This is a genomic window from Streptomyces sp. NPDC111507 (assembly GCF_055638955.1).
The window spans coordinates 1-111,305 of record NZ_JBVKBU010000024.1; the positions used below are offsets into that span (position 1 = coordinate 1).

Sequence of the window (111,305 nt, forward strand, 5' to 3'; positions counted from 1 at the left end):
GCAGATCTCGCGACGTGAAGTGGGCTGACCAGGTGCCAAGGCGTAACATCCGCGGACCGTACGGCATCCCGGTCAATGACCGAGCGCACACAAGCCAGCTAGGCGCGGACCGGCCGGTCGACGGTGGCGGTCAGCCCGCTGCCGTCCCAGGCTTTCGCAACATGGCTCGAGAGCGCACTCAGAAGTGCTCCCGTCGCGGACATCAAAACTAGGAAAGCTGGGATGACCACCGCGGTTTTGATCCACAGCGGTGTCTGGCGCCACGGGCCGGTCATGGCGTCGGCGACTTCCTGGCGCCGCGCATCGAGCCAGTCCCGGTCGGTGAGCACAAGGCGAGGGCGCGGTGCGGCATCGGGCTGCTGGCGGCGGGGGGCTTTCAGGTCAGCGGCGAGGCTGCCGATGGCGTCCTGCAGCATCGGCAGGACGCGGCGGTCTTTGCCTACGACCGTGTAGGCGGCCAACGCGGCAGCAGCCGGGAGCAGTGCCAGCAGCCACCAGGAGCTCCACCGGGTGGCCGTGAACAGGCTGAAAGCTGCCGTAGCGGCAGCCGCGAGGGCGGTGAGGCAGCGCACAAGGCGGTCCGACAGGCTTTTGGCGCTGAAGCGGATCTGCCGGGCGAGCGGTTCGCCCCGCAGAGAGCTGCGCAGCGCGGGCCACAGCCGTCGTGCCGGCTCCCACGGATCAGCAGTCAAGAACAGCCCGCTCACCGCGAGCAGGACCAGGAGCGGTGCCCATCCGGGAGCGCCGGCGTCGGTGACGGCGAGCAGGGCGACGGCTGTGGTCATGAGCAGCAGGCATCCCAGGGCGCGGCCCAGGAGGTGGGTGGCGGTCTGCCAGCGCTGGATGATCTGGGTGGCGGTGCGGCGGGGCGGGGTCAGGTCCCATTCGTCGCGGACTTCGTCCCGCAGGGCCTGGCCTTCGTCGAGGAAGCCGTGCACGGTGTCGAGCATCTGGTCGAAGTCGGCTCGGAAGAAGGCCTCTTGAAGGTCTTCGGGCATGGGTGGCAGGAGGGTGGGGTCGCTGTCGCTGCGCGGGGCGGGTGCGGTGGCGCGGAGACGGGCGAGTTGTTCCTCAAGTTCGTCGCTGCGCCGGCGCAGGCGGCGGGTGAGCTGTTCGGCTTCCTCGCGGCTGGCGCGGGCGCGCCCCAGATCCTGCTGTGCGGTGTCGAGTTGGTAGGTCAGCCGGGCCAGCTCCTGCTGAGTCTCCTGGCCCTGGTGGTTTTTGAGACTGCTCATGCGCTGCTGGAGGTCGACGGTGAGCATGCTGAGGGCTGTGACCATCTGCTGGGCGCGGTTGCGTTCCTGGGTGAGGCGGTCGTTGCGTTCGTGCGCCTGGGTGAGTTGCTCCTGGGCCTGAGCCGCCTGGTCCTGGGCGGTGGCTGCGACGCTGGCAAGCGCGGCCGCCGCGGCTTCCTCGGCGGGCCGTGCGGCGGGCAGATGGGCGGAGGGCGGCGCGGGATTCTTCGCCTTGTGCCAGAGCGCCAGGGCCTCCTGGCGGCGGATCTCCCGCTCCAGGGGCGTTGTGAGCGCGTCGACGGCCTTGACGATGAACTGCTGTGATGGGACCTTCTTGCCGCTGAAGAACTCCGAGATCGTGCTGCGACCGTAGCGGACAGACGGCTCGAGGTCTCTCAGCTGCTTGCCGGAGCGGTCCAGCAACTGCCGCAGATAGATCGCCAGAGCCCGCCCCTCGACCGTGTCGGCCTGCAGGTCGCCCCATCCCCGGCCGGCCTTCTTCTCCGCCATAGCCCCCCTCCCCCACGGCAGCGGCGCACCGATGACGCAGTGCACAGTTCACTGACGGCCCAGCGTACGAAGATCACGCCAGAGACGGCAGGGCGTCAACCGGCCTCCCTAGGACACGGATGGCCGGATCACTACGAGCCCGGCGGCGGGTGGACGGTCCGGCGCTGCCGCGCCATGTCCGCAATTCACCAGGCCAAAGGCGCGGACATTGTGTCGGACAAAGCAGGCGGAGCAAGGCTGTGAACAGTCCCGCCCGTCTCGTCCCCACACCTGTTGCCTGGAGTCGTCCATGAGCCGCCCCGCTGCTTCCCGCTCCTCCCTCTCCCGCCCCCGCGCCCTGTCCGGGCCCGCCGCTCCCGCGCCGCTGCCCGCCACACGGACCAGCCGGCGCCGTACCGCTCTGCCCCGCATGAGCGAACTCGCCATCGACCAGTCCACCGCCGGACGCATCATCGACCTACGCCGCGACCCGCAGGCCCCGCACAGCCTGCCGCGCGGCCTGGCCCACGGCCGCTACCGGTGCTGCGCCTGCGGGGCGCAGCTGATACTCACCGGACCCGCCAGCGCCGGCTCCCACTTCACCCCGCGTTTCCGTCACCACGGCAGCCGGCCCGGATCCGACCGCTGCGGCGCCCCGGCGCAGCAGCAGGCGGACGTCCAGGCCGACCTCACGCGCGTCCTCGACCTGCGCGACCGGCTGTCCGCCCTGCCCGGTGTCGCCGCATGGCTGCAGATCAACCCGGGCCAGGTAGGGCAGCGCTGGGAACTTCCACCGGCTCTGGTCGTGCGCCAAGGGGACGAGACCGCGGTCATCGAACGCCCCCGGCGGCTGCTCTCCCCCGCCCTCGTGGACCAGCAGATGAAAGCCGTGCGCGCGCAGTACGGCGCCGGCACCCAGCACTGGTGGATCTTCGACCGTGAAGACCCCGTCCACTACACCAGCGCCGGCAGCCTCTCCGTCCGGCCGCGCGGCCAAGCCCTCACCCACCGCAAAGTGCAGCCCACCCTCGCCCAACGGCAGATCAACGCCCTGCGCGGCGCGGTGTGCTGGCTCGCCGAGGACACCCTGCTCATCCCCTACGGCGGCCACAACCACCAGCACGCCGCCCGAGAAGGGGAAGACTGGAGCGGCGACATGGCGTCCTGGCGCCACGACTGGCGCATCTCCCGCCCCCGCCCAGCCGGTGAAGCCGACTGGTGGGGCCTGGTCCCCCTACCGCTCTCCGCTCTCGGCCGCCCCGCCGGCCAGCGCCTGGCGGCCGCGCTCCAGGTCATGGCCGACCTCGCCCACGCCGAACAAGGACGCGAACGCCACCGTCGCCGCCTCGCCCGCAACCACACACAGCACTCCACCGTCCGCAGCCGTCCGCCCCAGCAACTACAGCTGCCCACCGCCGACGAAGCCCGAAGCGAACCAGCACCCCCGCACACGGCCGTGACACCGACCACCCGCTCTGAGACGACCGAAGTTGTCATGCCGGAGCCCGCGACCGCGCGCGCTGCGGTACTTGCCGTGGCGCCGACCGGATCGCTTCCGCGTCGGGCCGCCGCGGCGCCCGAACGCCCCGCTAAAAGGCGCAGCCGCTTCTCCTGGCTCCGCCTCCTGTCCCGCCGACGACGCAGCAACGGCCAAAACATCCCGCCAGCGCAGACCGAAGGCTGATGCCGAACCCCGTGGGCGCCAGGCATGACATCCCTGGCATCCGAGGGGGACCGGGTCGGCGCCGCACGTCGAGCTGATCGGCTGCCCCTCCTCGTGGCGGGCATGGCGGAGTGCGCCACGAGGGGAGAAGGCGGGCCGTCCCTGGTCCGCTTGACTTCGCTTCTCGTGCGCGGACGCCCGCGGCTCCCGGCGTCCTCCAGACCGATCACGAAGGCCCTCAGCCTCGCCCGGGCACTGACACGGCACCGGATGCACAGGCAGTGGCCGCACGGCCGGGGCGCCGAAGAGCACTGAGGCCATGCGGCGTCAGAGCGGGCTGAGCGGCCGTACGGGGTGGGTGGCTGGTTCGGCACGGTGGTCGATGAGCTGCTGGCCCTCATGCCGCATCTGCGGGTGGTGCTGGCCGCCTACAGCATCCAGCACCCCGAACCCTTTCGCGCTGGCGCTGCGGGCCACCAAGAACAGCCTGGACCCGCACCACATCCCCAACCCGGGTGTTCTGCCCGGCTGACAGGCTGGCACGCGGAAAGCGAGCGCCCCGACGCCTGATCAGGCGGAGGCGAAAGCCTCCTCGGGGACATCGTCGAGGACGAATCCGTTGTCGAGCCGGACGCGGACCGTGACGCGGAGCATCCGTCGCTGGTAGGCGACCCACTGCTCTTCCAAGGCCCCCACCTGCTCATCCAGTTGCTTTCTGCTCGCCGACGGCATCTGGTGGCCGAAGTCGTCGAGGAGTGACTTGAGGCGCAGGTACTCACGGACCTCGTGGCTCTGCTGCCGGTGATGCTCGTCCACACGCTCGACGGTGCCCTCGATGCCTGCTGCCAGGGCCAGAGAGGCGGCGAAGGCACCCGTCTCCTCCGGGGGCTCCCCGGCTGGGGTCACCGACCCGGCCAACCGGAGATCCGCCGCCAGTCGCACCCGTTGGCCCACATTCAGCGTCATCAATCCTTCGTCTTCCTCGTCGGTCGCCGGCGATCCGGTACACGTGGGGCGTGAGCCGGCTTACGCAGCCCCACCAGCGCGGGTTCTCGCGGCCGCACACTGGCGTCAACAAGCGTCCGCCTCTTCATCGGCGATGCCTTCGGTTGGTGCAGCACCAGGCCGCTGACCTGCGTTTTGCGTACCTCCCACGCTGAACGCACGAAGCAGTACAGCAGCATGCAGCTGACTAGTCACACCGGCCCGGTCGTGCAAGCTCTCCTATAGTCGTCTCCAGAGCGTCCAGGGCCGGCGCGAAATGCGGATACTCAGCCCCATAGCCGACCAAACAGCCCGATACGTCGAGGAATGCCCGTAGGTCCGTCAGAGAATCGACGCGTGGCCTGGATGATCCTGGTGGTGTGCACGCTCGCAGGCGCAACCGCGCTGACATGGATCGAGTTCAAACTGCGTCGCCAGCTGGACAACGACCGTCACAACTAACAGCCGGACATGAACTTTACGCCCTGTTTGTCCGGAGACGTCCTGGACGACCGTCAGAAGGTCCGAGTGGAGAGGCTGTTGTGGCTGGACAGGTTGTCGGTGACGATCCAGATCTCCCCGTGCTGGTTGGCGTCCTCGATCTGTTGCAGGAACGGTTGGTGGAAGATGCTGTTGCGGGAGGGCGCGGTCGTGGTCAGGGCCTGGCCGCCGGCGGGTCGCAGGCCGCCGTAGGCCCAGGCCTTTTCTGGTCCGCGGCTGTAGTCGAGTTCCGCTTTGATCCGGTGCCCGTCGGGTGACCAGGCGGGTGCGGGCGGGAAGGTCCGAGGGATCACCGGCCCCAGCCCGTCGCGCAGATCACCGTCGCGTCGTCGGGCGGATGGGTGTAGAGGCCGATGATCCTTGTCCTTTTGGGACGAAGTCCGGGTCTTTCGATCGCATCCAGGACCGAGGGCGGCGCCAGCGCACACGTCGGCGAGCAGGATGCGTCTGACTTGCGAAGGCGTATCTGGACGCACCAGCAACCTCACCCTGCGCAGCACCTTCGACGGCAGCCGGTGCAGCAACGCCGCCAAGAACGCTCGATCGCCCGGGGCGAACCGCACCCTGTCTTTGCCGAGTTGACGCTGAAGCACCGTGATCTGATGGCGCAGGGCGAGGATCTCCGCGTCCTTGCACGGTCGCTCATCGGTAACAGGCGGACCATGGCGAACGCTTGGGTCACGGTCAGGTAAGCCAGTCGCAGCAGCACGACCGACCATCATGTCGGGGCAATCACCAGCTGCGCGAGAGCACCCCTCGATCGCCCGCGCCCAAAACCCCGCGCACCCCCGCGCACGAGGGCGGATGAGGTTTTCGGCAGGGGCAACGTCCCCTGATACCTGCACCACGGCAGTGAGGTCGAGCGGCTGCGGCTGCCGATCGGCGAATACCTGAGGATCGTCGACGAGAACGTGGCCGCCTACGAGAAGACCCGCGCCGCGCTGACCGCCGGGGCGCCGATCACCGTCGAGGGGACGATGGAGTACGCGCCGCAGATCATCCACAGCATGGTCACCGGCACCCCGCGCACGGCGTCGTCGAGGTGCCGTGCCTGCTGGACTCGCTGGGCGTCCAGCCCACCCGCGGGGGCCTCCCTCCCGCCCCAACTGGCGGCGCTCAACCGCACCTACCTGAGCGCCAACGACCTGGTGGCGCGGGCGGCGATCGAGGACGAACCCTGGCACATCAGGCATGCAGCGATGACCGACCCGGCCACCGCCGCGACCCTGCCCGTCGAGGACATCTGGCGCCTGTCCGACGACATGGTCACCGCCCATGGCAGCCTTCTCCAGCCGGGACTGCGCGTCCGCGTGGGCTCCTGACCGTCACCCGGCGGTCCGGCCGCACCGGCGTCACGGCCCACGTCGCTCCGCCGGCGGGAGCGCTCCGGGGGCGCCCGGCGTGCGGACTCAGCGGCGGGACGCGCGGGCCCAGTCCCCGAGCACGGGGACACATCGCTCGGCGAAGTGCTCGTAGTCGGCCGGGGTGTTGTAGACGTGGGCGGACACGCGCAGATAGCCGATGCCGTCGAAGCTGGTGAAGGCCGCCTCGACGGCGAGTTCGCGGGCCACACGGTCGCGCAGCGCGTCGGCCTCGATGCGGCTGCGCCCGAGGCCGGCGGGCAGCCGCACCAGGCGCATGCCGGGGACGGGTGTCCCGACGTCGGTCCGGCTGTCCGCGCCGGTCAGTCGCTCGAAGGCGGCGCCGATGACATGCGCGGCGTAGTCCGCCAGCCGGTCCATGTAGCTGCGGGCGGTGTCCCAGCCCCAGGCGCGCTCGACGAAGGCGAGGGACGTCTGCGCGGCCAGGTAGGAGGTGGCGTCGAGGGTGCCCTGGTGGTCGAAGCGGTCGGGGTACGGCTCTTCGGCGCCCCAGGAGTCGATCAGCGGGTGCAGCAGGTTCCGCAGCGGCCCGCGGGCGACCAGGGCCGCGGTGCCGCGCGGGGCACAGCCCCATTTGTGGAGGTTGCCGGTCCAGAAGTCGTAGGTCGCGTCGGTGAGCGGTGCGGCGAGCAGACCCGGCGCGTGTGCGCCGTCGACCAGCATCGGTACGCCCCGGCGGCGTGCCTCCGCGCCGATCCGCTCGACCGGCAGACGGCGCGCGGTCGCCGAGGTGATCTGGTCGACCACGACAAGGTCGGTGGCCTTGCCCACCTCGGCGACGACGGCCTCGTACGCCTCGTTCTCGTCGGCGCCGAGCGGCACCCGCGCCATGCGCACCCGACCGCCCCAACGGCGTGCCAGCCGTTCGGCTCCCATGGTGACGGCCCCGTAACCGTGGTCGGTGACGACGATCTCCCCGCCGTGGCGGCGTTCGAGCGCGCCGTAGACCACACTGGCGCCCGCGCTGGCGTTCGGCACCAGCGCGAGGTCGCCGGGGCCGACGCACAGGAAGCCGGCCAGGTCGGCCCGGGTGGCGGCGAGCCGGCCCGGCAGCTCCGGGAACCACAGGACCGGCGCGCGCTCCATCTCGGCACGCAGTTCCGCCTGCCGTTCCTGTGCCACCAGCGGGACGGCACCGAACGATCCGTGGTTCAGGTGCCGCAGCGCCGGGTCCAGCGACCACGCCTCGGTGGCGAGCCTGCCGTCGGGCAGTAGCAGGGGGTGCGGCGCGACGGCCACCTCGGTCTCGCTCATGTCAGCAGGCCTCCGGAAACACGGTAATCAACCGGCATCCTGACACGGCGGTGCTCGCCTGGCCGGAGCCGGGGCGGCCGCGTGGCCGGGGAGCCTGTGCGCCAGGGTGAAGTGCCCGAAGATCTGCCCCTGAGGACGGCGACAGGCCACGCCCGCGTCCGCAAGGGTGGGTGGGATGTCACCGCACCGAACAGCGGAGGAAGTGAGTGGCTGATGCGCCGGTCGGCTCGTGACGAGGCACACTCACAGCGGGCGGCCCCCGCGCCGAAGCATGTCCCGGACCGGACCGAGGACCCGGCCGCGCGACGGAGTCACGCTCAGCCCGAACACCCCTCGGACGTGCTGGCGCTGCGGGGCGCCGCGGGCAATGCGGCGGTCACCGCAGTAATCCAGCGTATGCAGGCCCCCGGCGTCAAACGCAAGAGGTCCGGATCACCGGAGGACCGGGAGCCGTCGAAGCAGGCAAGAGCGGACAGGTCGTCCTCCTCCGAGGAGGAGTACTCCTCGGAGGAATCGGAGACCTCCTCCGAGGAGGAGCGGGAGGAGCCGTTCTCGGCGCATGCCATGCGGCAGATCGCCAACGACCAGGCCCGGGTGACCGAACTGCTGGAGCGGATGGACGAACAAGGCGCTCCCGAGCACATCAAGCGGGTCGCCGAGGACAAGGTGGCGGTTCTCTCACTGCTGCGGAACCTGACACCCCTGCGGTCGGTGGAGACCGTGCGCGAGGCCATCCGGCTCGTCGGCCAGAAACCGGACAGCGCGACGAAGACCAAGTACCTGGCCAGACTCGACGCGCAACTCACCTATCTCGCGGAGGAGTTCCCGTCCTCGGGTCCGCCGACCGCGGAGACCCTCCAAGCGATGTGGCCCCGGCTCGTGCCCGCCTTCGGCAGTGCCGGCAGGCAGGTGGGCCAGGACGGCTGCGAGGATCGGGCCCACGCGGTCTGCCTGGCCGTCGCCCGGCACGCCCCGGCGATCGCCGCCCACCATCTCTCGAAGCACTGGGCCACCTCCGCGGGAGCCCGGCTGCACGCGGATCACCAGTGGAACCACCACGTCGCGGCCTCGGTGACGACCCCGAGCGGAGTCCTGGTCATCGACCCCGTCTTCTCCCGTTCCGGGCCGATCGAGCTGGGCGAGTGGGCCGCCCGCGTCCAGGTCGACAAGGACCGGAACGTCCACCGGACCGCCTGGGGATTCCTCGGGAAACCCGGTCCCGGCAACCGGCCGGACGCCAACAGCGCCGTGGAGTACACACCCTCCTCCTGACTCCGGCCGCTCGCCGCGCTCAGTCCACCGGCCAGGTGTGCGCGGCCGCGTTCAGATGCATGTAGTCCATGTACGTGGCGGTCATCCGGCGCAACGCCTCCCGGCGGTCGGGGATGGCGGTCCTCTCCAGATGGTGGGCTGTCTCCGCCTGCCAAACTCATCAGCCATGGCCTCACCCGGCTCGACAGCAATCACATCGGCGCCCCGCTCTTGCAGCAGCACGGTGGCGATTCCGGTGCCCGCGCCGACGTCGGCGACCCGGGCACCCGCCAGACGACAGCTGGCGAACTCCTCGATGCAGTCGAAGAGCGCGGCTGGGTAAGAAGGCCGGCTCGCCGCGTACTGAGCAGCGGCTACATCGAACGACAGGGCGCGTGAACTGGGGGTCATATCCTCATCATCGCCTCCCTGCACCAAGCTTCGGCCCGGCGCGCCTACGCGGTCACAGCACTAGCTAGAGCGGCAGAGGTGACTGATTTTAATTGCGGCCTGACGGGATCTACGCACGGCGGCAGGCGGATGGAAGGATCACGAGGATGGCAAGCAATGCTGAGCTGTCCTTCCGCATCATGGGCGCGTCCGCACGCTGGACGACCGCGCTGGCCGCGCTGGCCGCGATCGGAGCAGGGGTCGCGGCCGGTCTCGGTGTTCCGGGGCACAACCAGTGGGTGGCCTGCTCCTCGGTCCTCGCTGTGGGGACCCTGACGGCTTTCGGGTTCCTCGGGCGCCGCCTGGAGGCGGGCCAGGACGGGCTGCGGTACCGCACGGTGCTGCGGTGGCACCGACTGGAATGGGACGAGATCGACCGCTTCGAGGACGTGCGGGTACAACCCGGTGACCGCCGCCTCAGCACCCACAACCTCCGTGTCGTGGCCAAGCTGCGCAGCGGCGAAGCCGTCTGGCTTCCGGTGCCGTACGCCGGCTCCGTGGGCGCGTTCAGCTTCGAGGACCAGCTGCGCGCCCTGCGCGCAGCACACCATCACTACAGGCCCGGCACCCCATGAATGCGAGGGCAAGAACGCGAACGAGTACGCCGACTACATCGCCACGGGCCTGCGTGGTGACCTCTTCAACGGCTGGTCGACGCCGCCGGTGACCATCTGGATCCCGTCGCAGGCGGATGGGAAGCCGACCGCCACGGCGACAGAGGTGGCGGAGGCGGCGGGCTCGCTGTACGAGGTGTTCATCCCGGTTGGCGCGAACGAGGTGCCGATCGACGGCGAGACGCAGTGCACGGCGCTGCACCAGATTGTTTCCGACCCGGGATCGTACGGGCTGACGATCAATCAGCTCCGCGGCGTGCGGCTCCCGGTGGAACTGACTTGAGCGTCGAGGAGGCGCGGCAGGTGTTCCATGACCGGAACGTCAAGGGCATCACGGTGGACAAGAACCTCGCCATGTCCATGGACCAGCGTGACTTGGGGACGCAGCTCGCCCACAAGGTCGCCGACCGGGTGAAGATCCCCACCGCCGATGGCATCGTCTCCCTCGCCTCGCTGGTGCAGTCTCAGCGTCGGCAGCTCGCCGCGTCGGACGACAAGCTGATCACCTTGTCCTGGCTGCGGGCGCGCTGGTCCGACCAGCCGCGAGAAGACGTTCCTCCTCGGCCTGGCGCTTTCGTTCCTGTGCGGCCTGCTGCTCCCGCTGTTGGCGCTGCAGTTCCTCAGGCGTGGGATGGGCGCGACAGGTTCCCGTGTGATGTCCCATCCGCAGGGCTCACCGTGCGTCTTCGGCTGCCCGCAGACATGGTCGAGGAGGGGTAAGTGGTCGACGCTGAAAATCCTTCGGGGGTTGATCAGGCCGCGAGGGCGACGGAGGATTCTTGGTGTCGGTCGGTAAGAGCGTGCCGGTCGAGCCGGGCCAGCAGATCGTCCAGGTCGGAGGTTGTGAACTTCCACTGGAACGGCTGTGCCGTGGCGTTGTAACGGTCTTCGAACCCTCGGAGCCGGTCCCTGACCTGGTCGAGGTCGGTGAAGTCGTTGGGCGAGACGACCTTGCGCTGCACGATGGAGAAGAAGACCTCGATCTGGTTCACCCAGGGGGCGCGGACCGGGGTGTGGACCAGCACGGCGTTCGGGAACCTGGCGGCCAGGCGATCGATGGCCTTCTTGCCGCGGTGCGAGGAGCCGTTGTCGACGATCCAGAAGACGCGCTTCGCGTCGGCGTACGGCTTCTGTGTCATGACCCGTTCGACCATGGCCATGAACGGCACGATGCCGGTGGTGGCCTCGCAGCGTCCGAAGACTTTCGCCCGGTGGACATCGTAGGCGGCCAGGTAGGCCACGGCTCCGCCGCGGCCGTACTCGTGGTTGACGCGCATCGCCCTGGCCTGGCCCGGGGCCAGGGTCGGGTGGCAGCGGCAGCGGGCCTGGATCGAGGTCTTCTCGTCGCTGGAGAGCACGTACTCGTCCGGGCCGAGGGGTTCGGCTTCGTATGTTCGGGCGTACAGGTCAAGGACGCGCTGGGCCTTGGCGCGGAAGTCCGGGTCCCGGATGAAGATCCAGGACCGGTACTGCCAGGGCTTGATGGCATCCTGTCGCAACCAACGGCGCACGGTGGACGCCGAGATGCTGTCGGTGACGCCGCGCGCGGTTAGTTCGGCGGCCAGTTCGCGGCACGACCAGTGCGACAATGGCACCCCGGTCTCGGCCGGAAGCTGGCAGGCCAGGGCCTTGGCCTCGGCGATCTGTACAGGGGTGAGGGGGGCCGGTCGCCCGCTGCGTTTGCGGTCGGCCAGGGCCGGCAGCCCGCCGTCGGCGAACCGACCGCGCCAGGTGCGCACGGTGTCCACGTGCAGCCGGGTCTCGGCAGCTATCCGGGCGTTGCCCCGGCCGCGCGCCGCGAGCAGGACGACTGTGGCGCGCTGCCGGGCCTGGTACTGAGTCTTGTGACCGTAGGCCATCTTCTTCAGCCGGTGACGCTCGGCGGCGGTCAGAGTAAGGCATACGGCGCGGCCCAGGGGCATGGGAGGCAACGGCCAATCTCGGGAGAAGCGTTCGGAATGATCGACATCCTCTCCGATCTCCTTGGCTGTGCCTCACGCTGATCTGGTGAGCCAGCTGGCCAGGATTCCAAGAGCGGCAACTGCCCCGGGGGCCAGAATCCCGAGAAGGACATCTGCGCATGCGCGGGCTGCCCGGTATGCAGTTGAGGGCTCGTTGAGGCCAATCCCGACGGCCGCATGCCGAGAGATCTTCACGGTTCCCAGCGAGCCTGAGATCCCCGAACTGTGAACCACCGCCTGCCCTATGGGACCCATGAGTACCTTCTTGTCCACAAGAAGGACGACGCCTCGGCAGTCTTTGACCCAGAACTCGTCCAACCAGCCAGCCTTGCTGGGGACGCGAACTCGACGTATGTGCGTCAGATTGCTCAGATCGACCGTGCGTTTGCCCGTGACAGTCCGAGCAGTGAGAAGCTGCCATCCAGGGCCGTGACGTACCGGGCGAAACGTCGCGTACAGGAGCGGAAAGCCCAGCGCCAAGGCCAACCCCGCGAACATGGCGGGCACCCACGCACCGGAGCGCATCACCCCGAATCGCTCCAAGAGGGCAGGTACAACGATGGTGCCCCCTACAGCCCCGCCGAGGGTTGCAGCACCCACGTGCAGGCGACGACGGGCTGTCTTGGCCGGAACCGCCGCTCGTCGCGCCTTCTCGACAACGATGCCCGCGCCAGCGGCGCGGGCCGCAGAGCGGTACTTCTTCCTCTGCTTCTTCGACACCAACGGAGCGTACCTGCCTCATTCTGACGCGTGGCCCCTACACCAAGTCCAACCTCACCGAGACGTCAGACCTGCGACCGGCAGCCCGTTGAGTCCCCAGATACCCAGCACTACTTGGACTCCAACGTCAACCCCCGAAGGACTTCCGGAGCCGACCACTAAGCCATCGAAGTTGACCGCGGAGGCCCCGAAACGCTCCTTCGCCTCATCCGGCTCCCAGAACAAACTGTGCCCGTCGCCCAGCGCATACAGAGCCGAGTCGATCGCCCCGTACGTGCCCGCCGTCTTCTGCGCGCCGCGCGCCTGCGAGAACGCCCTGCTCCGCAAGTCTGACCAGTCAACCTTGTGACGAAGAATAGAGTGCTTCTCCATGATGTTCAGCGCCCGCGACAGGTAGGTCCGCGCACTGGGCGACATGTCGGTAGCCGCTGGATCGTGCGAACGGGCTCGTGCACCCCGTCGCGGCGACCGCTACTCCAACCAGGCCAGCGCAGACCGCCATGCGCAATGAACGTTCCCGCCGCATCCATCCCCCGAACAGGCTCTCGACTCACGAGCAACCCTAATTGACGATCAGCTACTGACGAAGCACCACAGATCAGAAACACGCACTATGTACTCCAGCTGTAGATCGCTCTTGGGCTGCTGATGGCTATGCTTTCCGCGGTTTGCGTCGCTTGCCCCAGCTGCCGTGGGGCCGGTTCCGGTCCTGGGCCAACATCGCCGCGTCGAACTGGGCTTTGCTGGTCACGGTCCGTGGTTCAGGTACGAGCGTGGTCGCAGTCGATCGCCACGGGACTGCCGAGGCCCAGCCGACCATGGGCATGGTCTCGTCGTAGTGCGGAGCGAATCGCGCGACGGTGATGGTGGGCATCTGGTAGTTCAGGCTGCGGACGTGTTCGAGGAACGTTACGGGCAGCGAGGCGTGGTGGGTTTCCAGGTAGTGCGGGAAGTCCTGGCGCCACAGCCATGCCCCGTCGGTCACCAGGGAGGAGCATCCCGGAGAGTGCCGGTGGGCGCTACCGGTGATGACGTCGTGTCCGCCTTCCATGACATCGATCAGGACGTAGCCGGCGTCCAGATAGGTCACCAGGTCCGCCTCGTCCGGCTCGCCGACGGGCCGGACAGCATCGCGTATCGATCCGTTCGGCTGGCCGGAGCGGTTGTCGAGTTCGTCGTAAAAGCCCAGCAGCCCCAGCACTGCTTTCCCTTCGACGAGCCGTTCCGTCCTGGTGGCACAAACTGGTGCGGCCACCGTTGATCATCGGCGTGTGAAGACAAACGATCACGCGGTGGCCGCAGGTCACAGCGTAGACGCTGCCCGCTGGCAGGAAGCGTTCGAGCACCTGATGGACCGCATCGCGGGCAGGTTCGCCCGGGTCGAACCCTTGCGGTCGACTCTCGCCGCGGTGGGACTCGCCCTCGCCGGCCGGGCTGGCGCCCGGATGGCGAGGGTCTTCGGGGTGTCCATCACCCTTGCGCGGTGTTGCGGCTGCTCGGAACCCGAAGTCCCGGACCCGCGCGTGGTTGGCGGTGATGAGTACGCCACACGACAACATCAGCCCACGATCCGAATAAGCGCGGACGCCACCCTCGAGTTCCCCTCTTCATTGATGGTGCGGAGTTGGTCACTGCCCACCCCCTGGCGGAGGAGGTCCAGCGCGGCCACTTGATCACGCAACTCCAATGCCTCCATGGGTGTCACTTCGGGTTGCTCAGGTGCCGGATAGAAAATGGGCACCCCGTCGTCTCCGGGATACAGCAGGGCATCAAATTCCTGATGAATATCCAGAACCAGGGTCGAGCACCAGTCTGCCCACTCTCTGATTCGGAAGCCATTCCCGAAAGCCCTCAAGACCATTTCTGCGGCCATCGAACAGGCTTCACTCAATTCACCACAGACGCTCTCGCTCGGCGATCGCTCGACAATGTCCCGCAGAGGCCCGACCACCTCGGCCAGGGTTTCCCGCTCCACCTCGAGTGAACGCAGTCGCTCGGTGACCTGCTCATCGACAGGGCAACCGGAACGGACCTCGATGATCGGCAGGACCTTGAAGAAGCAGATCGAGGCGAAGCGCACGAGGGAATCCTCCTGTGCCGCGCGCAAAGCCTGGGCCAGCGATTCATGCGACACGCCTAGGGGTACGTGTTCCAAAATCTCCTCCACGGCGAATTCTGCGGTTGACTGTCGTTCACGAACCCGCCCACAGTCACACCCATACCGGTCAGGCTGGGAAAACAGCACCCCCAACATGCACCCGTCGATGTTCCGCCCTCGATAATATCCCAGCCAGCCCCGGTCGAGAGCGCCTCGAGAACCGCCTGTTCCGCGTGTCCGGGAAGCTGTACGTACGTCTCCCCGGGGAGAAGTGAATTGCTTTTCCGCCAGCCCGTGGGCATGTATTGCTTGTTACTCGAGACCAGGGTCATCTCACGTCCGGGATCTGCTTTACTCCTGACCCTCACCACAGCGGTCGTTCCGCTCCAGCCGGCCTGGCCCTGAAGATCCTTCGCCCAAAGGACGGGGCTACGGCGCAGTGCTCGTCGACGTCGAGACCCGTCGACCGGTGGACCTGATGCCTGACCGGGAGGCGTCCAGCCTGGCCGCATGGCTGGCGAAGCGACCCGGGATCGAGATCGTCTACCTGGACGAACGCTGGGACGAGGGCTGCACCAACGCCTGGAAGCTCTGGGAGGAGATCGTTCCCATGGGCTATCGAGGCAGCTACGGCCGCGTCAGCGCCTACCTGCGAGAGAAGCGCCAGCTGAGCGTCGGCCGGCGTAGCTTTCGCCGGGCCAGCGCTGCCCGCAGCCGCATCTCTACTCCCCCGTCCTGCACGGGCCTTCGGCCTACGCGAGCTCCCGAGCATCAACGGCTCTGCCAGCTGTGCCGGGACCCGCAGGGCATCAGCGCCATCTCCGACCCTTGCGGCCCTGGCGAAGGGGAGCGGAGGGAACGTTTGGGTGGAACCGGTCGGATAGGGCCGAAGAGCGCTGCGCGACTCGCGCGGCTCCTCGGCCCCTACACAGAAGGATCCCTTGGGATGGCTTGTCGTGACTGGTGGACCGGGACCTGCTGGTCGACACCTGCTGTAGGACCAACCTCGCGGTGCCGCGGCTGGCTCCGCTGTTCGAGGTGTCTAAGAACGGCTAACACAATGACGTGGGGGTCCTGCGGCCCTTGGCCCCTCAAGCGAGGGGCCGGGTGTCATGTGCTGCCAAGAGGCGGTGAGAATGAGCGGCGCGACGGGGCGGGAACGTGGAGCGGCGGGGTGGTCTTGGTGAGCGATGGTGCAGGTTCGAGCGTGCTGCAGGACTTCTTCGATGCGATCGCGGACAAGGACACCGAGGCCACGGCGGTACTGCTGCCGAAGGTCCGTGAAGGGGCAGCTTCAGGCGACCCCTACTGTCACGAAGCACTCGGCGCCTTCGCCGTTGAAATCGAGGGTGACTACCCGAAGGCCTGTGGACACCTGAAGATTGCCGCCGACGCTGGCATCCCATCCGCTCAACGTGGCCTGGGTTACGTGCTCATGGAAGGGGACCGGAAGGACTACGCGGCGGCCGCTGCCCTCTTCACCAAGGCTGCCCACCAAGGCGATCCGTTCGCGCAGTTCAACCTCGCGGGGATGTACTTCCGAGGTGACGGAGTCCCGCAATCCGACGAAGAGTACCTCCGCTACCTCGACTTGGCCGCGCGGGGAGGCGTGAGTGAGGCTGCGGTACAGCTTGCTGACATAGGGCTGGCGCACGACGATTTCGCAGGGGCCAGGCGCGTCCTGGAAAAGCACATCCAGTTGAGTGATGATCTTCCGCCTGCGTCCGCGCTGAACTTCGCCGCGATGTGCTACCAAGGACTCGGCGGCCCGGTCGATGCGATCAAGGCCATGGGTGGTGCCCTCAAGGCTGCAGAGCTCGGCGATCGCGAGACGGGTCTGGGCTACGCGCGCACGGTGCTCGACGAACTCAAGCTGACCAAGGACGACATCCGTCAGGCCATCGAGTGGGCGCACGTTGGTGACTGGGCACTGAGCCTCACGCGATAGCACGGACCTTCCAGGGAGCGCGCCTACCGGAGGCTATGGAGTTGTCGGTGGGTGATGAGGCAGCAGGCGAGCTTGAGGAAGGCTTCGTGGATGTCGGCTCGCCGTTCCCAACGGACGCGGAGACGCCGGAAGCCGTGCAGCCAGGCGAAGGTCCGCTCCACGACCCACCGGTAGACGCCAAGTCCGGTGCCGTGGCGGGTGTTTCGGCGGGCGATGGCCGGCACGATGCCGCGGGCTCGGACCTGGTCGCGATAGATGTCGTGGTCGTAGCCGCGGTCGGCGAAGAGTGAGTCAGGCTTGCGCCGCGGGTGGCCGACGCGGCCGCGGACCGGCGGGATGGCGTCCAGCAGCGGCATCAGCTGCGTGACGTCATTGCGGTTGCCGCCGGTGAGGATGATGGCGAGCGGAGTACCGTAACCATCGGTGATCAGGTGGTGCTTGGAGCCTGCCCTGCCCCGGTCGACGGGCGAAGGGCCGGTATGGAGCCCCCTTTTAGGGCCCTGACGTGGGAGGAGTCGACCACGCAGCGGGACCAGTCGAGCCGTGCTGCCGCGTTCAGTTCGGCCAGCAGCACCTCGTGGAGGCGTTGCCAGACGTCGGCCTCGTTCCAGTCCCGCAGCCGGCGCCAGCACGTCATCCCAGAGCCGAACCCGAGCTCTTGGGGAAGGTGTTCCCACTGGATGTCAGTGTGCAGGACGTACAGAATCCCGCACAGCACCCGACGGTCGGGAATCGGCAGTCGGCCGGGGTGTCGGAAGCGGCGTTCCTTCTTCGGCAGCAGCGGTTCGATCCGCTCCCAGAGCTCGTCCGGCACGATCCACGGTGAAGTCCCCACGGCCCGGACAACGCTCAATTGCGCTGTCAGGCACGGCTACCAGGGGCGATGCACCTCATTGTGTTAGCCGTTCTAAGGGGGTAACCGAACGGCATCATCGACCAACGCAGTTACCAGGGAAGAACGACCGCCCGCTCCCGCAAGAGTTGCTCCTCCCTCGGGCTGAGTTCGGCGTACAGAACGATCTCCTCTACGCTGGCAAAAACTCCCCCGATATGCGCCCGAACACCGACGATCCGAGAGGCTGTATCCGCCGTCAGACGGAACGCCCGGCTCAGTGTCTCCGCCTCCACGCCGTTGATTTCGATGAGTCCACCATCATCAAAGCCAGCGTGCCGATCCGGGTCCCCGATGCCGAGTTCAAGCGCGAGACGCGGATTCTCCAGCGCAATCCGCTTGCCCTCATCCCGTTTACGCATCTCCGCTTGGACCGCTGCGACCGTTGCGGTAGACGCGCTCACAGCCTGAGACGCGGTCTCCACGCGGGTCATGGGCGCAGGCTGAGACACCTCCGCCACTGGAGACGCGTCAGAATCGGGAGCGTCAGGCAGGCGCCCTACCCATACGCTCGAAAGCGTGGTGAGACTGGGGTCGAGGTAGATCATTGAGTCAAGCTCGATGCGGTCTCCCCATTCCTTCTTCGAAGCGAAGAGGAAGTACCCCGCTAGGCGGCGCCTCGGATGGAGGACGACGTCAAACAAGGCGCCGTCATGATCATCCAACCCCGTTGCCTTACGGGCAGGGTCACCGACGCGCGCGTAATGGTATTGGTAGTGCAGGTCGAACTTGAGATTCTTGGATCCAACATTCTCCACAACAGCATTGACCTGAAAGAAGTTGAGGGAATTCTTCGGTCCGCGCATCCCCTCGTCTTCAGCCCTCTCCATGAGGGCTTTCTTGTCCATGTCGGGAACCTGGAAGCTGGTGAAGCTCAGCTTTAGCCCACAGTCGAAGGTGTACGCATCACCGACGTCCAGCAGGTCCGGGGCGGTCTCATCATGCTTCCCTATGTCCGTCCTTCAGGTGCAAGGTAGGAGCGCTCACCCTCCTAGCCAGTCGATCCACAACGTTCACATGATCATGGCTTTGTTCCCGCGACAGCCAGCGCCCGAGTGATGTTGTGATCAATCGGTTGTGGGCAAGAGATCGTTGAGCCGGATCATCGAGCAGCAAGGTAGCTCTCGGGTGCCTTGCCTGGGCCTCGGCAAGTGCGGAAGACCGGGTCAGGGCCCGGCCGCTGGCGTAGTAGCGCACCCCGTGCTCGCCGACCCAGGCGACGGCGGCCCCGGTCTCCCCCAGCACACTCATCGCCTGGTGGGTGATGCGCGTGCCGGGGCCGAGCAGGAGTGTGCCGATGGCGGCGAGCTTGATCAGGAATCCACGCTCTCCGGGGAAAGTACCGGCTCTGCCCACGCCGCGAAGCCAAAGACGGGGCGCTCAGCAGGTCCGCCGGTGACGTCGTCGACAAGCGTGCGCCGAACTCTCCGGCTCTGGCGCACCAGGTAGCGCAGACCCTCAATCTCCACGACCCCGCACTCCCCGGCACTGAGATCCACGGACACGTCCTCGACCGGGCTGACCTGCCACCCTGCCTTGCTGGCGAGGTATACCCAGACCTCGAATGCCCGCTCCGGATCCGCAGCCATGAAGCTTGACCCCACCTTGGCAACGATCTGCACCGGATCCGGCCGCACATCCACCGTCACGACAGCTCCTCTCCCCGAGACAGGATCATCGCAGCTCACGCCAGCGACTCCCGGAGCGACCCCCGCCTGCTGCCTACTGTGCTTTGCGGGACAGCCCTTAGGCACGACTGCGACTCCCTGCAGATCGAGCAGGGGGGGCGGCGGTTTGACCAGGGAGCGGAGGCTGTCTGTGGGCGGCCGGCAGCCCACCGCGCTGACGTGAGCCAGAAGGAAGATCATGAGCCAGGCATTCAGACAGTTCCAATACCCGACTCCACCGTTACTGCCTTCTGCCCGAAGAAGGACCGCCACGGCACTCTCCGGCCCGGCCCCTACCAGCATCTGGCCGAGGAGTTCGAGCGGCGGATGACAGCACTCAAAGCTGCCGGCACCATCCCCGACCCGCGCGACGACCAGATCGCCCGCCTGAAGGACCAGAACGCCAAGCTCAAGACGCGCCTGGGTGAGGCCAACGAAGTCATCGCGGAACTCGACCAGTTCAAGAAGCTCGCTCTGTCGCGACTCGCGGCCCAGCAAGACGAGATCAAGCACCTGCGCGACCCCGACAGCACCGAAGCCCGGCCAGCCAACATCCGATCACTGCCACGAGCCCGGAGCACTGATGTCATCGGCACCTGCAGCTGAACCCGCCTGAGACGAAGCGGGCTAGTTGTCGACAACTCCGAAGATCACCGACTCCCGGGAACGGGGTGCCGTTTGTCAGCCGACCGCGCTCTCAGCACCTACCTGCGAACGCCCCGCATGGATGTCGCAGCCATTGAGGGCGGCCGTCAAGGACAACTGGCCCGCCGGAGAGGGACTCGCCGCATGACCACTCGCATCCGAGCGTCAGCCCGGCCACGGCAGCACAGTGAGCTCCGGCCACTCGTCTCTCCAGCGCGCTGCCTTGGCTTCATAGACCTCCCGCGTGGCAAGGACCGGGTTGGGCCGGGCCACGAGGTTGAACACGTCGGAGAGCCCGTGGGGCGCATAGACGCGCCATCCACCGCCGCGGTCCAGCCGCACCCCGAGACAGCACGTCGTCGAGGCGAACGAGTCGATCGCGGCCTCGGTGGACTCGTGAGGCGGGCAGGGCACGCCGAATTTTTGCTCGTACCAGAGGTGCACGCGGGCTTCGTTGCGGATCTCCACCTCGGCCGGCAGCCCGGCGAACACCCCCTGCCCTGCCTTGATCACGGCGTCCTCTGCCTCCCAGGACAGGTCGGTGCCGTCGAAGTAGAAGATGTCGTAGTCCTTGATGCCGCTGCTCGGGGGCCTGTCGGTGACCACGTTCCACACCGTCTGGAACAGACAGCCCGCCGTCACATACCAGCCGGGCAGTTCCATCGTCGCTGCCCTGGTCAGCACGCCGGTCAGGACCTCGTTCTGGGAGAGCACGGACCGCAAGCCATCGAGTTGCTCAACGAGCGGGAGGCGACCAAGCATCCGTACTCCCTATCACGATCAGCCGCTCTCACAAGGCGCGTTGACCGCAAGCAGACGTCCCAGCCCACGAGGCGCGAGAGGTCAGGACTGCGCGGTGCGGAACGCGAGATACCGGCTGAATGCTTCGTGGCTGTCGGGGGTGAAGCGCCACTCCAGCAGGGCCGACCGCAGTTCCGCCTCGGTCAGCCAGCCATGCCAGGCGACCTCATCGGGATCGGGGACCACGGCGTCCGGCACCACGGCTTCGTGCACGCCGAGCCAGTGAGGGCTCAAACCGCTGCGGTTGAGGAACGTGAACAGCAAGCGCGGCAGCACACGAATGCCCAGCTCTTCGGCCAGCTCCCGCGCGGCGGCCTGTTCATAGGACTCGCCGACATTGACGGCGCCACCGACCTCGACCTCATAGAGCCCGGGGAAGCGTGACAGCTGCTCCGACCGCCGGTGGACGAGGATCCGGCCACGATCATCATGACACACCGTCACGGCGACCCGGTGCAGCCAACCCTCCCGGATGGCCTGCCGGCGGCTGACTACCACCCCCAGCACACGATTTTGATCGTCGACACGCTCCACCAGTTCGTCCACGACGGACACCCTGGCAGAGCCCACCGACAAGGCCACTTCCCGGCGACTCGCGGAACTGGACCAAGAGCACCTGCGCAAGGAGGCCGGACCCGGATGACGACAGTTGTCGTGCTCAGACTCACCGTCCCCCCCCCGAGTGAAATTCAAGGGCCAGGTATGGCAGCACAAAACCGCCTACAAACGCGACACCGCCAGGCCGACGCCCGCACGCCCAAGGAGACATGACCTGCGAGGGACACGGTTTCAGCGGAGACAAGCTGGGCGAAGGCCGAACGCGACCTCGGCCGCTCCGAAGCCTCCCGCCAGGGCATGCAGCTGGTCGCCGACCGCGGCGGCCGCCTCTCCTTCGCCGCCCGTCGCGGCCTCGCCCACCTGGCCCGCCTCGCCGGCGGCTTCCCCACCGCCCTCGACACCGCCCGCACCCTCGGCTGGGAAGGCCGCCACCACCGCGTCGAAGGCGACGTGTGGTGGCTTCAGGGCGACATCGACCGCGCGGCCGCCGCCTACGAAGCCGTGGTTTCAGGAGCGCTGTCTGGAATCCGCCGTTCGACGCGGCTTGGCCATCGCAACACCCCGCAGGGTCAGGTGTTGCAACCACCTCTAGAACCCAAGTTCCCAAACGGGGCCACTACTTATCCGTGAAGCCACAGGCGGGCTGTGCGCCTTACCGCCCGCACGGGTGAGCCAGCAGCCAAGTACCGGATGAGGAAGTGGCAGCCTCGACCGCCGACACCTCGCGCGGTGTAGGTTCGGCCGCTTTGTTAGCAGGAGGTCCTGCTGAGACTGCGGATTCCGCGGCGCGTTAGCAATGTGCCGATTGGCTGATCTTTAGCAATCGCGTGGCCCGCCGGGAAGCATCGTCGGACTGGAGCCCGGTCCGGCTGGGGCTGTTCAGTCGGCAGTCTGGATCCGCTCCGGGGCGATGCCCAGGACGAGCTTCTCCAGCGCGTCCTGGGCAGAGCCGAACGTAGCCAGCCAGGTCTCGACCAGGTAGATCTCGCTGTTCTCGTCGATGCCGAGGAAGAATCTGCCCTCATCGAGTTCGCCGAGGGGGAAGATGGCGCGCCCGATGGTGTGACTCCAGTCGGCGAAGCGGTCTTCCTCGCCGATCAGGTTGTCCGGGGCGAAGTTGAAGCAGGTCTTGGCGCAGGTGATCCCGGGTCCGCTGATCTGGACGTCCAGGCCACCGAACTCCGCCAAGAAGGCTTCAGCGGCATCGTGCATGCGGACCAGGCCGGTCTTCTCGAGCGTCTTGCGCCAGTGGTCGATCGCGACGCGCCGTCCCGGCCGCCAGCCTGCTGCGCGCCGTGTCTCCTCGATCACGCCGGTTCCCCGTAGATACGTCGCCGCCGCATCGACCCATGCCTTGTCCACCGGCACGTCTTCTGGCCAGCCGGGCCGCCAGTCCGCCTGCCAGTGGGCGAAGTCGTCACGCAGGAACTGCGGGTCAACTGGCTTGAGTCGCACTTCCTGTCGCTGATCGGCCCACCAGACCTCGAATTCGGCCTCGGTTCCTTTGCCTGGCCAGCGTTCTGCCACCGTCGGTAGAAGCAGAACATCGACGAACCCTCCGACCGGAAGACCGATGTCGACGAAGATCCCGATCGCACCCGGCCTCGGGACTGCCGTCACCGTCCCTCGGAACCTTTGCCCGAACCGCAGGCCGCGACGGATTCGAATCCACTCTTCAGCGCTGACCACCCGGACATCCTGGCATCCCGCTGTTGCGGGTGGCGGCCGGACAGTCGTGGTGGTGGGGCTGGGGGCCAGCGACGTTGAGGATGGGGCCTTCCCCTTCCGGGATTTCGAAGACGAAGACGACGCCGGAGGGGGTGGCCTGGATGGCGCACTGGTTGTCGAAGGTCAGGGGCGTGTATGGCTGCCAGGCGCAACCGACGCGGCCGAGAGCTTCGATCACTTCGGCGTACTTCGGGTGGCCGGTGAACGACCGCTTCTCGACCAGCCCCGGGGGGAGTTCAATGGTGTCTCGCCAGGTCTGGAGGTAGATCAGGATGATCTTCTGGCAGCGGCAGACGCTCAGCTCAAGGTCGCCGTAGGCGAACAGACGCGGCCATGACCGACGCTTCCCGACGACCACTTCAAAGGGCTCGCCGAGCGCTTCGGTGACCGCGCCCCAGGCGGCGCCGTTCGTGACCGGACCCAGCTGCCCCGACCGGGCAAGTTCCGCCAGGACGTCGAGTAGCTCCATGTGGCGGGAGCCTGCCATCTGCGGCGATGGACTGTCGAATGGCTTTGGGCGAAAGCCGACCAGGACCAGGGACCGGATGATCGCGAAGTCCCCGGGACTGATCACTTCCGGCCACAGGCGTTGCTAACGCGCGTCGGAAGATTGCTAGCCGACTGCTAGAGATCCGACCGACAGTGCTAACGCAGCCCTGGAACCTACAGCAGGCAGGCGATCATGGTCTCGGGGCCGGGATAGGTGGCGTAGGGTGGGGCAATCCGACGCGGGGTGGAGCAGCTCGGTAGCTCGCTGGGCTCATAACCCAGAGGTCGCAGGTTCAAATCCTGTCCCCGCTACTAAAACCTGAGGGGCCAGCACGAGTGCTGGCCCCTCAGGCGTGTCGCGCCAACCATCTCAACTGACCTGTGCCACGCGAGGCGTGCGCCAACTCACAGCGGCAACCGGGACGTCAGAGGAACAACCCGAGACGGTTGACCGTTCATCTGTACGTGGCTAGCGGAGGGGACAGTGTCCCCGGGCCTCACCTATAGCCCATGGCGACGATCGTCCGGCTGAAGCCCCATGGAGCCTTTCGCCGAGAGGCGACCGCCCTCCGCACGCCACCACCTACGGCCCCGGCTGGTCTCCCCCGTCCAGCCGGGGCTTTTCACGCGCTGATCACCGGCGCGGCCGCAGGACATTAGTGGTCCAACCGTACCGGGCTCACCGTGTGGACCTGCGGTCTGCCGCTGTCCGCAGGCTTGCCTCCAGGGCGGCCACCAGGTCCACCGCCGGCTCCGGTTCCGCGAACCGCGCGAGCTCTCCTGCGGTCTCTTTCGCCGTCACCAGCTGCTGGAGTGCCGCAGCGTATTCGTCGTGCAGAGACGAGAAGTCAGGCTCGGGGAGCTGGGTCATCAGCAGGGAGGCGAGCTCCAGCTCCTGCCCGGTCAGCGGCGCTGTCACGGCCGGACCGCCGGGTTCGCGTACTTCCTCGGGCCACAGCAGCGTCTGGACCACCAGCGTCTCGCGCCGCGGCCACACCGCGGCCAGGCGCTCCCTGGTGCGCAGTGTCACCTTGGCCACGGCGGCCCGCTCGGCCCGGGTCAGCGCCGCCACCAGCAGCGCGTACGGGCGCCGGGCCGCGTCCTGCTGCGGGGCGGCGTAGTAGGCGCGGGAGAACAGGATCGGATCCAGGCCGTCGACCGGCACGAACCCGAGGACGTCGATCACATGCCTGCTGGGCAGTGGCAGTGCCTCGAGGTCTTCCTCGCGCAGCACCACGGTACGCCCGTCCGCCGTCCGGTATCCCTTGGCGACTTCCTGCCAGTCGACCTCCCGGCCCTCAGCCTCGCACACCCGGCGGTGCCGGATGCGGGAGCCGTCTGCGGCATGCACCTCGTGCAGCTGCACGAGGTGCTCCCGGGTCGCCGGGAACAGACGCACCGGCATGCTGACCAGGCCGAAAGAGATCCAGCCCGTCCATACTGCCTGCGCCGACTCGTCCATGTCTCCAGCGTCCGCCGCCGCGGAGACCGGCGCACCACGAACGGCGTGCCCCCGCCCGTCGCGGCCTGTTCCACTGTGATCTTCACGTCGGGGCAGGCAGCTGCCAGGGGCCACCTGGGACGGCCCCGCCAACTGCCCTGCCCCCCCCCGGAGCCGCAATGCGGCGTGCCTGGCTCGGCATGAAGCAGGCGGGAGCCGCGCCTCAGCTGAGGCCGAGCGCGCTGAGTGCGGTGGTCCAGTCGGTAAGCGCGCCGGGCAGCGGCGAGGTCGGCGCGGGCCTGGACCGCATCCAGGCGGTCACCCGGGCCAGGTGCCGGTGGCTTCGACAATGTGAAGTGGCCCCGTTCGACGCGGCTTGGCTATCGCATGCAGGATCGGGTGTTGCAACCACCTTTAGAACCCAAGCATCGGGGCCATTACCGGGCACTGGCCCAAGCGTAGCGATATACCGGCAAAATGGAATCAAGTCAAGGTGATATGCGACACCGTTGACCTAAATGATCAGCCAACACATGATCCTCACAGTTTCTTGTAAGAAAAGGGTAAGAGAACGGGTGGGGTGTGGTTTCACAAAAACGGCGGCACGGCTGGCGTGATGCGGTGCGAAGTGGGGTGATAGCCGCCACGCTCCTGGGAGGTGTGGTTCCGGTGATCGGGGCGGGGGCGGCTCCGGCACTCGCTGATGACGGGACGGCCTCGGTAGCGGCTGACAGGACTGCGGAGTCGGAGGCGAGTGCTCGTGCGGCGGAGACCGGTGCGCGGGTGGCCGTGGAGGCGGCGACCACCGAGTCGTCCCAGGTTTTCGCCAATCCGGACGGCACCTTCACGCAGGAGATGAACGCGGCTCCGGTCCGTGCCCGGAAGGATGACGGCACCTGGGCCCCCATCGACACCACGCTCGTGCGTGAGGCTGACGGCTCTGTGCGGGCGAAGAACACGACGGCTGGTCTCACTTTCTCGGGTGGCGGCAGCAAGGACGGACTGGTCACGCTGGCGGACGGGAGGCACAAGCTGCGGCTCGGTTGGCCCACCGCGCTTCCCGAGCCCCGGCTCGACGGCGACACCGCCACCTACGTCAGTGTGCTCCCGGACGTCGATCTGAAACTGACCGCGCTGAGTTCCGGCTACACGTCGGTGCTCGTGGTCAAGACTGCGGAAGCGGCGAAGAACCCGGCGCTCACGTCGATCAGAATGACCGTCTCCGGCGGCGGCCTGAGCATCGGCCAGACGGCCGACGGCGGTCTCATCGCGCGCGACGGCGACGGCACTCCGGTCTTCGAGAGCCCGGCGGGCCGGATGTGGGACTCGGCCGGTGACACCCCGGCCACTGGCTCCGCCACGGCCGGCGTCACCACGCAACTCGCCCGCACTACTGCTTCTTCGGCAGAGGCGGAGGGCGAGGCGGAGGAGACGGAGGCGGCCCCACTGCCCGCCGCCGCTGGCGAGCCAGGCCCTTCGGAGGGTCCCGGCAGCGGTGACGCGGCGGCCGAGCTTCCGCTCAAGGTCACCGGTACAGCGCTGGAGATCACGCCCGATCCGGCCCTGCTCCACGGCGCGGACACCGTCTTCCCGGTCTACATTGACCCGCCGACCAAGGGCGTCACGCTGGGCGACTGGACGGCTCTGGCCTCCAACGGCACCAAGTACTGGAAGTTCGACGGGGACAAGGGCGTGGGCCGCTGCTCCAACTACGCCGGCTACCTCTGCTCCAACAGCCCGTACACGCAGCGCATGTACTTCGAGTACCCCCTCTCGTCGATCCACGGCAAGAAGATTCTGGACGCGACGATGGAGGTGTACCAGCTCTGGACGTTCACCTGCGATCCGCATTGGTACGACCTGAGCCACGTGACCAAGGGCATTTCCTCCAGCACCACTTGGTCATCCCGTCCCACGGCGGACGACCTGATGGGCGACCGGAACGTGGCCTACGGGCGGGGCAGCCTGTGCAGCCCGTCGCAGCCGGCGAACTGGGTGCGTTTCAGCGACAACGTGGGTGAGGAGACGAACGAGAACCTGACGACGACCCTCGCCTCGCACGCTGCGAACAAGACGGCGCAGATCACCTTCTCGCTGACCGCGCACGACGAGTCCGACGCGGCCGCCTGGGCGCGGTTCCGCAACGACGCGAAGCTGTCGGTGACCTACGTGTCCTACCCGGACCAGCCGACCTCGTACGGCGTGCAGCAGGGCACCACCGGACGGGCCTGCAACGCCTCCACGCTGCCCTTCGCCACCAGCGACACCACGCCGAAAATGCTGGCCACGGTGCAGTCGGCGGACGGCTCCAACGCTCAAGTGCGCGCTATGTTCGAGGTGTGGAAGGCCGACGGCTCCAGCCGCGCCTGGTACGCGGCCTCGCCAGACGCCGCCTGGGTGGCTGACAACGCCATCCGCGACGCGTCCACCAGCGTGCTGCCTGCGCAGACGGACTACCGGATGCGTGTCAAGACGCAGGCGTACTACAAGACGGACCGGGGCGACACCGGTGTGCTGGACTCGGACTGGTCGTCCTGGTGCTACTTCCGGGTCGACACCGATTCGCCGCCGCCTCCGATCGTGACCAGTGCGGACGGCGTCTACAAGCCGGCCGAGACCGACCCGGCCGCGGGCGGGGTGGGCACGCCGGGCAAGTTCACCTTCACCCCCGCGGACACCAACCTCACCACGCCCGGCATCCAGTCGGACGTCGTCAGCTACAAGTGGAAGCTGAACAGCGGCGCGCTCTCCGCCCCGATCACCGTCGCCAAGGGCACGGCCACCACCCAGACGATCCCGCCGAACCAGGCCGGTGAGAACACGATCCAGGTCTGGGGCTTTGACGCGGCAGGACACAGCTCGCTCACCGGCTACTACAGCTTCCTGGTGAAGGGTGCCGAGCAGCCCTCGGGGATCTGGCACCTGGACAACGCCCTCACCGACGCCACCACCGCCACCCAGCACCCGCTGACCTCCTCGGGGGCCACCTGGGACACCCTGTCCCGCAGCGGCTCCGGTGCGGCGAAGCTCAACGGCACGAGCGCCTACCTATCCACCTCCGGTGCGGTCCTCGACACCACCAAGTCCTTCACCGTCTCGGCCTGGGCGCGTCTGACGAAGAAGGACGTCAACTACACCGTCCTGTCCCAGGCGGGCACGAACGCCTCCGGGTTCCAGCTGTACTACTCCACGGCCTACAACGCCTGGATCTTCAACCGCCACCAGACGGACGTCACCGACCCGGCGATCACCCGCTCGATCGGCACCAAGCCGCCGGTCCTGAACGTCTGGACCCACCTGGCGGGCGTCTACGACGCTGCCGGGCAGACCCTCCAGCTCTATGTCAACGGCGTCCCTCAGGGCAACCCGGTGCCGTTCACCACTCCGTGGAAGGCGTCCGGCAACCTTCAGGTCGGGCGGCTGTGGTACACCGCGACCGGCAAGGAGTACTTCTCCGGAACCATCGACGAGGTGAAGGTCTGGTCCCGCGCGCTTGCGGACACCGAGGTCGCCCACGAGGCCTGGCTGGAGGACGAGGACCTCAGCGACGGCACCGCCGGCGTCCCGGTCCCGGCGATCGTCGCCAAGTGGGACGCGACCGACATGGCGAACGCGACCGGCACCACGGTGCAGGACACCAGCGGCTTCGGCCGGAACCTGACGCTGAACGGGGCCGCGCTCACTCAGTACACCGTCGGTGACCCGGACATCGGCGAAGAGGTCACGACCACGCAGACGATGACCCTGAACGGCACCAGCGCGTACGCCAGCGCCACGGGCCCGGTCGTTGACGACTCCGGTTCGTTCACCGCGACCGCCTGGGTGACGCTGGACCCCGCCAAGCTCGCCGACACCAGCAAGTCGTATTCGGTGCAAGTGTTGGGCCAGTCGGGTACGAGCCAGTCCTCCTGGGGTGTCTGGTATGAGCAGCCGGCGGGCAGCCCCCAGGGCCGGTGGACGTTCGGCCGTCCCGACAAGGACGGCACCGGGGCGGTCTGGACGGAGAGCGAGTCCACCGCTTCCACCACGGCTCAGCTGGGCGTACCGGTCATGCTGACGGTCGTCTACGACGCCCAGGCGGCAGCCGACCCCGATGACACCTCCAAGCTCGGCGCGCTCAAGCTCTACGTGAACAGCGCGCTGATGGGCAATGAGGACGGCGTGCCGTACCCAGCCGCCTGGCAGGGCGGCGGAGCGTTCGAGATCGGCCGGGCGAAGATCAATGGCGCTGCCGCGCGCTACTTCCCCGGAAAGATCGACAGCGTTCGTGTCTGGGCCGGAGCCACCTCCACCGACACGATCGCCAACCGGTACAACACCGAGCAGCAGTAGCAGCGGAACGGGACAGGGCGGGCCTCCTTGCCCGCCCTGTCCCGTGTGCTCGGAACACTCGGCGCGCTTTTGCTGACGCGCCGTCGAGATCCGGCGTTCTCAGGCGCCTACGCCGCCCGAACGCCTCCTTCCCTATCCGAGAACCGGGAGACATCTGTGTCTTCATCCCCCTTCCGCCCACGCTTGCCAGGGGCGGTCATACGCCGCTGGCTCGGCCGTGGCGCACTGGTCGCCTCTCTCGCCCTCCTGCCACAGGTCGTGGTTCCGTCGGGCTACGACTTCACTGCCCAGGCCCAGTCCGTCGCAGCCCGCAAGAAGTTGGAGGACCGGCCCGACGCGAAGATCGACAAGGTGGGCGTGCTCAAGCCCGGCACGTCCAAGGCCCCGAAGGACAAGGCCGTTCCCGCCTCCCGTGAGACCCTTGAGCGGCTGAAGAGAGCCGCGTGGCCGAAGGCTGGCAAGGCCACCGCCGAGGTCGCGGCGACCGGTGAGGCCGCTGTCACCGTCGGCGGACTCGGCGTGGAGCTGGCTCAGCAGCCCGCTGCGCCGGCATCCAAGCCGGCGAAGAGCAAGACGGCGGCGAAGGCCACCGGTCCGGCCGAGAAGGTGGCGCTCAGCGTCCACGCCCAGTCGGCCGCGAAGAAGGCAGGCGTCAACGGCGTCCTGCTCACCGTCGACCCGGCCGGTGCCGCCAAGAAGGCCACCGGTGACACCGACAGGCTCCGTCTCTCGCTGGACTACTCCTCCTTCAACGATGTCTACGGCGGTAACTTCGGCTCCCGTCTGCATCTGGTGACACTCCCGGCGTGTGCGCTGACCACCCCTGAGAAGAAGTCCTGCCGCACCCAGAGCCCAGTGGCGGGCGCGGACAACGACGCCGCGTCCCAGACCCTGACGGGTACCGTCTCCGCCCGCACCCTCACCACCGGCACCCCGGTGCTGTTGGCGGCGGCCGCCGCGAGTTCGGGCGGCGGGGGCGACTACAGTGCCACCTCGCTGTCCCCGACCGCGACCTGGGAGGCCGGCGGCAGCACGGGTGACTTCACCTGGAACTACCCGCTGCGGGTTCCTCCGGCGACGGCCGGTCCGTCCCCGAACCTGTCGATCTCCTACAACTCCGCCTCGGTGGACGGCCGCACGGCCGGCGAGAACAGCCAGACCTCCGTGATCGGCGAGGGCTTCTCGCTCACCGAGTCCTACATCGAGCGGAAGTACGGCTCCTGCAAGGACGACGGCCAGTCCGGCAAGGGCGACCTGTGCTGGAAGTACGCCAACGCCACCCTGGTCCTCAACGGCAAGGCCGTCGAGCTGGTCAACACCTGTGCTGACAAGGCGGCCTGTGACACCGCCGCCCTGTCCCAGGCGTCCGGCGGCACCTGGAAGCTGAAGAACGACGACGGTACCCGTGTCGAGCACTTGACCGGCGCCACCGGCAACGGCGACGACAACACCGAGTACTGGAAGGTCACGGACACCTCCGGCATCCAGTACGTTTTCGGCAAGCAACGGCTGCCCGGCTGGAGCGACAAGGGCACCACCGCCACTACCGACGACGACCCGGTCACCAACTCCGTGTGGACCGCCCCCGTCTTTGGCGACGACTCCGGCGAGCCCTGCTACAAGTCCACCGGCTTCGCCGACTCCTCCTGCAACCAGGCATGGCGCTGGAACCTTGACTACGTCGTGGACACCCACGGCAACGCCTCCACCTACTGGTACACCCCGGAGACGAACTACTACTCCAAGAACGCCGATACCACCGTCAACGGCACCGCCTACACCCGGGGCGGCTACCTCGACCGCATCGACTACGGCCTGCGCAGCGACCTGATCTACTCCAAGCCCGCCGCCCAGCAGGTCGGCTTCACCTACGCCGAGCGCTGTGTCACCTCGGGCGGCTGCTCCAGCCTGACCGCGGCCACCAAGGCCAACTGGCCCGACGTGCCCTTCGACATGATCTGCGCGGCCAGCACCAAGTGCACTACCCAGATCGGCCCGTCCTTCTTCACCCGCAAGCGCCTGACCGACGTCAGCACGTCGGTGTGGACCGGCACCGGCACCACCCGCCGGGACGTGGACACCTGGCACCTGGAGCAGGACTTCCCCGACACGGGTGATGCCTCCTCGGCGAGCCTGTGGCTGAAGTCCATCCAGAACACAGGCAAGGCCAACACCACCGCAGCAGCCACACCGCCGGTCGTCTTCGGCGGCATCCAGCTGTCCAACCACGTCGAGGGCAGCGGCCCGGACACCCTGCGCTACATCAAGTGGCGCGTGCGCACCATCAAGTCCGAGACCGGCTCGACCCTCACCGCCAACTACTCCGACCCCGACTGCATCTGGGGCTCGAGCATGCCGGCGGACATCGACAAGAACACCCGCCGCTGCTTCCCGGTCAAGTGGTCCCAGTCCGGGGCGACCCCAGTCACTGACTGGTTCCACAAGTACGTGGTCACCTCCGTCTTCCAGGACGACCCCTACGGACACGGCGACACCGGCGAGACGTACTACGACTACCAGGGTGGCGCTGGCTGGGCCTACGCCGACGACGAGGGCCTGACCAAGACCTCCAACCGCACCTGGGGGCAGTGGCGCGGCTACGGCAAGGTCGTGGAGACCTCCGGCGACTCCGAGGGCCCGCGCTCCAAGAAGTCCACGCTCTACATGCGCGGCCTGAACGGCGAGAAGGAACTCGACGGCACCGCCCGGGTGGCGACGGTCACGGACTCCACCGGCACCGCCATCGACGACTCCCGCCAGTACGCCGGCTTCGTCCGCGAGACCATTGCATACAACGGCACCGAAGAGGTCAGCGGCACGATCAACACCCCCTGGTCCCACAAGACCGGCAGCCACGCCTACAGCTGGGGCACCACCGAGTCCTGGATCGTCCAGCCAGCCGAGAGCGCCACTCGCACCAAGACCTCCACCGGCACCCGCACGGTCAAGCAGACGACCACGTACGACACCACGTACGGCATGCCGATGACCGTCGAGGACAGCGGGGACGCTGCCAAGACCGGCGACGAGACCTGCACGCGGACCACGTACGCCCGCAACACAACGGACTGGCTGGTAGCCAAGGCCAGCCGTGTCGAGGTCTACTCCGTCCCCTGTGCGACCACGCCAGCGGTTCCCGACAAGGTCGTCTCCGACGTCACCGCGGCCTACGACGGCCAAGCGGTCGGCGTGGCGCCCACCAAGGGCGACATCACCGCCTCCCACCGTGTGGCCAGCTACAACCCGGTGGACAAGACCCCCGTCTACCAGCAGGTATCCGCCTCCACCTACGACAAGCTGGGCCGCCCATCCACCGCGACAAACGCCGTCAACCAAACGGTCAAGACCACCTACGTCCCAGACGACACCGGCTACGGCCCCCTGTCGTCTATGACCACCGTCGACCCCAAGCTGTACACCTTCACCACCGAGGTGGACCCGGCCTGGGGCGCGGCCACCAAGACCGCCGACGCCAACGGCAACGTCACCGAGTGGTCCTTCGACGCGCTCGGCCGCCTGCGGTCGGTCTGGAAGCCGGACCGCTCCCGCACGCTCGATGACGCCGCCAGCATTGTCTACGCCTACAGCATCAACAACGACAAGGAGACCTGGGTCCGTACCGACGCCCTCAAGGCCGACGGCAAGACCTACAACAGCTCCTACGAGATCTTCGACGGCTTGCTGCGGTCGCGCCAGAAGCAGGTCCCCGCGCCGAACGGCGGCCGGGTGATCTCCGAGACCCTCTACGACGACCGCGGCCTGCCCTACATCACCAACACGCAGGTCCACGACAACGTCGCACCTTCGGGCACCCTGGCCAACACCTTCCCCGGTTCAGTCCCTGCCTCCACCGAAACGGTCTACGACGGCGCCGGCCGGGCCACGGACTCGATCTTCCGGGTCTACGACCAGGAGAAGTGGCGCACCAAGACCGACGAGCAGGGCGACCGCACCGCCGTCACCGCCGCCGCGGGTGGCACCGGCACCCTGAGCATCGCCGACGCCCGCGGCAGGCTCGTCGAGCGCCGTGAGTACGGCGGCCCCGTCCCGACCGGCAGCGACTACACCCGCTCTCTCTTCGAGTACGACCCCGCCGGCCGGCTGACGAAGATGACGGGCCCGGACAACGCCGTCTGGTCGTACGGCTACGACCTGCGCGGCCGCATGTTCACTTCCACCGACCCCGACAAGGGCACCGTCACCACCACCTACAACGACGCCGACCAGCCGCTGACCACCACGACAACCCTCGACAAGGCCACCCGCACGCTGATCACCGACTACGACGAGCTTGGCCGCACGATCGGCACCTGGGACGGGGCGAAGGACAACGCCCACCAGCTGACCAAGTACACCTACGACTCCCTCGCCAAGGGACAGCCAACCGCGGCCATCCGCTACGTCGGCGGTACCACCGGCAAGATCTACTCCCAGGTCGTCACCGGCTACGACAGCCTCAGCCGCGCCAAGGGCATCAAGACCGTCATCGCCGCCAGCGACCCCCTGGTGACCGCCGGCGCGCCGCAGACCTTCACCACCTCCACCGTCTACAACATCGACGGCACCGTCCAGTCCACGTCGATGCCCGCGGTGGCCGGCCTGCCCGCCGAGACCGTCGCCAACAGCTACAACAACCTCGGCATGCTCACCGGCTCCCAAGGCATGACCGGCTACGTCCAGAACATCGGCTACTCCCCGTACGGCGAGATCGAGGAGACCCGTCTGGGCACCTCCACCGGTGCCAAGCAGCTCCAGATCTTCAACCGCTACGAGGACGGCACCCGCCGGCTGGCCAACACCCACACCGTCGACCAGACCAACGCCGGCTACACCAGCGACGTCGACTACGCCTACGACACCTCTGGCAACGTCAAGTCGGTCACGGACAATGCGGGCGGCAAGGACACCCAGTGCTTCGCCTACGACGGCTACCGCCGCCTGACCGAAGCCTGGACCCCGTCCTCCAACGACTGCGCCACCGCCCGCTCGGCGTCCGCGCTCGGAGGCCCGGCCGCGTACTGGACCAGCTGGACCTACAAGCCCGGCGGCCTGCGCGACACCCAGACCGAGCACAAGACCACGGGTAACACGACCACCGCCTACGGCTACCCCACCGTGAACGCCAACGGCGCCGGCCAGCCCCACACCATGACCTCGCTCACGGTCAACGGCGGCACGGCGAAGTCGTACACCTACGACGAGCAGGGCAACACCACCAAGCGCTACGACCCCACCGGCACCGCACAGAGCCTCACCTGGGACATCGAAGGAGAACTCACCCGCCTCACCGAAGGCGCCAAGACCACCGACTACCTCTACGACGCCAATGGCGATCTCCTGATCCGCCGCGGCCCCGACCAGACCGTCCTCTACCTGGCCGGCCAGGAACTCCGCTACGACACCACCGCCAAGAAGTTCAGCGCCCAGCGCTACTACGCGGCCGGCGGCGCCACCGCCGTCCGCACCGAGTCCGGCCTGAACTGGATGGTCGACGACCACCACGGCACCGCCTCGATGACTGTGGACCCCACCACACAGGCCGTCACCCGCCGCTACACCAAGCCCTTCGGCGAAACCCGCGGCGCGACACCGCCGGCCTGGCCCGACGACAAGGGCTTCCTCGGCAAACCCACCGACGCCGACACCGGCCTCACCCACATCGGCGCCCGCGAGTACGACCCGGCCACCGGACGCTTCCTCTCCGTCGACCCCGTCCTCGCCCCCGACGACCACGAGTCCCTCAACGGCTACGCCTACGCCAACAACACCCCCGTCACCCTCGCCGACCCCACCGGACTCCGCCCCGACGGAATGTGCGGCGGTGCATCGAGCTCCTGCAACGGTGGTACCGAGACCTGGACCAAGAGCAGGAACGGCTGGGACTGGAGCTACACCAAGACCTACCACTACAACTATCCCGACGGCTCGTCGTTGGCCCTCACGGTCAACACCACCCGCAGCCATGTGTCGTACAGGGTCCACTTCAAGACCGGCCCGAGCCCACTGCCGACTGTGAAGTACGGCAGCGGCGCACCGTCCACCGCGACGCCCAGCCCCAGCCCGGGGATGGCTCCGGACCCCGACTACAAGGGGACCGCCACGGGACCGTCGTGGGGCGTGGCCGGTGAGATCGCCCTGATGGCCTGCGGCTGGGTTCCCGTGGCCGGCGCCGGATGCGACGCCGCGGACCTGGGTCGCTCCGCCGTGGACGAGGACGTGCTCGGGGTCGGCCTCGGAGCGGCCGGCTTCATCCCGCTCGCGGGCGACGCGGCCAAGCTGCCCAAGCAACTCGACAACATAGCCGACGCGATCAAGCTCGCGAACAAGATCCCCACCTCGGCGTTCTCCGCCAAGCTGGACAATCTCACTGAGCATCTGCAGATGAAGGACCTCACTGCGGCCGCGCGGGAACTGAAAGGAGAGGTGGTCAAGCGGAAGGCGAACGGTGTTCCGTGGGATCATGTCCACGAGGTTCGGGACGCCCAGGAGGGCCTGATCAAGGCGATCGGTGGCATCAACAAGAGGCTGTCCCATCCCAATACGGGTGGTGCTGAGCGGGACCTTCTCGTCGCAGACCTGGGGCGGGCCAGCAGAATGCTGGACTTCTCCGAGCAGTTCGTTCCCAGGCCGGGAAGTGGAGCATGACAGTGATGCACGACGATTACGTGCGGCAGTTGATCGCACGAGCGAAGGACGGCGCCATCCCTCAGCAAGAGGTGAAGGAGATCGCCCGGACCATTTCCGAGGGCCGGGCCGGTCGGGACCTCTACCGGCTGTTGTATGCGGTGGCCCGCGCGGGCGGTCCGGCGTACGAGTCGCTGGTCGCCGGCTATCTCATCCACCCCGAGGACCCCGAGGTCTCGGCGCTCGCCGCCCAGGTGCTCACGGGGCACTGGAGAGTGGGAGCGAAGTACCGGAAGCAGATCCTCGAGTTGCTGGGCTCCCCCGAGTGGGACCTGGATGACGACGCGTTCATGGCCGCGGTCTCGGGGGCGGGGCAGATCCTGCACGACGGGTTCGACGCCGAACTCCTCCGTGCCTTGCTGCGGCTCGCTGAGGAAGGCCGCGGTGAGTACGACGACGATCAGATGCGGCGTATCGCGGTGGAGGCGATCGCCCGCGCGTTGGGCGCCAGCCACGCCGAGTCGTTCGGACCGCCCGAGGGAGTCACACGTTCGGAATGGTCGCAGGGCCTGCTGAGGGCCGCGCGTGACCGACTGCACGAGGCGGCGCGTCAGCACTGAATCCGCTGACACCGAGCAGGCCCCGGCAGGACGACGTCCGGCCGGGGCCTGCTGAGCCTCGAAGACCTGCTGCACGGGAGCCGGGCCGCCGCCGCGGGATCAGGCGCTCCCGCGTGAACATGCCGTCCGCCGTGATCCAGACTGTCCAAGTGAGAGGCTGGGACCGTGCCCGAGAGTGTGTCGGTGGTGGTACACCCGCCGCAGCCGGACGGCGGCCGGCAGGTGATGATCCGCGGCGAGCCAGTCGGCACGGCGTATCACCTGCTGGACCTGGTCGAGCTCATGCGCCTCGCAGGCCTACCTGAGGCGGATACGACGATCGACGACCCCGAACTCATCGACTGGCGCGGTGGCGGGCCCGAGGTATGGACGGCGCCAGGGTGATCTGTCGCCCTAGGCGCTGCGCGGTTTCCGGGCCGTCGCCTTCTTGGGCGTCTTCTTCGCAGCGGTCTTCTTGGCGGGCTGCTTCTTCGCCGCCTTCTTGGCCGCGGGCTTCTTGGGCATGTCGTGGACGGTGGCGTCCTTGCCGCGTGCGGTCCGGGCCTTGGTAACGGACTCCTGGAGGGCGGCCGTCAGGTCCACGACCTCCCCGGTCGGCGCCTCCCGCTCGGGCGTCTCCGGGGGTTCGTGGCCTTCGCGCTTCGCCTCGATGAGCTGTTCCACGGCCTCGGTGTACTGGTCGGTGAACTCTTCGCCTTCGAGGTCCTCGCGGGTCAGGCGGTCGATCAGGAGCTCCGCTTCGGCGATCTCCTCGTCGGTGAGCTCCACCGCGCCGGGCGTCAGCTCGGACGGGTCGCGGATCTCGTCGTCCCACCGCATCGCATGCACCACGATCACGCCGTCACGGACCCGCAGCGGGCCCAGGCGTTCGCGTCCGCTCCAGGCGAACTTGGCGACCGCCACCTTCGACGACCGCTCGAGCCCCTGCGCCAAGAGCTTGTACGGCTTCGCCGCGACCTTCCCGTCCGGCTGCAGGTAGTACCCGTCCCCCACCCGGATCGGGTCGATGCTCTCCGCCGGCATGAACGCCACCAGCTCGATAGTCTTCGCCGTCGGCAGCGGCATCTGTTGCAGCTCCTCGTCGAGCACCGGGACGATCGTGTCCTTGGACAGCTCGTAGCCCTTCCCGATTTCGCTCTGTGCGACCTCGCGGTCCTCCAGCGAGCAGTACTTCCGGACGCGGACGCGGGCCATGTCGTCGAGGTGGACCTGGTAGAAGCGGACGCTGTGATCCTCAGTGGCGCTCACAACGTGGATGGGCACCGTGACCAGGCCGAACGAGATGGCGCCTGACCAGATGGTTCGGGGCATGGCAGACCTCCGCGACGTGCCCCGAGAAAGCCAGCCTACGAGCGTCCACACCGTCCGGCGCGCGCTGCACGGGGGCCTGAGTCCGGGGTCCGGATGCGCATCCGGGCAGGCCGAACGATTCTGAAACCATGCCCGGAGAGCTCGACGTCATCGTGTACCCGCCATCCCCGACCGACGGCAGCCGGCGGGTACGCGTCAACGGAGAACTCCTCGGCACCGCACGCTCACTTGGCGAGCTGACCGCCTTCCTCCGGCATGCCGGGCTGGAAGGTGCCGACGAGATCGATGTAGCCGACTCGCACCTGATCGCGTGGCACGGCGGCGGCCCCGAAGCATGGTCGCCACCGAGGTGACGAGCCCCGCTATAACGCCCGGTCCGGCCCGCTGTCAGTGGCGGCAGCGATGATGCAGACATGGCGGTCGCGATGACGAACTACGGCCTCACCTGGACCGACCCCGACGGCACGCCCCCGCGCCTCCGTCGTCAGCTACGACAGGGTCAGCGCCGACCGGCCGAAGGATGAGCTCGAAGCCGGCGGGTGCACCAGCGTGGAGGTCGACGACTGATCGCCGCTGGCTGTCATCCAGCGCCAGGGCGCCTCCAGTGGCTCCGGAGCGTTGTCGCGCCAGGCCCGGGCAGCGGCCTGCGTGCAGGGGCGCGCAAACCTGTCACCATCACCCTGGACGACCAATCCCACTCCGGCCCCGGCGACGCCGACGCGCCGAGCCACGCGCTGGGGGTGATCGTGGGGAGCGGGAGATGGGGGCGCGGTGAGGCGGTCCCCTGGCCGCCCGCCTCACCCTTCACCGACGTTCGACCGCCGCGCCACCCTTCAAGCGGTGCGGGAGCAGGTTGCGGTGGAGTGCGAGGGCAGCGGTGTGCTCGCGGGCGTCAGCTCGCGTGCGGCGTGCAGGAGGTCGGCGTTGACGACGGTGGGGCGGAGACGAGTGATTAGGCGAGTCCACCAGACCGCCAGCAGTACCCTCCGGACGGGGTCGGCGCCTCCCGTCGGAACCAGCGAACCCCTCGCAGCCGAGCACTTCGCCAACCGAATCCCCGCCACGAACACATCCCCCGCTCTCCATCGCGGTATTGGCGGTTCATCCAGGTAGCCGTCTTCCTCGCCGTGCACCCCTTACGTCAGCGGTTCACTCTTCGGTACCTGCTCTTGATCTTCCTCTAGCCCGCGCAGCGGTCAGCCGACTTGGGCACCTGAACGCCGTGGGTGACATCGATTAATTTTGACTTTCAGGAGTGCTGGCCTGGATCATCCGGCAATATGCATGTTTGTGAGACGATTCCCGGTGAGGTTGGATGCGGTGGTCCAGCATTGGGCGGTGCACGACGCTGAGTGGGAGCTCGTGACGGACAAGCGGAAGTCGTCTTCGCTGCCATCGGTTCTCTCACTCACAGGGGACGCACGGTGACGCGGCTAATCAGCCGTCACCTGCGGCTGCCTCGCACGGCACGGATCACCTCGGCGACAGCGTTCAATACGCTCGCACGGTCACCCGAGGCGGTGCCCTTCACGGCAACGATGATGATCAGCACGGCCGCTGCGGCGGTGACCAGAGCGAGGGCCACGGGCACAAGGGCCCAGGCGGTGACGTTCATCGGGTTCCCTCCGTCCGCGCGGCCAGCCTCCGGGCCGCACGGTGCACATTCCAGCCCATCGCTGGAACCCGACGGAGCCTTGCCGGACACGGCAGACAGTCGCGGAGAAAGAGCAGCTCATAAGCCCGCCCGGTTCCTTGGCGGGCAGACTGGCCGGACACCGAGCAAGCAGGGCGGCACGCAGTGAGCAAGTGGACCGATCTCAGTCCACAACGCCAGGTGCTGCGCGACGGACTACAGGAACTGGAGACACGTGCCCTCCGTGGGCGAAAGCGCCAAGAAGCCCTCACCGAGGCCCGCCGCAGACTGCAAGAGCCCGGGCGACTGAACGCCAAAACGGTCAGCGGCTGGTTTACCCAGGGCGTCCCCGCGGAGGAGTTCCAAGAACTGTGGATCTTGGTCGAGGTACTTGTGGAATGGTCCGGGCAGCCTCAGCCCGGCACCCTCAGCGGACGTGACCGTGCCACAGCAACAGCCCGATGGGCTAGTACCAGGGAACTATGGAAGGCGCGGTGGGAACAGGCCAAGGGTTCACAGCCCGTCGGGGCCTCACCACCCGTCGCACCCAGTGGTAGCCCCCGTGACCGGCGGCTGCACGCCTATTTGCGTGCCGCAGTGCGCGCGGCACGCGAACACCCCTACCCGGGTGTGTTGCCGGGCACCAGACCGCCCCTGGCCGCCGTGTATCTGCGTCAGCAAGCCACTGCTTCGAACATGGAGGCTTCGGACAAAGGGGTCGGTAGTCGAAACAAGGGGGGCAGACAGGTACAGGTGCTGGCCGCTGCACAGGTTTTGGAAGGGGAACATGCATCTGTGATCCTGGCCGGGCCAGGCGGCGGCAAATCCAGCCTGTTGCGTACCTACCTGACCGATTGCGCCGAACGCCGGCTAGCCGGCCACGCGGACAAAGCAGTTGCAGTGCTGGTCAATGCCGCGGACCTGGACAGGCTGCCGCTCGCCCCTGCCCTGGCCGCGGCTGTGAATGCGCAGTTGGGTTCCTACGGGTTGAACGAGGAACTGCCGGCGGAGTTCTTCAGCACCCCGCCTCGTCCAGGCGCGGAGTGGCTGGTGCTGGTCGATGGCCTCGACGAAGTTACCGATCCGTCTGCTAGGCACCGGGTGCTGGGCACCGTCGCCGCCCTCGCCGAGGGCGAGGAGTCCGCGCTGTACCGCTTCGTAGTGGCCACCCGCCCTCTCCCGGACAGCGAACTGAATACGCTCGGCCTACATTGGGGGCGCCACGAGTTGCTGCCCTTCAACGACCGCCAGCTGCCAAACATCGCCAGCAGATGGTTTCAGGCGGCGGGTCTGGACAACCCCCGTAGGGAGGCCGCGCGTTTCGTCCGGGACCTGGAAGGTAGCGGCGTGGCCAGCCTGGCGCGCATCCCGCTGATGGCGTCAATGCTGTGCCAGCTGCGTGCCGCTGAGCCCGGCCAACCCCTCCCACAGGGACGAAGCCAGATCTACCGAGACTTCATCGGCCTGCTGCACAAACACCAGCACGCCCCTCGCTCGGCGCAGGAACACGCCCACGCCTGCGCTGGGATGGAACGCTACGGGCCCGGTGCCCGGCAGCAGGCCGAACGCGTTTTGGATCATCTACACGCCCTCATCGCTTATCTGGCAGCCGCTCGTTACGTCGGGAACAGGCTGCCGGCAGCAGAACTCGTGGAGTCCCACCCCACGGCCCGGCGCCCCTCGCGCGTACCGCAAGACGAGTGGCGCGCGTTCCTAGACTTCACCCTGCGTCGCAGCGGCCTGTTGACGAACCGTGCAGGCGAGCTGGTCTTCTTGCACCAAACCCTTTTGGAGTACCTCGCTGCCCGCCACGCGACCCGTGATCCGCTCACACGTGCCGAGGCTCTTCGCCAATCCCTCCAACATCCCGCCCGATACGGGCCATTCAGTGATGCACCGGGTGTGCGGCCCCGCGTGTGGTTCCGCCGATACTGGAAAGCCCCACCAGCACACGGTGACGAGCAGTCCTACATCGGTTTCCTCCTTGACACCGCATGCGAGGCTGACCCGCACGCCCTTTCCCTCCACTTGAATCGTCTGGCCTCCCACCGAACGGGACTGCGTGGCTGCGCGTTCGTCGCTTCGCAGATCTTGCTTGGCACCCTCATCCCTCCACCTATCGTCAACACCACCACTCGCCTGCTGCACCTCTATGCCAGTGATCCCACCCTCGCCAGTCACGAGCGGGTGCGTGCGGCCGCGGAGCTGGCCAAGCTGGGTGACCCGCGCGCCGCGGAAACGTGGCACATCCTCGCTACTGACCCCACCCTCAATGGCGTCAGCCGGGTGCAGGCGGCCGTAGCTCTGGCCAAGCTGGGCGACTCGCGCGCCACCGAGATCTTGCACCCTCTCGCTACCGATCCCAACATCAACGCCGCCGATCGGCTGACGGCGGCCGGCGAGCTGGCCTATAGGCACGACCCGCGCGCCATCGAAATTTTGTACCTCCTGGCCACCATTCCCACCCCCGATGTCTACGCTGGCGCGCGGGCGGCCCTAAGACTGGCCGAACTGGGCGACTCACGCGTCTCCGGCCTGCTCCACAGCATCACCATCGACCCCACCCTCGACGCCGCTGACCGGGTAAAGGCGGCCAGGAAGCTGGCTGATCTGCACGATCCGCGCGTCCCCGACCTGCTCCACAGCATCACCATCGACCCCACGCTCGACGACCACGTCCGAGCGGACGCGGCCGGGAGCCTGGGTTACCTGCATGATCCGCGCGCCGCCGACCTGCTCCACACCCTCGCCACCAACCCCACGCTCGACGACCACGTCCGAGCGGACGCGGCCGGGAGCCTGGGTTACCTGGATGATCCGCGCGCCGCCGACCTGCTCCACACCCTCGCCACCAACCCCACCATCGACGACCCCTACCGGCTACGGGCGGCCGACAGACTCGCCAAGTTGGGCGACTCGCGCGCCGCCGAGACTTATCTCCTGCTCGCTGCCGACCCCCTCGTCCGCACCGACAGCCGGATGATTGCGGCCAGGGAGCTGGCTGATCTATGTGATCCGCGCGCCGCCGAGACCTTGCACCTCCTCGCTACCGATCCCGCCCTCGATGCCTTCCATCGGGTACAGGCGGTCGAGAAACTCGCCGAGTTGGGCGAGCCACAGGCCGAAACCTTGCATCACCTCGCTACGGATCCCACTCTCGACGTGTCCGACCGGGTGACGGCGGCCTGGGCTCTAGCCGAAATGGGCGACTTACGCGTCCCCGACCTGCTCCACAACATCACCAGCGACCACACCCTCGCCGCCGACGACCGGGTAAAGGCGGCCAGGAAGCTGGCTGATCTGCACGATCCGCGCGCCGCTGACCCCTTGTATCTCTTGGCCTCCGACCCCGCCGTCGACGCCTCGAGCCCCGGGTGCGCAGCCCTGGGACTGGCCGAGCTCGGCGACTCACGCGCCATAGGTCCATTGCACAGCCTCGCCACCAACACCTCTGTGTCACGTGAGTACCGACTGCAAGCGGCTGAGGAGCTGGCCAAGTTGGGCGATTCGCGCGCCGCCGAACTGCTCCACACCCTCGCCACCAACCCCACCCTCAACGCCGACGGCCGGGTACGGGCGGCTGACAAACTGGCCGAGCTGAGCGATTCGCGCGCCGCCGAACTGCTCCACACCCTCGCCACCAACCCCACCCTCGACGCCAACCGTCGGGTATGGGCGGTTAAGAAACTGGCCGAGCTGAGCGATTCGCGCGCAGCCGAACTGCTCCACACCCTCGCCACCAACTCCACCGTTACCCCCTTCGCTCGGCTGTGGGCGGCTGACGAGCTGGCCGAGTTGGGCGATTCGCGCGCCGCCGAACTGCTCCACACCCTCGCCACCGACCCCACCCTCCACGGTGACGAACGAGTGAGAGCGGCCGCCAAAGTGACCGATTTGGACGATTCGCGCGCAGCCGAACTGCTCCATACCCTCGCCACCGACCCAACCCTCGATGCTTGGTGCGGTGTCGATGCGGCTTGGGAGCTGGCCAAGCTGGGCGATTCTCGCGCCCCCACCCTGCTGCAACTGAATCGCCTCAGGGGAAGGAAAGATGCAGCTCAGGGGCGGCTTCGAGCGACGCGTGATACATAAGCCTGATAGAGGTCAGCTCACTCTCGTGTACTGCTATCGGAGTTGGGTGCGGCTCGTTTCGAGGGATGGGCTGAGCAGGGGAGACGTTGACTGGTGTGTGGATGGGCAGGTGTCTGGGCCGGCTATGGGGTGCGGTCCTTGCGCAGTGCCTGGAGCAGCCAGGAGAAGTCTGGGAGCAGGGCGGGTAGCAGCTGCCAGCCGTTGACGGTCCATACCAGTCGCCAGTACCGCTCTATGCGTGGGTCGTTGGTCACCTCGAGTTGCTGGATCATCCGGGTCGTCACCTCTGCGTCAGAGATGTGCGGGTACGCCTGTGCGAACAGTTGGACGATTCCCTTGACGGTCGGTTCGGCTTCCGGACTGAGTGGGTCGATGCCTGCTTCCTTCGCTGCGGTGATCCGCTCACGAACGGACTCGGACTCCAGTACCTCGTCGTATATACCGGATTCGGTCTGGTTGGTCTGGCGCTCAGCGGACTTTCGCATGCGGTCGCGGAAGTCCTCGTCGCCGATGAGTTCGTTGAGCTCCACCCATGCGCGGACTTGCGCGGGAGAGGGGTCATCGGGGAGGTCGGGGGCGGCCGCGCGCACCATGGCTGCCAGATCAAGGTGGTGCTCCGCACCGAAGGTGGTGTCGATGAAGTCGTCGATCAGGCGTCGTCGTTCGGATGTGGTCAGCCGGGTGAGCTTGTGCATGAGATTGGCCTCCTCGGGACTGGAGCCGTGGGCGGCCACGGCTCGCAGGACACTGCGACGCAGTCGCAGCGGACAGACCGGTCCGCCGGGCAACATCCCCGGGTAGAGGGTCGCGTCGTTCATGCCCCTCATCCTGGCGTCTCCCGTTACCGGAGGCTCAAGGCTGTTTGCCGCAGAACAGCCACGGACGAGATGTTGATTGGGGTGTGGGTGGGCAGGTCTCTCCTGACGGGAGGGGGCGGTGCCGGTGGGGTCGTTACTCGATGCGATCGAGGCCGAGGAGGCCGTGGTCCGGGAGCGCGTGGAAGAACTCGAGTCCCGGGTGGCCGAGTTGATGGTGCGGCTGGAGGCCGAGCGTGAACGGCTGTCGCGACTGGTGATCACCCGGGAGACGGCTGGCGAACTCCTCGCGAGGATGGCCGGCAGTGAACAGGGAGAGACAGTGCGGGATGCGCCGCCGGCGGCGACGGAAGAAGTGGCGTCGCCGTTCGCGGGGGCGGAGCGGCGGGTCGTGGGGGTGCTGGCGGTGCCGAAGTGGCGGCCGGGCCTGGAGCCGGGGGTGCTGCCACGGGTCTACCAGGACATCCTGGAGGTCGTGGGGGACGCTCCGGGGCCCGTGCGGGCCAAGCAGATCGTGCCGAGGATCGGCCTTGCGGCCGAGACCGCGAAGATCGAGGGGACACGCGCGAAGCTGAAGCGTCTGGTCGAACGCGGCTGGCTGGACGAGGACTCGCCCGGCCTGTTCACCCCGTCCCGCACCAGGACGACCGGTTCGCCCAACTTGCCCTGAAAGAAGGGCTCTTCCTTCTAGATTCGTAGGTGCCAACCAAACGAACCGGAAGAAAGAAGAGCCCGGATGGAACAGTACGACACCGCGGGCACGCCTGACCCGTTCGCCCGCTCGGTCAGTGCCTTCGAATCGCTGACGGCCACCCTGTCAGGACGGCCTGCCGGCGAGTGGACCCACGCCGAGCTGGAAGAACACCTCGACGACGCCGGACGCGCCCTGATCCGCCAGCTCCTGCAGGACCATCTCGACCTGCGGGCGATCCGCGAGGAACAGCAGACCCGTGACGCGTCCGCCCCCAGGCCGGTGGGGCCGGAAGGAACGGTGCGTCCGTGGCGCGAGACGGGTCATGAGCGGTGGCTGGCCTGCCTGTTCGGACACGTGAGGGTGCGCCGCGTTGCTCATCGGGGGCCGGGAGTGTGCAACGTGCATCCCGCGGATGCGTGTCTGTCACTACCGGCCGGGCGTCACTCGCTGGGCCTTGGGCGCCTGGCGGTCACCGAAGCCGTCCGCGGCTCCTACGACCAGGCCCTCGAAGCGGTCCGCCGCCGATGCGGCCATGTGCTGGGCAAACGGCAGCTCGCCCGGCTCCTGGTGTCAGCGGCCGGTGACGTCGACGCGTTCTACCGGGCCCAGATCGCCGTCCCCTGCACCCGCGACATGCCGCTGGTGATCCAGGCCGACGGAAAAGGCATCGTCATGAGGCCCGAGGCCCTGCGCGAAGCGACCCGCCGCAAGGCCGCCCAAAGCGCCGCCGCCGGCCGCCGCGGACGCCTCGCACCCGGCGAGAAACCCAACCGGAAACGCATGGCCACTGTCGCCTGCGTCTTCGACACCCGCCCCGCTCCCCGCCGTCCCCACGACGTGATCCACCCGCCCGGCGGGCGCACCGGCGACCGCACACCCCGGCCCGGCCCGAAAGCCGTGAACAAATGGTGCACCGCCTCCGTGATCCGCCCGCCCGAACAGGTCATCGCCGACGCCTTCGACCAAGCCCACGACCCGCACCACCACCGCCCCTGGATCGTCCTCGTCGACGGCGCCCACCACCAGCTCGGCCTCATCCACGCCGAAGCCGAACGCCGCAACATCACCATCCACGTCCTGCTCGACTTCATCCACGTCGCGGAATACGTATGGGCAGCCGCCCACGCATTCCACACCCCCGGCAGCCGCGAGGCCGAGACATGGGCCGCCGACCATCTCACCACGATCCTCGCAGGCCAAGCCTCCCGCGCCGCCGACGAAATGCTGCCCCAGACCGACCGTGAACGCCTGCCCGGCTCACGCCGGGAAGCCATAGTCAACTGCCACCGCTACCTCACCGGCCACCTCGACCAGCTCCGCTACGACACCGCACTCGCCGCCGGCTGGCCCATCGCCACCGGCGCCGTCGAAGGCACCTGCCGCCACCTCATCGGCGACCGTCTCGACATCACCGGCGCCCGCTGGGGCCTCGAAGGAGCCGAAGCCGTCCTCCGCCTGCGCGCTCTCACCGCCAACAACGACCTCGACGCCTACTGGACCTTCCACACCCAGCGTGAACACCAGCGGCTCTATCCCACCCCTGACCAGGACGGTTACACACTGACCGCCTGATCCACGACCTTCACTTCAAAAGAGCCGCACCCATCGGAGTTCGACGGCGTAGCTGCCTCCGTCGAAGGTCCATCCGTCGGTGCCCTCACCGATGTCCGCCATGATGACGTCGTCGATGAAGTGGTCCTCGAAGTCGTCGTCGGTGAGTTCGCCGGCCAACCAGAGTTCTGAGGCGACCCCCTGATCGAGACCGGCACCGAGTCCCTCCGGGTGGACCAAAACGTTTACCGATCCCCGGCTCTGCGCGGCCATCGTCGACCGTCTCACCTTCGGCGGGAACATCATCGAAACCGGCACAGACTCCTTCCGTCTGGCCCAGACCCGAGCCAGGGCCGAACAGGCCGCAGGCTGACGATCACAACAGGCCCTTCCTCTGTTCGTTTCTGCGCGCCGTGCCTCTATCCTCAAAGAGGTCATCAACTACCACATGACATCTGCCCGGTGATGAAGTCGGCGTGGGGTGCGCGTCCCCGCTCCACGCCACCACTGGACGGCTTCAGGCGCAGCCACGGGTCGGCACATCCGGACGCCGACGACCCCGTTGGCGCGTCCCGCCGGGCGGCGAAAAGGGATGCGCCGTGCCTTCGGCTTCGGCGAACTACCGTACCCTGCTGCGCACTTCGGGTGCCGCAGCCTTCTTCCTTCCCGCCGCTGTCGGACGTCTGGGCATCGCCATGACGGGGATCAGCATCGTCTGGCTGGTGCACGCACGCACCGGGTCGTATGCCGCCGCGGGTCTCGTGACCGGCGGATTCGCTGTCGCGGACGCCGTCGCGGGGCCCCAACTCGGGCGCCTTGTCGACCGGTTCGGGCAGGCGCGGGTGCTCCCCTGGGCGCTGGGCGCACATGCCGGGGCCGTGGCACTGCTGCTCGCCGGCGCCGTTCCGGGCCTCGTCGCCGGAGTGCTCGTCGGGGCAACGCTGCCCCAGCTCGGTGCCTGTCCGCCGCTCGCTGGTCCGCCCTGCTCTCTGGCCAACAGGCTGCCTCACTGCCCACCGCCTTCGCCCTGGAGGCCCTCGCCAACGGCGTGTCCTACCTGGCCGGCCCGGCCCTGGTGAGCGTCCTCGGTGCAGCGGGTAGTCCGGGTGCCGGAGTGCTGCTCGCCGCCGCGCTCGTCGTCGGCGGCGGGCTCGCCCTCGCCACCCAGCGCCGCACCACGCCGCCCCTCACCGGCCGCACCGAACGCAAGCACGCCGGACGCGCCCTGCTCCGCTCCGCATTCCTGCGGCAGGCCGCGCTCGGCCTCACGCTCGGGGTGTTCTTCGGCGCAATGCAGGTGTCCGTCACCGCATACGCCGTCGGACGCGGCACACCGGACGCGGCAGCGCCGCTCTACTTCGCCTCCAACTGCACCAACCTGGTGGGTGGTTGGGTCTATGGAGCATGGCGCCGCGGCGGCTCACTCCGACGTCACCAGGCCGCAGCCGGCCTCGCCCTCGCGAGCCTCCCGCTGACCATCCTCGACGCACCCCTCGCGATCGGCGCCACCCTCGCCCTGACCGGACTCGCCGTGCCAGTCCTCCTGATCCTCACCTCCGTCCTCACCGAGGCTTCGGTCCCTCGCGCCGCTTCCTCACCCAGGCGTTCACCTGGGGAAACTCCGCAAGCGCGGCAGGAATAGCAGCCGCCGCCGCGGTCTCGGGACGGGTGGTGGACGCGGGTGGTGCGCACGGCGGCTTCGGCGTGGTGGCGGGGGCCGCGGTGGCGATGACGGTCCTGGCACTCAGCGGTCTGCGGAACTCATCAGCAGTCGAGAACGAACGACCTTGACACGAGCCAGAGGACGGCCACTATCAGGACACTGACGAAGGAGCCGAGTACCCCCGAGCGGTGTCAAAACTCACCGACATTCTCCCCCTCAGTGAACAGGAACCGCTGCCAGGACTCATCGAGATGCGGTGTTCTATCTCATCAACAAAGCCAAGCGTCCTCCATGCCAGAGCTGATCCCGCGCTCTTGACCTGCCGCGCCCTCGCATGACCCAGGCCAGCGCATGAAGGCCAAGCGACTTCATGGATCGCGCCCGCTCGGGCCCAGGTGCGCCGTACGGTCGTTCCACGGATGGCGACCAGGCAGTGACGCCAGGTCAGGTGTGGGAGGGGATCCGAGGATGGTCAATGCCCGTACGTACCCGCTGTGGCGGGATCTCGCGATGAGCGAAGACCTCCCCAAGGAAGCCCTCAAGACGGTGATCGGGGCCTTGTGCGCCCCGGCGACGACGCCGCACGGCTTCGACGCCCAGGCCGACCGGTGGCGGGAAGAAGCCCTCATGGCCGTGCTGCCCGCACTGCTGGCCCGGACCTCTGCCAAGCGCCTGCGTGGCCAGCTCCTGGTGCACGCCGACGAGAAGACGCTGGCCGCCCTGGCGGCCGACGGCACCGTGACCGCCGCCGACGTGCCCGCCATCCTGCGGCACCGCCGGGCCTGGGCCGGGCTGATCTCCGCGCTGGCACGGCACCCCGCCCAGGTCGAGGCGGCCATCGCGCTCCTGCCCCACCTCCCCAGCCACGAAGTGGAGCAGGTCGTCCGGGACTGGGACCCCGACCGCTACACCCGCACCAAGGGCGCCACGCCGGCGCCACCCGTGCCGCAGGAACTGTTCGACGCCGTCCTGGAAGCCTGCCTCACCCCACTCGCCGCGTACCTGCTCCACCCGGAGCCCGAAGAAGGATGGGAGGCCGTGTCCGCGTTCTCGAAGGACTGGTCGCTGGACCTGGGCGGCCGCGCCGGCTGGGCGATGCTGGCCCGGTGCCCCCAGAGGTGGGCCCAGCTCACCGCGCACCCCGTGCTCGGGGCGGCTGTCCAGCACCTGCTGCTGGACCAGGCCGAGACGCAGGCCCTCGAGGACGCCCGGCTCCGCGCCGCCGACCCCGATGGCGAGGAACTCCCCGCCGACCCGGCTCCCGCTCTCAGCGAGGATCTGCTGCTCGCCTGCCTTCCGGCCTTGTGCCTGCCCGAACTGGCCGACCTGCCCAACCCGCAGGTGACCGCCCGCCGGACCCTGCACCACCTCGCAAACCGCGTCCACAACAACCCGCGCCTGGCCGAACTCGCCGCCGGCCAGCTGCACGCGGCCGCCGACGCTCTCGTCACCCGCGGCCAGCTGCTGAGCTGGTCCGACAAGCAGGAGGGTGACCACGAGTTCGACGGTCGTGTCCTCCGCCTCGCCCAGGACTTGGCCCTTCTGAGCGCCAACCCGGACCACCTTGCCGGGGCCTGTGCCCAGCTCGCCCGGCTGGATCAGCCGGCCGTCGTCTCCCCCACGCCGAGCCGGACCCTGATCCGCGTCATCGACAACGTCGATCCCGACCACGACCGCCCCGCCCGGCTCCTGGAACGCCACTCCGAGCACCGCCGGGTCCAGGCCCTGGCCACCCTCGCCGCTAACCCGCACGCCACGCACGCCGCCGTCGCGGACGTCCTGAACGGGTTGCACCCCGCCGAACTGGCCTGGATTGCCGAGAAGGCCACCGGCCCCGACTGGTTCCTGCCCGCGGCGGCCGCCGTCCCGGTACCCGAAGACGAGGACAACGGCGTGGTGCGGCTGCTGGACGACGACGAACTCGGCAAGCACCCCGACCCCGCGGCCGTCCTGCAGTCCTGGCTCGACTCCCCCGCCACCGGTGAAATCCTCTCCCGCTCCGAGGTCTACCGCGCCGTCGTGAAGTCCCGCTACCGCACCCTGGAGCACCTGCGCCAGATCCCCGCCGACGAGGTCCTCGCCCGCCACGAACCCGAAGTCGCCCTGAAAATCCTGCTGGACCACTGCGGGCGCAGCACCGAACGGTGGGAGGCCCTCGCCGCCGCCATGACCTTCGACTACAACGACGAGAAGATCACCTTCGGCCAGCTCCTCGACTCCCTGGACCCCACGCCTGCCCAGGCACACACGTCCTGACCGGGCCGCTTCACCAGCCGCACGCTCCGAAACAAGGACCGAGTTCACCTGCCTTCGCCCGTATGCCCAATACGGTGGCCTCGCCGCCAGCACCTGCCCGGCACGGCGGGAAGGAGCGGCGGGCATCGAAAGACACGGGACGGGAGGAAAGCCGGGATGACGCAGGCCGCAGTGAGCGAGCTGGACGAACGGGTGCCAGGGCGCCGTTGGACGGTGCGTCTGGACGCAGCCGGCCGGGGCAGTGCGGCGGTACGCATCTCCTGCAGCCGCCCCGCCTGCACCGACCAGCGTCATGCCGCCGCGGCCGCCGGCCGTGCGGCCGCCATCGCCCATCTCAAGGCCCATCTGCACGCCGCCCCCGCCCCGAGAGCCGGGGCGTACTGCGCGTGCAGGGCTGAGGGCTGCCACACCCACCTGCCCGACACCGGCCGCCACGCGCGTGCAGAACCCTGGCGGTGCGGCGGCCCCGTCGTCCTGGCCGTGATCACCGACCGGGAAGGCCGCTGGTGGCAAGCCATGGAGTGCTGCTCCCGGTGCGCGGCCGCCACCCCCGGAGCGAAGACCGCGGCCACCTCCCAGGCCCCCAAGGCCGCGGACCGCCCGGCCCCCGTCGCCACGGGCACGGACGTGCCGCAGTCCGACCACCAGGTCGCCGCCGGCCCGGTCCCGGCTCCCCGCTCGGCACCTGCGCGGCATCGCCCGCCACAAGCGAAGATCGCCCAGCGGGTCATCCCGCACGGCCTGCGGCCCGCCGCCTTGCGGAACGAACTCATCGAACTCGGTGACCTTTTCCGCGCCTACCAGCAGCGCGACGAGCCCGACCTGGCGCTGCTCGCCGACCTTCAGGAACGCAAGGCTCGGGCCTTCACCACCTGGGCTGACGTCAGCGGCATCGTGAGCCTGCGGCTGGAGGCCCGGCGCGCCGAGCAGGCCGCTGCCGCCGCCCGTCTCCAGCACCAACAGCGCACTGGCGGCATGAAGGATAGCGACGGACCGGCCGTATCGCGCCTGCTTACCGCACCAACACAGGGGGACCACGCGCGCTCTGTCCTCGCGCACGTGACCGACCACGCGCCGCTGCCCGGACCGCAGGCACGGCTGCTGGTGCTGATGCTGACCCTGCGCACCGCGCACACCGGCACCGGCAACCTCGTTGGCCAGGACCTCACCGCACTGGGCCTGACCGACCCGGAGGACCTGGTCAAGAAGCTGACCGGCTGCGGCTGGCTGGAACTTCCGGGCACCGCGGGCGACCTGCTCGACTCCCGGCCGGAGAACCCCACCCCGATCACCGTCCCCTCCCTGGCACCCCGCGAGGACGGGACGGGCCCCTTCACGTTCGGCAAGAAGATGCGGCCCAAACTCTCCGGATGGGCTCAGAAGGTCATCTCAGACAAGAAGCTCCGCAAGGCCAAGGCCACCGCCGGCACCCGGCTGCTCGCCCTGACGCTGGCCACCCAGACCAGCGCCTCCGGCCGCCTCGGTCCCGACGGCCACGGCATCGCCCTGGACGCCCTCATCGCCTGGGTCCCGGTCGATACCGGCGAATTGAAGCACCTGGTCGACCAGCTGACCGCAGCGGACTGGCTCACCGACGCCCACCTCACCGACACCCACCTCACCGGGCAGCTGACCGACCGCGTCCTCCCGCTCACCTGCCCCCTCCGGGCATGAGGCACAGCAGCCCCCGGGTGAGCCCGCGACGGAGTCATGTCCTGACCCGCCGCAGCATCGCCGGTCAGTCGACCAGCTCCTTGGGCCGCCCGCGGACAGCTTCTTTACGCCGTAAGGTAGGTGCCTGTGTCACATCCTCTTCTCGCAGGTCCCGGCGTTAGAGCGGCTGGTGGTGGACGCATCGGCATGGTGCCCGCTGGGAGAACTAGGCTTCTGGAATGGATGCGGGTGGTGTAGCGGGGAGGGTTCTTCCGGTGTCTCAGTTCCCGCCGGTGCGGGTAGCCGGTCGGGGGCGTGGCTGGTACCGAGGTGACTGCCATGTGCATTCGGTGTCCTCGAACGGCGGCGAGCTGACGGCGGCGCAGCTTGCGGCAGAGGCTCGTGCGGCGGGGCTTGATTTCCTTGCGACCACCGAGCACAACACTGCCGAGACGCACGGCTCCTGGAGCCAGCACGTCGGTGACGACTTGCTGGTGATCTTGGGTCAGGAGGTCGCCACGTGGACTGGGCACTGGCTCGCGTTGGGGGTGCGCCCAGGTCAGGTAGTTGACTGGCGCTACGGCGTGCGGGACAACGTGGTCGATCTGCATCTGGAGGAGGTTCACCGGGCCGGTGGGCTCTGCGTGGCGGCTCATCCGCACGCGCCCTACGCCTCGGGCACGCTCATGTACCCGTATCAGGGCTTCGACGTGGTGGAGGTGTGGAACGGGCAGTGGAGTTCGGATGTGCCGTGGCAGGCGGACAATGAGGCGGCCTTGGCGGAGTGGGGACGCGGTCTGGCTGCGGACATCTGCCAGGGACCTTGGCGGCCTGCGGTGGGGAACAGTGATGCTCACCTGGAGGACCAGATCGGCAGACCGCACACTGTCGTGCTGGCTGACGAGCTGAGTGTTGATGCGGTCCTCGCCGGTATTCGCGCCGGCCGCAGCTGGATCGCCGCTTCGGATGCCGTCGAGTTGTCATTCACGGTCTCTGCTGGTGATCACAGTGCTGGGATCGGTGAACGGTTGAAAACCGGCGATGAGCCGGCTGTGGTGCGGGTTGACGTATGCGGTGTGCCCGGCGGCACGGTCAGCCTCCACACCGAGAAGGGAAAGGTGTTCGCCGAGTCGTTGCCGGGCACAGGGTCGGGCACCGTGGAGTGGCTCGTGGGCGCCGAGGAGTCGGCGTTCATTCGCACCGAGGTTCGCGACGTGAACGGGCACATGGCAGCGTTCAGTAACCCGATCACCTTGGCCTGAACTGCGGACGGCTGAGCCTTCGTTCATCTACCGAAGGACTCTGGTGAGTGTTCGATCGGTCGTACGGTGCCTGCGGCCCAGTCGTCGCTTCGGGTGGAGCCGCCCGAAGCGACGAGCCCCTGAACTGCATCAACAGACCAATCGACTTGACGCGCAAGGACCTGACACAGGCCCTGCTAGTCGGCCTGCAGGACGAAGAACAGGAAGCACAGGAAGCGCGGCTCGGCCGCGATGGCCTCGGGGAACATCTCGCGGGCGGCGGGATCAGGCTCCGGCTCGCTGATGACCGTGATCCGGAAACCGGCCCCGGTGAAAGCCTCGACCATCGCGTGCAGCGGCCTGTTCCAGCGACTCACCAGGGCGGTATGGCCGCCTATGGTCCACCCTACGGTCCAGTTGGTGGTGTCGAAGTAGTTGCACTCAGCCTCGCGGCCGGCCTCACGGTGTATGAGGTTGATGGCAAAGGGATGGTCGACGGAAGCTATCAGCCGACCGCCGGGCTTGAGTATGCGTCGCAGCTCGGCCAGCGCCGGCCCCCAGTCCTCCAGGTAATGCAGCACCAGGGACGCGACCACATCGTCGAACGTGTCATCAGGGTAAGGAAGCGGGCTGCCCAGGTCCGTCACCTGCAGATCCGCACCGTCGCCGAGCCGCTGCCGGGCCAGCTCCAGCATCCCGGCACTCGCGTCGAAGCCACTCACAATGGCGCCACGGTCGCGCAGCGCGGCAAACAGGGACCCCGAGCCGCAGCCGGCGTCGAGGATCCGCCGGCCGGCCACGTCTCCAGCGAGGGCCAGCATCGCGGGCCGCTCGTAGTAGGCATTGACCAGTTTGGTTTCGTTTGCGGCCGCGTACGCCTCGGCGAAGCTGTCGTAGTCGTTGGCCTTCGACGGATCCACACTCACCGCGGACGGCGAGACCAGCCTGGTGGAAATCTCGTGCTCTTGGCGCTCGCTTGAGATCATGGTGCGGGAGACGTGTGCTGCAGCAGTTCGGTTCCTGGCCCCTCCCGGTCGCCCTCACAGCCCTGAAGATCCAACGAGCCGTTCGTTTAAGCGTCACGACCACCGTCATGTCATGTCGGCCTCAGGAACAGGCACTCATCTTGACGTTTATGGTCCGGCGTCGAACGCGACTCGAACTTGATCAGCGTTTTCGCAGTTCAGCGGACACGAAGGCGGCCTTCGTCTGATCCTTTGCTCCGTCACAGAGTGGATCAGCGCGAAGGCCGTGTCGTGAGTCTGGTGCATCAGGGTGTCCTTCGGGATGCGTTCGCGGAAGTGTCACGCTTCCGGACGGAGTTGTACGCGTGTCTGACCGCGCGGGGCGACGCGCTGTTCGAGTTGTGCGACGCGTTGCTGTGCACGGACGGGCCGGTGCGGACGCTGGTCGACCTGGCGCTGGCGCCGGAACACCGCCGTGGGCACGGGGCTCTCTCCGACTGCGCACCGACGTCGACCACCTCGTGCGCGCTGTCAACCAGCTGACCGTGGAGAACCGGCAACTGCGTGGTGCGCTGTCCCAACCCGGAGCCACCGTCGGGGCACTGCCGCTCCAGCCTCGCTCCGACCGGATCTCGTGATTGCGCGCGAGGGCCCGCTGGATCTCTCAAAGGCCGAAGATGTAGGGACGCGCGCCGGTCGCCGCCCTGATGAGAAACGAGGTCATGGAGTCCGGTGTCGGGGGCTCTCCCATGTGGAAGGCCCCTTCTGGGATCAGTTCCGTTTTGCGCTGGGCGCACCCGCACGCTGTTGCACAGCACGGCCACGCCAACAGCATCGGCAGAGCACGGAGTTCACTGCGGTGGCTGGGCCGCTATGCGCCTGTCGTCGAGCCGGGGCGGACAATCATCAGGACCACCACGATCAGCCAGGCGAGGGCGAACAGGCCGGTGATCATCGACAGGCGGGGCAGCTGGGCGATCAGCGACTCCGTGGCGTTCGGCGTGGGGTCGGGCCTGTCGAGTTGGGTGATCACGTTGTCCTGGGTGCCGAGCACCGCGATGCCCAGCAGGACGGCAGCCACCACTGTCAGAGCCATGGAAGTGATGAGCCAGGCGCTGCCCATCACGCCCATCACCTGGGCGGTGCCGACACCGACGGCCGGGACGGAGACGCCGGCCACGGCGTAGACCCGGCAGATCCGGTGCAGCAGCCGTACGGCACCGTTGGCCGACTGCTGCTCGGGTCCGTCGGCCAGTGCCTGGCGCGCGAAGCGCGGGAACAAGCTCGCTGCGATGGTGACCGGTCCGATGAGCAGGATCGCCCCCAACACGTGGACGCTGAGCAGGAGTTTGGCCATGCTGATGTCTCTCTTTCGCGCCTTCGCGCGCACGCTGACGCTAGGCGCCAGGCGGGCGGTTTCAGTCTGGCTTGGACGGGCCGGCGGCTGATCACGGCATCGTCCGGAGATCCGGGCGTCTGGAAATCCGGCCGTCATTTTGACCGGTGCTCGGTTCGTGGGCGGTGCCGGTGTTGATGCTTGAGCTGGTCAGCGATCAACACCGGCTGTTGGGGGGCGGTTGTACGGCCAGCAGTCCTGCGGGGGCCTCACACCGTCCCGTCGGCGTACTACGGCTCACGCATCAGCGGATGTCCGGGGACTGTGAACCTTCTGGCGGACGAACAGGGCCGCGGGCACGGCCATGGCAATCAGTACGACTCCGCCGATGAGGTTTCCCAGGTGCACGGCGTCGGTGAACGCCCTGGGTACCGTCGTTCCCACCGCGCGGGCCAGGGAAGCGGGGAGGTCTGCTCCGCCACTCCCATGGGACACGCCCTCCACGATCTTGTCCGCCTGCGGCGAGGGGATGTTCGCCTCGACGAGACGGTCGTGCAGGTTGCGGGGGAAGCGGCTGGTGACGATCGTTCCGAGCACGCTGGGGCCGAGCACCGTGCCCAGCTGGCGAGCCATGTTGACCGCTGCCGCCGCCATGCCCTCCTGCTGTGGCGGGACACTGTTGACCGCGGCAGCCGTTGACGGTGCTGTCAGCAGTCCCGCGCCGACGCCCGCGATGAGCAGTCCCGGCCACATCGCCCCATAGCCTCCCGAGGCGTCGGTCGCGAGCAGTGCGAGGGACCCGGCGCCGATCAGGACCAATCCCGCGGTGATCAGGGAGGTCAGGCCGACCCGGCGTACCAGCACCCGGGCGGCCACCACGGTGACCAGGAGGAACGTTCCGAACAGCGGCAGCAGGCGCACCCCGACGTCGAGAGGGCTGGTCTGTCCCACGCGTTCCATGTAGAGGACGCTGAGCAGGGCGACACCGACCAGTCCGAAGACGCTGATGGCGGCCACGCCCATCACGGCCGAGAAGGAGGCGCTCCGGAAGAGCCTCAGGTCCAGCATGGGGTCGGGGTTGCGGAGTTCCACGCGTACGAACAGGAACAGGGACAGAGCGAAGACCACGTACATGGTGATGATCGGTGCCTCGGTGTATCCCGTGGAGCCGCCCTGGATGATCGCGTAGGTGGCCGAGGCCGTCATCACGGTGCCGAGGACGAGACCCGCAAGGTCGGGCTTGCGGGTGGGGTGCTTGGACTCGGTCACGAAGACCGGGGCCAGAAGGAGGGCCGCGCCGGCGATGACGATGTTGGCGATGTAGACGGAGTGCCAGGAGAAGTGTTCGAGGAGGGCTCCGGCGAGGATCGGGCCGACGGCGAGGCCGATGCCGGAGCACGCGGCCCAGATGCCGATCGCGGAGGTGCGCTCGTGCGGGTCGGTGAACGTGGCGCTGACGATCGCTAGGCTGGTCGGCAGTACGGCCGCCCCGCCGAGACCCGCGATCGCCTGTGCGGCGATGAGCATGCCGGCGCTGCCGGCGAAGACGGCGAGCACGCTGCCGGCCAGGAAGACGGCGGCACCGACGCTGAACACTCGCCGCCGCCCCACGAGGTCGCCGAAGGTTCCGGCGGACATCACGAAGCTCACGACGGCGAGGCTGTACGCGCTGGTGATCCACACCAGGGTGCTCGCGGTGACGTGCAGGTCGGCCTGTATGTCGCCCAGGGCCGAGATGGTGGAGGTGACGTCGACGAAGGCCATCATGACGCCGAGGCAGACCACCAGGAGGCCGAGCCAGGGTGAGCGCCCGCTGCCGGGGCCGGCGGCGCGGGAGGTCTGAGCGGGAACGGACGCCGTCATCGGACCGCCACCGCCTTCTTCTGAGACACGCCCAGGGACACCACGCCCGCGACAGCCATGAGGGCCGCCGCGGCCAGCCATGCATGCCGGTACGTGTTCAGGGAGGCGCCACCGGAGGCGGTGCCGAGCACGGCGACCAGGATGCTGATGCCGACGACCGAGCCGATCTGCGTCGACATGGTCACGATGGCGCTGCCGGTGGCGGCCTCCTCCGGGCGCAATCCGACCGTCGCGGACGAGACGACGGTCGGGAGCGCCAGGCCGGCGCCGAACCCGAAGAGCAGCCAGCACGGGAGGACTCCGGACAGGTAGTTCGGGTCGTCGTGCAGCAGGAAGACGAAGAGCAGGATGCCGACGGAGGCGATCGCGCTGCCGACCGCCGCGACGACACCGGCCGGGATCCGGAACCGGCGCTGGAGGGTCTCGCTGATGGTGGCGGCCACCGCGAAGCCGATCGGGCCGGGAAGGCTGGCGCATCCGGTCTTGATGGCGGAGTAGTGCCAGTGGTTCTGCATCCAGAGGATCGACGACAGCAGGAGGCTGCCGAACGATGCCACTTGCAGCATGCCGGCCAGGTTCGCCGAGGCGAAGATCCGGTCGCGGAAGAGCGACAGGTCGACCACGGGCACCCGGTGCCGTGCCGAGCGGAACAGGAACGCCACCACTCCGACCACTGTCACGGCCAGGGACGTGACGACCCGGGTGTCCGACCAGCCCCAGTCGGGCGCCTTCACCACGCCGAGAGCGAGGGCGCCGACCACGACGATCAGCAGGACGCCGCCGAGCAGGTCGGGGATGCGGGCGTCCTGTTCGTGCCGGGCGTTGGTGATGAGCCGCGCGGCCAGCGCGATGGCGAGCAGTCCGAAGGGAATGTTCACCAGGAAGAGCCACCGCCAGGAAGCCTGGACCAGCAGCCCGCCGAAGATCGGTCCGCACACCCCGGACAGCGAGCCCGCGGTGAACCAGATCTTGACGTACCGCTCCACCTTGTCGGCGGGGGCGCTGGTCAGGACCAGGCCGAGGCTGGCGGGGGTCAGCAGGGCGGCGCCCACCGCCTGGAGGGCACGGAAGACGACCAGCACCCACACGTCGCCGGACAGTGCCGCGCCGAGGCTCGCCGCCACGAAGACGGCCATGCCGAGAAGGAAGCCGTTCTTGCGTCCGAAGCGGTCGGCGAGCCGCCCGGCAGGGACGAGAAGGGCGGCGAAGACGATCGCGTAGCCGTTGAGTACCCAGCTCAGGTCCGACAAAGAAGTCGAGCCCACGCCCTGTCCGATGTTCGGCAGGCCGACGTTGGTGATCCATACGTCGAGCTGGCCGAGGAAACTCGCCATGGCCAGCACCGCGAGGATGAGAGCCGGACGGGCGTTCGAGGAGCCTTCACTTCCTCTCTGCGTCAGTGGAGGAGCCATCTGATCTTGCGAAGACATGCGTCGTGTCCGTTCCGTGGGCTTCGAGGGGTGCCGAGAATGACTGACGGCACAGTTCTGGACTGACTCGCCAAGAACCCTACGAACTTCTGGAACGACATGTCAAGAATGCTCGAACGGCCCGCACCCGGGCGTGCTGTCAGGCGTGCGCCACCTCCGCCTTGTGACGGAAGACCGCCCGGTACTCCTGGGGAGACGTTCCGAGGTGCCGGTGGAAGGCGGCCCGCAGAGACGCCGGAGCGCCGAAGCCGGAGAGACGGCCGACCTGCTCGACGGGCACGGCGCTCGCCTCCAACAGTTCCCGCGCCCGGTCGATACGCGCGTCGGTCAGCCAGGCCATCGGCGTGGTGCCGGTCTCCTCGCGGAAGCGGCGGATCAAGGTCCGCCGGGACATGTGGGCGTACTCCGCCAGGTCGTCGACAGTCAGGGGGTCCGCGAGGTTGTCGAGCATCCACTCCCTCAGCGGGGCGAGCTCGTCCCCGCTGGCTTCGGGGCGGAACTGTTCGATGAACTGGGCCTGGCCTCCCCGTCGCCGTGGTGGCGCGACGAGGTCGCGCGCGCGGGTGTTCGCCGCCGCCGCGCCCAGGTCGGTACGGATCAGATGCAGGCACAGATCGATCCCCGCCGTCACGCCGGCGGACGTGAGGATGTCGCCGTCGTCGACGTAGAGCTGGTTCGGCAGGACGTCGACGCGCGGGTAGCACCGGCGCAGTTGCTCGGCGTGCCGCCAGTGTGTGGTGGCGGGGCGACCGTCGAGCAGTCCGGCCGCAGCGAGGGCGAAGACTCCGGTACAGATGGAGACGAGCCGGGCGCCCCGGGCGTGAGCCGCCCGCAGTGCTGCCAGGAGCTCCGGCGGATGGGGCATGTCGATGTCGTCGTAGCCCGGGACGATCACGGTGTCGGCGTCCTCCAGTGCTTCGAGGCCGGCCGCGACCGTGATCGCGAAGCCGGACACGGGCACGGTTCCGGGCCCGTCCTCGGCGCACACGGTCAGCTCGTAATGCGGGTCCGTCGAGAAGATCTGCGTCGCGGCGCCGAATTCGAGCGCGAGCACACCGGGCAGTACGAGCACGGCGACATGGTGTCTGTTCGTCATAGTGGCACGACAGTAGCGATGGTTGGCATCAGTGCCACTTTTCGTGCGACATCCGCTTTCGTAGCGTCACACCATGACCGACACTCCCCCCACCCTCTCGAACAGGCTGCACGACGGCGTACTCGCTGTTCCTTCCGGACCGCTGGTCCAGGCGAGCTTCGCCGCCGCCCGAGCCGCCGTGCATCCGTCCGTGCTGAACCACTGCATCCGCGGCTTCTACTGGTCCCGCCTGTTCGCCGCCCACAAGGGGGTTCTGAACGACACGGACTACGACGAAGAACTCCTCTTCGCCGCCAACGTGCTGCATGACCTGGGCACCGGGCCGGACGCACCGGGCCTGCTCCGGTTCGAGATCGAGAGCGCCGATCTCGCCGCCGCCCTGCTGACCGGTCTCGGCGCCCCGGCCGGGGACGTCGACAAGGTCTGGGAGGCCATCGCCCTGCACACCACTCCGCAGATCCCCGAACGCCTGGGGCTGCTGACCTACCTGACCTACGAGGGCATCTGGGTCGACTTCGGCAAGAACGCCGACCTCGTGGCCGAGGAGCAGAAGCAGATCCATGCCGCGTATCCGCGGCTGCGGATGGCCCACCACCTGGCCGAGCAAGTCCTCGCCCACGGCGCCCGCTCCGAGACGGCAGCGCCTCCCTACGCGCTCGCCTTCCACCTTGCGCAGGAACGCGCGGCCGACGGCGTCACCACCATGGAACGAGGCGTGGTCGGCGGGCCGTGGGGCGAGTAGCCGTACTTGAAACGTTCCCGGCTTCCCGGGAAAGCCGGGGAGCCAACCATGAGAATGAGAAGCGGAGTCAAGCAGTGTCTGATTTTGCGGAGTTCACGTTCCGAGCGCAGCCGGGTTTCGACGAAGCCGTAGCTCGGGAGATAGTCACCGGTTCGATTCCCGTCAGGACGATCGTCATGTACTGCTTCGACCCCCGGGCGGCCGGGGCCGCACAGGCGGTGGCCGATCACTTCGGCGACGAGGTCTACCCCGGTGAACTTCTCCTCAGTGAGACCGGCAGGAAGATCGGTTCCACGGCTACGGTGTTCCCTCTGATCGTCGGGGGCGGTCGCGCGGCGGACGCCCTACGCTCGATCACGGTCTCCCAACACCTCTTCGGAGTCGAGCGCGTTGTCGTCGTCCACCACTCCTTCTGCGGTGCCACCTCCTTCACCGCGGAGGGAATCACCTCCGCGTGGAAAGAAGAGCAGCACTCCGACATCTCGTCGTTGTACGACTGGGACGGCATCGCCATCACCGACTTCGAGAAGTCGCTCAACTACGACGTGAGCCTGATCCGCAACAGCCCGGGCACCCCGAAGCACGTGGAGATCTACGGCCTTTTCTACGACATCGATTCCGGCGAGCTGACCGAACTCGTCCGCGACGTTCCCGCCGAGGCCGCGTAGCAATCGGACGCTCAGGGCATGGCAGCGGGTACGTCGAGCGATATGACGGAGACGGCCAAGGCGAAGTGCCCGGTGGCGGCCAGGCACTTCGCCGCCGCTGCGCCCGGGGCGGACTGCCGCTGCACTTCGTGGAGCGCGAGCAGTCCGCAGAGCACGGCCGAATCGGCTGCCTCATCAAGGATCTGGTCCACGGTGAACTCACCTGTGCTCGCCAGCTCCTGGGCCCGTCTGACGGCCTGTGCCGGGGAGTCCGCCAGGTCGGCGAGGAAGTCGGCGCCGACGTCCGTCTGGGCCGGGTCCGCTTCCTTCTCGGTCGAGGCGCATCGCGCGGCGTCCCGGGCATGTGCCGCCTCCACCCGGGTACCGGCGGACCGGCAGAGGCCGACAAGCGGCCCGAGGTTCACAGCAACGTCGGGCCGTTCCGGCCGGGCCTCGGCGACCGGCCGGTACACCTCACCCGCCGCTTGTGCGCACTCCCCGATCAGTTCGGTGAGGGTGGCGAGCAGCCAGGCGTGCCGGCGAGGGCGTGCGGGCGGCTCCGCGCCGTTCGGTGCGGTCATCAGCGGAGCCTCAGCGCCTTCATGACCCGCAGGCTCAGGCTGATGAAAGCCGCGTACTGCTGATCGTCCATGCCCATCGCCGGAGCCAGCGGAAGGATCCGCTGCGTGGCGACGGTCTGTGGCTCCGTGTAGTTGAGGATGCCTTCGAGGCCGTGCCGGCGACCGAGCCCGGAGTCCTTCATGCCGCCCATCGGGGACCGGACGCTGCCATGGGCGGCCGTGTAGCCCTCGTTGATGTTCACGGTGCCGCTCTGCAGGCGGGTCGCGATGCGTTCGCCCCGCCGTGTGTCCTTCGTCCACACACTGGAGTTGAGGCCGTACGGCGTGGCGTTCACCTGCTCGATCGCCTCGTCCTCATCGGTGAAGCGGTACACCGACACGACCGGCCCGAACGTCTCCTCGGCATGGACGGCCATCGTGGGCTCCACGCCGTCCAGGACGGTGGGCTCGTAGAAGAAGGGGCCGATGTCAGGACGCTGCTTGCCGCCGGTGAGGACGGTGGCCCCCTCGGCGACGGCCTGGTCGACATGCCGGGACACCGTCTCCAGCTGGCGCCGGCCCGCCAGCGAACCCATGCCGACCCCGTAGTCCAGCGATGTGCCGAGGATGAGCGCTTTGGTGCGTTGGACGAATCGCTCCAGGAACGCGGGCGCGACCGACGAGTGGACGAAGATCCGCTCGGTCGACAGACACAACTGGCCGGCCGAGGAGAAGCTCGTGCGCACCGCACCCTCGGCCGCCTTGTCGATGTCCGCGCAGGTCCATCGCCTCGGCCTGCTTGTCCAAGAGGATGTCGTGAAATTTGAGCAGCACCGCCGCACGCCTGCGCACCGACAGCGAGGCCCACGCGCGCTGGGCCTCGCGGGCCCTGCCGAACGCCACCTCCACATCGTGCGGCGTCGCCTCGGGCAGCTCCACGATGATCTCACCCGTCATGGGGGTGCAACTCACGGTACGGCCGCTGCCCTCCACCCCTCGCGTGAGCCGAAACACCAGGTCAGAGGTGACCACGTCGGCCGCCGTCCGGCCACTGTGCGCGGCAACGGGGTTGTCGTCACCGGTAACGAGGTTGTTGATTCCGCCGTGCGAGGACATGCGTCTCATCCGTTCTGCGGGACTCGCGGGATGCCGTGAGCAACGGCCGCCAGGATTCTGGACCGCCCTGTCAGGAACCGTAGGAACTACTGGAACGGAATGTCAAGAATGGTCATGCGGCCCTGTACGCTGAGCGCCATGGGGCGCCCACCAGGATTCGACAAGGACAAGGTCGTACAGGCCGTCGAGCGACAGTTCCGCCGTACCGGATACGCCGGTACCAGCGTCGACGACATCGCCAAGGTCGGCGGCCTGGGCCGTGGCAGTCTCTACGCCGCCTTCGGCGACAAGAGCCAGCTGTATCTGCGGACGCTGGAGGCGTACTGCGACCGGACCGAGGCCGCGTGGGCTGCCGTGCTCGAAGGCCCTGACGACGCCGCGCTGGAACGGCTGCACGCCTACCTCGTGACGTCGGCGCGCATTGTGCACGACGACCCCGACGGGCTCGGTTGCATGGTGACCGGCTTCGTCGTCGAGGGGACCGACCACGACCCGCAGGCCGGTGCACGCGTCAGACAGGCCCTCGGGAGGATCGAGAGTTCGCTGACCGGGTGCGCGCAGGCCGCACAGCGTCATGGCGACCTCGATCCCGAGGCGGACACCCGGGAGATCAGTCACCTGCTCATGGCGGTGAACCGGGGCATGGAAGTACTGGCCAGGGCCGGATTCGACGTGGTCGCGCTGGAGCGCGTCGCCGATCAGGCATTCGGAGGGCTCCCGCTGACGGCACAGGCGCGGTCCCGGTCCCGGCAGGCGTCCCGCCCAGCCGTCTCCGACGTTTCCTGAGCCCCCCTGCCCGAAGGTCCGCAGTCCGCTCAGCGCTCTGCGGCGAATGACTCGACGTACGCCAGGGCCCCGTACAGCGCGTCGCGCAGCGGCGTGGAGTCGCCGGCCGCCTGGTCCAGCAGTGCTCCGCCCTGGAACGCGGCGGTGAGCAAGTGGGCGAGTGCGGCCGGGTCGGCCTCCGGCCGCAGTTCGCCGCGCTCGCGCATCATGCCCAGCCCGCGCCTGAACAGTTCCTGCCACCGCTCGAAGCCGTCGCCCACCGCATCCCGGTGGGAGGGCTCGGCCTTGACGACCTCGGCGGCCAGGGAGCCGAACGTGCACCCGCCGCGCACCATGTCCTGCGAGGCGATGTAGGAGTCGGCCCACCGTCGCAGGGCGGCGAAGCTGTCCAGTTCGCCCAGCTCGGGCACCTGGTGGCGGGCGACGATGCTGTCGGCCTGCCAGGCCAACACCGCGCGCACCAGGGACTCCTTGGTGGGAAAGTGGCGCGTCAGCTGTGAACCGCTGACCCCGGCCGCCTCGCGGATCTGCTCATTGTTGGTGTTCTGCGCGCCGTGCTCGTAGATCAGCTCGGCAGCCGCCCGGACGATGCGTTCGCGTGTGGCCAGGCCCTTGGCGGTCAGTTTCTGGCCCAGCGCTTCACTGGTGCTGGTCATAGTCCCCATCGTAACGCAAAAAAGGGCTTGACAGCCCATTTTGTGAGGTGTTCCCTGGAGGTGAATCAAAAAAGGGCTGCCAAGCCCATTCCTTTGGGAGGCGGACAGGATGTCCACACCGACTTCGGCGCAGGCGGCCGTGACGACACCGCGCACCGGCCGCGCGCCGCTCGTCGCCGAGGCGGGTCACCCGCGCCGCTGGAGCATCATGGCGGTGCTGGGGGCCGTCGCCTTCATGGCGCAGCTCGACTTCTTCGTCGTCAACGTCGCCCTCGACGGAATCGGGCAGTCCTTCCCCGGCACGAGCGTCGCGGGCGTGTCGTGGGTGCTGTCGGCCTACGCGATCGTCTTCGCCGCCGTGCTCGTGCCCGCGGGCCGGATCGCGGACCAGTGGGGCCGCAAGAAGATGCTGCTGTCCGGAGTGGCGCTCTTCACCCTCACCTCCGCCGTCGCGGCCTCAGCACCGAGTCTCGGCGTCCTGATCGCTGCCCGGGCTGTCCAGGCCGTCGGCTCGGCGATGATCGTGCCGACCTCGCTCGGCCTGCTCTACCCGAGCTTCCCCAAGCGCCAGCACACCCTGGTGGTCGGCCTGTGGGCGGGCGTGGGCGCGATCGCGGCGTCGGCGGGCCCGCCCGTCGGCGGTCTGCTCGTCACCCTCGACTGGCGGTGGATCTTCCTGATCAACGTCCCCGTCGGCATCGCCACCCTCCTCGCCGGCGCGCTGCTCCTGCCCGAGGTGCGCCAGCCCAAGGGCGCCGCCGTGCCGGACCTGGCTTCCACCCTCGCGCTGCTGCTGGCCGTGAGCCTGCTGGTGCTCGCCACCGTCCAGGGACCGGGGTGGGGCTGGACGGACATCCGCACCGTGGCCCTGTTCGCCGCAGCCGCCCTGGCCGCCGCCTCGACCATCGAACGCACCCTACGCGCCAAGGCACCGGTGATCGAGAAGCAGCTCTTCACCGGCAGGCCGTTCACCGCCGCCACCGTGGCCCTGTTCCTGTTCTCCGCCGGCTTCGCCATCGTCCTGCTCAGCACCGCGCTGTTCATGCAGGAGGTCTGGCACTTCAGCCCGCTGCGCGCAGGCGTCTCCATCGCCCCGGCCCCCCTGGCCTCGATCGCCTTCGCGATGAACGCCGGACCCATCCAGAGCCGCTTCGGACGCACCGCCCCCGCCCTGACCGGCGCCCTGGCCATGGCACTCGCCGCCGGCTACTGGCTCACAACCGTGCACACCACCCCCGCCTACTGGGGCGCCATGTTCCCGGGCCTGATCCTGGTCGGCCTGGCCGGCGGGCTCGCCTGGGCGCCGCTGTTCGCCGCGGCCGGCACCCTCGCACCCGAACGCGCCACCACCGGCAGCGCCGTACTCAACATGAGCCGGCAGATCGGCAGCGCCGTGGGCGTGGCCCTGCTCGTCGCCCTCACCCCCCAGGCCACGACCACCGGGTTCGACCACGCCTGGTCCGTTCAGGCCGGAGCCGGAATCGCCGCGGCCACCGCGCTGCTCGCCCTCCGGCCCCGCCGCACACCCTGACCACCGGGCCATGGGCCCCTCGGGCCAGGCCCGCAACCACGGCGTCCTGCCGGACGGGCATCGCACCGCCCCTCACCCATCTCGTGCGACACCCGCTCAATGGACTGACGCTGGAGTTCCCGCCAGCTCCCACTCAAGAACCAGCTCTTTCCAAAGAAACGGAGATCAACACCATGGAACGCAACCTGCTCGTGATCGGGGCCACCGGCAAGACCGGCGGGCACACCACCGAACTCCTGATCCGGCGCGGCCACCACGTCCGGACACTCGTCCGCCGCCTCGACGGCCGCGCCGAGCGGCTCGCCGCCCTCGGGGCGGAGGTCGCGGAAGGCGACGTTCTCGACCTCGACTCCCTGGCCCAGGCCACCGAGGGGATCGACGCCCTGTACTTCGCCTATCCGATCGCCCCCGGCCTGATGGACGCCACCGCGAACGTGGCCCAGGCGGCGGAGGAGAACGGGGTCCAGGCGATCGTGAACATGTCGCAGGTGTCCGCCCGCCGCCACACCGCCAGCAACGCGGCCCGTCAGCACTGGGTCGCCGAACGGGTCCTGGACCATTCCCCGGTCGCCGTCACCCACATCCGCCCGACCTTCTTCGCCCAGTGGCTGATCGACACCTGGGCCGACGGAACCGGCGAACTGCGCCTGCCGTTCGCCGACGGACGCCACGCCCCCATCGCGGAGAGCGACCAGGCCAAGGTGATCGCAGCCATCCTGGAAGACCCCGCCCCGCACGCCGGTCAGATCTACCCGCTGTACGGAGCGGAGGAGCTCAACCACTACGAGATCGCCGAGAAGATGTCGAAGACGCTGGGCCGCGAGGTCACCTACGTGCCCATCGAACTCGACGAGTTCGCCGCCATCCTGCACGGCCGCGGCGCACCGGACCACCTCGTCCAGCACCTGCTCGCCGTAGCCGTCGACTACCGCAACGGTGTCTTCGCCGGTACCAACGACCTGGTCAGGACGATCGGCGGGAACGACCCCCTCGACGTCGAGGGCTTCATCGCACAGAACCGCGCGGCCTTCGACCTCCCCACCGCCTGATCACGGGAGAAAACAATGAGCGTCTGGTTCATCACCGGATCGTCCCGGGGCTTCGGCCTCGAAATCACCCGCGCTGCCCTCGCCGCCGGCCACCAGGTGGTCGCGACAGCACGCAAGACCGACCTCGTCCACGAGCGGTTTCCCGACGCCGACGACACACTGTTCACGGTGCCCCTCGACGTGACCGACCCGCAGAGCATCCAAGCCGCCGTCGACGCGGCGGTCGAACGGTTCGGAAGGATCGACGTCCTGGTCAACAACGCCGGCACCGGTCTGCTCGCCGCCGTGGAAGAGTCCGACGACGCCGCGGTACGCGCGGTGTACGAGACCAACGTGTTCGGCCCACTTGCCGTCCAACGCGCCGTGCTGCCGGTACTGCGGCGTCAGCGCTCCGGCCACGTGATCAACATCAGTTCCATCGTGGGTTTCGCCACCGCGCCGGGCTGGGGCATCTACGCCTCCACGAAGTTCGCCGTCGAGGGCTTCACCGAGACCCTCCGCACCGAACTGGCACCCCTGGGCGTGCACGTCACGCTCGTGGAACCGGGCTTCTTCCGCACCGACTTCCTCGACCCGGCCAGCCTGCGCACCGGCCCGGACACCATCGACGACTACGCGCCCACCGTCGGCGCGATGCGTACAGCCGCCGCGAGCCTGAACCACGCCCAGCCCGGCGACCCGGTCAAGGCCGCGCGGGCCATCGTCGAGATGACCGTCGCCCCCGAGCCGCCCCTGCGCCTCCCGCTCGGAGCCGACACCCTGCAAGCCTTCGACGCCAAGCTGGAGACCTTCCGCATGGAGATGGACGCCTGGCGGCACGTCGCCCTCTCCACCGACCACGACTAGAACGACACCGTTGAACCCGCCCATGACTGGAAGAACGTTCCCGTGACCGCACATCAACCGTCCGCCATAGCAAGGCATTACCGGCAAGGCGACCTGCGCCAGAAGATCGACGGAGCGCTCGACCGCCTCTACCCGGGGCGTACCACGCTCACCACCGACGACCTGCACGGCGTGGACGAGTTCCACATCGGTGGCCACCCGGCGACGCGACAGCCGGCCGAGCATCTGGAGCTGAGCGCGGGCCTGCGCGTCCTTGACGTGGGAAGCGGCCCGGGCGGTCCGGCCCGGCATCTGGCCCAGCACGCAGGCGCCGTTGTTACCGGCGTGGACCTGACCGAAGAGTACGTCGACGGAGCCTCCCCCTGAGCCCTGGGCCATTCACGCAGGCCGACGGCACTTCAACACGCAGAACTTGACAGGGAACACACCCGGTCGGTGTAGAGCTTCGTCGCCAGCTGGACGCCGCAGCCTCCGAGCAGCAGCCCGCACCAGAACGTGTCGTGCTCGTGCCGTCGGCGGAAGGCGTCCAGCTCGATCGCCTCCAGCGGCAGAATCAACGGCTCCTCCGAGTCCGCACTACCCAGGACCGCGGTCTGAATCTGCCGCCTGTCACCCCGCACCAACCCCCACCTTTCGCCCCAACTCATCGTGCCACCAGCGGCGTTCACGTTCCAGATCGGCTCAAGCCTCCGCCGGACCCGTGCCGTTGGGCGCAGTGAGGCAGGTTGAGGAGCTGCGGCCGTCGTGGCGGTCTGCTGGGTGCGTTCCGCACGGGCACGGCGTACCGCCATGACGGCACGGCGGCGGTCGACCTGCGGCGCTCGGCCCTAGTACGCACTGGAGTCTCATTGCAGCTCCGCTGCGCCGTTCGGCAGCGTGGCCCGTGTTCCGACACGCGGGCGAGGTACGCGGACACGGCGTTGGTCGGGAAGTGTTCGGTGCCGAGGACTGGGGCCGTTCCCTGGATACGGATAGCGAGGTCGGTCATGCCACGGAGCGGAGTGAGGTCGACGGGTCTGTCTGGGGAAAATGCCCAAACGGTCAGTTTTCGGAGGCCGGGCAGTTTGGTGGGAAGGAGTGAGAGGTCGTCACCGTCGCGCCAGGACCCCCGCCAGAGTTCGTTGACCTGAGGGGCGGGCGGAAGTTCTTCCAGCATGGAGAGGCATGCGTCCCCCAGCAGGATGAGGTCTTCTAGCTCCAGCAGCTTGGCTGCATGGGACAGCCCGCCGATGGGGCCAGACAGGTCCAGTCTTCTGAGGTTGGGCCAACGGGCGATGCCGTCCAGTGTGAGGCTTCTGCATGTGGCTGTCCCGAGGTCCAGCGTGGTGAGGTCTGCGCTGACGGGTAAGGCGCCGACGTTTGGGTGCGGCAGCTCCATGTCGAGACTCAAGGACTGGAGTCGGTTCAGCGCCTGGAGATCATCAATACGTACGGCGTCGCAGTCGGCCAGCTCAAGCGTGACGAGCGATGAGAGATCGGCGAGAAGCGCCAAATCCACGATGTTCGGGCATTTGAAGAGGCCGAGCCGCACCAGCGCCGTGTAGGGGCGTAGGAAGTCCAGCTCGCGCAGCTCAAAGTTGCGATTGATATTCAAATAATGCAAATCCTGCGGACCTAACGGGGCCATCATCTCTTCAGTAGTGAAGTTTCCGAGGAAGCCCACTTGACCAGTATGCAAGCTGTGCAGCTCAGCCAGCTGTTCGGACGAGCGGACAGTCACGGGGAAATCACACGGGATGTGGGCAAGCACTTCGCGGGCGTAGTCGTGGGAGTCGAAGTTGTCCCAGGCGTTCGTTAGAGCCCACCGCGCTTGGGTGTTGGTGCGGAACTTCTTGATCACCGTAAGGGCGGCGTCGCCGCCGATGATTGCCGCTGTACGGATGACGGCTTCCGCTTCGTCGTCTTCTAGGCGGTCAGGGCCCGGAAGGAGCCCGAGGATGACTGGGCCGACCGCCGCAAGAGCCGAGGCTTCCTCTTCGCTTCGTGGGGGCACGAGCGCGGCGGCGCGTTGCTCAACTTCCTGGCGTACGCCGGGATCGATTTCCGTGGCGTGTTCGAGGCAGGCGGCAGCGAGCAAATGCAAGCGGGCGCGGTGCCTGAGAGCGCGGTCGCCGCGGGTGATGAGGCGGCGAAGCAGGGTGACGCGTTCATGGGGGCGGGCGTGGGCGACGGCCATGCGCAGGACGTCTTCCCATTGGTCATCTTCGCGCACGGGCTGAGCGCTGGCCCCGCAGCACCAATCCGCACCTGATCGTCACGCAGGTCACCGCGGTCGACCCCAACGGCCCTCCGATGTCCAAGGACGGGCTGCGGTTGGTGTTCAGAAAGCTCGGAATCCAGCCCCGGAGGCTTCGCATCGACCGGCTGCTCGATGAGGCACACGAAACTGCCGACCCCGTGCACCTGATGCGCGTCTTCGGGATCTCCGACACGACCGCACTGAAGTACGTCAGAGCAGCCCACCCCCACCGATTCGGGCCAGAGCCCACCCAAGCCTGATCGGCAGTCCCGAACCCGGGGTACAGAACTGGCGACCTCGCGGAGTCGCGTATTCCTCAGCGTGTGAGGGGGTGTCGCCGAGGTGAGCCCAGAAGCCGCCAATAGGGCTGCCGGGAAGAACGCTGTCAGTCACCAGCCGCAAACGGCGTGCATCTTTGATGAAGAGGTCCGCATGAGCAGCGGCGTCCCGGCATGATCTGCGCCATGAGGCGGCCGTGGATGCGGATGGGCGAGCCGGTGGCCGACCACCGGACAGTCAGCTCTGGACCGGATACGGAGCCGGAACGGAGAGCGGGATCACCTGCGGCCCCACAGAGCGCGGACCAGCTCCGCAAGGGCGCGGATCACCACCGCCAGGGCTTTCAGCACCTGCTCGCGGTCGCGCGCAGCCGTACCTTCCAATGCCTGGTGGACGACCAGTACGACCATGGCCGCCATGACCGTCAAACCGGCCGCCAGGACCCACCCCGCGCTGCCCATGAGCAACCTCCGTCCGCTCTGTGTGCACCCCCGGTCGGACGACCAGGTACGGAGGAAGTTCAGCCCGCCGGCACCGATGGGGCGTACCTGACCGGACTGCACCGGACCCGCGTTCGCGACGGCCAGGTCACGAACGTGCCTGTCGCCGCGTCGGCGGAGGCATCCGGATGCCGTATCGCCTTGGAAGAGACGGGATTGTGACCGAGGAAACGCAACTCGGCGCTGGCCGAAGGTTCCTGATGACTGAGCTCAAAACGCTGTGGGACAGATGCGGGCTGTCGCAGTCGGACGCGATCAGGAAAGCCAACCGTCGCCTGCGCGCCGGCGAAGCTCTGAAGCCCCAAACGGTCAGCGACTGGCTGGCGGGAACCCCCGCCGCGAAATTCGAGCAGCTGTGGGCGCTGGTTGAGGTGTTCCTCGTTGCCTGCGAACACCGCCTGGACCGCGCAGATCTGGACAGGAAGATCAAGGAGCATCGGGCTGCGCTCAAAGCCTCCGGCCCGGCTGTCGACAAGGCCGAAGCCCAAGCCGCGATGCGGAACCTCCAGAACGCCGACGTGGAGTGGAGGGTCGCCGAGGCGCGGTGGAAGGCCCTGTGGGAGGTCGCCCGCAGCGATCCCGCACCAGGGCCCGATCCGCAGCTGGGCGCCTACCTCAAAGCCGCTTCGCGCGCTGCCGGCCTCTCCCCCTACCCCGGCCTCAGCGATGATCCCGCCTCATCCCTGCTGGGCGAGATGTACGTCCACCAACGTGCCAAGGCCCAGTCGGCACGCACCTCGGCCCAGACCAGCCAACTCGTGCCCGCCCAGGACGTCTTCGCGGGCGAGGATCGCATTCGGGTCCTTCTGGCCGGCGCGGGCATGGGCAAGTCGACCCTGCTGCGCCGCCACCTCGCCGACTCGGCCGACCACTTGCTGAGGAGCAGAAGGAGCAGCCGCGCCCACGCGGCGGTCCCGGTCCTGGTACGCGCCACCGACCTGGTCGGCGTCCCTGTCCTGGCCCAGGCGCTCGCAGCCGCCGCGACGACGGAAATCGGCCGCTTCGGGCTGCGCCAAGCACTTTCCGAAGACTTGTTCGATCACTATCCACGCCCTCAGATGCCCTGGTTGGTGATGGTCGATGGCCTCGACGAGGTCCCTGACCACGCGACCCGCGTCGCACTGCTGGATCAGCTGGCCCGGGAGGCCACGACGAAGCCGTTCGTGTACCGCTTCGTGGTGGCGACCCGACCTCTGCCCGACCAGGAACTCGACCGGCTGGGTCCCACCACCGTGCGGTTCGAACTCCAACCGTTCGCTTCGGCTGAACTGCGCGCATACGCCCAGGGATGTTTCAGCGGCCTACTCGACGCAGGCCACCACGTCACGGAGTTCGTAGTCGGTCTCACACGCTCCGGCCTGCACAGCTTGGCCTGCACCCCGCTGATGGCCTCTATGCTGTGCCGCCTCTATGTGACCAATCCAGCCAGGCCCCTGCCTGAAGGCCGCACCGGCGCCTACGAATCGTTCGTCAGACTGCTCTACGAGGAAAACACCCACAAGAACATCCGTGGCACCCACGACAGGGCGATCGCTCTCCTGAAGGATCGCCACCAGATACCTCAAGATCTCCAGGCCGCCGAACAGGCCGCCGAACAGGTACGCAACCGCCTGCCGGAACTGATCGACCTACTCGCGTACGCAAGGATCAGCGGGAACACTGCCCCAGCCGTCGAGGTCCTGGCCCCGCACCTACACATCCAGCGCCCCCGCAAGATCAAGGAATCGCTCTGGAAGGCGTTCCTGGGCAACCTCCTGCGCCCCACTGGCCTGTTGGTCGAACGCGCTGGCGACTTCGAGTTCCTCCACCAGACCCTGCTCGAGTACCACGCGGCCCGCCATGCCACCCGCGACAAACAGGCCCGCGACCAACTTCTCGACGCCCTGTTCCCCCTCCGCCGCACTCCCGCCCGCAGCCGCTGGCAAGCGCCCGACCTGGACCCGTCCTACCTCGGCTTCCTCCTCGATGGACTCCTCACCCCCCAGGACGACACAGCGGCCGACACCGGTCAGGCGCTTGAATACCTGCTCGCGCCGGGAGGACACGCCGCCTACCTGTTCCTCACCACCCAGCTCAACCTGAGCACCAACCTCCCTCCACACACCGCTGCCGGCCAACTCACCAGCCTCATCAGCACCACCCTCATCGACGACTACGCCCGCGTGGAGGCAGCCGCAACGCTGGCCCGGATGGACGGCTACCAGCACGAGGGCACCAGCATGCTCGCCGCCTTCGCCGACGACGCCCTGCTGGAAACCCACCACCGCATCCATGCCGCCGGGAGCCTAGCCGGGTTGGACGGGCACCGAGCGCGGGGCGTCAGACTGCTCGCCGCCTTCGCTAACGATCCCAACCTCTACGGCCACGACCGCATATACGCCGCAACTGACCTAGCCGAGCTGGACGAGTACCGTGAAGAGGCCGCTGGACTACTCGCCACTCTTACCACCAACCCCGCCCTCGACTACTGGGACCGCTTGGAGGCGGCCGCGACCCTGGCCTGGCTGGACGGCCATCGGGGAGAGAGCGCCGAACTGCTCGCCGCCATTGCCAACGACTCCACCATCGACAGCTACCACCGCATGCAGGCCGCCAGGACGTTGGTCGAGCTGGCCGGACATCAGGGAGAGGCCGCCGGACCCCTCGCTGCTGCCGCAGCCGACGCCACCTTGGCCGACGCCCACCGCGTGACGGCCGCCGAGATTCTCGCCGGGTTGGACGGGTATCGGGCGAAGGGCACCGGGCTGCTCGCGGCCTTCGCCGACGGTCCTGGTCTGGGCAGCTATGCCCGGGTGCAGGCTGCCGAAGCCCTGGCCAAACTGGGCGAAGAACGCGCCGCAGGGTTGCTCGCCTCCTTCGCTGACAAGCACACCAACGAAGGCTTCCACCGTGTCCTGGCCGCCGAGGCCCTGGCCGGGCTGGACGGGCACCGGGCGGAAGGCGCCGAACTGCTCGTTGCCCTCGCCGACGGCCCCATCCTTGACACCCGCGACCGTGTGACGGCCGCTCAGAGCCTCGCGGACAGGGTGCTCGCCCACGAATTCACCGAGTTGGAGGGATACCGAGAGGAGGCCGTCGCACTCCTCGTCGCCCTCGCTAGCGATTCTGCCCTCGACGACCGCGAACGTGTCAGGGCAGCCTGGAACCTGGCCAGGTTCGGTGACGGACGCGCCGCAGGGTTGCTCACCGCTTTCGTCAAGAACCCGTTCCTAGACGGCTACCAGCGTGTAGGAGCCGCCACGTCCCTCGCCGGCATGGACGGGCACCGGGAGGAGGCCGTCGAGCTGCTCGTCGCGTTCGCCGACGACCCGGACAGCGATATCTGTGTGGAGGCAGCCCAGGCCCTGACCGACCTCAGCGCAGGACGGGACGGCTGACGCATCCGCAGCTCACGCTTGACCACCAACCGAAGAACACTTACGCGAGGTCGCCAGTTTCACACCCCAACCCGTCGGCTACTTTGCCAGCGGGCGCCACGTCCCCCTCCGGTTCCCCGCGATTCCACCCCGAGAATCCGCGAACCCGTCGGCTTGAGGTCGTCGGTGACTCGATGATCGAGGCCGCCATCTGCGACGGGGACTGGGTGACGGTCCGGCGCCAGCCAGTCGCGGAGAACGGTGACATCGTGGCCGCGCTGCTGGACGGCGAGGCCACGGTGAAGCGGTTCAAGATCACCCACAGCCCCCGAGGCGCAAAGGCAGGCACCGGGATCATGCGCGGGCATCATCCGACTCCTCTCCCTCCCCCGTTTCCTCGGTTTTCCGGGCCGCCGCGTCGATCGCGGTGAGGGGCCTGCTTACCTGATTTCGGTCCGTGGTGTAGCAGAAGTTGGGCAGGGACGCGATGGGGAACTGCGGTAGCGCTCCGTCTCCAGGCGCTGGTCCATTACGGCCGCCACACCCCGGTCCCCCGTGGCCCGTACGAGACGGCAGGCGACGTGGGCCATCAGCAGCGCCGCGTGAATCGCGGCGACGGCCATGAAGCCATTGCCGCCGTTGTCCTCTGGCGGTTGCCCCACGGCGGAATCAGCGGTGCGGCGGCCGCGCGTCACGGGTGATCCGCAACCGCATCGCTTGCCACAGTTCACCGGCACCGCGGCTGCTGTCTGGGCGGTCGGTGTGACTGACCGGACAGCACGAGTTGTGGGCGACCTTGGCGCTGCCGTAGTCGCGGTGATGCGCGCCCGGCCAGGCGATGCCGCTGACGAGATGGAAGAGTTCCGGCTGCGCGAAGAGACGTGCCGGGAAGTCGCCGGGGATCAGTGCCACCCAGGCGCCTTCTTCTTCGGGATCGCCCCCGACCGTGACCACGGGACGCCAAGACTTTCCGTACTGGGTGGCACTGCCGAAATCCAGCGTCCGGTGCCGGTGGGTGGGCAGACCACACTCCGGGCAAGGCACCGTGATCCGGCGTCCCCACCCCGGCACGGCCACCGCCTCCCCGGCAGGGACGGGCGAAGAGTGAGAGGCGGGCACATCGTCAGGAAGTGGCAGCGCGTCCACCGGAGGTCGCCTTCCAGGAGAAGGAAAGAGGTGCTGCGAGTGCGTCAATGATGCCCGCAGGCAGGGGCGTTCGTCGCGTCGAGCGTAGAGAATCCGACCAGCCGATCCTGTGCGACATACGCGCCTGCGGCCACCATCTATGTGGGGTGGGGGTAGGGTGCGCGGACCTCGATCCCCTCCCCTGCATCTTCGGCTCAGAATCGCGGTCTGAACCTGGACCGTTCCGGCGCTGTAGGGATCCGGAAAGGTCGAGGAGCACGACCTGTGGTGTCGCGGTACTCCAGCATTCGTGGCAGGGCTCAGGCTCTCGTATTTGAGCAGTGAGCCAGACCGCAGCCCCGATGTCGGTTGTCGATGCGGCTTTGCCCATCGCCGTCGACGGCTGTCGACTCTCGCCTTGCCCCGCTCCATGAAGCCTGGCCCCCGCTCAGCGGGGTGGATCGACCAGGCGACGGACGGTCATTTCCGCGTCGCCTGCCCGAGTCGCGAGCCACACCGATCCGTCAAAACAGCTCAGGGCGGCGGGACCGGTTCCCGGCAGTGGAGCACCCAGTATCTCGCCGCTGACGGCGTCCCATAGGCGGATCGGACCATCGTGCGGAGCGATGAACAGCACGCCGCCGCCTGCTGCGGTGGCGCAGGCCAGGAAGGTTTCCGGGCCTGGTCGCATGAGCGGGCCGATGGGTTCGCCGGTGACCGCGTCCCAGCGCGACAGAGTGCCGTTCATGTCGAGGGAGGCGAGCATGATGCGCCCGTCGTTCAGGGCGAGGGAGACCAACTGCATGTTGTAGTCACCGGGCCCGTGGATGGGGTTTCCGTACGGTTGGCCGGATGCAGCGTTCCAGCGGAGGATGCGGCCTCCCTCGTCCTCCGAGGCGATCAGCGCAGTGCCGTCGGGCAGTGTGATGGCTGTGATGGCCTTGACGCAGGTGGTGTGGCCGACCAGCGGCGGGCCCAGGGGCTCGCCTGTCGCCGCGTCCCATCGGTACACCCGAAAACCGCAATGGCCGGCCCCGGCGATGAACGCGCGGCCGTCCGGCAGGAGCCCGGTGGCCACGTCCCAGATGGTGTCATCGGCGGCCATCTCGTACCCATCCAGCTCCGCGCCGGTCAGCGCGTCGAGCCGCAGGACGCCGTCCTCCGTGGCCACCGCGACCACCGGGGTGCCGCCCGGCGGTGAGGCGACCGCGAGCGCATTGGCAGACCATGCATCAACCGAACACCACAGCATTCGGCCGGTGAACATGTCCCAGCGGCGGATCTCCTGGCCTTCGCCCGATGAGAGCAGCACCACCTGCCCCGACCGGACCCGCGCCAACGTCGGCCAAAGGATGCGCCCTGGCTCGGAAGTGAACGTCGTCACTCGTGCCGAGCGCATGCCCTGCCGCATCACACCTCCGCGCTGCCTGCCGACTGACCAATGGTCAACTTGACCCGGCCGTGAACGGCCGGGCTTGGAGGTAGGGCACCACTGGCTGTGGTGTGGCCTCCTCCGTCCAGACACCTAGAAAGGTGCTGGGACGCGTGACTCACGCCCCGCAATCCACACAGCCTCACCGCGAGCGGCGATGTTGTGGGAAGCATTCCGGTCGGCGTGGGCAACGACCCCGCACTTCCGGCAGATGAAAAGCCCCTGGTCGACACGGTTGCGTTTGTCGATGTGGCCGCACTCGGCGCATGTCTGCGACGTGTACGCGGGATCAACGAAGACCAGGGGCACGCCGGCCCGCTTGGCCTTGTAGACGATGAAGTCTCCGAGCTGGGCAAAGGCCCAGGAGTGGAGCGTGACCCGCTGGGGCTTGCGGAGCCGTACCCTCTGCCGGATTCCCTTGAGTTCTTCCAGGGAGATCCCGGCCGAGGTGCGTTCAGCCTCGGTCACGATCGTCTTGGCGATGATGTGGTTGGTGTTCTTGACGTGCCGCTGTTCGCGGCGGGAGCGCTCCTTCAACCGGCGTTTGGCGGACTGGGTGCGCTTCTTCTGGAGCTTGGCCCGCAGGGCAAGCTGACAATTGCGGTAGCGGCCCAGACCGCGCCCGGCGGCCTGGTAGCCGGTGGACGTGGTGGCGATGTTGGCGATGCCGAGGTCCACGCCGATGAAGCCGTCCGGTTCGTACGTCTCGGCCTCGGGAACCTCGCACACGGCGATCAGGTAGAACACGCCGTCACGCTCGATCAGGTCCGATTCGCCCTTGCGGTACTCCCGTAAAGTCTTCAGCGCGTCCGGTGAGCAGGCGAAGCGGACGTTCTTGAGGCGCCCGGCGGTGGTCCAGATGGAGACGGTCTGCGCGTCGTACTGCCAGGACAAGCACCGGTCGTCAAACGGGTGCGCGGCCTCAGGGCGGAAGGCGACCGGCTTGTACTCGGCCTTCTTCCGGCGCTTGGAGCCGGGCTTGCCGAGGTTTTCCGCCCGCAGGTTCGCCCGCAGCGTGGTGTAGGCGTCCACGACTTTCCTGATCGTGTGCTGCGCGGCCTGCGCTCCGAGACCGGCCGCTTTCAACTCGGCGTAGGTGTGCTTGCGCAGCTCGTACTCGCGCGGCACACCACGGGCGAAAGCCACCCCGGACACCCAGTTGGCCCGGTCATTGACCGTGTGCAAGGTCGCGCCGACAGCGGAAGCCTGCGCGGCATCCGGCGCCAGTTTGACCTGCACGACGATCTTCATGTGGGTCATCGTACTCAGGTGGTCTATGTCACCACGATGGGAACCAAACCCCAATATCTGCAGGGGCCGCACGGTCGTCTGCACCCTCCATGCTCACTTGGTCTTCACTCCGAAGTACCGGCGCGGGCCGTTCACCGACGAGATCCTGCGACGCTGCGAGGAAGTCATGCGAGCCTTCTGCGCCGACTTCGAAACCGAACTGGTCGAGTTCAACGGCGAGAAGGATCACGTCCACCTCCTCGTGCACTACCCACCCAAAGTCGCCATCTCCCGGCTGGTCGGCTCCGTACCCGTTTTCCCCGAACCACCTAGGGTTCCTACTGTTATAGGGCAGCACGTTGGCAGTGGGCCTACGCACATCGGAGCAGCATCTGTACAGCGCGCAACGCAGCATAACGGCATGTATGCATTGTTAGAATGCTGAGTGGGGTCGATGAGATGCGGTCGCCTCGTCGGGGGAATTTCAGCATGATCTAGCGCGGAACCCCGGGTGTTCACGCCCGGGAGGAAGCGCTTGTGTGGACTGCTCTGACCCGCGCGCGTGCGTGGGTCTGCACTGTTTTGGCCTCAGCTGTCTACTGCGGGCGCTTCTGGTTCTCGGTGTACTCCTTGATGATGCTCAGCGGGGCGCCGCCGCAGCTCGCCGCGAAGTACGAGGGTGACCAGAAGTGCGCGCCCCACAGGTACTTGCGGATGTGGTCGGGGTACTCCTGGCGGAGTCTGCGGGCGGAGACGCCCGGAATGACGTGTGGCGGTAGGGGCCGACCATGCGCGTGGAGATAGAGAACGCTGCAGCTGGCTTCTCAGCTGCCAAGGTCTCCTTGGCGGACTCGTTTACCCGCTGGCGCGAGGGGATCATTACCTCGTCGGCAGTCCCCAGCCGCTACGACGATTTAGCGTGCATTTCCGCGGAACGAGAATCCACCTCACCAAAGAAATCGAACCATTCAGATGGGACCAGGGAAGATGAATGACGTCAACCCGTCTTCCGAGGATCTGGCGATCGTTGAGCAGATGAACAATGACTACGTCCAGTCGGATCAGCACAACGACGTCAAGCGCTTCAGTGAGTTCCTCGCCGAGGACTTTATGGTGCAGACTCCGGGCCACGCGGAACCGTGCCGAGTTCTTGGAGTACATAGCTAAGCCACGTCCTTTCAAGGATCTTTCGGTACATGACGTCAAGATCCGAATCCTCGGTGACGTTGCGCTAATCCACGGCCGCAGCACGTACACCGTGCTCGCTGATGGATCTGAGCAAGAAGCCCTGTACACGGACACGTATCAGAAGCGTGGGGGGACCTGGGTCTGCGTGTCAGCCTCGGCGATCGCGCCGGGCACCTGATCGCCGCCGGGCAGTGGCAGCCACCTCAGCTCACGGCATCGATGAGATGAAGAGCACCCGCGACAGCTGGTAGCGCGGTCCGAACCTGACGCAATTCGGGGTGCTGTCGCCGGGGCTGTCCCGCGACGACACCCCGTCACCTCGGCTTGCGTGAGATGTCGTCCGCGGCTTCACTGCATGCGGATGATCGTCTTTCCGTTGACTTTCTGGGCCGGGTTGAAGGCGGCGACAGCGTCGTCGAGGTTCGCGACCTGGCCGATATGCGTCCGCAGACGTCCCTCCCGTACCCGCAGGGCGATCTCGCCCAGCTGGGCGCGGTCGGAGACGACAACGAAGTCGACCGCCAGGCCGTCGGCCGGCCGCACCTCCGGCGGGCCGGTGACGGTGACGAATGTTCCTCCACCTCGCACCAGCCGGGCCGATCGAGCGCCGATGTCGCCGCCGAATACGTCGAAGACGAAGTCGACTCCGCCGACGTCTTCCAGCATGTCGTTGTCGAGGTCGACGAACTCGTGCGCGCCGAAGTCGAGTGCGCTCTGGTGGTGGGCGGCGCGTCCGGTGCCGATGACGTGCGCACCGGCCTCTCGCGCGAGCTGAGCCACCATCGATCCGACCGCGCCGGCGGCGCCGTGCACGAGCACGCTCTGCCCCACCGAGAGGTGCCCGTGCTCGAACAGTCCCTGCCAGGCAGTCAGGCCCGTCATCGCGACGCTCGCGCCGACCGTGAAGTCGATGTCGCGGGCAGCGGCGCGAGGTTGCGCGCCTCGACGACGACGTACTGCGCGAGGGTGCCGTCGCGGGTCCAGTCCGTGATGCCGAACACGCGCTGCCCGACCGACAGCCCTGCCGTTCCATAGGTGAGAGAGGTGACCACGCCGGCCACCTCGTGTCCGGGGATCGAGGGCGTCCGATTCCGGCCGAGGCGATCGACCCAGGTCGAGGGCCACTCCAGCTCGTCCCCGGTGAAACCCGACGCATGAACTTCGACGACGACGTCGCCGTAGTTCGCGCCGTCAAGGCTGGCGAGGCGCGCCGTCTCCGGATCGGGTCGTTCAGCCAGCGTCATCCCGGCGGTTCCGGCGTCGGGGTCAGTGACCACGATCGCTTTCATTTGTGTTTCCTCCTTCTGTACAAGGTCTGTCCGTTCCCGTCGCGAGGTGGACAGGAACGGTGTGCGTGCCGGGCGCCACAACGTGTTCGGCCGGTTGGGCAGGGTCGCCGCGGCCGTGGCGCAGACCCTGCAGGGTCACGTTCGCGTCGATGGGAAAGCCCGGCTGCCACTGCAGGCAGTGGTTGGGAGGCCGCTCGCCTCGCTGGTCCGATCTCGTGATGAGTTTCGCCGGTATCGCCACCCACTCAGTCGCGTGCGTAGCTGCTCCGGCCCGCCGCTGCTCACTGCTGCCCGGCGCTAGTGGGCAGCGGGTGCAGGGACGGCTCCGTTTCGGTCGGCGCGGACGGTAGATGGGACGCGTCCAAGTGCCGTCACTGCATGGCCACGCCGATGCGCAGTCTCGCGGCTCGTGCCCCGCGCGCACCGTGTCCCACCATCGGGATCGGTCGGTGGCAGGGCGCATCATGCTGGCATGAGCACGATCTTCTTACCGCCGGCCCGTCCGGCAACCACTCGGGTGAATGCGGCAGGGTCCTTCGCTGAGCGGCAGGGGTTCTGGTGCGAGTTTCAAGGTTCCCGCGGCGGCCTGCTCCGCCAGCTGGGCAAGCTGCGCGGCGTTGGGCTCGATGTAGAGGTCCCAACTCGTGATGCCTCGTTCCTCCGGAGGCGCGTCCGAGGTCAGGGAGCACAGCCGGCCGCCGTCACGCACCAAAGGCAGGGCTGCGGCCGCCGTGCCGGTGGCGATGATGAGGGCGGCGTCGAACCCGCCGCGTACCTCGGTCGACCAGTTCGGGTCGTGGTAGTCGACGACCTCCATCGCTCCCAGACCGAGCAGGCGCTCTGCGGCGGTAGCAGACGCGGTCGCGGTTACCTCGATGCCCTGGGCCGCGGCGAGTTGGACGGCCAGGGCTCCGGTGGCCCCGCCTCCGTTGGTGATCAGGAGCCGCTGTCCTCGGCTGAGGTCCAGCTTCTCCAAAGCCTGCAGCGCGGTGAGCCCGTTGACAGGCAGTGCCGCTGCGTGTGCCGCGTCCAAGCCTGGTGGGCAGGCCGCCGCGTGATCCGCGTTGATCAGAACGCGTTCGGCCCAGAAGCCGCTTCCTCCGGGCAGCGGGGCTTCGTGCGCGAGCACCCGGTCGCCCACGGCAAACTGGGTGACACCCGCACCGACGGCCAGCACCTTGCCTGCGCCCTCCACTCCCAGCGCCGCCGGGGGGCGCAGCCCCACGTCCCAACGAGCGTCGATTTCCAGTTCGCCCCACGGTCCGACCCCGGCGGCCTCAACCGCGACCAGGATCTGGCCCGGCTCGGGAGATGACGGTTCGGGCAGTTCCAGCAGGGCGACTTCCGTCTCTGCCCTGGACACTCCGCACGCCTTCATAGTGGATCTTTGTCCTCTCACTCGGTCCGGCCGACCAGGAGGTACGGGCCGGGAACCCAAATCCGGCAGCGGTGCCGGATAGGGGCATTCCGCACGCCTTCACAGTAGATCTTTGTCCTCGCGCTCAGTTCGACCGACTGGTTCCAGGTCCCCAGCGCTTCGGGCAGCAGCGTTGCCGCCGGCGCCAGGTTCCGCGCCGCTTCGTGCTGCGCCGTTCGACGACCTCACGGTGCGGGTCGGAGAAGCCGTTGCCGGGCAAGCCGGAGGTCCGCCGACGCCGTTGGATCATTCGGATCACCGACGACCGGGGGCGCCGACCGGTGCCGGGCGGCGCTGGCCGCCGGTCTGGCTCTCCGGGGTGGCTCGGCCTCGAGGACCAGCGGCGTCCGCAGCATGCGGACTTCGGCCCCGGTCGTTCCCGGTGCCGTCGTTGGTCAGACGAACGTGAACAGCTGGTCGGTTTCGAAGCGTGAAATCGGGCTGTTGTATACCTTCGCGGGGTCGGGGTAGCCGAGGGCCAGCAGCACGGTCGTGGTGTGTCCGGTTTCGCGGATCTTGAACGCCTTGTCGACACTGGTCGGGTCGAACCCTTCGAGGGGCATGGCTTCGACGCCGAGCTCAGCAGCCGCCATCATGGTCAGACCCATCGCGAGGTAGGTCTGCTTTTCCATCCAGTGGTTCAGGTCCTTGTAGCCGTAGTTGCGCAGGTTGAGGAAGTCGCGGGTCATTGACTCCCACCGCGCCTGCTTTGCCGGGTCGGGGAACCGGCCGTCGGCCCGCTCCTTGTCGAACACGGCCTGGAGGTGGCCTCCGGGAAGATCCGCCCTGGTGGTGAGTATGACGGTGTGTGAGGCGTTCAGGATCTTCTCGCTGTTGTCCTGGAATCGTGCGCCGAGGTTGGCCGCCAGCCGCTCCTTGCCTTCGGGCGTGGTGAGGACGTAGAAGTGGTTGGGCTGCACGTTCGTCGACGACGGCGTCGAGCGCAGGAATCCCAGCAGTTGCTGGAGTGTCTCCTCGGGGATCGTCTTGCTGGGGTCGAAGTACCTGGTGAGGTGCTTGTTCATGAGCTTGCCGAGATCCATGTCATCCTGCCTTTGTCTTGTGATCACGAGACGATGAAGAGTTAGTGATTCGTGCTGATCGGGTTAGTTCTTGCCGCGGGCCAGCAGTTGGTTGACGCGGGCGAAGTTCATGCCCGTCGTCGCCGAGGCGAGGTCGCCCGCGAGGAGTGCCTTCGCGGCCTCTTCGACCGCTCCCATCGCGTGGGCGTAGAGCAACGGACCCAAGCTGATGCGCTTGACTCCTGCCTGCTGCAGTTCAGCGACGGTGAGCACTTTGTCCGACGGAGACACCAGGACGTTGACCGGTGTCGGGGCGACAGCGGTGACGATCGCGACGAGTGCGTCGCGGTCGGGTGGGAACGGCGCGTAGACCACATCTGCGCCCACCTCGGCGAAGGCCGTCAGACGCCGAATGGTGTCGTCGAGATCCGGTCGCCCCTGGATGAAGTTGTCGGTGCGGCCGGTAACGACGATGCGTCCCTTCGAAGCGTCAACGGCGCTACGTACGCGACTGACTGCTTCGTCGAAGTCGCGGATCGGCTGATCGGGATCGCCCGAGGTGTCCTCAACACCGATACCGGCCAGGCCGGACTCCACGGCGGCCTCAACGGTCGCGGCGACGTCCTCAAGCGTGTCGCCGTAGCCGTCCTCGAAGTCTCCGTTGACGGGCAGCCCGGTGAGGCGGCCGAGCAGCCGTGCATGCTCAAGGTGCTCTTCGCGGGTGACTTCGTGACGCCCGTCGAGGCGGCCGAGCGTGGCGGCGATCGCCGCAGACGATGTCGCGATCGCCTCGAAGCCGACATCGGCCAGCATCAGCGCCGAGAGGCCGTCCCATGCGTTCGGCATGACGAGGCCACCGTCGCGGGTGTGCAGCGCCATGAATTGCTCATAGAGTTCGGAGCCCGGCATGTCGAGCCTTCCTGAATGATCGTTGACTCAGTGGGGGGGGGCCGACTGCGTGCCTGAGCCGCGTCGAGGGTTCCAAAGAACAACCGGCGGGTGGGGTGTTGCCGGCGGCCGCGTGGCGCTTCCTGACGCCGCCCGGCCTCAACAGACGCGATGACGCGGGCCGTGGGCGATTCTGCGGACTCGACGAGGCGGGTCCGGCGTGTGCCCTCGTCCACCGGAGTTCCCATCTATCCCGCAGCACGGTGGTGGGTCTCTCCGCGGGCCGCCGGGGGGCGGCGGTTCGGGGCGCGGGTTCACTGGGGCACGGTCGTATCGACCGAGTCAACGGCGGGGATGTCGAGGTCGGTCTGGTTGACGTTGTTGATGAAGTTGGTGAGCAGGAACTGCACCGCGACCGCGACGATGGCGAGGATCTGCGCGTCGGTGTATCCGGCGCCCCGTACCTCCGCGAGGTCGGTGTCGCTGACCTGCCCGCGGCTCTCGACCACCTGCTGCGCGAAGCGAGCGGCCGCGGCACGTTTGGGATCGACCGAGCTCCCGACGCGGGCGAGCTTGACGTCGTCGTCCGACATGCCACCGAATTCGGTCGCGACGTGGGTGTGCATCGCCAAGCAGTAACCGCAGCCGTTGGTCTGCGACACGGCCAGCGCGATGCTGTGCCGCGTCCTTCCGTCGAGAACCCGGCTCAGGGTGCCTTGCAGAGTCGTGACGACCTCAAGAACGGCCGGATTGGACGCGAGGGTCTTGAACATGTTCGGGACGAAGCCGAGCTGCGCACCAACGTTGCCGAGTATCTGCTGTGCGCCGGCAGGCACGTCCTCTGGAGCGGGAACGTTCAGTCGTGACACGGCGAATCGACCTCCGATCGGGGTGTGAATAGTCGACGAGCCCGAGCCGGGCTCGCAGTGCTTCGGAGCTCCGCCGCAGGCTCTTCCTGCGCCGGCCGCAACCTCGACGGTCGCGTCGGTTGCGCCCGGTGGCCTGCGTTGAGAGGGGTGACTCCGTGGGTGCCGAGTTGCGGATCTCTTCATCACCTCGGACACCACATAGAAAGGACTATACAGACCAGAAACGTCAGTGCAACCCCGCTCCCGGAAAGGAAGGGTCCGCCAGGTTTGCTGCGGGCGGGTCGAGATCGGGCCTCGTCATTAAATATGCAGGTCAAAGCCGCATGTGAGCTTCGTTGTGAGCGGCTGTGCCAGTCGGACCGCGCGGGCTCGTGTCGGCCTGACTCGGTCCGGATCGATTGACTGAGTGGACTATTTAGTCCAAGCTAGATTGAGGGCTCGGCAGGAACGACGACAAGACCTGCCGGCTCTGCCTGCACCTCCATCTCGCATCCGTCCACGATGAGGTACTGGTTGACATGGCTGTCGCAGCACAGGTCATCGACGCCAGGGTGTCGCGCCGCCTCGGCGCCTACCTCAATGCGTCACGACCCCGGGCTGCACCGCGCCGGCCCTCTCCGTCACTGCGTCAGGACGCAACCCTGCAGGAGGTTTTCGCCGAGGAGGCCCGGCAAGCCCCGGACCCCGGGCGCCGCGGCGGGCGGCCGCGGAACTGGGCGATGTCGGCCAGGTCCGGTCCTGGCTTACAGGCCGCGACGTCATGGATACCTGCGTGAAGAATCACAAGGGCGTCATCTCTCGCCGGTCGGCCTTTATGATCGTATTGGTGTCACAACTGATCCGCCTGGAGATCGAGGCCACCGCGCTTGTGATGCGCTCCACGGCTGAGCAGCACGAGTGAGTAACGTGCCTGAGGGAGACACCGTGTCCGCAACCAGCGATGTTCGCCGCACGCCACGCGGTCTGGAGACCCGTTCACGGATCGTTGATTCGGCGGCCAAGCTGTTTTATGTCAGGGGCGTCAACGCCACCACGCTCGATGACGTCCGGCTGGCGAGCGGAACGAGCAAGTCGCAGTTGTACAACCACTTCGAGGACAAACGCGCACTGATCCACGCCGTGATCGACGTGCAGTCGAAGTTCGTCCTCGCCCGCGAGGAACAGCACCTGCGCGGTGTGAAGACCCTCGCCGGTCTGCGCCGCTGGCGCGACGCCCTGGTCCACGCCAACTCACTGCAGGACGGCTCGTATGGGTGCGCGCTGGGAGCGATGTCGATTGAGCTGTCCGACAACGATGAGCAGTCCCGCCAAGCGCTCAACGCATCATTCGATGCCTGGCAACGGATGCTCGTCGAGACACTGACCCGGCTCCGCGTCCTCGGCGTACTCTCCGAGGACGCCGACCCACAACGCTTGGGCACTGGTCTGCTGGCCGCTCTGCAGGGAGGTTACCTGCTTGCACAGAACGCGCACAGCTCCGAGCCGATGGCCGTCGCGCTGGACATGGCGCTGGACCACATCGCGTTCTTCGCTCGCAACTGAGCCCACCTTCGCGGTTTGAGGAGCGCGTTCGGCTCCGCCGCCACCTGTCTGGAGCAGCTGCCTGTACGACCTTGCCCGGCGCACGGACGCATCGAGTCTCATGCGCGCCGGATGACCAGCACAGCCACGTCGTCCAGGTGGTCCACCGCGACAGTAGCGTCGAGGACGCGGTCAGCGTTCTCCTCGGCATTCAGCCCCTCGTGGAGGGCCGCGCCAGCCAGTGTTCCGGCTCGTTCCAGTCCGGCCTCCAATGTGAGGCCCGGTCCTTCGACCACGCCGTCGGTGACCATGACCAGCGCGCGGTCCTCGTGCAATGCGAAGGTCTCCTCGCCGTACTCGGTGCCGAGCACGACTCCTAGCACCGGGCCTCCCGGCAACTCGTGGATGCTGTGGCTGCCGTCGTCGCGTGCGTACAGCAACGGCACATGGCCAGCGCTCGCACCGGTGACCCATCCGTCGCCTGGGTCGATACGCAGCATGGTGCAGCTGGCGAATCGTGCTGCGCCCATCGTGACGAGCAGCTCGTTGGTGCGAGCCAGCACAGTTGCGGGACCCGGTTCGTGGGCGGCGATCGCGCGCATGGGTGCGCGCACCTGTCCCATGAAGGCGGCGGCGTCCACGTCGTGCCCTTGGGCGTCGCCGATCTCCAAGGCGACGGCACCGTCGGGCATGACGAAGGCGTCGTACCAGTCTCCGCCGATATCGAGCCCGTCGCGGCTTGGTCGGTATCGGGCGGCGACCTCCAGGCCGGGGAGGTGCTCGGGCAGCGTGGGGAGCATGGTCTGTTGGAGCGCCGTGGCCAGCTCCACTCGTGCCTCTTGCAAGCTAACGCGTTTCAGTGCCTGGCCTGCAAGATCGGCAAGAGTACCCATGAGGGCGCGCTCATCCGGGGACGAGTGGTGTTCGCTGTCGTAGGTCACCAGCCAGGCCCCGAGCGGCTGATGGCCGATCGGGCTGAGGGAGGTGATCGAGATGGCGAAGCCGGAGTCGAGCTGGTCGAAGTACGGCACCATGGCCCCGTGCGGCCAGCGGCGGATGTAGTCCTCCTGGTTGGGAATGAACTGCGGCTCGCCAGTGCGGATCACATAGGGCAGCGCGCTGGGGGCGTCCAGCGGCAGGCCTTGCAGGGCGGCCACCGGTATCGGGATCCCGGCATCGGAGGAAACGCGCAGGCGGCCTTGCGTGATGAACGCTAGCGCGGCGCCGGTACCACCGAAGGTCGCGGCGAGCCGGGTCAGGACGACCTGCCGTACTTCTTGCTCCGTGACTGCGGTCATCACGGCGGAAGAGAAGGCCGCGATCTCGTCGGCGCGCTGACGCTCAGCACTCAGCGCGTCCTTCGCTCTGCGTCTGCGCGCTTCCCTCTTGGTGTCATCGCGGATCACTCCGAAGACCCGCTCAGGGCCGCCAGACCCCAGAACGATCCGACGGGCCCGGCAGACGAGAAGGTGCCAGCCATCGCGCTCGGTAAGGAACCGCAACCTGATCCAGGGGGACCGGGCGGTCGTCGAACGCACGAGCCGTCGCAGCGCCCCGCGGTCATCGGGGTGGACTCGCCGAACCACCTCGGACAACGACATGGAGGCCTCCGGGAACAGCGCCGCCAAGGCGGGTGCACCACCCAGCCACTCCAGCTCGCGCTCCTGGGGTGAATACATGCACAGACCGAGGTTGGCGGCCTTGGCTGCCAGACGGAACGGGATCAGCAGGGCGCCCAAGTCGTTTCCCGCGTTCAATGAGTGCACCCACACCAGCGACTCGCCACCTACGGGATCATTCACTGGTCGTGCCTCGACAAGGCAGACGACAGATGCTGTACCTGGCCCGGGGAACTCCAGCACCCGCATCGCAACCGTCTTCGTCGTGGCGGCGTGGGCCACGAGACTCTTGACCGCAGTCAGCTGGCTTGCGGGCAACAGATCACCGAAGCCACGACCCACGCACTGCTCCACGGACCTGCCCAGTGTCCTGGCCATTGCCGCGTTGAGGCTGCGGATCGCTCCGTCCAGGGTCAAAAGAGCCGACGGTGTAGCCATCTGAAGAAGTTCGTCCGAGGCGTCCATTTGCCGCTCACCCTCATCGTCGAGCGATATGACCTCGTCGCCGTTCATCAACTATCTGCCGCAGAGCAGGCCTCGTCCACGCGGCCGGTCACTCTGGGGCGGCACCGGCCGACTGCGTGTATCGACGAACGCCTACGATCGTCCTCCCGGTGATCCGCTCGGTCGGATCGAAAGCGACAGCGGCGTCATCGCGGGTCGGGACGTTGCCGATGGTCACGTGCGCCTGGTCAATGGGGAGGGGACAAACAGAGGGGCGGGGCCGCTTCGGCCTCAGAGGCGGCGCCGGGGGCCTGGATCGTCCCGTGGTAGTGCCGGCCCGGGAACCCAGGCGCACTCGGCCGGGTGCGGCTCCGGCCGGTCCCGCCGCCCGGGAGGCGCGCAGAAAAAAGGACCTTGAGGTCCCTTTTCAATTCTGCTAGCCTACGCAGCGGTAATCTGGCCTATGTGGCGGAACAGGCGCGCGACAGCAACGACTCCCGGCTGACTGAGCGCGGGCGGGCGACTCGGGAGCGCATTTTGAGGGCTGCCGCCGACATGATGTACGTCAGGGGCGTGTCTGCCACGACCCTCGACGAGGTCAGGGCGGCCAGCGGAACGAGCAAATCCCAGCTCTACCGCCACTACCCCGACAAGGATGCACTGGTGCGGGACGTTGTCGCCTTGCAAGCTGCTGAACTGCTCAAACGTCAGCACCAGCTACTTCAGCGGCTCAACTCCCTCCGCGGGCTGGAGCGCTGGCGGGACGTGCTGATCGAACACAACGCGCTCCGAAACGGGGCGTACGGCTGCCCGCTCGGATCCCTTGCAAGCGAGTTGGCCGATCAGGACGAAGAGGCACGCGAGGCGCTCGCTCGGCACTTCGACAGCTGGGAGGGACTACTCGAGGCCGGGCTCGAGCGAATGAAGGACTCGGGAGTCCTCAGGGCCGACGCAGATGCCAAAGAGCTGGCCACCGGCCTCATGGCCGCCCTTCAGGGTGGCTACCTCCTTGCGCAGACAGCCCAGGACATCAAACCCATGAGGATCGCCTTGGACATGGCGATCGGCCACGTCAAGGCCTATACCGTGCCTGCCGAGGACACCAATGCACCGGCGGAAGGCCCTTCAGGGCACTAAGCCGTCTGCGGCAGAGCGGCACCAAGAAATCCTGGTGGCGCACCGCAGGCGGTCGCGTCGCAGTCTCCGGCACCGGACCTTCACCGCCTCCCGACATCCATAGCCGGGCCGGACGGGGGTTTGCCGGCAGAAGGAGGCGTCCGTCCTCACATTCCGTGCCCGGCGTAGCCCCTTCTCCGCCTGTGCGTAGCCCAGCCTCAAGTCAAAAGCGGAGGCCCTCTCGCAAGAGCGGACTATTTGGTCCTAAAAAATGGCCGACTTGCGGTACGTTTGGAGGGAGCGGTCTCCTGCGGACAGCTGAGCGGTCAAGCCTCACAAGGATCTCCAGGGCGGTAAGCACCATGCACGTGGACGTCCAGTGCTCAATGGTCGGTCCCGTCCGGCTACGCAAACAGGGGGTCGAGGCCGGAGCCGGCCAGCCGGGGCAGCGCGCTGTCCTAGCTGCGCTGTTGCTCAGGCCAGGCAAACCAGTGAGCGCCTCGAAACCGGCGGAGCACGTGCCCGGCGGCGACGCCCCTCCGGCCGCCGCCGGTTACGTTCGCGCGTACGTCTACCGCCCCAGGCAGGCACTGAGGGAGCAGAGCAACAGTTCCGTGAGCCTGATAGACGGGGGCTGCCCGCGGCAGAGCCAACGGGACGCTCTAGACCTGACAGGTTCACGGAGGTGACGGCAAGAGCGTGGAAGGCCCGCAGCGCCGACGGCCTGGCATCCGTGGCGGGCCTTCTCGCCCAGGACCTCGGGAGCGCCAACGCCGCGCCGTCAGGCGGTCGCCGGAACCCACCTTGGGGCCTTGGCCGGTCGGCCGGGGCACTCGATTGATAGAGGAGTTGATCACCATGGACGGACAGAAGCTGCAGAAGATCGCGGGCGACTGCACCGTGGAACTGCCCGGCGCCGACCTGGAGCATCGTTTCGGCCCCGACTGGGACCTCTACAAGGTGCGCGGCAAAGTTTTCATGCTCATGACCGACATGCCGGGGCACCCTGTCGTGATCCTGAAAGCTGATCCGGACGACGCCGCAGCCCTACGTGAACGGCACACAGACATCACCCCCGGCTATCACATGAACAAGAGGCACTGGATCACGGTGGAAGGCGGGGGCACCGTCGACGAGAAGCTGGTGAAGGAACTCGTGATCGACTCCTACCGTCTCGTGGTCGGCGGACTTCCCAAATCCGAGCAGCCTGTGGATCCGCACACCTACGCCCACCGGGCCTGACCTCCGCCATGCCCGTCGAGCCCCTCGCCGCCCGTGGTACGACCAGTCCAGCGCGGCTACGGCAGGCCTTTGAGAGTGATCTGATTCGAGCTGGACGGGGTGGGCGCCGCGCGCTGGCCGCAGCCATGCGCGACGCTGTCCGCAGCGGCCGCCTGGCACCCGGCACACGGCTGGCCTCCTCCCGCCAACTCGCCGCCGACCTCGGGCTTGCCCGCAACACCGTGGCTGACGCCTATGGTGACCTCGTCGCCGAGGGATGGCTTACCGCCCGCAGAGGCTCGGGCACACTCGTAGCAGACAGAACGATCACTCGACCGGTCTCGGTCCGCTCGTCCGCCCAGCCGCCCGGTGAACCTTGCTACGACCTGATCCCAGGCAACCCCGACCTCACCGCTTTTCCTCGTGCAGCCTGGCTGAGGGCCACACGCCGCGCCCTGGCCGCGGCTCCCGACGACGCGTTCGGCTACGGTGACCCCCGCGGCCGGCCGGAGCTACGGGCCGCACTCGCAGACCATCTCGCACGAGCCCGGGGCGTATACACGAGTCCGGAGCACATACTGATCTGCGCCAGCATCTCCCACGGCCTGCAGATCCTGAGCAAAGTCCTGGCCGGCCGTGGGGCAAGGAATGTCGCCGTCGAGTCCTACGGCCCAGACAGGCACCGCGGCCTGCTGGCGGCTGCCGGGCTGGAGACCCTCTCGCTTCCCCTGGATACTCACGGGACCTACCCGGTCCCGCCTGACGGCACCGATACGGTCCTGCTCACGCCGGCTCACCAATCCCCTGTGGGCACGACACTGCAGCGCGATCGCCGGACGGCAGTCGTGGACTGGGCCAGACGGACAGGCGGGCTGGTCCTGGAGGATGACTACGACGGTGAGTTCCGGTTCGACCACCAGTCCGTCGGAGCGCTCCAGGGACTCGCTCCAGACTGCGTGGTCTATCTGGGTACCGCCAGCCAGAGCCTTGCTCCTGGCCTGCGGCTGGCCTGGATGGCGCTGCCCCCCACGCTCGCTGAGGAAGCTGTGGCGGCCAAGGGACAGACCGACTCGTCCGAGGTATTGAGCCAGCTGGCCATGGCGGAATTCATCACCTCCGGCGCCTACAGCCGTCACGTACGTGCTGCCCGTCGGCGCTACCGCGATCGGCGGGACTCTCTGGTCACAGCCCTGGCCCAGCACGCCCCAAAGGTGCGCGTCACAGGGACAGCGGCTGGCCTGCATACCGTGCTCAGTCTGCCGCCCGGGACCGAGCAGCGCGTCCTTCAGTCGGCGACCCGGCAGGGACTCAAAGTGGCTGGCCTGTCTCGATACCGCCATGCACGGTCCCTGCACGTCATGGCCGATGCCCTCGTCGTGGGATACGGGGGCCCTCCGACGCTGTGTGGCCTCAGGCACTCTCCGCGCTCATGCGGATCCTTTCCTGACGCGCCCCCAAGTGGCCGGGCACTCGAACGCGTCTCTTTCTAGGTGCGACGTCTCACGTCACAGCTGCCTGGAGTGCGCCGTCAGGAATGCACTCGCGGATTGGGCTGGCCGGCGTGTTGCGCAGGCTTCGAGACAGTCACGCGCTTCCTCCCGAGGCGCCGACATACCAGCTCGCGACCGGGCAGGTATATCGAGAGCCTGTCCGCCCGCTGATTCCACTCCGGACCGAGCCACGGATGGGGATGTGATCCTCGCCGAGGCCCGTTCGGGCCGATGAAGCAGCACATGCGATCCGCGGGGCGGCAGGCAGGCGTGGACGAGTACTGGCGGCGGCCTTGTTCGGCGTCAAGTGCCGTCAGGGTGACGGCGAGATTTGCCGTGAGCACTCATCGTGCTGACTGGTCGTGTCGGTGTGCGGATTGCGTGCCGCGATGACGGTGAACAGGGCGGCGACGAGGGCAAAAGCGCCGTAGCCGAGCGCGATCTTCGGCAGCGAAAAGGCGTTGGCCAGTTGGCCGGTGATGAGGCTGGGAATGGTCGCGCCGCTGTAGCTGAGGAGATACACCACGGCGAAGATCGGTGCCCGGTCTGCCAGGCTGCTGCCAGACAGCAGGCTGCGGGTGGTGCCACTGATGGCGATGCCCTGACCGGCCCCGGCGACGATAGTTGCGGCGATGAACAATGGAAGTGCACCGGTGGCGATCGCTGTGATGATGCCGATCCAGCCGGCGAAGAAGGCCGCCATGCCGATGCGTTGAGCTCCCGCCGGTGTGAATCGGCCACTGAGGGGAGCGCCCAGAGCACTGGGGGCCATGTAAGCGGCGAACACCAGGCCCAGGACGAGTGAACTGTGCGTGCGAAGCTGGTCTTCGACCAGCGCGGGCACGAAGGCTTGGTAGAACGCCCCGGTAGCCCAGGTGGACAAGAGGACTGCAGCCGTGACGGCGAGCAGATGCCTGACCCGGACCGGTACGCGGACAGTGGGCTTCAGTGATCGCCACGCGCCGGGGACGGGGGCTACGGTGTCCGGGCTGATGGCGATGAGCACGGTGGACAGCAGGAGCAGGCCGACGGAAATGAGGTAGATGAGGTCGCGTGGCCAGGGGCCGAACTGGACCAGGGCACCGGAGGCGATGGCGCCTATGGCAAGGCCGAGCATGACTGTCTGGCTGGACGCGACGGAGGCCAGCCAGGCCGGCTTTGCGGGTGCGGTGTCGACGATGTACGCGGTGAGGCTGCTGCTGGCCAACCCGGCACCCAGACCCATCAGGAGCCGGCCGGCGATCAGGACGCCTATGTGGTGCACGTTCAACAGCACCACGCAGCCCAGCACGAGCAGGCCGAGGCTGGCGAGAGCCGTGGGCCGCCGACCCACATGGTTGGACAGCCGTCCCAGTACCAGCAGCGTGCTGATGGTGGCGGCGGAGTAGGCGACGACTGTCATCGAGATGCCCGCGTTGGTGAACCCGTCCTGGGCCCGGTAGACGTTGAACAGGGGGATCGTCGAGCCCACCGCGGCAAACGCGGCCGCCAGGGAGAGCACCGCGGACAGGAATGCCAGCCGGAATGTTCTGCCCTGACGATCCTGATTCGGCGCTGGGGCCACATTGTGCATCAAGCAGTGTCCTTTTCTCGTTCTGAATCAGGCAGCGCACGGCTTCTGTCGTGGGCGGTGACAGCCGGCCCCGCGACTGCTGGCTCCTGCGAGCTCCGTCTTCGCGTCACGGCTGTGGTTCGCCCCGTAGGTTCGCCTGGCCCGTCGATCATGCAGTAACGGGACTGTTTCGTCCAGACTGAGGCACGCGTCATGCTCCGTCAAACACGCCCCTTGCCCTCCGCTCGCCAGCGCTTCCGCGCCAGGCTCGATTAATGTCGCCTTTTGACTGAGTAAATGGTGATCGGGTGCGTCTGTACGCGGGACTACCTGCCATCACCCCGTAGTGCTTCCGCCCTCCCATCTTTGGACTCTGACGTCCACTTTGAGGTTAGGGTGAAGGTAGTGAATCGAGGGCCGAGCCGAGATCGCAGCAGCCCGTTGGATTGGCCGGCTCTGGTTGGACGGACCGTGCCGCGCAGGCAGGGAAGCGGAGACAGGGAGGCGTCTCGTGAAGGCGATTGTGGTGACGGATCAGGCAGCGGGAACGGCCGGGATGACGCTGACCGAGCGTCCGGAGCCAGAGGCCGCGGGCAACGACGTGCTCGTTGAGGTTCACGCGTCAGGTTTCACCCCAGGTGAGCTGGAGTGGCCCTCGACCTGGGTCGATCGTCTCGGCCGTGACCGGACGCCATCGATCCCCGGCCATGAGGTGGCCGGGGTGGTCAGCGCTCTCGGCTATGGCACGAGGGGGCTGTCGGTCGGACAGCGGGTGTTCGGACTGGCGGACTGGACGCGTGACGGCACTCTCGCGCAGTACCTGGCCATCGAGGCACGTAACCTCGCGCCGCTGCCGGGCGATGTCGACTTCACGGTGGGTGCGAGTCTGCCGATCTCTGGCCTGACGGCCTGGCAGGGACTGTTCGTGCACGGCCGCTTCCAAGAGGGGCAGAGCGTTCTCGTGCACGGCGCAGCCGGCGGCGTCGGCTCGATGGTGACGCAGCTCGCCCGCCAGGCCGGCGCCTACGTCATCGGAACCGGACGCGCCGCCGACCGGCAGGCCGCGATGGAATTCGGGGCGCAGGAGTTCGTCGACCTCGGCAACGACGCACTGGAAGACGTCGGCGGCGTCGACCTGGTCTTCGACGTGATCGGTGGCGATATCGGGAAGCGGTCGGCGGGGCTGGTGCGAGCAGGCGGGATGCTGGTGACCATCGCCGGCCCGACCGAGACGCAGCCTAGGGACGGCCTGGCGGTCGACTTCGTCGTCGAAGCCGACCGCGCACAGCTGGCTGAGATCGTCCAGCGAGTCCGGGACGGACGTCTGCGCACGAACATCGGCCAGGTCGTCACTCTCGACGACGCCGTTTCCTCTTTCAACCCGGCCGAGCGGGTCAAAGGCAAGACCCTCGTTCGCCCATGAGGCCACCGCACATGCCCGGACACAACCAGCAAAGGACCACCCCGCATGACCAGCCCAACCGAGCCGAACCGCTCGACCGTCGGCGACGTCGAGAGGGCAGACCCAGGCCTCCCCGCTCAGGATCAGGCCGTCGTCATCGACGATGCCAGCGATAATCCCCCTACTCCCGCGTTCGACGTCGTCAACGACGAGAAGACCGGTGTCTACGAGGCCAAGGCCGGGGACACAGAGGTGGCAGGACTGACCTATAAGGCCGCCGGCGAGAACCGACTCGTGCTGCTGGCCACCTCAGTGTTCCCCGAGTTCCGCAACCAGGGGATCGCCACCGAGCTGATCCGACGCGTCCTGGACGACGTGCGCGCGCAAGGAAAGACGGTCACCATCACGTGCCCGATCGTGCGCACCTTCATCGAGCGCAACCCGGCGTACGCCGACCTCATCGACCCCGAGCACCCGGGAGCCAAGAGAGTCACACCGGTCCTAGACCAGCCCTTCAGGCTTCCCCGGGGAGAAGGTATGACAGTGACGACGAGCGTCGAGGCCGAGGCAGCTGCCCGGGAAGAGAACAACGCGACGCTCATCGCCGCATTGGACAAGACAGGTCTCGGCGAGGTGGAGTCGAGCTGGGAGCTTGATGTCATCAATGACACGGAGCGCAGCCGATGGTTCGCGGCTATCGGAGACGAAGCGATCGCGGAACTCTCGTACCGGTTCGTTGGCGGCCGCGTCGTGTTGTTGACGACCTGGGTCGACCCCGCCTACCGCCACCACCGGGTCGCCACGGAGCTCATCGCGCGCGTGTTGGACGAGATTCGCCCAACCGGAAAGAAGATCACCGTCATCTGCCCGGTCGTGGGTGAGTTCATCGCCCGCAACCCGCAATACCGCGATCTCATCGACAAGGTCCATCCGGGTTCCGGCGCCTACCCCAGCACAGACCCGCAGGCGGGGCGGACGACCAGCAACAGACCGCTGCGTTCGAGAACGACCTGACATAGCCGCCCGGCATCCGTACGCGGTTCGACCCGTCCAGCGTGCACGGACCCGGCCGCGGATGAACAGCGGCGCTGTCGCTCACCGGGCAAGGTAAGCCGCCGCAGGCAAGACCTCCACCGACCTTGCCGAGGCCGCGGAAAACAGGGGACGGATCTCCAGGATCGGCGACGACCAGCCTCCTGCGTTTGCGCACGCCCAGGCATCCTTCATCCCGCCGCGAACTCGCAGACCCGGCAGTCTCGCGCAAACGCGCCTCGGAAGCGGTTCCGGGGCCGCATGGTCCTACGACAGGCAGCCCCGGCCGGTGTCGGTCCCGGCCGGGGCTGCCGATGACGCGTCCGAGGGACGGCCGGACGAGCCGGGTCACCGCGTAAGCCGCAAGAAGAGGGCGTTGCTCGTCGGGTTCGCCGCCCGGCCGCAGGGGTGCGCTCAGGCCTCGGATCATCTCCTCCACCTCGTCGAACAGTCGCTGGAGTTGCTCCGGCAGCGTGCGGGACATGCTGATCTCGACGTGACGAAGCCACTCCGGCCTCAACGTCGAATCGCACTCATCAGGGTCCGTGAAATCCACCGACCGGCGAGGTCCGCGCCACCCACATTCGCAGACAACCCGGAGCCCCTGAGCCTGCCGCCGCCCCTCGCTGCCGCCGTACTTGAAGGTCCATGCCCAGTTCACACGCTGTTTCTAGGCCTCTTCCGCCCCCTCGAACGTGTCGCGTGGCGCATCCACCGATGGAAATGTCGATGACCGTGCTGATGTTCTTTAGATAACGCGCGAAGTGAACGATTGTTAGCGGTACTTGCGAGGCAGGCGAGCCGCGAAGTGTGCCGTGCGATCCGGTCGACGACGACGTTCTGCTGCTCAGGGGCGGCCACGCTCACGGCGAGCGGGATACCGAGCGGGAGCAGCACGGCCGCCATCAGGACAATGAGCAGCAGGGCCGAGACCGGGTTGCGCAGCTGGTGCGAGGCGTCGGCGACGAAGGCACGCTGCTGCTCCAGGATGTCCTCGACGTTGTCCGCCATCTCGTTGTGGTGCTACCGGTCCCCTCTCAACTGGTGCGCCAGACCTCGCTGATGATCTACTCCTGGCGGAAGACGACTCCGGGGTGCTCGGTGCGCTTGCGGATCTTGCCACAGACCTCGCACCCGTCCTAGTCGGACAGGCCAAGGTCGAAAAGGGGCTGACGGTTCCTTCTTGGACCAATGCTTGGAGAGTCTCCTCGCCGCCGCGGGCGAGGGTGATATCGAAGCCGCGCCTCGCCAGTACCGCGGACAGAGCGACGGCGACATGGTTGTCGTCCTCGGCGACCAGCAGACCCGCCAGCGGAATCCCTCGGCGTCTGTGGGCTCGGGGTGGCAGGATCGGCCGATGGCTGTTGATCCGTTGCTGAAGCAGGCGCAGGGCGTATGGGAAACGCTGGCTGCTGTGCCGGTGTCGTTCCCGCTGGTGGGGGGCTTGAACGTGGTCACGTCGCCCGCCTCGCAGCTGGCTCCGCCTTCATGGGCCGGAATTGTGGTGCTGGGTGACTCGGCCATCGTCACGACGCCGACCGGCAAGGCTGCGCAGGTTCTGCGCCGGGTCCTGGCCAGGATGCCGACCAGCTCAATGACGTCTGCCGAAGCCGTTCGGGCTGTATTGCCGGTGAGCGAGGTGCTGGGTCCGGCGGTCTTGGGATACGTGTCACGTGACGGCTTCCGCCCGGTGCCGGCTGACCGTTGCGTTGAACGGCTTGCCCCCGGGCATCAGGACCTGACGACGTTGGTGAAGTTGGTGCCGCCCGAGGACGCCGGGGAGAGCGGGATGGACGAGATCACCTCCGCTGCGTTCGTCGTGCGCAAGGGCGCGGACGTGGTGGCCGCGGCGGGGTTTCAAGTCTGGCCCGCGGCAACCGCCCATCTGTGCGTGCTCACCACACCAGGAGAAAGAGGCCGCGGGTTGGCGCGACAGGTCGCTTCTGCGGCGGTGGCGCAGGCACTCACCGACGGTCTGCTCCCGCAATGGGGCGCCCGCCCGATGGCCTCCCGCAACGTCGCACGGGCGCTGGGATTTCGCGAGCTGGGAAGCCAGCTGAGCCTCCGCTTGGACCAGGAGGAGCTTCGCCTGGAAGACTGACCAGAGCGTGTCACCGTGCGGCTGCGTTCTTCTGCGCCTTGGTGCGGGCGAGGCGGTAGAACTCGGTTCCGGTCTCGATGATGGTGGCGTTGAACGTGAGGCGGTCCACGATCGCTGCGCAGAGCCGAGGTGGGGCCACTTCGCCCCGTCACCACCCCTCAATGCACCCGCGTGCCCCATCAACTGGGGCCGCTCGAAGCCAACATGCCGGGGCCGCTGAACAACGTCACAGCCACCTTGTGTCCCGGCGCCATGAGGCGGTGGATCTGATCGGCTGTCGCCACCTTCAGCCCCCCCAGGGCAGCCAGCACGTGACCGCGCACGCGCTCGTCGAACCGTACGGGTACGTCCCTGATCCACCCACCCCTGCCCCGCTCCCCTCTCGTCGTGCAGCACCCGCTGCACGCGGACCGGCCGCGCCGGGCCGCACCGGCCAGGTGACCGGCCCCGGAACCCTCGCCCCGGCACCCTGCCTGCTCCCCGCCCGCCCCATCAATAACCAGGGAGAGCAAGAGGTGACGGAAAGAGGGTCGTCGAGATCGCTGATCGGGGCCCGCTATGGGAGGTGACCTGTATAAACAGCAGGCACGCCAGCCCCCGTGCCGGTAGGGGAGCTGGTAGGGGAACGGTAGGGGACAGCGGTAGGGGGAATAGAAGCTTGCCCGGCCCCCAGAGCAGGCCAGTGGGTGTGTTCCTCGATCGACCGCCGGACGCAGGCCAGGATCTGCTCCTCCCGCACGGTCAGATGGGCAGGACGCCGATTCACCGCTGTGCATCCAGGGCGCGGGCCTGGCTGCGCAGTTCCCTGCGCGCTGCCGGCATCCGGCCGGACCCCGACCAGAACGGATGCCGCCAAAGACGGGTCGACAGCATCAGCAGACGGCGACGGAGCACCGTATCCGCCGCGGGCGGGGAGCGGCGAGAGCGTCGTAGGTGCGGTTCCAGGCTGCCTCCGCCGTCGGCGGCCGCGGTCCGGGGCGCGGATCGTGACTCCAGCGGCATCACGCAGCGGCCTGTCGGGACCACAACGGTGCAGGGCCAGACTGTGTGCGGCCGGGGCGTGCGGGTTCGGACCGCTGATGTGCGCCCCGGGCGCAGGAGCCGGTCCGGCTCACATGGCGATGGTCTTCGTCTCCAGGTACTGGGCCAGCCCGACCGTGCCGAACTCGCGGCCGTACCCGCTGTGCTTGAACCCGCCGAAGGCGCCGTCGTAAGTGGCCGGGGCGCCGTTGACCGTCAGCCAGCCGGACCGCAGCTGACGCAGAACGGCGAGGCCGCGCTCCTTGTCGGCCGTCCACACGCCCCCGCCGAGCCCATACTCGGAGTCGTTGGCAATGCGTATCGCGTCGTCCTCGGTGTCGAAGGGGATGACGACCAGGACGGGGCCGAAGATCTCCTCCCTGGCGATCCGCATGCCGTTGTCGACGTCGGCAAAGAGGGTCGGGCGGACGTAGTAACCGTCCGTGAGCCCGTCGACGTCCCCGGCACCGCCGGTGACCAGGCGGGCACCTTCGGAGATGCCGAGCTCGATGTAGCTCCGCACCCGTTCCCGCTGGTCGGCGCGGACCATCGGGCCGATGAATGTCTCCGGGTCCGCGGGGTCGCCCACGGTCAGGCCCGCGACCATGTCCCTGAGCGCGGCGACGATCTCCTCGTAGCGGCTGCGTGGGGCGAGGATCCGGGTGTGCGCGACGCAGTTCTCGGCGTTGTTGCCGAGGGAGAGGGTGCTCAGTCCGGCGATCGTCGTGTCGAGGTCGGCGTCGTCGAGGATGATCGAGGCGGACTTGCCGCCCAGTTCGAGGCTGACCCGGGTGAGGTTGGCGGCCGCGGCTGCGGCAATTGTGCGCCCTGCGGCGGTGGACCCGGTGAACGCGATCTTGTCGATGCCCGGGTGGGCGACCAGGTACTCGCTGGTCTCGCGGCCGGCGGGCAGGACGCTGACGACGCCGTCGGGGAGGCCTGCCGCGTCGAAGACCTCCGCAAGGACGAGGGCATCCACGGCGGTCTCCGGGGACGCCTTGAGGATCACCGTGCAGCCCGCCAGCAGGGCGGGGACCATCTTGGCCAGCGCGGACTGGTGCGGTGCGTTCCACGGGATGACCGCGGCGACCACACCGACCGGTTCACGGCGCAGGAAGGTGCGGGCGCCGCCGGCCGCTCCCACCTCCTCCTCCCAGTCCAGCGCTGCGGCCGCTGCGAGGTACGCCTCGTTCTGCTGCGGGATGCCGGTGCTGTGCAGGTAGCGGGTGAACCACAACGGGGATCCGTTCTCCGAGGTCACCAGTGCGGCCAGTTCCTCGGCCCGCTCGGCGTGCAGTTCGGCGAAGCGGTTTACCACGGCCTGCCGCTCGTGCGGGAGCATCCGGGGCCACGGTCCGTGGTCGAAGGCGGCGCGGGCCGCGGCGACGGCGCGGTCGACGTCTGCCGGTACGGCGTGGGGAGTGGTGCCGACGAGGGCGCGGTCGTGGGGCGAGCGCACCTCCAGCGTCTTGGCACCTGCCGGTGCCTGCCACCGGCCGCCGATGTAGAGCTGATTGAACGTGATCACGATGATTCCTCCAAAGACATGCACCAATAACGGTCCAGTGGACCGATAATGAAAGTAACAGTCCACTGGACCTTTAACAAGCGGCCAGTGGACCGCTAAACTTCGGCTCATGGCACACGAACAGGACTTCCAGCGGGCCCGGCGACCCGAACAGCAGGAGCAGCGGCGCCGCGACATCCTGCGCGCGACCGAGGCGCTGCTGGCCGAAGTCCCCGTGGAAGAGATCAGCCTCCGCGAGCTCGGCAGACGGCTGGATATGTCGAAGACCAGCCTTGTGCGGTACTTCGAGACCCGCGAGGGAGTCCTCCTCGCCCTGCTCAACCGCAGCCGCGAGTCCTGGCTCGACACGCTGGAGGAGCGCCTTCCCGGTTTTCCGGCCGACCTCGACGCGCTCCTCGACGTCTGGGCCGGGTCGCTCGCCGAGCATCCCGTTCTGTGCCGGCTCTGGAGCCTGCTGCCCTCCGTACTCGAACGGAACGTGTCCGCCGCGTCGGTCCACGGCTACAAACTGACCGACCTCGAACACCGCACGAGGCTGGCACGCATGCTCGCCGACCGGACAGCCACACTCGACGAGACGACAGCACTACAGCTGACCCGGCTGGCCGTCATGGGGCTCGTCGGACTCTGGCCCTTCTCCGACCCCCCGCCGGCCGTGGTCGAAGCGATTTCCGACCCCGCACTGACCGACTCCCGGATCGATTTCCCGACGGAGTACGCCGAATTCCTCAAGGTCGCAGCCGCCGGACTGCTGGCCCGCGCGGGCACCGCAGCCGACGGATAACGAGACAGGCACATCGGACCGGTCCGGTCGATCGCCCGGGGGCGGACAACCGGTCGGCCCGCGACGGGCCATCGGCCATCCCGGACATGCGAAGCCTCTGCAGCGGTCACGGACCGCTGACCGGATGACCGGGGGGTGTGAAGACAAGGGGAACCAGCCCTTCCCAGTACATCAACCCTCTGCTCACACGCGGTCCCGGTCTGATGCCCCCGTTGAAGCCATCCGCCGAGCAGGGCACCCCCGGCACCGATGACGGCACCGCCCAGACCACTGATCAACCCGACCAAAGTCTCCGTCTGCATGCCGATCATCATGTCGACGGAAACCATGGTCCGTCTTCCCACTTGCTGACCTTGGAACTTGGAGGTCTACAGCACTTCGATCAGGGCGTTGTCCTCCCACTGGTCGACGACTTCGAGGTAGCCGGCGAGCACCTTGGAGTGCGGGGCCCATCCGCCCTGCTTGGCGATGACGATCTGGTCGTGGCCCTTCAGTCGGGAGGACGTCGCGAGTCCGCGGCGGGGGCTGTGGCCGGTGAACCGGATCTCGATTCCGGCGCGTTCGCCGGCGCGGGTGACAACGTCGTCGATGGACTCGGGCTGGAGCCCGCCCTTTATGAGGGTGTGCCAGCGGGGCGTTGTCACGTTGTTGGGTGCGTGAGCTTCTGACCGTGCGTCGGAGCGTGGTGGGGCCGGGTTCCGACCCCTGCGCTCAGGGTGCGGCGGGCAGGCGGGAGGCACCGGTGATCTGCTCCCAGATCGCGAAGCGGATGGTCATCTCGGCTCGGTGGTAGGGGGCGTTCATCAGGTGGCGGCGGAGCCGGAAGTGGGGTGAGATCCCGCTGAACGCGGACAGGAATCGTTGTGCCCCGCCGGCGGAGCGGAAGCCTTTCATCGCGCGTTCACGTTGCCTCGTGGGCTGGTGGCTGTTCTCGGCCCGGTTGTTCAGGCCCTTGTGGGAGCGGTGCTCGACGGAGGGCATGACCTCGCGGTGGGCAGCGCGGTAGGAGCGGAGCTTGTCCGTGACGATGACGCGGGGCACCGCACCGGTCTTCTTCAGCAGCGTGCGGAAGAAGCGCCTGGCCGCGGCCTTGTCCCGGCGGCTCTGCACGAGGATGTCGAGCACGTTGCCATCCTGGTCGACCGCCCGCCACAGGTACCGCTGCTCGCCGTTGATCTTGATGAAGACCTCGTCCAGATACCACTTGTCGCCAGGCTGGGGCCGCCGTCGGCGCAGCGCCTTGGCGTAGGCCTGCCCGAACTTCACACACCACCGCCGCACCGTTTCGTAGGAAACGATCACGCCGCGCTCGAGCATCAGCTCCTCGACCTCGCGGAACGACAACGGGAAGCGGAAGTACAGCCACACGCAGTGGGAGATCACCTCGACCGGGTACCGGTACCCCCTGTACGACGGCGACGCGCTTTCCACGGACGACCCCTCCCAGCGTGATCAACCAGAAGATCATTCCACCCGGTCAGCCAACGTGACAGCGCCTCTTTACGTAGTCGGTGCGAAAGGGGCGCGTGGGGACCGTACTTGTGCGCCCCCTGAGCAGCGGTGCGACCGCCGTACTGATCGGTGTTCCTGCGGTATCGCCATGGTCCGTGGCAGAGATACGGTGGGAGCGGGTCTGCTGGGGTCCGGTGCCGCGCAGGGGTGGGGTCGGCGCTGGTGAGAGTGGCACGGAATCGGACAGTGATTCGGTCGAAGCCGAGCATGTTCGGTCTATTTTCGAACCGTACGGCTTCGTTCGGGGGACCCGCGGGACCTGGAAAGGACCGCGTGCGGGCGTCTGTACGATGACGACTCTCGACAGCGCGGCAGCACCGTTCAACGTCCATGAGAGCGGCGGCTGTTGACGCATCGCCCGAGAGGATCGGGCGGAACCATCTGGTCCGTTCTCCTCGGTGATACCTCCTCTTCGTCTGCGACCTCGGGCGATGACCTACCCAAACATGATCACTATGCGTTGCCGTTCATGAGTCGGGAGTCACCGGACAGCCGCTCGGACCATCAGGAAAGGGTCTGAGCGGGCGTGCCGGATGATGCGGGTCATCGATGCAGAACTTGCGATCTCCTGCACCGAGGCGCCGACGGGCGCCGTCAACTGTCCGAAGGGCCTTGAGCGATGAGTTCCAATCCTCCTCTCTGTCCGTCCCCGAAGGGGGACAGCTCCTCCCAGACCACGACTGAAGGCGCCCCGGCCGTCAGCGCGGCGATCGGCGACGCCGGCCTGGCCGCCAAGGTGGACGAGGCGATCGTCGACGACCTGGTCGACGAGGTCGACGAGGTCTTGGAGGCGGAGAGCAGCCGGAGGTCGACGACCTGGTCGACGCGGACGGGCCCGGCATCAACGCCGACGCGGCCCCGGAGGCGGAGACCGGGCCGGAGGGCGACGGCCTGATCGACGTGTCGCGCCGCAGGGAACTGATGCACGGCCTGTTTCACCAAGTGCGGTTCGAGCTCTGCGACGCCTTCGCCGACCCGCGGTGCAATATCACCCGCTTCACGATGGACGCCTTCACCCAGGTCCTGCCGAAGCTTCCCGCGGACGTCAGCAACACGGAGGCCTACGAAAAGCTGATGGACGTGGCCGTGCAGCTCGCGGCCGATGACCGTCCGCGTTTTGAGAACCTCCGCGGCATCTCCGAGATCCAGTTCCTCTCCCTCCAGGTCCTGTACGGCTTCAAGTTCACGAAGGGCCACGACGAGTTCCGGGCCTGGCTTGCTGCCGTCGACGACCTGCCGGAGAAGGAGGGGGCGGTCTTCCAGATGATCGCCTTCTATGGGTGGAAGAACGCGGACACCGCCTCGGTGCTGAACATCAGCGAGGGGCAGGCCAGCAAGCTCATGGCCCGGGCCAAGAAACAGTTGAGGGCGGCCACCGGCGTCCCGGTGGAGGAGCTCAGGGAGAGCTTCTTCGACGTAGAGATCGCAAGGAGGAACCAGAAGCAATGACCTTCAACCACCTTACGTCGGACCGCTTCAAGGCGCGCCCGATCACACACGTCCGGCCCCCAACGCCGGAACAGTGGCAGGACGTCGACCTCCCGTACTTCGAGGCCATCGAAGCCGAGATCAAGCGACAGGCGAACGGCGGCGCCCCCAACGACGCCCCGTGGTCCTCCGCCCGCTACTTCGACACCGTGCCCCAGAACGGGGCCGCGGGGCCGCGCGTCTTCGCCGTTCTCCGGCACCTGTCCGGAGAAGCGATCACCCGCCTGATCGTCATGGGACATCTACTCCGCAACCGCGTCACCGGCCCGAAGCCCACACCTGCCGCAGAAGCTCACACGTGCCTCCCCGCGGGCAGCTGCACCCACACCGTCGACCAGAACATCGACCTTCATACCCGTACACGCCCGAAGGAGAGCACCATCAGCCCGTCCGACCGCGGCAACACCGTTCCTGAAGAACAGGGCTACATCGCCGCTCTATGCAGGTGACACCACACAGCAAGCCGCCGCTCCCATGGCCTCGACAACCCGGAGCGGCGGCACCCGGCGCCTCACCCGCCAACAGGAGGGCAAAGCAACCGCGGTCCAAGGGTTGCACACAACTGTCCACCACGAACCGGTCCTGACGAACAAATCACACCCCCGCGCGCCCGGCCCCCACCCGCTCACCAGCGCGCTGCACCACCCGCATCCGCACCCCTTGAACACGAAGGCAGACCCGCATGTCGACCAACGGCACCGCTCCCAAGAAGACCACCGCGAGCTCCGCGGCCGCCAAGAAGACCACGGCGAAGAAGACGACCGCGAGGCCGGCAAAGAAGACCACCGCCGTGCCGAACCCGCGGCCCGAGCCCGTGGCCCCTGCCGTACCCGACACGCCGGACGAGGCTCAGGCGACGGCCAAGGACGACGACTCGGTCGCCCAGCAGTTCCTCAAGTTCCTCGCGGAACGCCGCAGGCGCCGCCAGCTCCTCGCCCTGAAGATCACCTGCTACGTGCTGGTCGGCGCCTTCCTGTCCTGCATCGGCCTCACCATCTGGCAGTTGACGATCCCCTCCATGCTCGCCACCGTCTACGCGGCACTGGCAGGCGTCTTCGCCACCTCCACCGGCATCTGCTTCACGATCTACCACCACCGCCGCAAGACCCACCAGGACGACCACGGCGACTGACACAACACCGCGACACACCAACAGCGGAGGGGCAGCACAGGATGCCTGTGCGGCCCCTCCGCCATGCCCGCGGGCCCCAGTTCAGAAGACCGTGAACTACCCTCCCCCGGCGCCGCCGCCGGGCCTGTCTCTATGCGCCCAGTTTCGTCGCGTGCTTCGACGGAGCCTTCTTCATCGCCTTCTTCACGGTCTCCTTCGCCGCCGTGGAGGCGAGGGACCCGGACGCGATCCGGACCGCACTCCCCGCGAGCCGATCGCGGGCAGCATCGCCGCGGACCGGCTCGCCGAAGCGCTCGGCACACCGAACCAGGCTGGCGAGCGGGCGAACGTGACCGCGTTCGAGGAGTGGGCCGAGTTCGAAGAGCACTTCGGCAAGCGCAGCTGCCGAGGACGCCCTGCGCTTCCTGGACATCGGACAGGACGTCGCCTGCTCCGTCACCACCACCGCCTCCGGCAACCTCTCCAGTGGCTTCGTTCACGTTCAGCGACAGCGTTTATCGACGAGTTTCAACAGCGATTGGCGGTCGGCCGGCTCGCGGATGTTCACGAGAAATGACGTCACTGGGACCAGCGCGGCTCGTCGCTCCAGCGGGGAAGCAGAGCGCGGAACGGGGGCGAATACCTGTGTGCGGCCGGTCTCGTGTCACGGCAGGATGGGCGGATGGAGCAACCACTTGACGTGCCCGAACTCGCTGCTGGTGCGGGGTTCAGTCTTCGGCCGTGGCGCCTTTCGGATCTTCAGCTTGTCCGCGAAGCGTCCGAGGACGATTACATCCCGTTGATCACGACGGTGCCCTCGCCCTACTCAGAGTCGGCAGCTGTCGCGTTCGTCGAGCGGCAGTGGGGTCGGGCGACCGCGAGGACTGGTATCCGTTTGTCATCGTGAACGCTGATGGTCGGCCGGCCGGAAATGTGGGGCTGTGGCTGAAAGACCTGGCGCAGGGCCGGGCATCGTTGGGCTACTGGGTTGTTGAGTCGGCGCGTGGGCAGGGGGCGGCCGTGGCCTCGGTCGGCGCCGTCGCCGACTGGGCCTTGAGCAAATTGCGGATTCCTCGGCTTGAGCTGTATGTCGAGCCGTGGAACACCGGTTCCGTGCGCACTGCCGAGCGCGCGGGGTTCCAACGTGAGGGGCTGCTGCGGGGCTGGCAGCAGGTGGGGGCCGACAGGCGGGACGTGTTCATGTATTCGCTGCTGAACGGCGAGCAGTGATGTCGCTGGGCCTGCCCGCTGTTCAGGCCGACAGGACCAGCGCGATGGGTGAGACGCGGACGCCGGCTCAGCTGGCCTTGGCGGGCTCCTCGGCGCGTACCCGGGTGCTGGCGAGGCGGTAGGAGTCGGTGCCGGTCTCGATGATCGTGCCGTTGAAGGTGAGGCGATCAACGATGGCTGCGCAGAGGCGAGGGTCGGTGAAGGTCTTGGTCCAGCCGCCGAAGGACTCGTTGGAGGCGATGGCGACGCTGTTCTTTTCCTCGCGTTCGGTCAGGACCTGGAAGAGTAGTTCGGCGCCGTGGCGGTCGATTTCCATGTAGCCGAGTTCATCAATCTATGCGGATATCGGCATAGATCGACCTATGCCGAGCGGGGTGTCAGCGTGGCTGGCTGCAACCGGTGAGGGGTTTGCTTGTTCGGCATAGTCGCGGCGCTCTGCTGCTGAATGGCTGCTCGGCTTCTGACACACTGGTGCCATGACAGTGCAGCGAAAGGACCATGCCGCGTAGGCGTCCTTCGGACCTGCGCTCGGTCCGCCGGAGGTTCGCGGTTGAGCGTGGGCGATACTCGAAGATCGGTCAGGTTTCTGGCTCGGCGCAGGCCGAGATCATCCGTTTGGAGCGAACTCGCTTCGCGCCCGGTGACCTGGGCAAAGCCCTGGCTGCCTGGAGTGAGTTGGCGCATACTCCGCGACGGCGTTCGCCTGACGTTCGCACCGGCTGCGGTGAACCGTCATGCTGTCCACCGGAGCCGGACGAATGGCGGGAGCTCCTGGAGATCGCCATACATGCCCTGCCTTCGAAGTCCGCGCGCGAGCTCGCCCGCATCGCCGGGCGTCTGGACAGCAGGATTCTCGATCACCCGGCCTTGAGACACACCGTTTCACCGTGCGGTCGTTGGTGGCATTTCAGTCGGTGGCCGTGGGAGGACTGACTGCGATGGCATTGAGCCGGGGCTCACCCCGCAGCCAGGCCGATCGACGTCACAGGCGGTCGAGGAAGGCGAGGATCTTGTCCGTGGGTTGGTAGCGGCCCGGGCGGGCGGTGACCGGTGCGGTGAGGGCGAGGGCCTTCTCCTTGATGGTCATGTCGGCGTGGACGTAGGCGTCGGTGGAGCGGACCCCGGCATGGCCGAGCCAGAGCGCGATGACCGTGGTGTCGACACCGGCCTGCAGCAGCGACATGGCGCAACTGTGCCGCAGGACGTGCGGGTGGATGCTCTTGTCCAGCAGGGACGGACAAGTTTGCGCGGCGGCCTGCGCGTGGGTGCTCAGGCGCTGTGCGACGGCGTCGCGACTGAGGCGCCTGTCGGCGTACACGTGAACGTCCCCACCCGCGTACGGATGAACATCCCCAGTTCTTGACGTGTTGAGGGGCAGTGTTCGGCACTCTGCTGCATGTCGGTGTGGGTGACGAAGGGGGCGGCGGTGGTCTTGGATCCACGTCGCTGGTTGGAACTGCGGCGTTTTCGTGGCCTGTTGGAGTCCGGGGCGATGAGCCTGTCGGAGATTTCCAGGGAGACCGGGCTGGACCGCAAGACTGTCCGCAAGTACCTCTCGGGGCCGGTCCGGCGACTCCGCCGCGGCGGTCGACGAACGGGCGGTCGTTGGTGAGGGTGATCGACGAGTTCGCGCCGCTGATCGATTCGATGCTTCGGGCAGAGATCTTGATGAAGGCCGCGGTCATCCACGAGCGGCTGGCCAGGGAGTACGGGTTCACGGGCAACTACCAGCGGGTCAAGCTCTACGTTCAGGAAGCCCGTCCGAGGGTCGCCGAGGAACTGGGGATCACGCCGCGGGAACTGGCGGGCATGCACCGACGGTTCAAGGTGATTCCGGGGGCCCAGGCGTCGCCCGCGAGCGGGATGAAGCCGGCCGCTCCGAGGCCGACCCCGAGCGCGTCCTCGTCCACGGCGGAGCGACCCAGGTCCGCGGCGTCGCATCCGGCGCCGGCCACGGGAACCCAGCCGCTGGCCATCAGGGCGATCTCACCGGCCACGCCCCACGATGGTCCCGTGGCGGTCCCCTTGTAGTCGGGGTCCGGAGCCGTCCCCGGGCTGGGGCTGGGTGTCGCGGTGGACGGTGCGCCGCTGCCGTACTTCACAGTCGGCAGTGGGCTCGGGCCGGTCTTGAAGTGGACCCTGTACGACACATGGCTGCGGGTGGTGTTGACGGTGAGGGCCAACGACGAGCCGTCGGGATAGTTGTAGTGGTAGGTCTTGGTGTAGCTCCAGTCCCAGCCGTTCCTGCTCTTGGTCCAGGTCTCGGTACCACCGTTGCAGGAGCTGGAGGCACCGCCGCACATGCCGTCGGGGCGGAGTCCGGTGGGGTCGGCGAGGGTGACGGGGGTGTTGTTGGCGTAGGTGTAGCCGTTGAGGGATTCGTGGTCGTCGGGGGCGAGGACGGGGTCGACGGAGAGGAAGCGTCCGGTGGCCGGGTCGTACTCGCGGGCGCCGATGTGGGTGAGGCCGGTGTCGGCGTCGGTGGGTTTGCCGAGGAAGCCCTTGTCGTCGGGCCAGGCCGGCGGTGTCGCGCCGCGGGTTTCGCCGAAGGGCTTGGTGTAGCGGCGTGTGACGGCCTGTGTGGTGGCGTCCGTACGGCCGGAGCCCTGGTCCGTCCCGACACCGCGCGCTGGCAGGCCGCCGTCGAAGCCCACGTGCGCGCGATGGGCTTTGACGCTGTAGTGGAGTCCGCGCTCGCCGACCCCGACGACTTCCGCGCCTACCGGGCCGCCGGCCACCGGATCGAGGTGGTAGCGCTGGCCACCGCGGAGGCCCTGAGTCAGCTCTGGATCGTGGACCGCTACCTCACCGAGACCGCCGACGGCGGCGGGCGGTACGTGTCGTGGGAGAACCACGACACCTGCGCGAAGGGCTGCTCGCCACGCTGGCCGTCATCGAGACCGAGCAGCTCGCCGACCGCGTCACCGTCGTACGGCGCGACGGCACTGATCTCTACCAACGAGCTCACCCCCCAGGGCACTTGGAGGCGCTGCCCGGCTGCTGAGCGGGTGCTGCGGGCGGAGCGGGTGCCGAATCTGCGGCTGCCCTGGGTGGTCAGCTGAGACGCGGGTGGTCGGCCGAGAGCTGAGCGGGATCGGCCGCCCGGTACGGCAGCAGGGCCCGGACCGCGCGTCGCGGTCCGGGCCCTGTCCCGTGCGGTGCCGCCCGACGGCGGCGGTGCGTCAGCTCTGTGCGGTGTCGGGAAATTCGTTTTCAGCGAGCGGCACCGAAGATTCACTCAAGGGATTTGTTCTTTTCGGATTGATAGAGAGTGGTCGCCCACGGCTCTCCGTCGAAGAATGCGTCCCAGAAACCCGGTGCCCCCCATCCTGAAGGGCCCAAAGTGATTTCACCTCGCGTCTTCACGGAGATGACCCAATGGGGCGGAATACGGCCGTCGACCACCTCGAAGAGCCGGGAGTCGTAGAGTCCGGGCGTCTCGTCACGGACAGTCTCGAACCGGAACAAGTTCTCACCGTCGGCTATCGAGAAGACCTCCAGAACCGAATACTCACGACCTTCCCGGAGTCGGCTGGCCCCCTGGGTGATCGGGATAGAGTACTCACTAGTTCCCTTAAAGCGAATCCTCACTACTGGCCACCCCCGATCACACTAGGGAACTTCACCTTATAGTCATAAACGAGAACTTCGCCAGTTTGTTGGTTCATGTAGAAGTGGGCCTCGAAATTTATTCCATTAGGAGCTTGATGTCTCTCGGTCGAGTACTTACCCCACTGCCCCACGCCTCCCCGGTCCTCGAACAGTTTCGTCACCTTGGCATTCTTCATCTGGCTCCCGCGTTGAATCCTAACAGAGTTCTTTATTGCCTCCTCCGTGAGTGACCCATCCTTGTTGAACAGCGAACCGGCCGATTCCCACCGGAGTGCATCTTTCAGACGGATGCCGTTCACCACGTTCTCTGCGCTGTCAGCCCCCTTGGCCGCCCGGCTCGCGCCCGCTGCGCCGTTTTCGCCATCTTCTATCGAAAATCTTCCGCCGATGGCCAGCGTGCCGCCCAGGAAACCGTTGTTCCTTCCCGCCTCGTAGAGACTCGAGTCAGTATCCGCCCCCGCCCAAGCCGCCAGTTTATCGGTTGCCTCGGGGTGATAATGGCAGAAATCTGAGATGATCCAGCAAGGCGGATTTATGAGGTCGGTGGCCGCCATCATGCCGTCGGCGAAGCCGGCCACATGACTCAGGATGTTTGTGAGACCGAACTTCTTCACAGGGACCGGGTCGGGACTGTCCTAAAGATTGCGTATGCCCTGGTGTGACCCATATGGCATGAGGTGCGTCCTCTGCCGGGAAGGATCACCGATGGGGTTTAAGGGCGAGTCGCCCCGCGAGAGCATCGTACGAACGGGGGCTGAGTTGGCGAGAGCAGCCGAGCTGGATCGGGACATGGCCGCGCAGTTGGTGGA

At 67.7% G+C, this 111,305-nt stretch carries 93 protein-coding genes, 1 tRNA gene and 14 pseudogenes; 50 read left to right on the top strand and 58 right to left on the bottom strand.

Annotated elements, in window-relative coordinates; genetic code table 11:
• Window positions 1-98 precede the first annotated feature (98 nt).
• The gene (locus tag ACZ7M2_RS47645; RefSeq protein WP_471600590.1) at window positions 99-1,745 is read right to left on the bottom strand and encodes a helix-turn-helix domain-containing protein; all 1,647 of its coding nucleotides are present in this window, start codon (window positions 1,743-1,745) and stop codon (window positions 99-101) included.
• 289 nt (window positions 1,746-2,034) lie between these two features.
• Here ACZ7M2_RS47645 and ACZ7M2_RS47650 point away from each other — a divergent pair, with 289 nt between their 5' ends.
• The gene (locus tag ACZ7M2_RS47650; RefSeq protein ID WP_471600591.1) at window positions 2,035-3,408 is read left to right on the top strand and encodes a hypothetical protein; all 1,374 of its coding nucleotides are present in this window, start codon (window positions 2,035-2,037) and stop codon (window positions 3,406-3,408) included.
• Window positions 3,409-3,957: 549 nt separating this feature from the next.
• On the opposite strand, the gene ACZ7M2_RS47655 is transcribed toward ACZ7M2_RS47650, so the two are convergent.
• Window positions 3,958-4,353, bottom strand: coding sequence for a hypothetical protein (locus ACZ7M2_RS47655; RefSeq protein WP_471600592.1), 396 nt, complete (start codon window positions 4,351-4,353; stop codon window positions 3,958-3,960).
• Window positions 4,354-4,886: 533 nt separating this feature from the next.
• Entirely contained in the window at window positions 4,887-5,165 is a 279-nt protein-coding gene (locus ACZ7M2_RS47660; protein ID WP_471600593.1) for a transposase, read from the bottom strand.
• Between the two features lie 618 nt (window positions 5,166-5,783).
• Here ACZ7M2_RS47660 and ACZ7M2_RS47665 point away from each other — a divergent pair.
• The gene (locus ACZ7M2_RS47665) at window positions 5,784-6,194 is read left to right on the top strand and encodes a family 4 glycosyl hydrolase (protein ID WP_471600594.1); all 411 of its coding nucleotides are present in this window, start codon (window positions 5,784-5,786) and stop codon (window positions 6,192-6,194) included.
• Between the two features lie 87 nt (window positions 6,195-6,281).
• Here ACZ7M2_RS47665 and ACZ7M2_RS47670 read toward each other — a convergent pair whose 3' ends face one another.
• Window positions 6,282-7,508, bottom strand: a complete 1,227-nt coding sequence (locus ACZ7M2_RS47670) for an aminotransferase class V-fold PLP-dependent enzyme (RefSeq protein WP_471600595.1) — start codon at window positions 7,506-7,508, stop codon at window positions 6,282-6,284.
• 213 nt (window positions 7,509-7,721) lie between these two features.
• Here ACZ7M2_RS47670 and ACZ7M2_RS47675 point away from each other — a divergent pair, with 213 nt between their 5' ends.
• On the top strand, window positions 7,722-8,780 hold the full coding sequence (locus ACZ7M2_RS47675) for a protein-glutamine glutaminase family protein (RefSeq protein ID WP_471600596.1): 1,059 nt from the start codon (window positions 7,722-7,724) through the stop codon (window positions 8,778-8,780).
• Between the two features lie 153 nt (window positions 8,781-8,933).
• Here ACZ7M2_RS47675 and ACZ7M2_RS47680 read toward each other — a convergent pair.
• Window positions 8,934-9,170, bottom strand: a pseudogene (locus tag ACZ7M2_RS47680) (SAM-dependent methyltransferase); the annotation flags it as partial.
• Window positions 9,171-9,316: 146 nt separating this feature from the next.
• Between ACZ7M2_RS47680 and ACZ7M2_RS47685 the strand changes: the two are divergent.
• From ACZ7M2_RS47685 to ACZ7M2_RS47695, 3 genes are all read left to right on the top strand, one after another.
• Complete coding sequence (locus ACZ7M2_RS47685; protein ID WP_471600597.1) at window positions 9,317-9,784, top strand: PH domain-containing protein; 468 nt, start codon at window positions 9,317-9,319, stop codon at window positions 9,782-9,784.
• Between the two features lie 88 nt (window positions 9,785-9,872).
• A complete protein-coding gene (locus ACZ7M2_RS47690) occupies window positions 9,873-10,106 on the top strand; it encodes a hypothetical protein (RefSeq protein WP_471600598.1) in 234 nt (77 codons plus the stop codon).
• Window positions 10,103-10,543, top strand: a complete 441-nt coding sequence (locus tag ACZ7M2_RS47695) for a hypothetical protein (protein WP_471600599.1) — start codon at window positions 10,103-10,105, stop codon at window positions 10,541-10,543. The genes ACZ7M2_RS47690 and ACZ7M2_RS47695 overlap by 4 nt, the downstream gene beginning before the upstream one ends.
• Window positions 10,544-10,575: 32 nt before the next feature.
• On the opposite strand, the gene ACZ7M2_RS47700 is transcribed toward ACZ7M2_RS47695, so the two are convergent.
• The 5 genes from ACZ7M2_RS47700 to ACZ7M2_RS47720 all read right to left on the bottom strand — a co-directional run bounded on the left by ACZ7M2_RS47700 (window position 10,576) and on the right by ACZ7M2_RS47720 (window position 14,671).
• A complete protein-coding gene (locus ACZ7M2_RS47700) occupies window positions 10,576-11,745 on the bottom strand; it encodes an IS630 family transposase (protein ID WP_471600600.1) in 1,170 nt (389 codons plus the stop codon).
• 72 nt (window positions 11,746-11,817) lie between these two features.
• Window positions 11,818-12,504, bottom strand: coding sequence for a hypothetical protein (locus ACZ7M2_RS47705; RefSeq protein ID WP_471600601.1), 687 nt, complete (start codon window positions 12,502-12,504; stop codon window positions 11,818-11,820).
• Between the two features lie 54 nt (window positions 12,505-12,558).
• Window positions 12,559-12,921, bottom strand: coding sequence for a hypothetical protein (locus ACZ7M2_RS47710; RefSeq protein WP_471600602.1), 363 nt, complete (start codon window positions 12,919-12,921; stop codon window positions 12,559-12,561).
• A 235-nt stretch (window positions 12,922-13,156) separates the two neighbouring features.
• A complete protein-coding gene (locus ACZ7M2_RS47715; protein WP_471600603.1) occupies window positions 13,157-13,759 on the bottom strand; it encodes a hypothetical protein in 603 nt (200 codons plus the stop codon).
• A 303-nt stretch (window positions 13,760-14,062) separates the two neighbouring features.
• Window positions 14,063-14,671, bottom strand: coding sequence for a hypothetical protein (locus tag ACZ7M2_RS47720; RefSeq protein WP_471600604.1), 609 nt, complete (start codon window positions 14,669-14,671; stop codon window positions 14,063-14,065).
• 1,138 nt (window positions 14,672-15,809) lie between these two features.
• On the opposite strand from ACZ7M2_RS47720, the gene ACZ7M2_RS47725 reads away from it, so the two are divergent.
• On the top strand, window positions 15,810-16,550 hold the full coding sequence (locus ACZ7M2_RS47725; RefSeq protein ID WP_471600605.1) for a tetratricopeptide repeat protein: 741 nt from the start codon (window positions 15,810-15,812) through the stop codon (window positions 16,548-16,550).
• A gap of 23 nt (window positions 16,551-16,573) precedes the next feature.
• On the opposite strand, the gene ACZ7M2_RS47730 is transcribed toward ACZ7M2_RS47725, so the two are convergent.
• From ACZ7M2_RS47730 to ACZ7M2_RS47745, 4 genes and pseudogenes are all read right to left on the bottom strand, one after another.
• Window positions 16,574-17,385 (bottom strand): IS5 family transposase gene (locus tag ACZ7M2_RS47730; protein WP_471600606.1). Its coding sequence is split into 2 segments (ribosomal slippage): window positions 16,574-17,059 and window positions 17,062-17,385, totalling 810 coding nucleotides; the frame shifts between segments, so codons are not numbered across the junction.
• Window positions 17,386-17,495: 110 nt separating this feature from the next.
• Entirely contained in the window at window positions 17,496-18,290 is a 795-nt protein-coding gene (locus ACZ7M2_RS47735) for a hypothetical protein (protein WP_471600607.1), read from the bottom strand.
• A 286-nt stretch (window positions 18,291-18,576) separates the two neighbouring features.
• Window positions 18,577-18,756, bottom strand: a pseudogene (locus ACZ7M2_RS47740) (type I-E CRISPR-associated endonuclease Cas1e); the annotation flags it as partial.
• Entirely contained in the window at window positions 18,756-19,091 is a 336-nt protein-coding gene (locus ACZ7M2_RS47745) for a hypothetical protein (protein WP_329536683.1), read from the bottom strand. The gene ACZ7M2_RS47745 and the pseudogene ACZ7M2_RS47740, both read right to left, overlap by 1 nt.
• Before the next feature lie 198 nt (window positions 19,092-19,289).
• Between ACZ7M2_RS47745 and ACZ7M2_RS47750 the strand changes: the two genes are divergently transcribed.
• Window positions 19,290-19,715 (top strand): hypothetical protein, encoded by a 426-nt coding sequence (locus ACZ7M2_RS47750; protein WP_471600608.1) that lies wholly within the window; start codon window positions 19,290-19,292, stop codon window positions 19,713-19,715.
• A gap of 204 nt (window positions 19,716-19,919) precedes the next feature.
• Here ACZ7M2_RS47750 and ACZ7M2_RS47755 read toward each other — a convergent pair whose 3' ends face one another.
• Both ACZ7M2_RS47755 and ACZ7M2_RS47760 read right to left on the bottom strand, forming a co-directional pair.
• A complete protein-coding gene (locus ACZ7M2_RS47755; RefSeq protein WP_471600609.1) occupies window positions 19,920-20,516 on the bottom strand; it encodes a nucleotidyltransferase family protein in 597 nt (198 codons plus the stop codon).
• Between the two features lie 81 nt (window positions 20,517-20,597).
• On the bottom strand, window positions 20,598-21,110 hold the full coding sequence (locus ACZ7M2_RS47760) for an NUDIX hydrolase (protein WP_471600610.1): 513 nt from the start codon (window positions 21,108-21,110) through the stop codon (window positions 20,598-20,600).
• Window positions 21,111-21,410: 300 nt separating this feature from the next.
• Between ACZ7M2_RS47760 and ACZ7M2_RS47765 the strand changes: the two genes are divergently transcribed.
• Window positions 21,411-21,743 (top strand): hypothetical protein, encoded by a 333-nt coding sequence (locus ACZ7M2_RS47765; RefSeq protein ID WP_471600611.1) that lies wholly within the window; start codon window positions 21,411-21,413, stop codon window positions 21,741-21,743.
• Window positions 21,744-21,992: 249 nt separating this feature from the next.
• On the opposite strand, the gene ACZ7M2_RS47770 is transcribed toward ACZ7M2_RS47765, so the two are convergent.
• Window positions 21,993-22,733, bottom strand: coding sequence for an SUKH-3 domain-containing protein (locus ACZ7M2_RS47770; RefSeq protein WP_471600612.1), 741 nt, complete (start codon window positions 22,731-22,733; stop codon window positions 21,993-21,995).
• 55 nt (window positions 22,734-22,788) lie between these two features.
• Window positions 22,789-23,415 carry a hypothetical protein gene (locus tag ACZ7M2_RS47775; RefSeq protein WP_471600613.1) on the bottom strand — a complete coding sequence of 209 codons (627 nt, stop codon included), beginning with the start codon at window positions 23,413-23,415 and terminating at the stop codon, window positions 22,789-22,791.
• A 153-nt stretch (window positions 23,416-23,568) separates the two neighbouring features.
• On the opposite strand from ACZ7M2_RS47775, the gene ACZ7M2_RS47780 reads away from it, so the two are divergent.
• Window positions 23,569-23,642, top strand: a tRNA-Met gene (locus tag ACZ7M2_RS47780).
• A 367-nt stretch (window positions 23,643-24,009) separates the two neighbouring features.
• Here the strand turns inward: ACZ7M2_RS47780 and ku (ACZ7M2_RS47785) are convergent.
• Window positions 24,010-24,792: a non-homologous end joining protein Ku gene (gene ku / locus ACZ7M2_RS47785; RefSeq protein WP_471600614.1), complete on the bottom strand. Its 783-nt coding sequence runs from the start codon at window positions 24,790-24,792 to the stop codon at window positions 24,010-24,012.
• A gap of 762 nt (window positions 24,793-25,554) precedes the next feature.
• Here ku (ACZ7M2_RS47785) and ACZ7M2_RS47790 point away from each other — a divergent pair.
• The 4 genes from ACZ7M2_RS47790 to ACZ7M2_RS47805 all read left to right on the top strand — a co-directional run bounded on the left by ACZ7M2_RS47790 (window position 25,555) and on the right by ACZ7M2_RS47805 (window position 36,731).
• Window positions 25,555-29,103: a LamG domain-containing protein gene (locus ACZ7M2_RS47790; RefSeq protein ID WP_471600615.1), complete on the top strand. Its 3,549-nt coding sequence runs from the start codon at window positions 25,555-25,557 to the stop codon at window positions 29,101-29,103.
• A gap of 198 nt (window positions 29,104-29,301) precedes the next feature.
• Window positions 29,302-35,748 (top strand): polymorphic toxin type 28 domain-containing protein, encoded by a 6,447-nt coding sequence (locus ACZ7M2_RS47795; protein WP_471600678.1) that lies wholly within the window; start codon window positions 29,302-29,304, stop codon window positions 35,746-35,748.
• Window positions 35,749-35,753: 5 nt separating this feature from the next.
• The gene (locus ACZ7M2_RS47800; protein WP_471600616.1) at window positions 35,754-36,347 is read left to right on the top strand and encodes a hypothetical protein; all 594 of its coding nucleotides are present in this window, start codon (window positions 35,754-35,756) and stop codon (window positions 36,345-36,347) included.
• 165 nt (window positions 36,348-36,512) lie between these two features.
• The gene (locus tag ACZ7M2_RS47805; RefSeq protein WP_398100294.1) at window positions 36,513-36,731 is read left to right on the top strand and encodes a hypothetical protein; all 219 of its coding nucleotides are present in this window, start codon (window positions 36,513-36,515) and stop codon (window positions 36,729-36,731) included.
• Between the two features lie 9 nt (window positions 36,732-36,740).
• Here the strand turns inward: ACZ7M2_RS47805 and ku (ACZ7M2_RS47810) are convergent, their stop codons facing one another.
• A complete protein-coding gene (gene ku / locus ACZ7M2_RS47810) occupies window positions 36,741-37,658 on the bottom strand; it encodes a non-homologous end joining protein Ku (protein ID WP_471600617.1) in 918 nt (305 codons plus the stop codon).
• Between the two features lie 128 nt (window positions 37,659-37,786).
• On the opposite strand from ku (ACZ7M2_RS47810), the gene ACZ7M2_RS47815 reads away from it, so the two are divergent.
• On the top strand, window positions 37,787-38,011 hold the full coding sequence (locus ACZ7M2_RS47815) for a hypothetical protein (protein WP_471600618.1): 225 nt from the start codon (window positions 37,787-37,789) through the stop codon (window positions 38,009-38,011).
• 1,091 nt (window positions 38,012-39,102) lie between these two features.
• Here ACZ7M2_RS47815 and ACZ7M2_RS47820 read toward each other — a convergent pair.
• A complete protein-coding gene (locus ACZ7M2_RS47820; protein ID WP_471600619.1) occupies window positions 39,103-39,273 on the bottom strand; it encodes a hypothetical protein in 171 nt (56 codons plus the stop codon).
• A 681-nt stretch (window positions 39,274-39,954) separates the two neighbouring features.
• Here ACZ7M2_RS47820 and ACZ7M2_RS47825 point away from each other — a divergent pair.
• Entirely contained in the window at window positions 39,955-43,383 is a 3,429-nt protein-coding gene (locus ACZ7M2_RS47825) for a hypothetical protein (RefSeq protein ID WP_471600620.1), read from the top strand.
• 122 nt (window positions 43,384-43,505) lie between these two features.
• Here the strand turns inward: ACZ7M2_RS47825 and ACZ7M2_RS47830 are convergent, their stop codons facing one another.
• Window positions 43,506-44,201, bottom strand: coding sequence for a hypothetical protein (locus tag ACZ7M2_RS47830; protein WP_471600621.1), 696 nt, complete (start codon window positions 44,199-44,201; stop codon window positions 43,506-43,508).
• Window positions 44,202-44,325: 124 nt separating this feature from the next.
• Between ACZ7M2_RS47830 and ACZ7M2_RS47835 the strand changes: the two genes are divergently transcribed.
• Both ACZ7M2_RS47835 and ACZ7M2_RS47840 read left to right on the top strand, forming a co-directional pair.
• Entirely contained in the window at window positions 44,326-44,868 is a 543-nt protein-coding gene (locus ACZ7M2_RS47835) for a hypothetical protein (protein ID WP_471600622.1), read from the top strand.
• Between the two features lie 66 nt (window positions 44,869-44,934).
• Complete coding sequence (locus ACZ7M2_RS47840) at window positions 44,935-46,464, top strand: ISKra4 family transposase (RefSeq protein ID WP_471600623.1); 1,530 nt, start codon at window positions 44,935-44,937, stop codon at window positions 46,462-46,464.
• 15 nt (window positions 46,465-46,479) lie between these two features.
• Here ACZ7M2_RS47840 and ACZ7M2_RS47845 read toward each other — a convergent pair whose 3' ends face one another.
• Window positions 46,480-46,623, bottom strand: a complete 144-nt coding sequence (locus ACZ7M2_RS47845; protein WP_471600624.1) for a hypothetical protein — start codon at window positions 46,621-46,623, stop codon at window positions 46,480-46,482.
• A gap of 46 nt (window positions 46,624-46,669) precedes the next feature.
• Here ACZ7M2_RS47845 and ACZ7M2_RS47850 point away from each other — a divergent pair.
• The 5 genes and pseudogenes from ACZ7M2_RS47850 to ACZ7M2_RS47870 form a co-directional block, all read left to right on the top strand.
• Window positions 46,670-46,816, top strand: a pseudogene (locus ACZ7M2_RS47850) (ATP-binding protein); the annotation flags it as partial.
• Window positions 46,817-47,491: 675 nt separating this feature from the next.
• Window positions 47,492-48,085, top strand: coding sequence for a hypothetical protein (locus ACZ7M2_RS47855; protein WP_471600625.1), 594 nt, complete (start codon window positions 47,492-47,494; stop codon window positions 48,083-48,085).
• Between the two features lie 531 nt (window positions 48,086-48,616).
• The gene (locus tag ACZ7M2_RS47860) at window positions 48,617-50,362 is read left to right on the top strand and encodes a hypothetical protein (protein WP_471600626.1); all 1,746 of its coding nucleotides are present in this window, start codon (window positions 48,617-48,619) and stop codon (window positions 50,360-50,362) included.
• 156 nt (window positions 50,363-50,518) lie between these two features.
• Window positions 50,519-52,036 (top strand): hypothetical protein, encoded by a 1,518-nt coding sequence (locus ACZ7M2_RS47865; RefSeq protein WP_471600627.1) that lies wholly within the window; start codon window positions 50,519-50,521, stop codon window positions 52,034-52,036.
• Between the two features lie 218 nt (window positions 52,037-52,254).
• Complete coding sequence (locus ACZ7M2_RS47870; protein ID WP_471600628.1) at window positions 52,255-53,277, top strand: CehA/McbA family metallohydrolase; 1,023 nt, start codon at window positions 52,255-52,257, stop codon at window positions 53,275-53,277.
• Between the two features lie 176 nt (window positions 53,278-53,453).
• Here the strand turns inward: ACZ7M2_RS47870 and ACZ7M2_RS47875 are convergent, their stop codons facing one another.
• Window positions 53,454-54,242 (bottom strand): class I SAM-dependent methyltransferase, encoded by a 789-nt coding sequence (locus ACZ7M2_RS47875; protein ID WP_471600629.1) that lies wholly within the window; start codon window positions 54,240-54,242, stop codon window positions 53,454-53,456.
• 270 nt (window positions 54,243-54,512) lie between these two features.
• Here ACZ7M2_RS47875 and ACZ7M2_RS47880 point away from each other — a divergent pair, with 270 nt between their 5' ends.
• Window positions 54,513-54,764 carry a transposase gene (locus tag ACZ7M2_RS47880; RefSeq protein ID WP_471600630.1) on the top strand — a complete coding sequence of 84 codons (252 nt, stop codon included), beginning with the start codon at window positions 54,513-54,515 and terminating at the stop codon, window positions 54,762-54,764.
• A gap of 328 nt (window positions 54,765-55,092) precedes the next feature.
• On the opposite strand, the gene ACZ7M2_RS47885 is transcribed toward ACZ7M2_RS47880, so the two are convergent.
• From ACZ7M2_RS47885 to ACZ7M2_RS47900, 4 genes are all read right to left on the bottom strand, one after another.
• On the bottom strand, window positions 55,093-55,578 hold the full coding sequence (locus ACZ7M2_RS47885; RefSeq protein WP_471600631.1) for a DUF2269 family protein: 486 nt from the start codon (window positions 55,576-55,578) through the stop codon (window positions 55,093-55,095).
• Between the two features lie 276 nt (window positions 55,579-55,854).
• Window positions 55,855-57,420 carry an MFS transporter gene (locus tag ACZ7M2_RS47890; protein ID WP_471600632.1) on the bottom strand — a complete coding sequence of 522 codons (1,566 nt, stop codon included), beginning with the start codon at window positions 57,418-57,420 and terminating at the stop codon, window positions 55,855-55,857.
• Entirely contained in the window at window positions 57,417-58,850 is a 1,434-nt protein-coding gene (locus ACZ7M2_RS47895) for an MFS transporter (protein WP_471600633.1), read from the bottom strand. Before ACZ7M2_RS47895 ends, ACZ7M2_RS47890 begins: the two co-directional genes overlap by 4 nt.
• A gap of 139 nt (window positions 58,851-58,989) precedes the next feature.
• A complete protein-coding gene (locus tag ACZ7M2_RS47900; RefSeq protein WP_471600634.1) occupies window positions 58,990-59,946 on the bottom strand; it encodes a GlxA family transcriptional regulator in 957 nt (318 codons plus the stop codon).
• A gap of 73 nt (window positions 59,947-60,019) precedes the next feature.
• Between ACZ7M2_RS47900 and ACZ7M2_RS47905 the strand changes: the two genes are divergently transcribed.
• Together ACZ7M2_RS47905 and ACZ7M2_RS47910 are read left to right on the top strand one after the other, a co-directional pair.
• On the top strand, window positions 60,020-60,688 hold the full coding sequence (locus tag ACZ7M2_RS47905) for an HD domain-containing protein (protein WP_471600635.1): 669 nt from the start codon (window positions 60,020-60,022) through the stop codon (window positions 60,686-60,688).
• Window positions 60,689-60,762: 74 nt separating this feature from the next.
• A complete protein-coding gene (locus ACZ7M2_RS47910) occupies window positions 60,763-61,356 on the top strand; it encodes a carbonic anhydrase (protein WP_471600636.1) in 594 nt (197 codons plus the stop codon).
• A gap of 11 nt (window positions 61,357-61,367) precedes the next feature.
• Here ACZ7M2_RS47910 and ACZ7M2_RS47915 read toward each other — a convergent pair whose 3' ends face one another.
• Both ACZ7M2_RS47915 and ACZ7M2_RS47920 read right to left on the bottom strand, forming a co-directional pair.
• On the bottom strand, window positions 61,368-61,916 hold the full coding sequence (locus tag ACZ7M2_RS47915; RefSeq protein ID WP_471600637.1) for a hypothetical protein: 549 nt from the start codon (window positions 61,914-61,916) through the stop codon (window positions 61,368-61,370).
• Window positions 61,916-63,020: pseudogene (locus ACZ7M2_RS47920) on the bottom strand (aldehyde dehydrogenase family protein). Before ACZ7M2_RS47920 ends, ACZ7M2_RS47915 begins: the two are co-directional and overlap by 1 nt.
• A 129-nt stretch (window positions 63,021-63,149) precedes the next feature.
• On the opposite strand from ACZ7M2_RS47920, the gene ACZ7M2_RS47925 reads away from it, so the two are divergent.
• Window positions 63,150-63,797, top strand: a complete 648-nt coding sequence (locus ACZ7M2_RS47925; RefSeq protein ID WP_471600638.1) for a TetR/AcrR family transcriptional regulator — start codon at window positions 63,150-63,152, stop codon at window positions 63,795-63,797.
• A gap of 29 nt (window positions 63,798-63,826) precedes the next feature.
• On the opposite strand, the gene ACZ7M2_RS47930 is transcribed toward ACZ7M2_RS47925, so the two are convergent.
• Window positions 63,827-64,453, bottom strand: coding sequence for a TetR/AcrR family transcriptional regulator (locus ACZ7M2_RS47930; protein WP_471600639.1), 627 nt, complete (start codon window positions 64,451-64,453; stop codon window positions 63,827-63,829).
• Window positions 64,454-64,562: 109 nt separating this feature from the next.
• Here ACZ7M2_RS47930 and ACZ7M2_RS47935 point away from each other — a divergent pair, with 109 nt between their 5' ends.
• The 4 genes from ACZ7M2_RS47935 to ACZ7M2_RS47950 all read left to right on the top strand — a co-directional run bounded on the left by ACZ7M2_RS47935 (window position 64,563) and on the right by ACZ7M2_RS47950 (window position 68,245).
• A complete protein-coding gene (locus ACZ7M2_RS47935) occupies window positions 64,563-65,984 on the top strand; it encodes an MFS transporter (protein WP_471600640.1) in 1,422 nt (473 codons plus the stop codon).
• Window positions 65,985-66,157: 173 nt separating this feature from the next.
• Window positions 66,158-67,033, top strand: a complete 876-nt coding sequence (locus ACZ7M2_RS47940; RefSeq protein WP_471600641.1) for an NmrA family NAD(P)-binding protein — start codon at window positions 66,158-66,160, stop codon at window positions 67,031-67,033.
• Between the two features lie 15 nt (window positions 67,034-67,048).
• Window positions 67,049-67,879 carry an oxidoreductase gene (locus tag ACZ7M2_RS47945; protein WP_471600642.1) on the top strand — a complete coding sequence of 277 codons (831 nt, stop codon included), beginning with the start codon at window positions 67,049-67,051 and terminating at the stop codon, window positions 67,877-67,879.
• A 42-nt stretch (window positions 67,880-67,921) separates the two neighbouring features.
• On the top strand, window positions 67,922-68,245 hold the full coding sequence (locus tag ACZ7M2_RS47950) for an SAM-dependent methyltransferase (RefSeq protein ID WP_471600643.1): 324 nt from the start codon (window positions 67,922-67,924) through the stop codon (window positions 68,243-68,245).
• A 32-nt stretch (window positions 68,246-68,277) separates the two neighbouring features.
• Here the strand turns inward: ACZ7M2_RS47950 and ACZ7M2_RS47955 are convergent, their stop codons facing one another.
• The 3 genes from ACZ7M2_RS47955 to ACZ7M2_RS47965 all read right to left on the bottom strand — a co-directional run bounded on the left by ACZ7M2_RS47955 (window position 68,278) and on the right by ACZ7M2_RS47965 (window position 70,858).
• On the bottom strand, window positions 68,278-68,499 hold the full coding sequence (locus ACZ7M2_RS47955; RefSeq protein ID WP_471600644.1) for a hypothetical protein: 222 nt from the start codon (window positions 68,497-68,499) through the stop codon (window positions 68,278-68,280).
• A 44-nt stretch (window positions 68,500-68,543) separates the two neighbouring features.
• The gene (locus tag ACZ7M2_RS47960) at window positions 68,544-70,091 is read right to left on the bottom strand and encodes a hypothetical protein (RefSeq protein ID WP_471600645.1); all 1,548 of its coding nucleotides are present in this window, start codon (window positions 70,089-70,091) and stop codon (window positions 68,544-68,546) included.
• 584 nt (window positions 70,092-70,675) lie between these two features.
• Complete coding sequence (locus ACZ7M2_RS47965) at window positions 70,676-70,858, bottom strand: hypothetical protein (protein WP_471600646.1); 183 nt, start codon at window positions 70,856-70,858, stop codon at window positions 70,676-70,678.
• Between the two features lie 239 nt (window positions 70,859-71,097).
• Here ACZ7M2_RS47965 and ACZ7M2_RS47970 point away from each other — a divergent pair, with 239 nt between their 5' ends.
• Complete coding sequence (locus ACZ7M2_RS47970; RefSeq protein ID WP_471600647.1) at window positions 71,098-74,274, top strand: NACHT domain-containing protein; 3,177 nt, start codon at window positions 71,098-71,100, stop codon at window positions 74,272-74,274.
• A 152-nt stretch (window positions 74,275-74,426) separates the two neighbouring features.
• Window positions 74,427-74,567 (top strand): annotated as a pseudogene (locus ACZ7M2_RS47975) (LexA family protein); the annotation flags it as partial.
• Between the two features lie 40 nt (window positions 74,568-74,607).
• Here the strand turns inward: ACZ7M2_RS47975 and ACZ7M2_RS47980 are convergent.
• The 4 genes and pseudogenes from ACZ7M2_RS47980 to ACZ7M2_RS47995 all read right to left on the bottom strand — a co-directional run.
• Window positions 74,608-74,900, bottom strand: a pseudogene (locus tag ACZ7M2_RS47980) (ATP-dependent helicase); the annotation flags it as partial.
• Window positions 74,901-74,922: 22 nt separating this feature from the next.
• Entirely contained in the window at window positions 74,923-75,165 is a 243-nt protein-coding gene (locus ACZ7M2_RS47985) for a hypothetical protein (protein WP_471600648.1), read from the bottom strand.
• Window positions 75,166-75,826: 661 nt separating this feature from the next.
• A complete protein-coding gene (locus tag ACZ7M2_RS47990; protein ID WP_471600649.1) occupies window positions 75,827-76,789 on the bottom strand; it encodes a WD40 repeat domain-containing protein in 963 nt (320 codons plus the stop codon).
• Window positions 76,790-76,903: 114 nt separating this feature from the next.
• Window positions 76,904-78,061, bottom strand: a complete 1,158-nt coding sequence (locus ACZ7M2_RS47995) for an RNA-guided endonuclease InsQ/TnpB family protein (RefSeq protein WP_471600650.1) — start codon at window positions 78,059-78,061, stop codon at window positions 76,904-76,906.
• A gap of 25 nt (window positions 78,062-78,086) precedes the next feature.
• Here ACZ7M2_RS47995 and tnpA point away from each other — a divergent pair.
• Window positions 78,087-78,350: pseudogene (gene tnpA, locus ACZ7M2_RS48000) on the top strand (IS200/IS605 family transposase); the annotation flags it as partial.
• A 286-nt stretch (window positions 78,351-78,636) separates the two neighbouring features.
• Here tnpA and ACZ7M2_RS48005 read toward each other — a convergent pair.
• Window positions 78,637-78,804: pseudogene (locus ACZ7M2_RS48005) on the bottom strand (transposase); the annotation flags it as partial.
• 278 nt (window positions 78,805-79,082) lie between these two features.
• On the opposite strand from ACZ7M2_RS48005, the gene ACZ7M2_RS48010 reads away from it, so the two are divergent.
• A complete protein-coding gene (locus tag ACZ7M2_RS48010; protein ID WP_471600651.1) occupies window positions 79,083-79,406 on the top strand; it encodes a nuclear transport factor 2 family protein in 324 nt (107 codons plus the stop codon).
• A gap of 170 nt (window positions 79,407-79,576) precedes the next feature.
• Here the strand turns inward: ACZ7M2_RS48010 and ACZ7M2_RS48015 are convergent.
• From ACZ7M2_RS48015 to ACZ7M2_RS48035, 5 genes and pseudogenes are all read right to left on the bottom strand, one after another.
• A pseudogene (locus ACZ7M2_RS48015) lies at window positions 79,577-80,517 on the bottom strand (NADP-dependent oxidoreductase).
• 487 nt (window positions 80,518-81,004) lie between these two features.
• On the bottom strand, window positions 81,005-81,880 hold the full coding sequence (locus ACZ7M2_RS48020) for an alcohol dehydrogenase catalytic domain-containing protein (protein WP_471600652.1): 876 nt from the start codon (window positions 81,878-81,880) through the stop codon (window positions 81,005-81,007).
• Window positions 81,881-82,329: 449 nt separating this feature from the next.
• Window positions 82,330-82,977, bottom strand: a complete 648-nt coding sequence (locus ACZ7M2_RS48025; RefSeq protein WP_471600653.1) for a nitroreductase family protein — start codon at window positions 82,975-82,977, stop codon at window positions 82,330-82,332.
• Window positions 82,978-83,040: 63 nt separating this feature from the next.
• Window positions 83,041-83,865, bottom strand: coding sequence for an isocitrate lyase/PEP mutase family protein (locus ACZ7M2_RS48030; protein ID WP_471600654.1), 825 nt, complete (start codon window positions 83,863-83,865; stop codon window positions 83,041-83,043).
• 293 nt (window positions 83,866-84,158) lie between these two features.
• Window positions 84,159-84,680, bottom strand: coding sequence for a carboxymuconolactone decarboxylase family protein (locus ACZ7M2_RS48035; RefSeq protein ID WP_471600655.1), 522 nt, complete (start codon window positions 84,678-84,680; stop codon window positions 84,159-84,161).
• Between the two features lie 805 nt (window positions 84,681-85,485).
• Here ACZ7M2_RS48035 and ACZ7M2_RS48040 point away from each other — a divergent pair.
• Both ACZ7M2_RS48040 and ACZ7M2_RS48045 read left to right on the top strand, forming a co-directional pair.
• On the top strand, window positions 85,486-85,614 hold the full coding sequence (locus ACZ7M2_RS48040; protein ID WP_471600656.1) for a hypothetical protein: 129 nt from the start codon (window positions 85,486-85,488) through the stop codon (window positions 85,612-85,614).
• Window positions 85,615-85,637: 23 nt separating this feature from the next.
• The gene (locus ACZ7M2_RS48045) at window positions 85,638-86,255 is read left to right on the top strand and encodes a TetR/AcrR family transcriptional regulator (RefSeq protein WP_471600657.1); all 618 of its coding nucleotides are present in this window, start codon (window positions 85,638-85,640) and stop codon (window positions 86,253-86,255) included.
• A gap of 98 nt (window positions 86,256-86,353) precedes the next feature.
• Here the strand turns inward: ACZ7M2_RS48045 and ACZ7M2_RS48050 are convergent, their stop codons facing one another.
• A complete protein-coding gene (locus ACZ7M2_RS48050; protein ID WP_471600658.1) occupies window positions 86,354-88,366 on the bottom strand; it encodes a SpoIIE family protein phosphatase in 2,013 nt (670 codons plus the stop codon).
• A 396-nt stretch (window positions 88,367-88,762) separates the two neighbouring features.
• Here ACZ7M2_RS48050 and ACZ7M2_RS48055 point away from each other — a divergent pair, with 396 nt between their 5' ends.
• The 3 genes and pseudogenes from ACZ7M2_RS48055 to pdxR all read left to right on the top strand — a co-directional run bounded on the left by ACZ7M2_RS48055 (window position 88,763) and on the right by pdxR (window position 92,081).
• On the top strand, window positions 88,763-89,434 hold the full coding sequence (locus ACZ7M2_RS48055) for a TetR/AcrR family transcriptional regulator (protein ID WP_471600659.1): 672 nt from the start codon (window positions 88,763-88,765) through the stop codon (window positions 89,432-89,434).
• Between the two features lie 837 nt (window positions 89,435-90,271).
• The gene (locus ACZ7M2_RS48060; RefSeq protein ID WP_471600660.1) at window positions 90,272-90,655 is read left to right on the top strand and encodes an MmcQ/YjbR family DNA-binding protein; all 384 of its coding nucleotides are present in this window, start codon (window positions 90,272-90,274) and stop codon (window positions 90,653-90,655) included.
• A gap of 125 nt (window positions 90,656-90,780) precedes the next feature.
• Window positions 90,781-92,081, top strand: a pseudogene (pdxR, locus tag ACZ7M2_RS48065) (MocR-like pyridoxine biosynthesis transcription factor PdxR).
• A gap of 356 nt (window positions 92,082-92,437) precedes the next feature.
• On the opposite strand, the gene ACZ7M2_RS48070 reads toward pdxR, so the two are convergent.
• A complete protein-coding gene (locus ACZ7M2_RS48070; RefSeq protein WP_471600661.1) occupies window positions 92,438-93,697 on the bottom strand; it encodes an MFS transporter in 1,260 nt (419 codons plus the stop codon).
• Window positions 93,698-94,187: 490 nt separating this feature from the next.
• Between ACZ7M2_RS48070 and ACZ7M2_RS48075 the strand changes: the two genes are divergently transcribed.
• A complete protein-coding gene (locus ACZ7M2_RS48075; RefSeq protein ID WP_471600662.1) occupies window positions 94,188-95,099 on the top strand; it encodes an NADP-dependent oxidoreductase in 912 nt (303 codons plus the stop codon).
• 45 nt (window positions 95,100-95,144) lie between these two features.
• Window positions 95,145-96,092, top strand: a complete 948-nt coding sequence (locus tag ACZ7M2_RS48080) for a GNAT family N-acetyltransferase (protein ID WP_471600663.1) — start codon at window positions 95,145-95,147, stop codon at window positions 96,090-96,092.
• A gap of 675 nt (window positions 96,093-96,767) precedes the next feature.
• On the opposite strand, the pseudogene ACZ7M2_RS48085 reads toward ACZ7M2_RS48080, so the two are convergent.
• Window positions 96,768-97,127: pseudogene (locus ACZ7M2_RS48085) on the bottom strand (histidine kinase dimerization/phospho-acceptor domain-containing protein); the annotation flags it as partial.
• Window positions 97,128-97,252: 125 nt separating this feature from the next.
• A pseudogene (locus tag ACZ7M2_RS48090) lies at window positions 97,253-97,413 on the bottom strand (DNA-binding response regulator); the annotation flags it as partial.
• A 54-nt stretch (window positions 97,414-97,467) separates the two neighbouring features.
• Here ACZ7M2_RS48090 and ACZ7M2_RS48095 point away from each other — a divergent pair.
• Window positions 97,468-98,211: a GNAT family N-acetyltransferase gene (locus ACZ7M2_RS48095; RefSeq protein ID WP_471600679.1), complete on the top strand. Its 744-nt coding sequence runs from the start codon at window positions 97,468-97,470 to the stop codon at window positions 98,209-98,211.
• A gap of 10 nt (window positions 98,212-98,221) precedes the next feature.
• On the opposite strand, the pseudogene ACZ7M2_RS48100 reads toward ACZ7M2_RS48095, so the two are convergent.
• Both ACZ7M2_RS48100 and ACZ7M2_RS48105 read right to left on the bottom strand, forming a co-directional pair.
• A pseudogene (locus ACZ7M2_RS48100) lies at window positions 98,222-98,341 on the bottom strand (IS21-like element helper ATPase IstB); the annotation flags it as partial.
• A gap of 981 nt (window positions 98,342-99,322) precedes the next feature.
• The gene (locus tag ACZ7M2_RS48105) at window positions 99,323-100,759 is read right to left on the bottom strand and encodes an aldehyde dehydrogenase (RefSeq protein WP_471600664.1); all 1,437 of its coding nucleotides are present in this window, start codon (window positions 100,757-100,759) and stop codon (window positions 99,323-99,325) included.
• A 109-nt stretch (window positions 100,760-100,868) separates the two neighbouring features.
• On the opposite strand from ACZ7M2_RS48105, the gene ACZ7M2_RS48110 reads away from it, so the two are divergent.
• Window positions 100,869-101,543 carry a TetR/AcrR family transcriptional regulator gene (locus ACZ7M2_RS48110; RefSeq protein WP_471600665.1) on the top strand — a complete coding sequence of 225 codons (675 nt, stop codon included), beginning with the start codon at window positions 100,869-100,871 and terminating at the stop codon, window positions 101,541-101,543.
• A 368-nt stretch (window positions 101,544-101,911) separates the two neighbouring features.
• On the opposite strand, the gene ACZ7M2_RS48115 is transcribed toward ACZ7M2_RS48110, so the two are convergent.
• Both ACZ7M2_RS48115 and ACZ7M2_RS48120 read right to left on the bottom strand, forming a co-directional pair.
• Window positions 101,912-102,187 (bottom strand): site-specific integrase, encoded by a 276-nt coding sequence (locus ACZ7M2_RS48115; protein ID WP_471600666.1) that lies wholly within the window; start codon window positions 102,185-102,187, stop codon window positions 101,912-101,914.
• Between the two features lie 67 nt (window positions 102,188-102,254).
• On the bottom strand, window positions 102,255-102,974 hold the full coding sequence (locus ACZ7M2_RS48120) for an IS6 family transposase (protein WP_471600667.1): 720 nt from the start codon (window positions 102,972-102,974) through the stop codon (window positions 102,255-102,257).
• A 700-nt stretch (window positions 102,975-103,674) separates the two neighbouring features.
• Between ACZ7M2_RS48120 and ACZ7M2_RS48125 the strand changes: the two genes are divergently transcribed.
• The 4 genes from ACZ7M2_RS48125 (at window position 103,675) to ACZ7M2_RS48140 (ending at window position 105,675) form a co-directional block, all read left to right on the top strand.
• Window positions 103,675-103,950 carry a hypothetical protein gene (locus tag ACZ7M2_RS48125; protein ID WP_471600668.1) on the top strand — a complete coding sequence of 92 codons (276 nt, stop codon included), beginning with the start codon at window positions 103,675-103,677 and terminating at the stop codon, window positions 103,948-103,950.
• Between the two features lie 26 nt (window positions 103,951-103,976).
• The gene (locus ACZ7M2_RS48130; RefSeq protein WP_471600669.1) at window positions 103,977-104,504 is read left to right on the top strand and encodes an RNA polymerase sigma factor; all 528 of its coding nucleotides are present in this window, start codon (window positions 103,977-103,979) and stop codon (window positions 104,502-104,504) included.
• On the top strand, window positions 104,501-104,992 hold the full coding sequence (locus tag ACZ7M2_RS48135; protein WP_471600670.1) for a hypothetical protein: 492 nt from the start codon (window positions 104,501-104,503) through the stop codon (window positions 104,990-104,992). The genes ACZ7M2_RS48130 and ACZ7M2_RS48135 overlap by 4 nt, the downstream gene beginning before the upstream one ends.
• Window positions 104,993-105,225: 233 nt before the next feature.
• Complete coding sequence (locus tag ACZ7M2_RS48140; protein WP_471600671.1) at window positions 105,226-105,675, top strand: hypothetical protein; 450 nt, start codon at window positions 105,226-105,228, stop codon at window positions 105,673-105,675.
• Window positions 105,676-105,805: 130 nt separating this feature from the next.
• Here ACZ7M2_RS48140 and ACZ7M2_RS48145 read toward each other — a convergent pair whose 3' ends face one another.
• On the bottom strand, window positions 105,806-106,042 hold the full coding sequence (locus ACZ7M2_RS48145) for a hypothetical protein (RefSeq protein WP_471600672.1): 237 nt from the start codon (window positions 106,040-106,042) through the stop codon (window positions 105,806-105,808).
• A 473-nt stretch (window positions 106,043-106,515) separates the two neighbouring features.
• Here ACZ7M2_RS48145 and ACZ7M2_RS48150 point away from each other — a divergent pair, with 473 nt between their 5' ends.
• Window positions 106,516-106,884, top strand: coding sequence for a GNAT family N-acetyltransferase (locus ACZ7M2_RS48150; RefSeq protein ID WP_471600673.1), 369 nt, complete (start codon window positions 106,516-106,518; stop codon window positions 106,882-106,884).
• A 67-nt stretch (window positions 106,885-106,951) separates the two neighbouring features.
• Here ACZ7M2_RS48150 and ACZ7M2_RS48155 read toward each other — a convergent pair.
• From ACZ7M2_RS48155 to ACZ7M2_RS48165, 3 genes and pseudogenes are all read right to left on the bottom strand, one after another.
• Window positions 106,952-107,218: pseudogene (locus ACZ7M2_RS48155) on the bottom strand (ATP-binding protein); the annotation flags it as partial.
• Window positions 107,219-107,866: 648 nt separating this feature from the next.
• Window positions 107,867-108,202: a tyrosine-type recombinase/integrase gene (locus ACZ7M2_RS48160; protein WP_471600674.1), complete on the bottom strand. Its 336-nt coding sequence runs from the start codon at window positions 108,200-108,202 to the stop codon at window positions 107,867-107,869.
• A 430-nt stretch (window positions 108,203-108,632) separates the two neighbouring features.
• Complete coding sequence (locus ACZ7M2_RS48165; RefSeq protein WP_471600675.1) at window positions 108,633-109,538, bottom strand: RHS repeat-associated core domain-containing protein; 906 nt, start codon at window positions 109,536-109,538, stop codon at window positions 108,633-108,635.
• On the opposite strand from ACZ7M2_RS48165, the gene ACZ7M2_RS48170 reads away from it, so the two are divergent.
• Complete coding sequence (locus ACZ7M2_RS48170) at window positions 109,491-109,946, top strand: zeta toxin family protein (protein ID WP_471600680.1); 456 nt, start codon at window positions 109,491-109,493, stop codon at window positions 109,944-109,946. The genes ACZ7M2_RS48165 and ACZ7M2_RS48170 overlap by 48 nt on opposite strands.
• A 172-nt stretch (window positions 109,947-110,118) precedes the next feature.
• Here ACZ7M2_RS48170 and ACZ7M2_RS48175 read toward each other — a convergent pair whose 3' ends face one another.
• Together ACZ7M2_RS48175 and ACZ7M2_RS48180 are read right to left on the bottom strand one after the other, a co-directional pair.
• The gene (locus ACZ7M2_RS48175) at window positions 110,119-110,475 is read right to left on the bottom strand and encodes a hypothetical protein (protein ID WP_471600676.1); all 357 of its coding nucleotides are present in this window, start codon (window positions 110,473-110,475) and stop codon (window positions 110,119-110,121) included.
• On the bottom strand, window positions 110,475-111,110 hold the full coding sequence (locus tag ACZ7M2_RS48180; RefSeq protein WP_471600677.1) for a hypothetical protein: 636 nt from the start codon (window positions 111,108-111,110) through the stop codon (window positions 110,475-110,477). The genes ACZ7M2_RS48175 and ACZ7M2_RS48180 overlap by 1 nt, the downstream gene beginning before the upstream one ends.
• Window positions 111,111-111,305 lie beyond the last annotated feature (195 nt).

Bases quoted from the DNA above. Each gene is read 5' to 3' on its own strand.
- ACZ7M2_RS47765 (WP_471600611.1), top strand. From the start codon at position 21,411: ATGCAGCTGGTCGCCGACCGCGGCGGCCGCCTCTCCTTCGCCGCCCGT.
- ku (WP_471600614.1), bottom strand. From the start codon at position 24,792: ATGGACGAGTCGGCGCAGGCAGTATGGACGGGCTGGATCTCTTTCGGC.
- ACZ7M2_RS47650 (WP_471600591.1), top strand. From the start codon at position 2,035: ATGAGCCGCCCCGCTGCTTCCCGCTCCTCCCTCTCCCGCCCCCGCGCC.
- ACZ7M2_RS47990 (WP_471600649.1), bottom strand. From the start codon at position 76,789: ATGCGGCAGGGCATGCGCTCGGCACGAGTGACGACGTTCACTTCCGAG.
- ACZ7M2_RS47710 (WP_471600602.1), bottom strand. From the start codon at position 12,921: ATGTCGCCCAGTGCGCGGACCTACCTGTCGCGGGCGCTGAACATCATG.
- ACZ7M2_RS47670 (WP_471600595.1), bottom strand. From the start codon at position 7,508: ATGAGCGAGACCGAGGTGGCCGTCGCGCCGCACCCCCTGCTACTGCCC.
- ACZ7M2_RS47885 (WP_471600631.1), bottom strand. From the start codon at position 55,578: ATGGCCAAACTCCTGCTCAGCGTCCACGTGTTGGGGGCGATCCTGCTC.
- ACZ7M2_RS48125 (WP_471600668.1), top strand. From the start codon at position 103,675: ATGAGTTCCAATCCTCCTCTCTGTCCGTCCCCGAAGGGGGACAGCTCC.
- ACZ7M2_RS47925 (WP_471600638.1), top strand. From the start codon at position 63,150: ATGGGGCGCCCACCAGGATTCGACAAGGACAAGGTCGTACAGGCCGTC.
- ACZ7M2_RS47685 (WP_471600597.1), top strand. From the start codon at position 9,317: ATGGCAAGCAATGCTGAGCTGTCCTTCCGCATCATGGGCGCGTCCGCA.
- ACZ7M2_RS48050 (WP_471600658.1), bottom strand. From the start codon at position 88,366: ATGAACGGCGACGAGGTCATATCGCTCGACGATGAGGGTGAGCGGCAA.
- ACZ7M2_RS47935 (WP_471600640.1), top strand. From the start codon at position 64,563: ATGTCCACACCGACTTCGGCGCAGGCGGCCGTGACGACACCGCGCACC.
- ACZ7M2_RS47940 (WP_471600641.1), top strand. From the start codon at position 66,158: ATGGAACGCAACCTGCTCGTGATCGGGGCCACCGGCAAGACCGGCGGG.
- ACZ7M2_RS47895 (WP_471600633.1), bottom strand. From the start codon at position 58,850: ATGTCTTCGCAAGATCAGATGGCTCCTCCACTGACGCAGAGAGGAAGT.
- ACZ7M2_RS47865 (WP_471600627.1), top strand. From the start codon at position 50,519: ATGACGCAGGCCGCAGTGAGCGAGCTGGACGAACGGGTGCCAGGGCGC.
- ACZ7M2_RS48070 (WP_471600661.1), bottom strand. From the start codon at position 93,697: ATGCACAATGTGGCCCCAGCGCCGAATCAGGATCGTCAGGGCAGAACA.
- ACZ7M2_RS47860 (WP_471600626.1), top strand. From the start codon at position 48,617: ATGAGCGAAGACCTCCCCAAGGAAGCCCTCAAGACGGTGATCGGGGCC.
- ACZ7M2_RS47870 (WP_471600628.1), top strand. From the start codon at position 52,255: ATGGATGCGGGTGGTGTAGCGGGGAGGGTTCTTCCGGTGTCTCAGTTC.
- ACZ7M2_RS48095 (WP_471600679.1), top strand. From the start codon at position 97,468: ATGGCTGTTGATCCGTTGCTGAAGCAGGCGCAGGGCGTATGGGAAACG.
- ACZ7M2_RS47945 (WP_471600642.1), top strand. From the start codon at position 67,049: ATGAGCGTCTGGTTCATCACCGGATCGTCCCGGGGCTTCGGCCTCGAA.
- ACZ7M2_RS47700 (WP_471600600.1), bottom strand. From the start codon at position 11,745: ATGCCCCTGGGCCGCGCCGTATGCCTTACTCTGACCGCCGCCGAGCGT.
- ACZ7M2_RS47915 (WP_471600637.1), bottom strand. From the start codon at position 61,916: ATGACCGCACCGAACGGCGCGGAGCCGCCCGCACGCCCTCGCCGGCAC.
- ACZ7M2_RS48110 (WP_471600665.1), top strand. From the start codon at position 100,869: ATGGCACACGAACAGGACTTCCAGCGGGCCCGGCGACCCGAACAGCAG.
- ACZ7M2_RS48010 (WP_471600651.1), top strand. From the start codon at position 79,083: ATGACTACGTCCAGTCGGATCAGCACAACGACGTCAAGCGCTTCAGTG.
- ACZ7M2_RS48140 (WP_471600671.1), top strand. From the start codon at position 105,226: ATGTCGACCAACGGCACCGCTCCCAAGAAGACCACCGCGAGCTCCGCG.
- ACZ7M2_RS47820 (WP_471600619.1), bottom strand. From the start codon at position 39,273: ATGAACGTCACCGCCTGGGCCCTTGTGCCCGTGGCCCTCGCTCTGGTC.
- ACZ7M2_RS47970 (WP_471600647.1), top strand. From the start codon at position 71,098: ATGACTGAGCTCAAAACGCTGTGGGACAGATGCGGGCTGTCGCAGTCG.
- ACZ7M2_RS47905 (WP_471600635.1), top strand. From the start codon at position 60,020: ATGACCGACACTCCCCCCACCCTCTCGAACAGGCTGCACGACGGCGTA.
- ACZ7M2_RS47645 (WP_471600590.1), bottom strand. From the start codon at position 1,745: ATGGCGGAGAAGAAGGCCGGCCGGGGATGGGGCGACCTGCAGGCCGAC.
- ACZ7M2_RS47675 (WP_471600596.1), top strand. From the start codon at position 7,722: ATGCGCCGGTCGGCTCGTGACGAGGCACACTCACAGCGGGCGGCCCCC.
- ACZ7M2_RS48135 (WP_471600670.1), top strand. From the start codon at position 104,501: ATGACCTTCAACCACCTTACGTCGGACCGCTTCAAGGCGCGCCCGATC.
- ACZ7M2_RS47815 (WP_471600618.1), top strand. From the start codon at position 37,787: ATGCCCGGAGAGCTCGACGTCATCGTGTACCCGCCATCCCCGACCGAC.
- ACZ7M2_RS47995 (WP_471600650.1), bottom strand. From the start codon at position 78,061: ATGAAGATCGTCGTGCAGGTCAAACTGGCGCCGGATGCCGCGCAGGCT.
- ACZ7M2_RS48030 (WP_471600654.1), bottom strand. From the start codon at position 83,865: ATGCCGGGCTCCGAACTCTATGAGCAATTCATGGCGCTGCACACCCGC.
- ACZ7M2_RS47900 (WP_471600634.1), bottom strand. From the start codon at position 59,946: ATGACGAACAGACACCATGTCGCCGTGCTCGTACTGCCCGGTGTGCTC.
- ku (WP_471600617.1), bottom strand. From the start codon at position 37,658: ATGCCCCGAACCATCTGGTCAGGCGCCATCTCGTTCGGCCTGGTCACG.
- ACZ7M2_RS47830 (WP_471600621.1), bottom strand. From the start codon at position 44,201: ATGAACGACGCGACCCTCTACCCGGGGATGTTGCCCGGCGGACCGGTC.
- ACZ7M2_RS47890 (WP_471600632.1), bottom strand. From the start codon at position 57,420: ATGACGGCGTCCGTTCCCGCTCAGACCTCCCGCGCCGCCGGCCCCGGC.
- ACZ7M2_RS47875 (WP_471600629.1), bottom strand. From the start codon at position 54,242: ATGATCTCAAGCGAGCGCCAAGAGCACGAGATTTCCACCAGGCTGGTC.
- ACZ7M2_RS48130 (WP_471600669.1), top strand. From the start codon at position 103,977: ATGCACGGCCTGTTTCACCAAGTGCGGTTCGAGCTCTGCGACGCCTTC.
- ACZ7M2_RS47840 (WP_471600623.1), top strand. From the start codon at position 44,935: ATGGAACAGTACGACACCGCGGGCACGCCTGACCCGTTCGCCCGCTCG.
- ACZ7M2_RS48025 (WP_471600653.1), bottom strand. From the start codon at position 82,977: ATGGATCTCGGCAAGCTCATGAACAAGCACCTCACCAGGTACTTCGAC.
- ACZ7M2_RS48080 (WP_471600663.1), top strand. From the start codon at position 95,145: ATGACCAGCCCAACCGAGCCGAACCGCTCGACCGTCGGCGACGTCGAG.
- ACZ7M2_RS47965 (WP_471600646.1), bottom strand. From the start codon at position 70,858: ATGGGCAGCGCGGGGTGGGTCCTGGCGGCCGGTTTGACGGTCATGGCG.
- ACZ7M2_RS48060 (WP_471600660.1), top strand. From the start codon at position 90,272: ATGGACGGACAGAAGCTGCAGAAGATCGCGGGCGACTGCACCGTGGAA.
- ACZ7M2_RS47735 (WP_471600607.1), bottom strand. From the start codon at position 18,290: ATGGACAAGAAAGCCCTCATGGAGAGGGCTGAAGACGAGGGGATGCGC.
- ACZ7M2_RS47800 (WP_471600616.1), top strand. From the start codon at position 35,754: ATGCACGACGATTACGTGCGGCAGTTGATCGCACGAGCGAAGGACGGC.
- ACZ7M2_RS47655 (WP_471600592.1), bottom strand. From the start codon at position 4,353: ATGACGCTGAATGTGGGCCAACGGGTGCGACTGGCGGCGGATCTCCGG.
- ACZ7M2_RS47755 (WP_471600609.1), bottom strand. From the start codon at position 20,516: ATGCTTGGTCGCCTCCCGCTCGTTGAGCAACTCGATGGCTTGCGGTCC.
- ACZ7M2_RS47930 (WP_471600639.1), bottom strand. From the start codon at position 64,453: ATGACCAGCACCAGTGAAGCGCTGGGCCAGAAACTGACCGCCAAGGGC.